This is a genomic window from Citrobacter sp. Awk 4 (genome assembly GCF_028069725.1).
Taxonomy (GTDB): Bacteria; Pseudomonadota; Gammaproteobacteria; order Enterobacterales; family Enterobacteriaceae; genus Citrobacter_D.
The window spans coordinates 57,672-148,674 of record NZ_JANEWG010000004.1; the positions used below are offsets into that span (position 1 = coordinate 57,672).

At 52.9% G+C, this 91,003-nt stretch carries 73 protein-coding genes and 1 tRNA gene (1 of these 74 running past the window's edge); 37 read left to right on the forward strand and 37 right to left on the reverse strand.

Features of this window, described 5'->3' with window-relative positions:
* Both fetA and fetB read left to right on the forward strand, forming a co-directional pair.
* A protein-coding gene (gene fetA / locus NNO04_RS02455) for an iron efflux ABC transporter ATP-binding subunit FetA (RefSeq protein ID WP_271443324.1) crosses the window boundary here: on the forward strand, positions 1-138 show its final stretch. 540 nt of this gene lie to the left of the window's left edge; 138 of the gene's 678 nt are visible here — the last part of the coding sequence; the start codon falls outside the window, past its left edge; its stop codon occupies positions 136-138.
* Positions 125-904: an iron efflux ABC transporter permease subunit FetB gene (gene fetB, locus NNO04_RS02460; RefSeq protein WP_271443325.1), complete on the forward strand. Its 780-nt coding sequence runs from the start codon at positions 125-127 to the stop codon at positions 902-904. The genes fetA and fetB overlap by 14 nt, the downstream gene beginning before the upstream one ends.
* A gap of 80 nt (positions 905-984) precedes the next feature.
* Here the strand turns inward: fetB and NNO04_RS02465 are convergent, their stop codons facing one another.
* The 3 genes from NNO04_RS02465 to tesA form a co-directional block, all read right to left on the reverse strand.
* The gene (locus tag NNO04_RS02465; RefSeq protein WP_271443326.1) at positions 985-1,839 is read right to left on the reverse strand and encodes a co-chaperone YbbN; all 855 of its coding nucleotides are present in this window, start codon (positions 1,837-1,839) and stop codon (positions 985-987) included.
* Positions 1,840-1,900: 61 nt separating this feature from the next.
* Positions 1,901-2,671 (reverse strand): SDR family oxidoreductase, encoded by a 771-nt coding sequence (locus tag NNO04_RS02470; protein ID WP_271443327.1) that lies wholly within the window; start codon positions 2,669-2,671, stop codon positions 1,901-1,903.
* A 28-nt stretch (positions 2,672-2,699) separates the two neighbouring features.
* On the reverse strand, positions 2,700-3,326 hold the full coding sequence (gene tesA / locus NNO04_RS02475) for a multifunctional acyl-CoA thioesterase I/protease I/lysophospholipase L1 (protein ID WP_271443328.1): 627 nt from the start codon (positions 3,324-3,326) through the stop codon (positions 2,700-2,702).
* On the opposite strand from tesA, the gene ybbA reads away from it, so the two are divergent.
* The 3 genes from ybbA (at position 3,294) to NNO04_RS02490 (ending at position 7,777) form a co-directional block, all read left to right on the forward strand.
* Positions 3,294-3,980: a putative ABC transporter ATP-binding protein YbbA gene (gene ybbA, locus NNO04_RS02480; protein WP_271443329.1), complete on the forward strand. Its 687-nt coding sequence runs from the start codon at positions 3,294-3,296 to the stop codon at positions 3,978-3,980. The two genes, tesA and ybbA, sit on opposite strands and share 33 nt — an antisense overlap.
* Entirely contained in the window at positions 3,977-6,391 is a 2,415-nt protein-coding gene (gene ybbP, locus NNO04_RS02485) for a putative ABC transporter permease subunit YbbP (protein WP_271443330.1), read from the forward strand. The genes ybbA and ybbP overlap by 4 nt, the downstream gene beginning before the upstream one ends.
* Before the next feature lie 252 nt (positions 6,392-6,643).
* Positions 6,644-7,777: a porin gene (locus tag NNO04_RS02490; protein ID WP_271443392.1), complete on the forward strand. Its 1,134-nt coding sequence runs from the start codon at positions 6,644-6,646 to the stop codon at positions 7,775-7,777.
* A gap of 85 nt (positions 7,778-7,862) precedes the next feature.
* Here NNO04_RS02490 and mnmH read toward each other — a convergent pair whose 3' ends face one another.
* From mnmH to ppiB, 5 genes are all read right to left on the reverse strand, one after another.
* Positions 7,863-8,945 carry a tRNA 2-selenouridine(34) synthase MnmH gene (gene mnmH, locus NNO04_RS02495; protein ID WP_271443331.1) on the reverse strand — a complete coding sequence of 361 codons (1,083 nt, stop codon included), beginning with the start codon at positions 8,943-8,945 and terminating at the stop codon, positions 7,863-7,865.
* A gap of 98 nt (positions 8,946-9,043) precedes the next feature.
* A complete protein-coding gene (gene purK / locus NNO04_RS02500; protein ID WP_271443332.1) occupies positions 9,044-10,111 on the reverse strand; it encodes a 5-(carboxyamino)imidazole ribonucleotide synthase in 1,068 nt (355 codons plus the stop codon).
* Positions 10,108-10,617, reverse strand: a complete 510-nt coding sequence (purE, locus tag NNO04_RS02505) for a 5-(carboxyamino)imidazole ribonucleotide mutase (protein ID WP_271443333.1) — start codon at positions 10,615-10,617, stop codon at positions 10,108-10,110. Before purE ends, purK begins: the two co-directional genes overlap by 4 nt.
* A 118-nt stretch (positions 10,618-10,735) precedes the next feature.
* Positions 10,736-11,458, reverse strand: a complete 723-nt coding sequence (lpxH, locus tag NNO04_RS02510; protein WP_271443334.1) for a UDP-2,3-diacylglucosamine diphosphatase — start codon at positions 11,456-11,458, stop codon at positions 10,736-10,738.
* A gap of 2 nt (positions 11,459-11,460) precedes the next feature.
* Complete coding sequence (ppiB, locus tag NNO04_RS02515) at positions 11,461-11,955, reverse strand: peptidylprolyl isomerase B (RefSeq protein ID WP_192611448.1); 495 nt, start codon at positions 11,953-11,955, stop codon at positions 11,461-11,463.
* A 173-nt stretch (positions 11,956-12,128) separates the two neighbouring features.
* Here ppiB and cysS point away from each other — a divergent pair, with 173 nt between their 5' ends.
* Positions 12,129-13,514, forward strand: a complete 1,386-nt coding sequence (gene cysS / locus NNO04_RS02520) for a cysteine--tRNA ligase (protein ID WP_271443335.1) — start codon at positions 12,129-12,131, stop codon at positions 13,512-13,514.
* A gap of 90 nt (positions 13,515-13,604) precedes the next feature.
* On the opposite strand, the gene NNO04_RS02525 is transcribed toward cysS, so the two are convergent.
* The 3 genes from NNO04_RS02525 to folD all read right to left on the reverse strand — a co-directional run bounded on the left by NNO04_RS02525 (position 13,605) and on the right by folD (position 15,337).
* Entirely contained in the window at positions 13,605-14,126 is a 522-nt protein-coding gene (locus NNO04_RS02525; RefSeq protein WP_271443336.1) for a metal-dependent hydrolase, read from the reverse strand.
* A 130-nt stretch (positions 14,127-14,256) separates the two neighbouring features.
* Positions 14,257-14,469, reverse strand: a complete 213-nt coding sequence (gene ybcJ / locus NNO04_RS02530) for a ribosome-associated protein YbcJ (RefSeq protein WP_271443337.1) — start codon at positions 14,467-14,469, stop codon at positions 14,257-14,259.
* Between the two features lies 1 nt (position 14,470).
* Positions 14,471-15,337 carry a bifunctional methylenetetrahydrofolate dehydrogenase/methenyltetrahydrofolate cyclohydrolase FolD gene (gene folD / locus NNO04_RS02535; RefSeq protein WP_271443338.1) on the reverse strand — a complete coding sequence of 289 codons (867 nt, stop codon included), beginning with the start codon at positions 15,335-15,337 and terminating at the stop codon, positions 14,471-14,473.
* A 574-nt stretch (positions 15,338-15,911) separates the two neighbouring features.
* Between folD and fimA the strand changes: the two genes are divergently transcribed.
* From fimA to sfmF, 6 genes are all read left to right on the forward strand, one after another.
* Positions 15,912-16,466: a type 1 fimbrial major subunit FimA gene (fimA, locus tag NNO04_RS02540; RefSeq protein WP_271443339.1), complete on the forward strand. Its 555-nt coding sequence runs from the start codon at positions 15,912-15,914 to the stop codon at positions 16,464-16,466.
* A gap of 75 nt (positions 16,467-16,541) precedes the next feature.
* The gene (fimI, locus tag NNO04_RS02545; protein WP_271443340.1) at positions 16,542-17,075 is read left to right on the forward strand and encodes a type 1 fimbrial protein subunit FimI; all 534 of its coding nucleotides are present in this window, start codon (positions 16,542-16,544) and stop codon (positions 17,073-17,075) included.
* A gap of 44 nt (positions 17,076-17,119) precedes the next feature.
* Positions 17,120-17,812, forward strand: a complete 693-nt coding sequence (fimC, locus tag NNO04_RS02550; protein WP_271443341.1) for a type 1 fimbria chaperone FimC — start codon at positions 17,120-17,122, stop codon at positions 17,810-17,812.
* Between the two features lie 14 nt (positions 17,813-17,826).
* Complete coding sequence (locus NNO04_RS02555) at positions 17,827-20,439, forward strand: fimbrial biogenesis usher protein (protein ID WP_271443393.1); 2,613 nt, start codon at positions 17,827-17,829, stop codon at positions 20,437-20,439.
* A gap of 14 nt (positions 20,440-20,453) precedes the next feature.
* Positions 20,454-21,461 (forward strand): type 1 fimbria D-mannose specific adhesin FimH, encoded by a 1,008-nt coding sequence (gene fimH, locus NNO04_RS02560; protein WP_271443342.1) that lies wholly within the window; start codon positions 20,454-20,456, stop codon positions 21,459-21,461.
* A 12-nt stretch (positions 21,462-21,473) separates the two neighbouring features.
* The gene (sfmF, locus tag NNO04_RS02565; RefSeq protein ID WP_442870725.1) at positions 21,474-21,989 is read left to right on the forward strand and encodes a fimbria assembly protein; all 516 of its coding nucleotides are present in this window, start codon (positions 21,474-21,476) and stop codon (positions 21,987-21,989) included.
* A gap of 48 nt (positions 21,990-22,037) precedes the next feature.
* On the opposite strand, the gene fimZ is transcribed toward sfmF, so the two are convergent.
* The 4 genes from fimZ to fimW form a co-directional block, all read right to left on the reverse strand.
* Positions 22,038-22,670 (reverse strand): fimbria biosynthesis transcriptional regulator FimZ, encoded by a 633-nt coding sequence (gene fimZ, locus NNO04_RS02570; protein WP_203358593.1) that lies wholly within the window; start codon positions 22,668-22,670, stop codon positions 22,038-22,040.
* A 617-nt stretch (positions 22,671-23,287) separates the two neighbouring features.
* The gene (fimY, locus tag NNO04_RS02575) at positions 23,288-23,998 is read right to left on the reverse strand and encodes a fimbria biosynthesis regulator FimY (RefSeq protein WP_271443343.1); all 711 of its coding nucleotides are present in this window, start codon (positions 23,996-23,998) and stop codon (positions 23,288-23,290) included.
* Between the two features lie 18 nt (positions 23,999-24,016).
* Complete coding sequence (locus tag NNO04_RS02580) at positions 24,017-24,802, reverse strand: EAL domain-containing protein (RefSeq protein ID WP_271443344.1); 786 nt, start codon at positions 24,800-24,802, stop codon at positions 24,017-24,019.
* A 116-nt stretch (positions 24,803-24,918) separates the two neighbouring features.
* Entirely contained in the window at positions 24,919-25,512 is a 594-nt protein-coding gene (gene fimW / locus NNO04_RS02585; RefSeq protein ID WP_271443345.1) for a fimbria biosynthesis transcriptional regulator FimW, read from the reverse strand.
* 255 nt (positions 25,513-25,767) lie between these two features.
* Here fimW and NNO04_RS02590 point away from each other — a divergent pair.
* Positions 25,768-25,844: transfer RNA gene (locus NNO04_RS02590), tRNA-Arg, on the forward strand.
* A gap of 191 nt (positions 25,845-26,035) precedes the next feature.
* Here NNO04_RS02590 and NNO04_RS02595 read toward each other — a convergent pair.
* The 5 genes from NNO04_RS02595 to NNO04_RS02615 form a co-directional block, all read right to left on the reverse strand.
* Positions 26,036-27,106: an ABC transporter ATP-binding protein gene (locus NNO04_RS02595; protein WP_271443346.1), complete on the reverse strand. Its 1,071-nt coding sequence runs from the start codon at positions 27,104-27,106 to the stop codon at positions 26,036-26,038.
* Positions 27,099-28,868: an ABC transporter permease gene (locus tag NNO04_RS02600; protein WP_271443347.1), complete on the reverse strand. Its 1,770-nt coding sequence runs from the start codon at positions 28,866-28,868 to the stop codon at positions 27,099-27,101. Before NNO04_RS02600 ends, NNO04_RS02595 begins: the two co-directional genes overlap by 8 nt.
* Before the next feature lie 86 nt (positions 28,869-28,954).
* Positions 28,955-30,043: an ABC transporter substrate-binding protein gene (locus NNO04_RS02605; protein ID WP_271443348.1), complete on the reverse strand. Its 1,089-nt coding sequence runs from the start codon at positions 30,041-30,043 to the stop codon at positions 28,955-28,957.
* A 178-nt stretch (positions 30,044-30,221) separates the two neighbouring features.
* Complete coding sequence (locus tag NNO04_RS02610) at positions 30,222-30,923, reverse strand: response regulator (RefSeq protein WP_271443349.1); 702 nt, start codon at positions 30,921-30,923, stop codon at positions 30,222-30,224.
* Positions 30,901-32,568 (reverse strand): ATP-binding protein, encoded by a 1,668-nt coding sequence (locus NNO04_RS02615; RefSeq protein WP_271443350.1) that lies wholly within the window; start codon positions 32,566-32,568, stop codon positions 30,901-30,903. The genes NNO04_RS02610 and NNO04_RS02615 overlap by 23 nt, the downstream gene beginning before the upstream one ends.
* A 461-nt stretch (positions 32,569-33,029) precedes the next feature.
* On the opposite strand from NNO04_RS02615, the gene NNO04_RS02620 reads away from it, so the two are divergent.
* The 9 genes from NNO04_RS02620 (at position 33,030) to NNO04_RS02660 (ending at position 43,567) form a co-directional block, all read left to right on the forward strand.
* Positions 33,030-34,037 (forward strand): 3-oxoacyl-[acyl-carrier-protein] synthase III C-terminal domain-containing protein, encoded by a 1,008-nt coding sequence (locus NNO04_RS02620; RefSeq protein ID WP_271443351.1) that lies wholly within the window; start codon positions 33,030-33,032, stop codon positions 34,035-34,037.
* Positions 34,034-35,050, forward strand: coding sequence for an NAD-dependent epimerase/dehydratase family protein (locus NNO04_RS02625; RefSeq protein ID WP_271443352.1), 1,017 nt, complete (start codon positions 34,034-34,036; stop codon positions 35,048-35,050). The genes NNO04_RS02620 and NNO04_RS02625 overlap by 4 nt, the downstream gene beginning before the upstream one ends.
* Positions 35,028-35,834, forward strand: coding sequence for an MBL fold metallo-hydrolase (locus tag NNO04_RS02630; RefSeq protein ID WP_271443353.1), 807 nt, complete (start codon positions 35,028-35,030; stop codon positions 35,832-35,834). The genes NNO04_RS02625 and NNO04_RS02630 overlap by 23 nt, the downstream gene beginning before the upstream one ends.
* Complete coding sequence (locus tag NNO04_RS02635; RefSeq protein ID WP_271443354.1) at positions 35,831-37,117, forward strand: F390 synthetase-related protein; 1,287 nt, start codon at positions 35,831-35,833, stop codon at positions 37,115-37,117. Before NNO04_RS02630 ends, NNO04_RS02635 begins: the two co-directional genes overlap by 4 nt.
* A 64-nt stretch (positions 37,118-37,181) precedes the next feature.
* Complete coding sequence (locus tag NNO04_RS02640) at positions 37,182-38,153, forward strand: NAD-dependent epimerase/dehydratase family protein (RefSeq protein ID WP_271443355.1); 972 nt, start codon at positions 37,182-37,184, stop codon at positions 38,151-38,153.
* Positions 38,144-39,268, forward strand: coding sequence for a glycosyltransferase (locus NNO04_RS02645; protein ID WP_271443356.1), 1,125 nt, complete (start codon positions 38,144-38,146; stop codon positions 39,266-39,268). The genes NNO04_RS02640 and NNO04_RS02645 overlap by 10 nt, the downstream gene beginning before the upstream one ends.
* Entirely contained in the window at positions 39,265-39,831 is a 567-nt protein-coding gene (locus NNO04_RS02650; RefSeq protein ID WP_333908987.1) for a hypothetical protein, read from the forward strand. Before NNO04_RS02645 ends, NNO04_RS02650 begins: the two co-directional genes overlap by 4 nt.
* On the forward strand, positions 39,832-41,040 hold the full coding sequence (locus NNO04_RS02655) for a glycosyltransferase (protein ID WP_271443358.1): 1,209 nt from the start codon (positions 39,832-39,834) through the stop codon (positions 41,038-41,040).
* A 79-nt stretch (positions 41,041-41,119) separates the two neighbouring features.
* Positions 41,120-43,567: an ankyrin repeat domain-containing protein gene (locus NNO04_RS02660; protein WP_271443359.1), complete on the forward strand. Its 2,448-nt coding sequence runs from the start codon at positions 41,120-41,122 to the stop codon at positions 43,565-43,567.
* A 77-nt stretch (positions 43,568-43,644) separates the two neighbouring features.
* Here the strand turns inward: NNO04_RS02660 and NNO04_RS02665 are convergent, their stop codons facing one another.
* Both NNO04_RS02665 and cusR read right to left on the reverse strand, forming a co-directional pair.
* The gene (locus NNO04_RS02665; RefSeq protein WP_271443360.1) at positions 43,645-45,099 is read right to left on the reverse strand and encodes a Cu(+)/Ag(+) sensor histidine kinase; all 1,455 of its coding nucleotides are present in this window, start codon (positions 45,097-45,099) and stop codon (positions 43,645-43,647) included.
* Positions 45,089-45,772 carry a copper response regulator transcription factor CusR gene (gene cusR, locus NNO04_RS02670; protein WP_271443361.1) on the reverse strand — a complete coding sequence of 228 codons (684 nt, stop codon included), beginning with the start codon at positions 45,770-45,772 and terminating at the stop codon, positions 45,089-45,091. The genes NNO04_RS02665 and cusR overlap by 11 nt, the downstream gene beginning before the upstream one ends.
* 193 nt (positions 45,773-45,965) lie before the next feature.
* Here cusR and NNO04_RS02675 point away from each other — a divergent pair, with 193 nt between their 5' ends.
* The 5 genes from NNO04_RS02675 to NNO04_RS02695 all read left to right on the forward strand — a co-directional run bounded on the left by NNO04_RS02675 (position 45,966) and on the right by NNO04_RS02695 (position 53,192).
* The gene (locus NNO04_RS02675; RefSeq protein WP_271443362.1) at positions 45,966-47,348 is read left to right on the forward strand and encodes an efflux transporter outer membrane subunit; all 1,383 of its coding nucleotides are present in this window, start codon (positions 45,966-45,968) and stop codon (positions 47,346-47,348) included.
* 30 nt (positions 47,349-47,378) lie between these two features.
* Positions 47,379-47,726: a cation efflux system protein CusF gene (gene cusF, locus NNO04_RS02680; RefSeq protein ID WP_271443363.1), complete on the forward strand. Its 348-nt coding sequence runs from the start codon at positions 47,379-47,381 to the stop codon at positions 47,724-47,726.
* A 79-nt stretch (positions 47,727-47,805) separates the two neighbouring features.
* Entirely contained in the window at positions 47,806-49,083 is a 1,278-nt protein-coding gene (locus NNO04_RS02685; protein WP_271443364.1) for an efflux RND transporter periplasmic adaptor subunit, read from the forward strand.
* Between the two features lie 11 nt (positions 49,084-49,094).
* Positions 49,095-52,235: a CusA/CzcA family heavy metal efflux RND transporter gene (locus NNO04_RS02690; RefSeq protein WP_271443365.1), complete on the forward strand. Its 3,141-nt coding sequence runs from the start codon at positions 49,095-49,097 to the stop codon at positions 52,233-52,235.
* A gap of 549 nt (positions 52,236-52,784) precedes the next feature.
* A complete protein-coding gene (locus NNO04_RS02695) occupies positions 52,785-53,192 on the forward strand; it encodes a hypothetical protein (RefSeq protein ID WP_271443366.1) in 408 nt (135 codons plus the stop codon).
* A 72-nt stretch (positions 53,193-53,264) separates the two neighbouring features.
* Here the strand turns inward: NNO04_RS02695 and NNO04_RS02700 are convergent, their stop codons facing one another.
* Positions 53,265-53,468 carry a hypothetical protein gene (locus NNO04_RS02700; RefSeq protein ID WP_271443367.1) on the reverse strand — a complete coding sequence of 68 codons (204 nt, stop codon included), beginning with the start codon at positions 53,466-53,468 and terminating at the stop codon, positions 53,265-53,267.
* A 116-nt stretch (positions 53,469-53,584) separates the two neighbouring features.
* Here NNO04_RS02700 and NNO04_RS02705 point away from each other — a divergent pair, with 116 nt between their 5' ends.
* Positions 53,585-54,172, forward strand: a complete 588-nt coding sequence (locus tag NNO04_RS02705) for a helix-turn-helix transcriptional regulator (protein ID WP_271443395.1) — start codon at positions 53,585-53,587, stop codon at positions 54,170-54,172.
* Positions 54,173-54,281: 109 nt separating this feature from the next.
* Complete coding sequence (locus tag NNO04_RS02710; protein WP_271443368.1) at positions 54,282-55,049, forward strand: putative bifunctional diguanylate cyclase/phosphodiesterase; 768 nt, start codon at positions 54,282-54,284, stop codon at positions 55,047-55,049.
* A 336-nt stretch (positions 55,050-55,385) separates the two neighbouring features.
* Here NNO04_RS02710 and NNO04_RS02715 read toward each other — a convergent pair whose 3' ends face one another.
* The 3 genes from NNO04_RS02715 to NNO04_RS02725 all read right to left on the reverse strand — a co-directional run bounded on the left by NNO04_RS02715 (position 55,386) and on the right by NNO04_RS02725 (position 67,356).
* Positions 55,386-64,790 (reverse strand): autotransporter outer membrane beta-barrel domain-containing protein, encoded by a 9,405-nt coding sequence (locus tag NNO04_RS02715; RefSeq protein ID WP_271443369.1) that lies wholly within the window; start codon positions 64,788-64,790, stop codon positions 55,386-55,388.
* 193 nt (positions 64,791-64,983) lie between these two features.
* Positions 64,984-65,562: a helix-turn-helix transcriptional regulator gene (locus NNO04_RS02720; protein ID WP_271443370.1), complete on the reverse strand. Its 579-nt coding sequence runs from the start codon at positions 65,560-65,562 to the stop codon at positions 64,984-64,986.
* Between the two features lie 618 nt (positions 65,563-66,180).
* Positions 66,181-67,356 (reverse strand): DnaJ family molecular chaperone, encoded by a 1,176-nt coding sequence (locus NNO04_RS02725; RefSeq protein ID WP_271443371.1) that lies wholly within the window; start codon positions 67,354-67,356, stop codon positions 66,181-66,183.
* A 280-nt stretch (positions 67,357-67,636) separates the two neighbouring features.
* Here NNO04_RS02725 and pheP point away from each other — a divergent pair, with 280 nt between their 5' ends.
* Positions 67,637-69,031, forward strand: a complete 1,395-nt coding sequence (gene pheP, locus NNO04_RS02730; RefSeq protein WP_271443372.1) for a phenylalanine transporter — start codon at positions 67,637-67,639, stop codon at positions 69,029-69,031.
* A 54-nt stretch (positions 69,032-69,085) separates the two neighbouring features.
* On the opposite strand, the gene NNO04_RS02735 is transcribed toward pheP, so the two are convergent.
* The 4 genes from NNO04_RS02735 to NNO04_RS02750 all read right to left on the reverse strand — a co-directional run bounded on the left by NNO04_RS02735 (position 69,086) and on the right by NNO04_RS02750 (position 72,190).
* The gene (locus NNO04_RS02735) at positions 69,086-70,330 is read right to left on the reverse strand and encodes a mechanosensitive ion channel family protein (RefSeq protein WP_271443373.1); all 1,245 of its coding nucleotides are present in this window, start codon (positions 70,328-70,330) and stop codon (positions 69,086-69,088) included.
* A gap of 136 nt (positions 70,331-70,466) precedes the next feature.
* A complete protein-coding gene (gene nfsB, locus NNO04_RS02740; protein WP_271443374.1) occupies positions 70,467-71,120 on the reverse strand; it encodes an oxygen-insensitive NAD(P)H nitroreductase in 654 nt (217 codons plus the stop codon).
* Between the two features lie 120 nt (positions 71,121-71,240).
* Positions 71,241-71,609: an MmcQ/YjbR family DNA-binding protein gene (locus NNO04_RS02745; RefSeq protein WP_271443396.1), complete on the reverse strand. Its 369-nt coding sequence runs from the start codon at positions 71,607-71,609 to the stop codon at positions 71,241-71,243.
* Complete coding sequence (locus tag NNO04_RS02750; protein WP_271443375.1) at positions 71,609-72,190, reverse strand: TetR/AcrR family transcriptional regulator; 582 nt, start codon at positions 72,188-72,190, stop codon at positions 71,609-71,611. Before NNO04_RS02750 ends, NNO04_RS02745 begins: the two co-directional genes overlap by 1 nt.
* A 191-nt stretch (positions 72,191-72,381) precedes the next feature.
* Between NNO04_RS02750 and NNO04_RS02755 the strand changes: the two genes are divergently transcribed.
* Both NNO04_RS02755 and NNO04_RS02760 read left to right on the forward strand, forming a co-directional pair.
* The gene (locus NNO04_RS02755) at positions 72,382-73,482 is read left to right on the forward strand and encodes an MBL fold metallo-hydrolase (RefSeq protein WP_271443376.1); all 1,101 of its coding nucleotides are present in this window, start codon (positions 72,382-72,384) and stop codon (positions 73,480-73,482) included.
* 25 nt (positions 73,483-73,507) lie between these two features.
* Positions 73,508-73,849 carry a RamA family antibiotic efflux transcriptional regulator gene (locus NNO04_RS02760; RefSeq protein ID WP_271443377.1) on the forward strand — a complete coding sequence of 114 codons (342 nt, stop codon included), beginning with the start codon at positions 73,508-73,510 and terminating at the stop codon, positions 73,847-73,849.
* 37 nt (positions 73,850-73,886) lie between these two features.
* Here NNO04_RS02760 and NNO04_RS02765 read toward each other — a convergent pair whose 3' ends face one another.
* Complete coding sequence (locus NNO04_RS02765) at positions 73,887-74,135, reverse strand: DUF1158 domain-containing protein (protein WP_271443378.1); 249 nt, start codon at positions 74,133-74,135, stop codon at positions 73,887-73,889.
* A gap of 66 nt (positions 74,136-74,201) precedes the next feature.
* A complete protein-coding gene (locus NNO04_RS02770) occupies positions 74,202-75,320 on the reverse strand; it encodes a YbdK family carboxylate-amine ligase (protein WP_271443379.1) in 1,119 nt (372 codons plus the stop codon).
* 141 nt (positions 75,321-75,461) lie between these two features.
* On the opposite strand from NNO04_RS02770, the gene NNO04_RS02775 reads away from it, so the two are divergent.
* Positions 75,462-76,166 carry a GNAT family N-acetyltransferase gene (locus tag NNO04_RS02775; RefSeq protein ID WP_271443380.1) on the forward strand — a complete coding sequence of 235 codons (705 nt, stop codon included), beginning with the start codon at positions 75,462-75,464 and terminating at the stop codon, positions 76,164-76,166.
* A gap of 36 nt (positions 76,167-76,202) precedes the next feature.
* Here NNO04_RS02775 and betA read toward each other — a convergent pair whose 3' ends face one another.
* From betA to betI, 3 genes are read right to left on the reverse strand one after another with little or no spacing between them, the layout of a single operon-like run.
* Positions 76,203-77,879: a choline dehydrogenase gene (betA, locus tag NNO04_RS02780; protein ID WP_271443381.1), complete on the reverse strand. Its 1,677-nt coding sequence runs from the start codon at positions 77,877-77,879 to the stop codon at positions 76,203-76,205.
* 13 nt (positions 77,880-77,892) lie between these two features.
* On the reverse strand, positions 77,893-79,365 hold the full coding sequence (gene betB / locus NNO04_RS02785; RefSeq protein WP_271443382.1) for a betaine-aldehyde dehydrogenase: 1,473 nt from the start codon (positions 79,363-79,365) through the stop codon (positions 77,893-77,895).
* A gap of 13 nt (positions 79,366-79,378) precedes the next feature.
* Positions 79,379-79,972: a transcriptional regulator BetI gene (betI, locus tag NNO04_RS02790; protein WP_271443383.1), complete on the reverse strand. Its 594-nt coding sequence runs from the start codon at positions 79,970-79,972 to the stop codon at positions 79,379-79,381.
* 274 nt (positions 79,973-80,246) lie between these two features.
* On the opposite strand from betI, the gene NNO04_RS02795 reads away from it, so the two are divergent.
* Entirely contained in the window at positions 80,247-82,280 is a 2,034-nt protein-coding gene (locus tag NNO04_RS02795; RefSeq protein WP_271443384.1) for a choline transporter, read from the forward strand.
* On the opposite strand, the gene entD is transcribed toward NNO04_RS02795, so the two are convergent.
* Both entD and NNO04_RS02805 read right to left on the reverse strand, forming a co-directional pair.
* A complete protein-coding gene (entD, locus tag NNO04_RS02800; protein ID WP_271443385.1) occupies positions 82,225-82,929 on the reverse strand; it encodes an enterobactin synthase subunit EntD in 705 nt (234 codons plus the stop codon). The genes NNO04_RS02795 and entD overlap by 56 nt on opposite strands.
* A 47-nt stretch (positions 82,930-82,976) precedes the next feature.
* Entirely contained in the window at positions 82,977-85,250 is a 2,274-nt protein-coding gene (locus tag NNO04_RS02805) for a TonB-dependent siderophore receptor (RefSeq protein ID WP_271443386.1), read from the reverse strand.
* 252 nt (positions 85,251-85,502) lie between these two features.
* Between NNO04_RS02805 and fes the strand changes: the two genes are divergently transcribed.
* Genes fes through entF form a run of 3 tightly spaced genes read left to right on the forward strand, consistent with a single transcriptional unit; the run spans position 85,503 to position 90,872 of the window.
* Complete coding sequence (gene fes / locus NNO04_RS02810) at positions 85,503-86,741, forward strand: enterochelin esterase (protein ID WP_271443387.1); 1,239 nt, start codon at positions 85,503-85,505, stop codon at positions 86,739-86,741.
* 31 nt (positions 86,742-86,772) lie between these two features.
* Positions 86,773-86,991 (forward strand): MbtH family protein, encoded by a 219-nt coding sequence (locus tag NNO04_RS02815; protein ID WP_271443388.1) that lies wholly within the window; start codon positions 86,773-86,775, stop codon positions 86,989-86,991.
* A complete protein-coding gene (gene entF / locus NNO04_RS02820; protein ID WP_271443389.1) occupies positions 86,988-90,872 on the forward strand; it encodes an enterobactin non-ribosomal peptide synthetase EntF in 3,885 nt (1,294 codons plus the stop codon). Before NNO04_RS02815 ends, entF begins: the two co-directional genes overlap by 4 nt.
* Positions 90,873-91,003 lie beyond the last annotated feature (131 nt).

Here is a 91,003-nt window from a genome sequence, read left to right on the forward strand (position 1 = left end):
CATCATTATGTTCGCGATAAAAATATCGGCGTGTTATGGGTCACTCACGATAAAGATGAAATAAACCATGCGGATAACGTGATCACACTCCAGCCTCATGCCGGGGAAATGCAGGAAGCAACTTATGAACGAGCATAATATTACCAATGAATCTCTGGCCTTCGCGATGATGCTGGTGGTGGTGGCGATGATGATTAGCCACAAAGAAAAACTGGCGCTGGAGAAAGAGATTCTCTGGAGTATCTGCCGGGCGGTGGTCCAGCTTGTCATTGTGGGGTATGTCTTAAAATACATATTCGGCGTGAATCATGCCGTGTTGACCATTTTGATGGTGTTATTCATCTGTTTTAACGCGGCGTATAACGCACAAAAACGCAGTAAATATATCGACAAAGCCTTTATCTCATCGTTTATCGCTATTACGTCCGGCGCGGGTTTAACGCTGGCGGTATTGGTGCTTTCTGGCTCCATTGAATTTGTTCCCATGCAGGTGATCCCCATTTCCGGGATGATTGCGGGGAACGCGATGGTGGCTGTCGGTTTGTGTTACAACAACCTTGGGCAGCGATTTACGAGTGAACAACAGCAGATTCAGGAAAAACTGAGCCTCGGCGCAACGCCGAAAATGGCGTCTGCCGGACTTATCCGCGACAGCATTCGCGCGTCGCTTATCCCGACGATAGATTCGGCAAAAACGGTGGGATTAGTGAGTTTACCAGGGATGATGTCGGGACTTATTTTTGCCGGTATCGACCCGGTGAAGGCGATTAAATATCAAATAATGGTGACCTTTATGCTGCTCTCAACCGCCAGCCTGTCGACCATTATCGCCTGCTATTTAACCTACCGGAAGTTTTACAATTCGCGCCACCAACTGGTGGTGGCGCGGTTGAAGAAGTCGTGATGTTTTAGCGGATGGCGCGGGCCTACGGGGGGATTTGTAGGCCCGATAAGCGTCAGCGCCATCGGGCAAAATGCAGCGAATTAGTACAACAGCGCGTACAGCTGGCGGCGGTACTTTGAGGCCAGGGCATCACCGGTACCCAGCGCCGCAAGAATTTCCTGGAACGTTTTACGCGCCTGACCCTCAGCGGCAGAGAGATCTTTCTTCAGATGGCTGAATAACAGCTCCAGCGCTTCTTCATTACGACCCACCTGATGCAGTTGTAACGCCAGTTGCGCGGCCAGCGCAGCATCCTGCGGATTATCCGCAACCTGCTGCTGCAAGTGTTGAATTTCCGGGGTATCCGCCGCTTGTTTCAGCAGTTCAATTTGTGCGACCAGCCCTTGAAAACGGGTATCCTGATCTTGTAATGGGATGGTCTTCAAGACCGCTTCGGCATCTTCCGAGCGGTTGAGGGCAATTTGCGTTTCCGCCAGCAGCAGTCCGATCTCGCTGTTCTGGCTGGAAAGCTGCCAGGCGTCTTTCAGCAGCGGCAGCGCCTCAGCGTAGTTGCCTTCCTGCATCAGTTGCATCGCCTGCTGCGCTTTCAGCTCTTCTTCTCGTGGCAGAACTTTGTCGAGCAGCGCGCGGATAACCTCTTCCGGCTGCGGCCCCTGGAAACCATCCACCGGCTGACCGTTCTGGAACAGATAAACGGTTGGAATGGCGCGCAGACCAAACTGGGAGGCGATCATCTGTTCCGCGTCACAGTCCAGTTTCGCCAGAATAAACTGACCGTTATATTGCGCAGCCAGGCTTTCCAGCACGGGCGTCAGCTGCAGACAGTGCTGGCTACGCTCAGACCAGAAATAGAACAGGACCGGGGTGGTCATTGACTGTTCAAGGGTCTGCTGCAAATTGGATTCGTTAATGTTAACAATATTCTGTACGGACATGGAGTCGCTCTCTTTTGTCTATATTTCTTTTTACATGGGGGCGCAGAGGTGTGCTTCCAACTCACCCTTGTAAAATTTTGTCCATTATGCGCCCTGGCAACAGGCGTTTAAGTAACATGACGGCCCACGTCACCATCGTGACGGGATAGCGTAATTTCGGTTTATCGCTTTCAAACGCGTGCCGCACTTTGGCGACAACGGCCTCCGGCCCGAGCGTAAAACGCGCGGCGATACCGGGGTTTTCGACCGGTTGGTCATTTTGCGTCTGGTTAACGTTTTCGGTGAAACGAGTGCGGATGGGACCGGGTTCGATCAGACTGACTTTGATGCCGGTGTGGCGCAATTCCATCCGCAGTGCGTCTGACCAGGCTTCCAGCGCATATTTGCTGGCAGCGTAGGCGCCGCGACCTGGCGTGGAAATCAGTCCCATCACCGAGGAGGTCATCACAATACGACCTTCACGGTGCGGCAACATTGCGGGCAGCAGACGCATGGTGAGCTGATGCGCGCCAAAGAAATTGGCGGAAAACTGCTGTTCCATCTGCTCGCGGCTGATGGTCGAGAGCGGGCCATAAACGCCATAGCCGGCATTATTAAAGATCCCATACAAACAATTATCGGTCAGGGCGAGCACTTCTCTGGCGGCACTGTCCACACTTTCGGGGGAATCCAGATCCAGCAGAACACCGGTGAAGCCCATACTGTTCATGCGAGCGACGTCTTCAGGTTTACGGCAGCCTGCCAGAATTTGGAAACCCTGGCGCTTGAGTTCAAGGGCGCTTTCCAGGCCGATTCCGCTGGAACATCCTGTTATTAAGACCGATTTTTGCATAACTTTACCTGTCAGGATCTCCGATGATTTACGAGTCGTGGTTAACTAATGGTGTCAATTGTTTCGCCATCCAGTCGGCGATAAACGGTTGCGCGTCGCGATTTGGATGAATGCCGTCGTCCTGCATCCATTGGGGTTTCAGATAAACCTCTTCCATAAAAAAGGGCAGGAGCGGAATATCGAACTCTGTGGCAAGTCTGGGATAGATGGCGCTAAAGGTTTCATTATACCGACGACCGTAGTTTGCGGGCAGACGTATTTGCATCAGAAGGGGTTTGGCGTTGGCGGCTTTGACGTCTTGCAAAATTTTACGCAGCGTTTGCTCCGTTTGCTGAGGCTGAAACCCGCGTAAACCGTCATTGCCACCCAGCTCTACCAGCACCCAACGGGGTTGATGTTGTTGAAGTAACCCGGGCAGGCGCGCCAGCGCTTGTTGCGAGGTATCACCACTGATACTGGCGTTGACCACCGTTGTTTTGGTCTGCCATTTATCATGCAGGAGCGCCGGCCAGGCGGCATTGGCCGACATGCGGTATCCGGCGCTCAGGCTGTCGCCCAGAATCAGTAACGTCTCCGCTGCGGCGGCGCGGAAGGTTAACAGAATCAGGAACAGGAAGGGCAGATGCCAGCGGAAAACATTGTTGAAGTTCATCATCTTAAGAAGTCCGTCGGTCAGGGGGAGCATGAGCTTTCCATCCTTACCGGAGTTGAACTGGTTGTCAAACGCGGCGATACCCTCGCGCTGATTGGTGAGTCGGGGTCGGGGAAATCCACGTTACTGGCGATTCTCGCCGGTCTGGATGACGGCAGCAGCGGTGAAGTGAGACTGGTGGGAAAACCGTTGCACACGATGGACGAAGAAGCGCGGGCGCAACTGCGCGCCCGGCATGTCGGCTTTGTGTTTCAGTCTTTTATGTTAATCCCCACGCTGAATGCGCTGGAAAACGTCGAACTGCCCGCGTTGTTGCGCGGTGAGAACAGCGGTCAAAGCCGCGCTGGTGCGAAAGCGTTACTCGAGCAACTCGGGTTGGGAAAACGACTGGACCATCTCCCGGCGCAGCTTTCCGGCGGCGAACAACAGCGTGTGGCGCTGGCGCGGGCTTTTAATGGTCGTCCGGACGTGCTGTTTGCCGATGAGCCAACGGGCAATCTCGACCGACAAACCGGCGATAAGATTGCGGATTTACTCTTCTCCCTCAACCGCGAACATGGCACGACGCTGATTCTGGTGACGCACGACCTTACACTGGCGGCACGCTGCGACAGGCGTCTGCGGCTGGTCAATGGGCAGTTGCAGGAGGAGGCATGATTGCACGCTGGTTCTGGCGCGAATGGCGCTCCCCGTCATTACTGATTGTCTGGCTGGCGCTGAGTCTGGCGGTGGCGTGTGTGCTGGCGCTTGGCAAGGTAAGCGATCGCATGGAAAAGGGGCTCAGCCAGCAAAGTCGCGAGTTTATGGCGGGAGACAGGGCGCTGCGCAGCTCTCGCGAGGTGCCGCAGGCGTGGATTGAACAAGCGCGCAAACGCGGGCTGAAGGTGGGAGAGCAACTGACGTTCGCCACCATGACCTTCGCAGGCGATACGCCGCAACTGGCGAATGTCAAAGCCGTAGACAGTGTCTATCCAATGTACGGCGAACTGCAAACCGACCCGCCGGGGCTAAAACCACAACCCGGTTCTGTGCTGCTGGCGCCGCGTCTGATGGCGCTACTCAATCTGAAAACCGGCGACACCCTTGATGTTGGCGACGCAACGCTGCGCATTGCCGGGGTGGTGGTTCAGGAGCCGGATGCTGGTTTTAACCCTTTCCAGATGGCGCCGCGGCTGATGATGAATATCGCCGATGTTGAAAAAACAGGGGCGGTGCAGCCGGGGAGTCGCGTCACGTGGCGCTATAAATTTGGCGGCACGGCGCAACAACTCGACGGTTATGAAAAATGGCTGCTGCCGCAGCTTAAACCCGAACATCGTTGGTACGGACTGGAGCAGGACGAAGGGGCGCTGGGTAAATCGCTGGAGCGCTCACAACAATTTCTCCTGCTTTCGGCGCTGTTAACGCTGTTACTGGCGGTGGCTGCCGTTGCCGTCGCGATGGGCCATTACTGTCGTAGCCGCTACGATCTGGTCGCTATCCTCAAAACACTGGGGGCCGGTCGCGCGCAATTACGTAAGCTGATCGTCGGTCAGTGGTTAATGGTGCTGGCGCTTTCTGCGATAACGGGCGGCGGCGTGGGGCTGCTGTTTGAAAGTGCGCTGATGGTGTTGCTCAAACCGGTTTTACCTGCCCAGTTGCCTCCCGCCAGCCCCTGGCCGTGGCTGTGGGCGCTGGGGACGATGACGGTGATTTCTCTGTTGGTCGGGCTGCGTCCTTACCGGCTGCTCTTAGCGACACAGCCGCTGCGGGTGCTACGCCGTGATGTTGTGGCGAACGTCTGGCCGTTGAAAATCTATCTTCCGGTCGTGAGTATAGTGGTCGTCGCTCTGCTTGCCGTGTTGATGGGCGGCAGCATGCTGCTGTGGGCGGTTCTGGCGGGCGCGGTGGTGTTGGCGCTCCTGTGCGGCGTATTAGGCTGGATGTTGCTGAATGTTCTGCGTGGACTGACATTAACCTCGTTGCCGTTACGGTTAGCGGTGAGTCGACTGCTGCGTCAGCCCTGGTCCACCCTGAGCCAGCTCTCCGCGTTTTCACTCTCCTTTATGCTACTGGCGCTACTGCTGGTGCTGCGCGGCGATTTACTTGACCGCTGGCAGCAACAAATGCCGCCGGAAAGTCCGAATTATTTTCTGATTAACATTGCGCCTGAACAGGTAACGCCGCTGAAAGCGTTCCTTGCAGACCATCAGGTGATCCCTGAAGCGTTCTACCCCATCGTGCGGGCGCGACTGACGGCCATTAACGGGAAGCCAACGGAGGGGAATCAGGATGAAGCGCTTAACCGGGAACTGAATCTGACCTGGCAGGATATCCGCCCCAATCACAATCCGATCACTGCTGGAAACTGGCCGCCAAAGGTCGGGGAAGCCTCAATCGAAGAGGGGCTGGCAAAACGCCTGAAGATAGGTCTCGGGGATTTCGTGACCTTTATGGGCGACACCCAGGAGTTCAGCGCGAAGGTCACCAGTCTGCGCCAGGTGGACTGGGAAAGTCTGCGTCCCAATTTCTTCTTTATTTTCCCCTCTGGCGCGCTGGATGGGCAACCGCAAAGCTGGCTCACCAGTTTCCGCTGGGAGAACGGCAATGGCATGCTGACGCAGTTGAACCGCGAGTTTCCTACCATCAGTTTGCTGGATATTGGCGCAATCCTGAAACAGGTGGCTCAGGTATTGGATCAGGTCAGTCGGGCGCTGGAGGTGATGGTGGTACTGGTGACCGCCTGCGGCATCCTGCTGTTACTGGCGCAGGTGCAGGTGGGTATGCGCCAGCGCCATCAGGAGCTGGTGGTCTGGCGAACACTGGGGGCCGGTAAAAAACTGCTGCGTACCACATTGTGGTGCGAGTTTGCCATGCTGGGGCTGGTTTCCGGGCTGGTGGCGGCCATTGGCGCTGAAACGGCGCTGGCGGTGTTGCAAACCCGCGTTTTTGACTTCCCGTGGGAGCCTGACTGGCGACTGTGGATTGTTCTGCCGTTTTGTGGCGCGCTGTTACTTTCAGTCTGCGGCGGAGGATTAGGCGTGCGTCTTTTAAAAGGTAAAGCGCTGTTCCGCCAATTCAGTAATTAATTCATATGTGTGATGAGTACGCGCCGGTTTTTATACTGGCGCGTACCCATTATGTGGCACAAATTGATAACCCCTTGATATTTAGTAGCACAAATCATTAAAAACCCGCCAACACAGCAGTATCAATAAAAGTTAATATTCACATGCTGAATAATTAGCAGGCTATCCCCGTCAGAAATCATGTCGCCTGGCGACGCGTGTGCGTCTGCCAGCCGCGTGAATTTTTCTGGGTAAATCTATCAAGGAAAAATGATGACTATAAAAACAACAGCGCTGGCGGCATCGATCGGCGCAGCAGTGGCATTGACGTCTTTCGCCTCTCAGGCGGAAATCACGGTTCTGAAACAGGATCCTCAGGCGGGTGATCCTCTGAGCCGTCTCAACTTCACCGTCGGCGGGAGTATCCGTCCGCAGTTCCAGAATATGGCTGGCGATGACGGTGCGAATGGTTATAAACGTAATGGGTTTGATGGCGGTACGCGTTTTCGTTTCGCCGCGGATTACTACCTGTTTGATGACATTAGCTGGGTCAGCTACTACGAGCTGGGCGTGAACTTCCCGGCGATGTTCAACTGGGACAACCACTACGCGGATGGCGCCAACGATACGACCCGTCGTATGCTGTACACCGGTCTGAAAAGTGATACCTGGGGCACGCTGACCTTCGGTCAACAGAACAGTATTTACTATGATGTGGTCGGGGCGAAAACCGATATCTGGGACTACGACATGATCGGTCAGGCGCCGGGTAACGGGATTAACGGCGACTACGATGGTTCGTACCGTACCCGTAAATCTCTGAAATATAAGAAAGCGGTGGGGGATGTTGATCTCTACGCCTCTTATCTGTTCAGCGACGATTACAACCCGAACAATGGCCTGAAATACAAACGTAAAGGCGGCGGCTCTCTGGGGGTGGATTATCACATTACTGACGATCTGACCTGGGGTACGGCGTGGAACTACACCCGCGCCGAGATGCGCGGCAACGACAGCAAAACCTACGACCAGAACATCGTCGGTACGGCATTAAGCTGGACGCCGGACAACTGGACCTTCTCCATGGGCGGCGGCTGGTATCAGAACTTTATGACCACTAAAAAAGTGTCTGTGAATGATTACTTTGCTGGTGATGCGTGGGGTCTGGAATACTTTGCGGGCTATAAATTCCCGATTGGCCAGTATGCGGTGAAATCCATCCAGCCTTACTTTATGGGCGATCGTATTGAATACGTAAATGGGCGTGATTATCTGCGTACCGACAACGGCGTGGGGGTAAGCTTCCAGCTGGATTATGGTTTCCGTGTTGATTACGAACACGTCTTTACCTCCAGCACCGACGATCTGGGTGATATGAACCTGGTGCGTCTGCGTTACGACTTCTAAGTCTGCTGCTGTGCCCGGTGGCACTGCGCTTACCGGGCCGACAAAATATATGCTGGATGAGGCAACTGCCGCCATCCGGCATTTTTTAACGCCTCAACCACTCTCCAACGTCATCAAACGTGCCGCGAAAGACAATTTTCTCTGCTTTCTTTTCGAGCTGATAGCGATACATCGGATCGTAATACTCTTCCAACAAAGGAATAAGCCAACGGAAATGCCCTTCGGTGCTGCCGCTGCTCTGCTGTTCAGCCAGAGCGCCATCGAGCGTTGCAGTCAGTTCTTTAAATCGTTGCAGACCCAGCCGACGCTGAATGGCTGATAGCCCGTGGTGCAGATATTCGCTGTATTCCTGCCAGCCGCGCTCTTCGCCATACGCGTGAGTAAAGTCATGATGCATACGCACGAAATACTCTTCACGCAGCCGCTCCAGACGCAACTCAAAGGGATCGTCGACGACCGCAATTGCTGCCTGCGCCATACGCTCGCGTAAACATTCCGGCAAATGGTTCGAGCCAATCATCCGGCCTTCGTCCTCCAGCACCCATAAACGCGGTGTCTGGCGCGCATCGACCTTGAGTAACTCGCAGGCCAGCAGGTTTTCAAAACTGGCCTGACTGAGTTGCGGCAACAGCGTGCGGCCAAACGAGGAGCCGCGATGGTGCGCCAGCCCTTCCAAATCGACACCGTTGGGCTGTTGTTGTACCAGTTGCGTTTTGCCGCTGCCGGTACAGCCGCCAATTAAGATGATCGGTTTTTGCACCAGCTCTTCGGTGAGGCGGATCGCAGACTGGCGTAACGCTTTATAGCCGCCCTTGATCAGCGGGTAGTCAATACCTGACTCGCGCAGCCACTGCTGAACAATGTGCGAGCGTTGGCCGCCGCGCGCGCAGCAGAGATAGCCTGTAGGCCGCTGTTGACATGCTTCTCGCCAGCCATCGAGCCGCTGTTGGCGAAGTTCACCAGAAACCAGTTGATGACCCAGTTTGAGTGCGGCCTCTGGCCCCTGACGTTTGTAGCAGGTGCCAACGGTGGCACGCTCTTCATCATTCATCAAAGGCAGGTTAACGGCGGCGGGCATGGCGCCCTGCGTGAATTCTATTGGTGCGCGTACATCGATTAAAGGCGTATCGGCGGTGAGGATCGCGCGATAATCCGTTCCATCGTTCATGAGAGATCCTGATAACACAAAACAGCAATGGGCAGGATTTTACGCGCTGAGAGAGGGGCCGGGAAAGGAGAAGTTCGATTTCCCGGCATTTTTCTGGGTTATATAAGCTTACTTTGCGCCCAAATGATGCCGCTGGCGTAGTCTGGCGGCAGTAATGGCGCCAGTGCCTCCAGTGTTGCGTTAAGGCGCGCGGTATCGCTGTCGGTCAGGTTCAGGTGCCCCACCTTACGCCCTGGCCGCACCTCTTTGTCGTACCAGTGCAGATGCACTAATGGCAGTTTCAGCCAGTCATAATTCAGATGAGTGCCAATCAAATTCACCATCACCGATGGGCTGTTCACCACCGGCGTCGGTAATGGTAGCCCTGTAATCGCGCGCAAGTGCAGCTCGAACTGACTGATGCTGGCGCCGTTTTGCGTCCAGTGCCCGCTGTTATGCACGCGTGGGGCCAGTTCGTTGATCAACAACCCTTCTGAGGTGATAAAACACTCCATCGCCATTACGCCGACATAACCCAACTCCTGCATGATGGCACAAAGCATGGATTCTGCCTGTTCCTGCAGCCGGGTGTTGGCCTGCGGAAACGCCACGCTGGTGCGCAGAATCCCGTCCTGATGCAGGTTGTGCGTCAGCGGATAAAATACGGTGCTGCCATCGTGCCCGCGTGCGCCAACTAATGAGACTTCGCCGGAGAAGTTAATGCCCTGCTCGACAATGCACTCGCCGTAGCAGTCATCCGGCAGTTGGTCAGTTTCATCATTGCGTAAGCGCCATTGCCCGCGCCCGTCATAACCACCAACGCGGCGTTTGACAATCGCCAGTTCGCCAAGCTTGTCAAAAATGCGCGGCCATTCGTCGCTTGCAGCCAGCAATTGCCACGGTGCGGTGGCAAGGGAGAGTTTGTCAAAAAGCTGCTTTTGCGTGAGGCGATCGGCGATGATTGGGAACACATCTCGGTTGACAAAGGCCGGGTGGCGCGCCAGTTCGCGGGTCAACGCGGTTTCTGGCCAGCGCTCAATTTCTGCGGTAATCACACTTTGCTGAAAAGGAACGGCGGCAGGTTCGGCGTCGAGTCCCACTGGCCAGACTGCGATGCCTAACGGTTCACCGGCCTGACGCAGCATCCGTCCTAATTGACCGTTGCCCAGCACGCAGACCTGCTTCATGCCGCACCCCGCGGATCTGGATTCTCCAGCACCTCATCCGTTTGTGCCTTACGCCAGTCAGCCAGACGTTGATGCAATGCGTTGTCATGGGTCGCCAGAATTTGTGCTGCCAGCAGTGCGGCGTTCGCCGCGCCCGCTTTACCAATGGCCAGCGTACCGACCGGAATACCGCGCGGCATCTGAACGATAGAGTAGAGGCTGTCAACGCCGCTCAGCGCAGCGCTCTGTACCGGAACGCCCAGTACCGGCACCAGCGTCTTTGCAGCAATCATGCCCGGCAAATGTGCGGCACCGCCAGCACCGGCAATAATCACCTGATAACCGTTCTCTTCAGCGTTTTCGGCGAAGCTGAACAATTTGTCGGGGGTGCGGTGAGCGGAAATCACTTCAACATGGTGTGGAACGTTCAGGATTTCAAAAATTTCGGCGGCAAACTGCATGGTAGCCCAGTCGCTTTTGGACCCCATCACGATGGCGACACGCGCCGGATTATTGCGGGAAGACATGCGTCTGAAAACTCCTGTGGTGCGGGACACACTGCTTTTGAGGCCACAGAGAATAGCATGATAATACGGCAAGGAAAACGGTTGCGCGGTTAAAGTTACGGCAAATGGCAGTGAGAATTTAAAACGGGAAGGCGATCAGTTCAACGTTGTCCTGCGTGACTTTTACCATCGAGCCTTCGTGGTGCCAGGCGCCTAAAACGACCCGAAAAGCAGGTTGTCCGTCGAGGGGGAGTTCATGCACAGCCGGGCGATGGGTATGGCCGTGAATCAGCCATTGCACAGGGTGTTTCTCCATCTCAGCCACGACGGCCTGCGGGTTAACATCCATAATGTCCAGTGACTTGCTGCTGTTGGCGGATTTGCTGCCTGCCCGCATTTTGGCGGCAATGCGTTTACGCACAAACAGCGGCAGCGCGAGGAACAGCGTTTGCAGCCAGGGTTTGTGCACTTTGGCGCGAAACGCCTGGTAACCGGCATCGTCGGTACACAAAGTATCGCCATGCATGATCAACACGCGTCGGCCATACAGATCAAGGACCATTTCCTGCGGTAGCAGGGTCATGCCGCTTTCACGGGCAAAACGTTTACCGAGCAGAAAGTCGCGATTGCCGTGAATGAAAAAACAGGGCACGCCGGAATCGACCACCGCTTTAATCGCAGCGGCTATCTCGTGGTGCAGGGGGTTGGGATCGTCGTCGCCTATCCAGGCTTCGAAAAGATCGCCTAAAATGTACAGCGCGTCCGCCTGACGCGCTTCACCGGCTAAAAAACGCAGAAAACCGGCGGTGATCGCCGGTTCTTCTGTGCAGAGGTGAAGATCTGCAATAAACAGTGTCGCCACGATTACTCGCTGACGGTCACGTTTTCGACGATAACGTCTTCTTTTGGTACGTCCTGATGCATGCCGCTGCGACCGGTGGAAACCGCTTTAATTTTGTCTACAACGTCCATACCTTCAACGACTTCAGCGAATACGCAGTAGCCCCAGCCCTGCATGCTTTCAGCAGAGAAGTTCAGGAAGTCGTTGTCGACAACGTTGATAAAGAACTGGGCAGTTGCGGAGTGCGGAGCCTGAGTACGCGCCATTGCCAGCGTACCACGGGTGTTTTTCAGACCGTTGTTGGCTTCGTTTTTGATCGCCTCTTTGGTGGCTTTTTGCTTCATGCCCGGCTCAAAACCGCCGCCCTGAATCATAAAACCGTTAATGACACGGTGGAAAATGGTGTTGTTATAAAAACCTTCGCGGCAGTAGTCCAGGAAGTTTTTAACTGTTTCAGGCGCTTTGTCATCAAAGGTTTTGATTACGATATCGCCGTGATTAGTGTGGAAAGTAACCATTTTTGCATCCTGTTCCGATAGAGTGGTGCTTCGACCCAATGCTGGGTCACAGATAGTGGGGTGTTATAGCATAACCGCAAGACGGGATCATCTTGCAATGTGTGCTGATTCCAGTCTGAATTATGGGTATTATACAGACTTTATTATCCACACACGTCTATACGGAATCTTCGATGTTAAAAATCTTTAATACACTGACGCGCCAAAAAGAGGAATTCAAACCTATTCATGCCGGGGAAGTCGGCATGTACGTGTGTGGTATTACCGTTTACGATCTCTGCCATATTGGTCACGGACGTACGTTTGTTGCCTTCGACGTGGTGGCGCGCTACCTGCGTTTCCTCGGCTACAAACTGAAATATGTGCGTAACATTACCGATATCGATGACAAAATCATCAAACGCGCCAACGAAAACGGCGAAAACTTTGTGGCGCTGGTCGATCGCATGATTGCCGAGATGCACAATGATTTCGATGCGTTGAACATTTTGCGCCCGGACCTTGAACCGCGTGCAACACATCATATCCATGAAATTATTGAAATTACCGAACAGCTGATTGCCAAAGGCCACGCTTACGTGGCAGACAACGGCGACGTGATGTTTGATGTCCCGACGGACCCGAACTATGGCCAGTTGTCACGCCAGGATCTCGACCAGCTCCAGGCCGGGGCTCGTGTGGATGTCGTTGATGTGAAACGCAACCCAATGGACTTCGTACTGTGGAAGATGTCGAAAGAGGGTGAGCCAAGCTGGCCGTCGCCGTGGGGCGCAGGGCGTCCGGGCTGGCACATTGAATGTTCGGCGATGAACTGCAAACAGTTGGGTAACCATTTTGATATTCACGGCGGCGGTTCTGACCTGATGTTCCCGCACCATGAAAACGAAATCGCCCAGTCGACCTGTGCGCATGACGGCGAGTACGTAAACTACTGGATGCACTCCGGTATGGTGATGATTGATCGCGAGAAAATGTCTAAGTCACTGGGCAATTTCTTCACCGTGCGCGACGTGCTGAAATACTACGATGCCGAAACCATTCGCTACTTCCTGATGTCCGGCCACTATCGTAGCCAGTTGAACTACAGCGAAGAGAACCTGAAGCAGGCGCGTTCGGCGCTGGAACGTCTTTACACCGCGCTGCGCGGAACGGACAAATCCGTTGCCCCTGCGGGTGGCGAAGCGTTTGAAGCGCGTTTTGTTGAGGCGATGAACGACGATTTCAACACGCCGGAAGCCTACTCGGTGTTGTTTGATATGGCGCGTGAAGTGAATCGCCTGAAGGGTGAAGATTTGGCGGCGGCGAACGCGATGGCCTCACATCTGCGTAAGCTTTCTGGCGTGCTGGGTCTGCTGGAACAGGAGCCGGAAGCGTTCCTGCAAAGCGGCGCGCAGGCAGACGATGGCGAAGTTGCTGAGATCGAAGCGTTGATTCAACAGCGTCTCGATGCCCGTAAAGCGAAAGACTGGGCGGCGGCGGATGCGGCGCGTGACCGTCTGAACGAGATGGGGATTGTGCTGGAAGATGGCCCGCAAGGAACCACCTGGCGTCGTAAATAATTGTCTATAGCCGGATGCGCTGATGCGTGTCCGGTCGACAAAGTATGATCCGCTCGTAGGCCGGGTAAGGCGAAGCCGCCACCCGGCTTTTTAACGTCTACGCCACCACAACATTCCCATCACCACTACCCCCGGCAACCACACCCACATCAACTCAGACATTATGACCTGATGCCCGTAAGGCGTGGCATAGCGTGAGAGCGCAAACGGCGCGACCTTGATCACCTGCCAGGGGGCAAAGAAACGTTCATCAGACCACGGCCACAACCAGCCGACGCCTTTTCCACCGGTGGTGACGGAGTCCAGCAAACTGTGCGACAGCAGGGACACAGTCAGAAACAGCCAGCAGCGAACCAGACCCGCCCTAAACCATCGTCGCCCGATCAGTACGCATAAAAAGGGCACGACAAAGGCAAATAACAGCGAGTGGGTAAAACCCCGATGGCCAAACACGTTGCCGTAGGCAATCCCAAATTTAAACGACAGTACGTCGGCATCGGGCAACATCGCCAGCGCGATCCCGGCGAAGAGTAACCGAGGGGGAATAACCTTGAGGCCGAGGCCTAATCCAAGACAAAGAGGAACGGCGGCGTGGGTGATAATGGTTGGCATGAGGTTCGCTTCGTATGAAAAACAACATGCTAACAGTTTACTGTTTAGTGTGAAGGGACGATGAAGTTAATTATCTGAAATGTAGGGAAACAGGCCGGATAAGGTGTTAACCGTCATCCGGCACTGTCGATTACGCGACGACGTTAATGCTGTGACCTTCATAGCTCACGGTGTGTCCCGCGACGATTTTGCAGCGTTTACGGGTTTCCACCACGCCATCAACTTTAACTAAACCTTCAGCAATGGCAATTTTCGCCTGGGCGCCGCTTTCACACCAGCCTTCCAGTTTGAGCAAATCGCACAGTTCCACGTGCGGATGCTTGCCTAAAGAAAAATTCGCCATATTAATTACCTTGTGGATCGTGATATTCAACACACGCCTGCAGCGTGTTTTCGATAAGTGTTGCGACGGTCATTGGACCAACGCCGCCCGGCACTGGCGTGATGTATGACGCACGCGCCGCCGCATCGTCAAAGACGACGTCGCCGACAACTTTACCATTTTCCAGACGGTTAATGCCGACATCGACAACGATAGCGCCTTCTTTTATCCACTCGCCCGGGATAAAGCCCGGTTTACCGACCGCTACGATCAGCAGATCGGCATTTTCGACGTGATGACGCAGATTTTTGGTAAAGCGGTGAGTGACGGTGGTGGTACAGCCTGCCAGCAGCAGTTCCATGCTCATCGGGCGACCGACGATGTTGGATGCGCCAATCACCACGGCATTCAGCCCGTAGGTATCGATATTGTAACGCTCAAGCAGGGTAACAATACCGCGCGGGGTACACGGACGCAGACGTGGCGCGCGCTGGCACAAGCGACCTACGTTGTACGGATGGAAGCCATCCACGTCTTTGTCTGGCGCAATGCGCTCAAGCACTTTGACGTTGTCGATGCCCGCCGGTAACGGCAACTGCACCAGAATACCGTCGATGGTGTTGTCTGCGTTAAGCGTATCGATAAGCTCAAGCAGTTCCGCCTCGCTGGTGGTTTCAGGCAGGTCATAAGAGCGGGAGACGAACCCCACCTCATCACAGGCTTTACGCTTGCTTGCGACATAAATTTGCGAAGCCGGGTTGCTACCTACCAGCACAACAGCCAGTCCTGGGGCGCGAAGTCCGGCCGCTAAACGCGCTTGAACTTTATGAGCAACCTCAGAGCGCACCTGCTGCGCAATCGTTTTACCGTCAATAATCTTTGCTACCATCAGAGAGAAGATTCCATCTGTTACGTTAAGTCAAAGGGGATGTGACTATTTTGTCAGAAGCGGGGCGCGCTGTCAGTTTTCGTTTGCGTCTTTCGATGCGATCGCCGCTGTGTGGTCTTCCGACAGAAGCCTGGTGAACTGTCAGCATGGCGGTGAATTTTATGTGAGCAGGCTAATTAAAATTAACCAGATAGAAACAATTCATCACCTTAGCATTTTAAGAGTAAATCCCACAGAAACCAGAGTGTTATCTGTACCCACCCCCTTCTTCATATAAAAATGCCCTGGAACCGTCCTGGATCTTAATAAGAATTCGCTTAGGTCAATAAAAGGGTTTGCGCGTTTTTTTCATTTATTGAAATGTTTAATTTAGCGCTGTGACAAATTGTCATATTCGTAAAGATTAATTAGTGAATCCGCGACTCAGGAGAGTTGGGTAAAGATTAGCTAATTCTCTTTCGGAATATATCTTTACAGGATGCAGAGATAATTTGCCTGACATTTTATGTCGATATTGATTCAAACGGATCCCGCGGGAAGTCGGAACCGAATGTGTTTAATACAAGGGAAACTCATGAAACGTAAATTAATAAACTCTTCTGTTATTGCTGGTCTGATGCTCGTAGCGAGTTCCGCTGTTGCCGCCGATCCGGTGAGCGTCAGCGGCGGCACCGTTCACTTTGAAGGTGAGCTGGTCAATGCGGCATGCGCTGTTAGCACCCAATCGGCGGATCAGGTCGTGACGCTGGGCCAGTACCGTACGGCCAGCTTTGCTGCTGTGGGTGACACTACCGCACAGATCCCATTCAGCATTGTCCTGAATGATTGTGATCCCAGCGTAGCGGCGACCGCAGCAGTTGCGTTTTCCGGTCAAAGCGACCTGACCAACGATGCTCTGCTGGCGATCGTTTCTTCCGATAACAGCACAACGGCAGGCGGTGTGGGTATCGAAATTCTGGACAGCAAATCGTCTCCGTTGAAGCCGGATGGCGCGACCTTCTCAACGGCTCAGGCGCTGGTAGAAGGCACCAACACTCTGCGTTTCTCCGCACGTTATAAAGCCACCGCAACAAGCGCAACGCCGGGTCAGGCTAATGCTGATGCCACCTTCATCATGAAGTACGAGTAAGCGTTCAAGCTGGAGCAAGGATGACGCGTGCCTCAACGGATGAGGCAACACCGGGGATTATAAGGGATGTGGCTGATGATGAGGAAAGGCGTGGCGCTGGCGGGAGTGCTCTGCGCGATGTCGGTAAGTGCGCATACGGTAATACTGGAGAGCGGACGTCTCCATTTGCGCGGAAAACTGGTCAATGGCGCTTGTACGGTAGCCTCAGAAAGTGAGGATTTACGCGTGCAAATGGGGCAATACCGCACGAATGCGTTTGCGGGACCCGGCAGTTTCGCCCCTGTCAGCGTGCCTTTTTCGTTACGCTTAACGTCATGCAGTTCGGATGTTTATGACCACGTCGGCATTGCGTTTTCAGGCGTCACGCCAGTGGAAGATCCGCAGGTATTCCTTGCCAGCAGTGACGCCGCTTCTGCATCCGGAATCGGTCTTGCATTATTTGATGAAGAACAACGGCAAATTATACCGAACGCCTTACCGCTCCATTACGCCCCTATTTTAACGCAAGAGATGACGTTTCATTTCACTGCTCGTTACCGGGCTATCTCGGAAAATATGACGCCGGGAAATATTCGTTCAGATGTGTGGTTTACGTTGGTTTACCCCTGATTTATTTCCGCGACGCTAATAACACGCAAAAGGTATTTTTTGCCATGCTTACATTTATTAAATCAGGCTTTATTATTTTTATTGCCTTAATTTCTTCATTTAGCGCACAGGCCGCGGGAGGCATCGCATTAGGTGCGACGCGGGTTATTTATCCGGCAGAAGCGAAACAAACATCGTTGGCCATTAGCAATAGCGACAGTAAAGAACGTTATCTGGTCAATTCCTGGATTGAAAACAGCGCAGGTGTCAAAGAAAAAGCGTTTATCGTCACGCCTCCCCTTTTTGTCAGCGAACCCAAAAGTGAAAACACGCTGCGTATCATCTACGCCGGACAGCCGCTACCGACCGATCGCGAATCTCTGTTCTGGATGAATGTGAAAGCGATACCGTCAGTCGATAAAAACAATCTTGAAGGGAAAAACGTCCTGCAACTGGCGATTTTGTCGCGCATCAAGCTGTTTGTCCGTCCGGGCAATCTGCCACAGGTTTCAGATGACGCGCCAGGTCTGCTGCATTTCTCCCGTGTCGGCAACCACCTGAAAATTGCCAACCCGTCGGCTTATTACCTCACGCTGGTCAACCTGAAAGTAGGAAGCCAAAAAGTGGATAACGTTATGGTGGCGCCAAAAAGTGACACCCAGATCCTGTTGCCTGGCGGCGCGCAGGGAAACGTGACGTTCCAGACGGTCAATGATTATGGCGCAGTCACTACGGCCAAAACGGTTAGCCTGCGCTGAACCGTGAGAAAATGATGAAGAAGACAACGTATTTTCCCGGCCTGCTTCCGGGGTTTACGCCACATCTGACGGGGGTGGCACTGTCGACGCTGGCTGCACTCTATCCCCCTTTAAGTCAGGGGGAAAGTTACTTTAACCCGGCTTTTTTGTCATCGGATGCGGCATCCGTGGCGGATTTGTCACGCTTTGAGAAAGGCAATCATCAGCCTCCCGGCGTTTACCGTGTCGATATCTGGCGCAACGATGAATTTGTCGCCACCCAGGATATTCGTTTTGAAACGACAACGGTGAAGACCGGTGAAAAGTCGGGCGGGCTAATGCCCTGCTTTAACCTGGAGTGGGTTAAGCGCCTGGGCATTAACACCGCCGCGTTTCCTGCGTTGAGTCAGGAAAAGGATAACGCCTGCATCAATTTACCCGAAGCCATACCGGGAACGGAAATCGCCTTTGATTTTGCTGCCCTGCGGCTCAACGTGAGTTTGCCGCAGGCATCCATGCTCAATAGCGCGCGCGGATACATTCCGCCAGAAGAGTGGGATGAAGGAATCCCCGCGGCGTTAATCAACTACAGCTTTACCGGTAGCCGCGGAAACGACAGCGACAGCTATTTTTTAAGCCTGATGAGCGGACTCAATTATGGCCCCTGGCGGCTACGCAATAACGGCGCATGGAGTTATAACAAAGGCGACGGATACCACTCACAGAGCTGGAAAAACATCGGCACCTGGCTGCAACGCGCCATCATTCCCCTGAAAGGGGAGCTGGTGATGGGCGACAGCAATACGGGCAATGACGTGTTCGACAGCATCGGGTTTCGCGGGGCGCGGCTCTACTCTTCCGACAATATGTATCCCGATAGCCTGCAAGGTTATGCCCCGACGGTCAGAGGGATCGCCCGCACACCCGCGAAACTGACCATTCGTCAGAATGGGTACGTGATTTATCAGAGTTATGTCTCTCCCGGCGCATTTGCCATTACCGACCTTAACCCGACCTCTTCAAGCGGCGATCTTGAGGTGACGGTAGACGAGAAAGACGGCAGCCAGCAACGCTATACCGTGCCGTATTCCACCGTGCCGCTTCTGCAGCGTGAAGGGCGAATCAAATATGATCTGGTGGCCGGGGATTATCGTAGCGGCAATAGCCAGCAATCTTCGCCGTTCTTTTTCCAGGGAACCGTTATCGCCGGGTTGCCGCAAGGCTATACCGCCTATGGCGGGACACAACTGGCATCGCGCTATAGCGCGATGGTGCTGGGCGCCGGACGAAATCTGGGCGACTGGGGGGCGGTGTCTGTCGACGTCACTCATGCGCGCAGCCAACTGGCGGATGACAGCACGCACGAAGGGCAGTCGCTGCGTTTTCTGTACGCCAAATCGCTCAATAATTTCGGCACTAACTTCCAGTTGCTGGGGTATCGCTATTCCACCAGGGGGTTCTACACCCTTGATGATGTAGCGTATCGCAGTATGGAAGGTTACGAGTACGAAGATGACAGTGAAGGCAATCGCCATGACGTGCCGGTGGTGCAGAGTTATCACAATCTGAGCTACAGCAAAAAAGGGCGTTTCCAGGTCAATATTTCACAGAATCTGGGGGATTACGGTTCGCTGTATGTTTCCGGCAGCCAGCAAACCTACTGGAATACATCAGAAGCCAACAGCTGGTATCAGCTTGGCTATTCCAGCGGCTGGCAGGGAATTAGCTATTCCCTCTCGTGGTCGTGGAACGAATCCGTCGGTATTTCCGGCACCGACCGTATTCTGGCATTCAATATGTCTGTCCCGTTTAGCGTCCTGACCGGACGGCGTTACTCGCGTGATAACGCGCTGGATCGTACTTACGCCACCTTCAACGGCAGTCGCAACAGCGATGGGCAGAACAGTTGGCAAACCGGTGTCGGCGGTACGTTGCTGGAGGGGCGCAACCTGAGCTACAGCGTGAACCAGGGACACAGCAGCACCAACGGCTACAGCGGCAGCGCCAGCGCGAACTGGCAGGCTGCCTATGGCACGCTAGGGGTGGGCTACAACTACGATCGCGATCAGCACGATTACAACTGGCAGCTTTCCGGCGGTATGGTCGGGCATGCTGACGGTATCACCCTCAGTCAGCCATTGGGCGACACCAACGTACTGATTAAAGCGCCTGGGGCTGAAGGCGTTCATATCGAAAACCAGACCGGGGTACAGACCGACTGGCGCGGCTACGCGGTGATGCCCTATGCCACGGTGTACCGTTATAACCGTGTGGCGCTGGACACCAACTCCATGAATAACCACACCGACGTGGAAAACAACGTCAGCAGCGTGGTGCCGACGCAAGGGGCGCTGGTCCGTGCGGCGTTTGAGACGCGCATTGGCGTACGCGCGATGATTGCGGTGAAGCAGGGGGGCAGACCTGTCCCGTTTGGCTCTGTTGTCCGTGAGACCGCCAGTGGCGTCACCAGCATGGTCGGTGACGACGGGCAAATCTACCTGAGCGGATTACCGCTGAGCGGAGACTTGCTTATTCAATGGGGGGAAGGGGCGAACTCACGCTGCGTGGCGCACTACGTTTTGCCTGATGAGAGTCTGAAACAAGCGGTCACGCTGACTAATGCGACTTGTGAACGCCCGTCGCCGTGAGAAGGAAAAAGAAGATGAAACTAAAAACAGGATTATGGCTGGGAGGCGTCGCGTTACTGTCGGCAAACCCGGCACTGGCGACGGTCTGTTATAACTCAAACGGTACGCCGACGGATGTTTTTTACGATCTGTCGAATGTCTTTACCAGCAGTAATAACCAGGTGGGACAAGTCGTGACATTGCCGGAAAAGTCAGGCTGGGTAGGCGTGAATGCCACGTGCCCTGCCGGGACCACGGTTAACTATACCTACCGAAGCTACGTGAGCGAACTCCCCGTGCAAAGTACGGAAGGCGGGTTCCAGTATCTGAAACTCAACGACTACCTGCTGGGGGCCATGAGCATTACAGACAGTTATTCGGGGTTGTTTTATCCGCCCCGCAACTACATTCGCATGGGGACGCATCCCAACGTTTCACAACAGAAACCCTTCGGTGTGATGGATTCAAAGCTTATCTTCAAATTGAAGGTGATTCGTCCTTTTATCAATATGGTGCCGATTCCCCGCCAGACCATGTTTACAGTCTATGTAACGACCAGTACCGGTGATGCGCTAAGTACGCCGGTTTACACCATCAGCTACAGCGGAAAAGTGGAAGTGCCGCAAAGCTGTAAAGTCAATGCCGGAGAAGTGGTGGAGTTTGATTTCGGCGATATTGGCGCGGCGTTATTTAGCAAAGCGGGCGCAGGGAACCGTCCGGAGGGGATCACGCCGCAAACGAAAACGATCGCCATCAAATGTACCAACGTGGCGGCGCAAGCCTACTTATCCATGCGCCTGGAAGCAGAGAAAGTGTCGGGGAAAACGATGGTCTCTGATAATCCGGACTTAGGGTTTATCGTGTCAGATGGCAGCGGCGTACCGCTGACCCCCAACGATCTGGCGAGCAAAATTCCGTTTCGCCTTGATGATAATGCTCAGGCGAATGTTGGGATCCGCGCGTGGCCAGTGAGCGTGACCGGAAATAAACCCACCGAAGGTCCCTTCACCGCGCGGGGGTATCTGCGCGTCGATTATGACTAAGGAGAACGCATAATGCTCCGACTCTTTTTTGTCATGGTGTGTAGTATGCTGCTCAGTCCGTTTTGTCAGGCAGAGTCGTCGCTGGGTGAGATCAACATTGAACTGCGTGGAAATGTGGTGGATTTTACCTGCGCAGTCATTGCCGGAGACAGCAATAAAACGGTTCAACTTGGCGTCTGGCCGACGAAACAACTGCGCACAACGGGGGACACGACACAGCCGATCCCCTTTAGCCTGAAACTTGAAGGGTGTCCGCCCGGTTCCGCCTCAATGACGTTTTCTGGAACGCCCGCGCCGGGGACATCGCTTTTGGCTCTGGACGATGCGGTGATGGCGCAGAAGGTGGCGATTGAAATTCGCGACAGCGATCGTGCCCGACTGCCGCTCGAACAAGCCAGTCAGCCCGTCAGTATTGATGAAAACGGCAATGCGACGCTGAACTTTTTTGCCAATTACATCGCATTAGCCGACGGTGTTCAGCCGGGAGCGGCAAAGGCGGATGCGACATTCATGATTAACTACAACTAAGATCACGCGTACTCAGCACTCCCGAACGACGTCTCGTCGGGAGTGTCATTACAAAAGTTCGTGTACTTTCGCGTAATCAATAAGCTCCACTATTGTGTTCAGACCGAGCTTAGAAAAGATGTTGGCTTTATGTGCGCTGATGGTTTTGTTGCTGAGTAAGAGTTGCTCTGCAATTTCTTTATTTGATAATCCGTTTGCCAGATAACGTAAAACCGTGACCTCGCGATTTGAAAGCGGCATATCATTTAGTTCTCCTTTTCGCATGTTAATATTGCTGATGAAATTAAGCGTATCCGAAGGAAAAAATGAATATCCTGCGAGGATCATTTTTACCGCATTATAAATGTCATTCAGATCTTTTCTTTTGCTAACAAAACCATTCGCGCCAGCCCGGATTGCCCGACCTGCATAAAATGACTCCGATTTAGACGATAAAAACAGAACCCGTGTGTTTTCCTGTATCGATTTTATCCTTTTTAGCAGCGTAAAACCGTCTGTACCTGGGAGTTCGATGTCCAGAATAACGAGATCTACGGGGTAAGTGCGCAGGTAATCGATCGCTGTACGATTGTCGTCTGTTTTCAGGACAACCTGAATGTTGTTATTTTTTTCGAGAAGCACTTCTATCGACATTCTGACAATAGGGTGTTCGTCCATAATAATAACGGATGCTGGTTTCATTGTTGTATGCCTCAGACTGTTCGTGCGTCTTTCATTTGTTGATAAATGGAGACGTCGTAAGTATTGTCAAATAGCCAGAAAATTCCCCCATGAAATCAGGTCATGGAAAATGCAATGGCATCCCTGTTATCTGGCTATTTTGCGTAAGAGCAATGAGTGTGTGGAATATCCATTTCGCACCAACAAAAGAAATTTAATTTTTAACTAAAGAGCAAGAAAAAAGAACAAGACGGATTATACCTGGTCTGTTTTTTCGGAAAAGACTTATAGAACACCCATTACCCCAGTCAGTTACGATATTCTGCGTAGTTTAGGTAGTTCAATAGCCATTGGGATTATTATCTTAAGATTTTGATTATGTTGGTTTAAAATATTTTTTTAAATATAAAAAACAAAACAAAAAGTCGATTGTTCAGCTAGTGTTATGCTTTGTTGTGCTGTTTTTCCACCGAATAAAATGGAAAGTCCCTATAAATTAGGTGTGTATGGGATATTGTTGGCGTAAGAAGATTCCAGGAATAGTTGTAAATATTAAGTTTTTGTGAAAAATTTACATTATGGCGCTATGTAAAATAAGTAATTTCCTAAAAAATCTTACGACATAGTAGCTTAGGGTGTTAAATTAAGTGAGGAGAAGTAACGCTGAGACGATGAATCAGATGCAGTAAACTTTGGCGATGGGGAAGCCCAAGCTGTGTCGTCAGGCGATTAATTCGATAGATCACCCGATGGTATGGCGTATTTTGCAAACGTGCGATTGTCTTTAATGAGGCGCCTTGCGATAAAGCCGAAATTATCTTCCAGTCGGTGTGGCTGAAGGCGTCAGACTGGAGAAAACCTTCTGGCGGGAATAATAATGCTTTACGCAGTGAGGGGAGATCCTGATGGCGTGACAGGATCTGAAAATTCCCGGCCATTCGCATAAACTGAATCAGGCTGGCGTCTTTGCCAGAAACCAGAAAATAGATGTGAATATTATTCCTCTCGCGAGTGAATAAGCGTAAATGTTCGAGCGCTTCGTAACGGGAAATCGCCAGCCCTTCCATATCGATCACCAGTTGGCGAAGTGGTGACCTTTCTGGTCCTAACGCGGTGGGTTCAAACGTGTTGAATACCGCAGCGTGTTTACCTGAAAATAGATAGCGGCTGAGTGTATAGCCCAGATAGCGATCGGTGGTAACGATCGCGTGTGAGAAAGTGCTGTCTGGCAACGCATAATTGAGCCTTTGATCCAGATATTCAATCTGGTCAAATACCTGTCGTGTTGTCTGAGGGGGATTGCGTGTGCAACTGGCGTTCCTTAAACGACGATGCCGTTCTCTGCGCATCCTTTCTTTTTCCGTTTTTTACTTTCTGTCCGGCAATAGCGCTGGCCAAAAATACCCCTGACCCAGATCGGCGCCAGAGCGCAAAGCAATGTCTTTTTGCTGATGATTTTCAATGCCTTCAATCAGTACAGCCGTTGCAATGTTATACCCCATAAGAACAACCTGATGCAGTTTATGAGGGGATGCGCTCAACGCCCAGAACGCATGTTTATCCAGTTTTATGCCGCTCAGACGCCAGTTTGCGGCAGCAAATGTCGCGATTAAAGACGCATCGACATCATCCAGCCATACCGGGATGCCATTTGCTTCAATATGCTGAACTTTTTCAAATAATTTAGAACGTTGTGGTAAATCGAGGGTGAAAAATGTTTCCGGGTCCTGGATTTCAATAATGACATTCGGCGGGTAGTAAACCATTTCCAAATTAAACAAATCCCAATGCAACAGCGCATTCATTGGGATATTCAGGAAATACCAACGATCCTGTGGATAATGCGCAATAGCGGTGAGTTGCTGGAAAAAGTGCCTCAGCAGACGTTCAGGCGGAAGTTTGCCAAAAAAAAGTTCAGTATTTGTACAGTTATGAAGTTGTGTTAACACTTCATAGCCGAACGTTTGTGCAGAAGACAAATTAACAATCGGCTCGAACTTAAACGTAAATTCAGAGTGACAGGCATGACCTGTTTTGGTGAAGAACGCAGTGTAGTTGAAATGACTGTTCTGCAGTGACCGGCTATTTGTCACAAGGCACCTCCTGTAAACAGCGTCAATGCTGCGGGATATCTTCGATTCCTGAATATTCATGGCGCTGAAACATTATCAGTCTGATAGTGTGACAGCATTAAAAGAGTATCTGGAGGTGAGGTTACTTAATGATTGATGAGATATTTCGCAACATGCTAAGAAAAACCGACTAGAGTCTATTCCTGCAGAAAATTCAAATTGACCCTGATGTAGTTCAGAAATTGCTGGTCATTTTTGATATGTAGTTTCCTCATAATACGACGGCGAAGTGATTTGGTTTGTTCTTCAGTCAGCGATAGCTGTTCAGCGCTTTCTGCTAATGGGTAGCCTTTAGCGATAAATTTTAATAACTGGCGTTCTAAAATAGAAAAGTGGCGAGTGGTACAGTAATGACAGATTGCCGGGGGAACTCGGTGACGGAGCGCGCGCTTTTGCAGAATAAGAACCATTTTTCGGGTTATCTCATCCACATCATCTTCGCGATAAATATGCGGCAGCATGTAAAGACAGGGCCTGAACATCAATTTTTCTTTTTCAATTTTGTTACAGATAATGATCCTTTGCTGATGCCGGGTATGCAGCGGAACCTGATAACAATCTGCACTGAACCAGTCTTCATCCAGTGATACGAAGGCGATATCCGCAGTATCCAGAACGTCAACCGGGAGAAACTGAATTTCCTGATGCCACTGTTCGGTCAGACGCGTAATAATGATTTTCAGGCCATGTTCGAAGTGACTATTCTGTTCCTTGATTACGACGCTCAGCATAAAAAATATCCAAAATAGCAGAGAGAAAGTAGACCAAATATTAATAATATTTATTAATATTGAAATACATTTATCCTTAAATCCCACTTTACGGGGGCTGAGATCTTACCAGGCGATTTCCTGGAACCCAATGAATGACCGGAAAGAAGGGGCATTCGTACACTTCATCAGCAACCAGAACGAAAGCCATTGACTCGGCAGGTGCTGACCGTATAATTCACGCGTTTCACCCGCATGAAGTCTCAACTTCACAATGCGCCCTTAGCTCAGTCGGATAGAGCAACGGCCTTCTAAGCCGTGGGTCGCAGGTTCGAATCCTGCAGGGCGCGCCATTTCGACGTCAGCTGACGTCTTTTTTATGCCTCAAATTCAGATTAAGCGCGACAGGATCCTCTAAATCTGCCTGGCGCTCCCCGTATCAAGTTTTACCTGTTGGTCGCTGTGCGGGTGTATCCCGTTCAATAACGTCGTCTCCCTATCGCCAGCAATGTCAGGGAGCGGTGTATACCGCCCCCTTTTAGCATCAGGATTTCGGGAATATCCAGACATGTTTTTCCGGTAACGACAGATGGCAATGCTGCGGATCGCGAACGTCATTGCCATAAGCCCGGATGACAAAATCATCCCCGGAGGTGCGGAAAAGATATTCCCAGCGATCGCCAAGGTACATGCTGGTGAGCAGAGGCAGTTCAAGCTGATTTTCGCCGGGACCGTCGACTAACGCGACACGCTCGACACGAATCACCGCCGTAGCGGGTTGACCCACTTGCACGCCTTCACCCGCGTGTCCCCATAATGTCCAGCCGGACCCTTCAATGCGCGCTCTGCCATCACGCAGCTCAGTGACTTTGCCATGCAGACGGTTATTGCTGCCCATGAATTCTGCCGTAAATAACGTTTTCGGGTTACCGTACATCTCCTGCGGCGTACCCTGTTGTTCAATCTTGCCGTTATTGAGCAGCAAAATCCGATCAGAAATGGACATCGCTTCGTTTTGGTCGTGCGTCACCATCAACGCGGATAACCCCAGATTGATGATCAGTTCACGCAGGAATACGCGGGCTTCTTCCCGCAGTTTGGCATCCAGATTCGACAGCGGTTCATCGAGCAGGATGACGGGGGGGTTGTAGACCAGAGCCCGGCCAATGGCGACGCGCTGCTGTTGACCACCGGAAAGCTGATGCGGATGGCGTTTACCCAGATGACCGAGCCCCAACTGATCCAGGACATCCTGAACCCGCTGGGTTACCTCTTTTGCGGCAACTTTGCGAAGCTTCAACGGATATGCCACGTTCTCAAAAACGGTCTTATGTGGCCACAGCGCATAGGACTGGAATACCAGCCCAAGATTACGTTCTTCAGCCGGGATCTCGCTGCGAGGCGTGCCGTCGTAAACTTTATTTTTACCGATGACGATTGCGCCCTGGGTGGGTTTTTCCAGCCCGGCGACCGCACGCAGCAACGTCGTTTTGCCGCTGCCTGAAGGGCCGAGCAAAGAGACAACCTCGCCGCGTTTCAGGTTCATGGACACCCCCTTTAACACCGGATTGTCGCCATAGGTTAAGTGCAGGTTCTCGACCGATAATTCAATCATGTAATTTGACTCCAAAACGAAGGGCAATACCCAGACCTACCACCACCAGCAGGATGTTAATAAAGGAGAGCGCCGCCACGATATCAATCGCGCCTGCCGCCCACAGAGAAACCAGCATGGAGCCAATGGTTTCCGTGCCTGGCGAAAGCAGGTATACGCCGGTTGAATATTCACGCTCGAAGATCAGGAACATCAGCAGCCATGAGCCGATAAGACCGTAGCGCGATAATGGGATCGTCACGTGACGGGTAATTTGCCCGCGTGTGGCGCCAGTACTGCGCGCGGCCTCTTCAAGCTCTGGTCCCACCTGCAGTAGTGTTGAGGAGATCAGTCGAAGCCCGTATGCCATCCATACGACGGTATATGCCAGCCAAACGCTGAAAATGGTACTGCGCAACGATCGCAGCCAGACAATCAGGTTATCGCGCAGCCACTGCGACCACGGCATACCGGAAAGCCAGCCGGATTTCAGGGCATTATCGAGCCACATCGGCAGGAACAGAAATACCCACAGAAACGCCAGTCCCGCGAGAAGACCGGGTACGGCGCGAGGCACCAGTACGCTGTAATCCAAAAAGCGGGTGGTGCTGTCGGGTTTACGGTGCATGGCGATGCCGACAAACAGATAACAGGCGACCGCCAGCGCGCCGCCAATAACGCCGATGGACATAGAGTTCACAATGGCGCGTAGCAGGTTGGGCTGTGACCAGATAGTGCGGAAGGTACTGAGTGAAAGTTCATCCCAGAGAGATACCCCAACGCCCCAGTTGGAGATAAAGGCGCGCAGCACGACTCCCAGCAACGGAACGCCGATGGTCACGGTCAGCCAGAACGCCACGACGCCACCGGCGACCCAGCGCCATTTCCCCAGCGGTAACGCACGCGCCTGGGAGGCTTTGCCTTTCATGGTGACAAAGCGGTTGGCGGTGCGCATCAGGCGACGCTGTAACATGACCAACGGAACAGTTATGCAAATCAACACCACCGCCACGGCGGCCATCAGATGATAAGACGGCGTGCCGAGTTTATTGGTCAATTGGTACAAATAGGTCGCCAGCACCATATTGCCTTCCGGATCGCCCAGCACCAGCATCAGACCAAACACTTCCAGTCCGAGGAAAAACAGCAGCACGGTCGCATACAGAATCGACGGGCGAACCATCGGCAGACTGACTGAGGTCATCACCTGAAGCGGCGATGCGCCTGTGATACGCGCGGCTTCCTCAACATCGGAACCCACGCTGCGCAATGCCGACGAGATGTAAAGATAGGCGTGGGGGACATGCGTCAGGCCCGCAATCACCACGATGCTCGACATGTCGTAGATATTCCAGGGAACAAAGCCAATCAGTGACTGCGCCCATAAAGAGAGGAACCCCACCGGTCCGGCCGCCACCACATAACCAAACCCCAGCACCATCGGAGAAACAAAAATCGGCACCAGAATCAGCGGCTCAATGAGACGTCGGCCGGGCAAATCGGTGCGTACCATCAGAAAGGCCAGCACGCCGCCGAGCGGAATGGCGATGGCCACCAGGCCGAAAGCGAGAATAAAGCCGCTTTTGAGGGCTTTATAGAAATCGGGATCGGTGAAAATGAACCCAAATGATTCAAGACTCCAGGCTTTTGTCGGGGAAAAGAAGGGCGCCGACAAGAAACTCTGTATCATAATAAACGACAGTGGAATGTAGATAACCAGTGCAGTTATCAGCACCACCGCGCCACGCGGCAGACTTTGCCACTTTCTGTGTAAGGCATTCATAGTGTGTCCCTGGCTGCGAAACCCAGAATTACGACATCAGGAAAGCGAAGCGCGCCGGGTGAGCCGCGCTTCTGTGAAGGTAGGTCTTATTTGGCGGCGGCTTCGCGCCACAATTTGATGTATTCCAGACGTTTTTTCGGCTGCAGGTATTCCAGCAGGCTTTCATCCACCGGGATCGGTTTCAGGGCCTGGCCGAGCATGTTGGTCATCCCGTTAATGTCATTATCCCCTTCAATATCGTTACGAATTGACGGGATATCAGCCTGATTCGCCAGAATACTTTGCCCCTTTTCAGACAACACATAGTCCAGCCACAGTTTGGCGGCATTGCTGTTTTGTGCCTGCTGACTGATAAAAGAAACGCGTGACAGAACGAGGGTGTAATCCTTTGGATACGAGATACCCAACGACGGATCCGTTTTAGCACGCGCTTCAGAGTAGGAACCCAGGATATTGTAACCAATCAGGTTTTCGCCCGAGGAGACCCTTTCCATCATGGTGCCGGTGGACGATTGCACCGCTAAGCCCCCTTTGGCGACCTCTGCCAGCGTTTTGAAATAGTTCGGGTCGGCTTTGGAATCCTGGACAGAGAGCATGAAGCCAACACCGGATTTCTCTACATCATAGGTGGTCACTTTGCTTTTGAATTTGTCTGTCTGACTGGCGACCAGTTTCGCCAGCGCAGCGTGGGAGTCGGGGACGTCATTTGCCGGGATCAGGCGTTTGTTATAAATGAAGACCACTGGCTCGTAGGTGGTGCCATACGCCTTATTCTTCCAGATGGACCATTTCGGCAGTTGGCTTTGCTCGGGGGTGATGTATTCCTGCGCATAATCGGCGGCGAGCTTCAACGCAGTATCCATTGATGAGCTCCAGACCACGTCGCCGCTACCGCTACCAGAGGCCTGTTCGCTGATAAAACGGTTGTACAGTTCGGTACTATTCATATCGTTATATTCAACTTTAATGCCGGGATACGTGGCTTCGAAACCCTTAATCAGCGGGTCGGCGGATTTGGTATCGGTGGTGGAGTAGACCACCAGTTTGCCTTCTTTGGTCGCAGCATCGACGACGTTTTGATAGTCAGCCGGGTAGCCTTGCGGTAATGCAGACATTGCAGAAGTAGAGATCAGCACAGCAGTAGCGATCAGAGAGATGCGGAATGTGTTCGACATTATAATTAACCTTTTAGTTACATTTGAGGAACTAATGGTCAACATAGCGTATGGCGTAAGTCAGACAATAGGGGGGCGATGACTCCGTTTCCGAAGTGTGATTATGGGCATTGTTTAGACAATTAACACCATTAAAACCACGAAAAATGATCCGCAAGCTGACGCGTTTTGTCGTCGATCACTCTGTGGCGGACGCCTTGCGATATAGCCGTCTCGGATGACCAATGTTGCCATATTGCATTTCGACGCTGATAAACCCCACTTCCACGCAATATTCCAGGTAGCGACGACCGGTGGTTTTGCTGATCCCCACCTGTTCGACAACCTCTTCAACCGACCAGTTATTTGCCGGGTTGTCGGTAAAAAAGCGCTTAATACGCTCCAGCGTATTGGGCTCGATCCCTTTGGTGGAGGGGGTGGGCGGGACGTCACCAGTGGGCAGATTGAACAACCGATCCAGAGCATGTTGATCAACCACTTTTACCTGGCGCATGGCGTTGACCAGCAGCATAAATCGCTCCAGTGATGCGCGCAGACGCTGGAAGAATACCGGTTTAATGAGGTAATCAAACGCGCCGCTGCGCATCGCATGACTGCAGGTTTGCATGTCGCTTGCTGCGGTAATGAAAATCACTGAACACTCAATACCTTTCAGCAATGGGCTGTCGATGAGGTCGACGCCCTGACCATCCGGCAAATAGTTGTCGAGCAGGACCAGACGTGGTCGATGTCGGCTTATCAACGTGCGGGCTTCTTCGAGAGTGGTGGCGATACCCACAACACGTAAATGAAAATGCTGTTCGATATACTCGCGGTGGAGTTCGGCGAGATGGGGTTCGTCCTCAACAATGACGACATCAAGCGCCCGGGAAGTTGTCATGCTTTAGCCCTGTCGAACGGGTATGAGTGTATGGAATAAACACCGAAAATATAGTGCCTTGCGGTATGTTGTTGGTGATTTCGATGCTGCCGCCCGCCTTACTAATATAGCCTGCTGCCAGATACAGGCCGATACCGTGTTCTGATCCGATGATGTCATCGTCGTTTGCGGGTTTACTGCTGAACCCTTGCTGGAAGAGATGGGGTTTGGTCGCATCATCCACGCCGCAACCCCTGTCGGCGACTTCGATCAACAGTTCCTGATTTCTGTCCGAAATATACAGCTCCACGGGGGCGGTGGGATCGGCGGCTTTTAGCGTCGCATCGACGGCATTATCCAGCAGGTTGCCAATGACAGACATCAGTTCTGTTTCGCTGAGCATGGCCGGAGGGCGGGTTAACTGGCAGGCAGGATCAAACTGGAGTTCGATGCCTTTCTCACGCGCGCTGACGTATTTCCCCAACAGCAGTCCGCACAACGCCGGAGACGCGAAATGGGCCGAGACGAAATCCAGCACTTTCTGCGCACCTTCGGACTGCGCCTGAATATAGCGGATGGCTTCGTCATAATGTTGCATCTGCAACAGGCCAACCAGCGTCGCAGTCCAGTTCAGCTGTTCATGGCGCATGATGCGCAAGTTGTCGGCGTAGCGTTTTACCTGGCTTAACTGACTACTGAGCGTGTTAATGTCGTTTTTATCGCGAAAACTGAATACCCAACCGCTTTCAATGCCGGGTTCCAGTTCAATGGCGACGCGGTTGACGATTACCTGGCGCTGATTTAGCACGGCAATATGGTCGTGGCGATCGCTGCGTTTTGAGGCCGTAGGCTGAGTAAAAAAGTCCGGAGACGTTTGTAATACATTCTCCAGTGGTTTTCCGATAAGCTCTTTTTCTGACTGGTGAATATCCAGTAATTCTCTGGCGGCATGATTGATCAATATCAGTTGCCGTTCGCCGTTAACCGCAAATACCCCTTCATACATGGCTTCAAGCAACGCTTTTTGTTGGCGGACCAACAGGGCAATGTCTTTGGGTTCGAGTCGGAACATCTGTTTTTTGAGATTGCGGGTAAACAGCCAGGAAAAGAGAAACAACAGGAGCAAAAGGGCGATGCCATATAATCCCGCCTGCCAGAGAATGCGGGCATTAATATTGGCGATATACGACGTGAGATAACCTACTGAGACGATACCGATGACCTGATGATTAGCATCGAAGACCGGGGATTTGCTGCGTAATGAAACGCCGATTCCACCTTTGCGCACCGAAATAATGGTTTTTCCCTGTAACACTTCCGCATTATCCCCACCAATCATGGGTAAATTAAGACGCTCCGGGGACTCTGAATGGTAGAGATGCTGTTCGTTGACGTCGCCTATCACAATATAACTGGCGTCACTTTGCGCGCGCAGCGGCTGAATTAAACGGGCAATTCCGGCGATATCCCGGGCAGCAATTTTTTCCGCAAGCCCCGGCATTAACGCAATCTCGCTGGCCTGAACGCGTGCGCGTTGCCCGAGATCGTGGTGCAGTTGCCGGTCAATAAAATGAAACAGGATCGCCCCCAACAGAATTAATAACAGGCAGGAAAAGGCCACCAAAGACAAAAAAAGCTTCACCTGAAAAGGGAGTCTGCGTTTCATACGACCTGCGGCAGGAATACAAAAAAGAGACATTCGCGGAGCCTACCATGTCGCAATGTGGGGTGTAATCAGACAAAAGCAGAGTTGTGAGCTGGCTGGATTCTCTGAGCCGTTACCACCTGCCGGGCTTTCTTTCCTCAAACATTAAATGTCATTTATTCAATGATGCTATTTTATATTATCCACATAGAGGATTTGTTAGGTAAACCGGAGAACAATGGATATCGCTGCAAATAGGGTATTGCCAGCAAGGCACGATTAGCGGTGAAAGTCAGCCCAGGATAATTTGTAGTTGACGAATTAATATCGGTATAGAAAGAATATTTACGCACGATAATCCTCATATTTCATTCTTGCTTTTCATGCTTCTGACGGTATAGTGCTTTTCTGCCAGGAGAAACTAACTGCTTGACAGAATTGATTTTTTATCGATGAAATAAAATAAGACGACAGTTGGTTTTATGGAAAAAACACGCTCAGCCTCGCCTGTCACAACGTGCAAGATTATCGCTACAGGTATTGCTCTGCCGTCAACGTGCGTCACCTCTGCTGAACTGGATAGCAGGCTCGGCAAAGCGGCGGGTTATGTGGAAAAACGTTGTGGCATTGTCCATCGTTATCACGCCGCGAAGCACGACAGCCAGGCGGGACTGGCGGCACAGGCGTTACATCAGGCGCTAAAAGCAGGCAGCCTCGCCCCCTCTTCAATTGATCTGTTGATTTGCGCCTCTGCGGTGGCGGTACAGGCGCTGCCGTGTAGTGCCATTCATATTCTGAAAGCGGCGGGTATGCCGTCCGGCGTGGCGGGATTTGATATTAATAGTAGCTGCGTCAGCTTTATTTCTGCGCTGGAAGTGGCCGCCGGGTTGCTGAACAGCGGTGCTTACCGGCGTATCGCCATTGTTTCTGCGGATCTGGCGTCGCGTGGCATCGACTGGAAGCACGAAGAATCTTCACTCATTTTCGGCGATGGTGCGGCATGCGCGATTGTCGAACGTGGCAATGGGCGCAGCGGGATTGTCGCCAGTCTGATCGAAATGTACCCCGATGGCAGCGAGCTATGCGAAATTCGCGCCGGTGGCACTCGCTGTAATCCACGTGTGGGTATGACTGACAACGATTTTCTGTTTCATATGCAGGGCAAGCCGTTGTTTCGTTATGCTTCTTCGCTGATTGAAGACTATTTCGTCCGACTGCTGCAAAAAAGCGGTCTGACGCTGGCGGATATCGCCACTGTGGTGCCGCACCAGGCGAGCCATCTCTCTCTTGAACATATGCGCAAGCGCCTGCATGTTCCACAAGCGGCATTAATCGATATCTACCGCTACTATGGCAACCAGGTTGCCGCCTCGATCCCAACGGCGATGCATGAGGCCGTTACCCGCGGTCGGTTCACGCCGGGTGATCCGGTGATGTTGATAGGCACGGCAGCGGGTTTGACGCTGGCAGGAATGGTACTACTGCCATGAAAATTCTGGTGACCGGCGCAACCAGCGGCCTCGGACGCAACGCGACGCACTATTTGCTGGAAAACGGTCATCAGGTTGTGGCGACAGGACGTAATCGACGGGTGGGCGAACAACTGGCGCAGGCAGGGGCGCATTTTGTCCCCCTGGATCTGACGCAAGCCCATCAAAATGATTGCATCCGGTTAATGACGGACTGCGACGCGGTATGGCACTGTGCCGCCAAATCCTCGCCCTGGGGCAAACAGGCCGAATTTTTCCTCGCCAATGTGCAGGCAACACGTCTGTTGGCGCAGGCCGCTGGGCGCGCCCGGATACCGCGCTTTATCCATATTTCGACCCCCGCAGTCTACTTTGATTTTCAGCATCATTACGTGCTGACGGAAAACTATCGTGCGCGCGCTTTTTCCAGCCATTACGCCCGCAGCAAATTTCAGGCGGAGCAGGAGATTAACGGCGCAGTCACCCGTTTTCCTGCCACTACCTTTGTCCTGTTGCGCCCTCGCGGGTTGTTTGGCCCGCATGATAACGTCATTGTTCCACGCATTTTGCAGCAACTGCAGCGTAGCGGTGGGGTGTTGCGTCTGCCGCGCGGCGGCGAGACGCTACTGGATTTAACCTTTGTACAAAACGTGGTGCATGCAATGGAACTGGCGACACGTCAGCCGGGGCTGTGTTCCGGTAGCGTGTATAACGTGACGAACCATCAGCCGCAGCGACTGGTCGATATGCTGGAGGCGCTACTGCATCAACAACTGCAACTGAATTATCGCGTTAAAGACGTGCCCTGGCCGCTGTTGTCACTGGTCGCGCGCGGGATGGAACTGGCAGGGCAATGCCTTGACAGGGAGCCTCCCGTTACCCGCTACAGTGCGGGAACACTCAGTTTTGATATGACGTTGAGTACGGAAAAAGCAATCAATGAACTGGGATATCGACCCCGATTTTCGATGGTGGAAGGGATCGCATTAACCGGTGAGTGGCTGAGGGCACATGGCAAAAATCAGCGAATTTGACACAGGTTACTGCACCCACATTGGCTGTATGGCGGTAAAAGGTGCCGGATTGCGGGTGTGTAAATTTCCCGCTCGCGCCTGGCTGTTGGAGGTCGGCGATCGTCGCTGGCTATGGGATACGGGCTATTCTTCGTGGTTTGAACGCTACACCCGTTCCGGCATTTTTCGCATTTACCGCCATCTTACCCCGGTCTATTTCGACGAGAAGCTATCGTTAGTGAATCAACTGGATGCGCACGGGCTGGCGGGTAAGGATATCGACGGCATCATTCTTTCGCACTTTCATGCCGATCATATTGCCGGGTTGCGTGATTTTCCGGATGTTGCCTGTATCTGTTCTGGTGAGGGCTGGCGGCATGTCCGCACACTACGGGGTCTGGCGGCGCTACGCGAAGCGTTTATTCCGGAGTTGATCCCCTCTGATTTTGAATCCTCATTACGCTTTATTGAAAGTTTCGCCCCCCTCACGCTCCCCTTTGCACTGGCACCGTTTGAACGGGGCTATCTGCTGCCCGACAGCGACGGGCAAATCATCCTGGTCGATCTCCCTGGGCATGCGGCGGGTCACATCGGTGCCTTTGTATTGACGGATGAAGGCTGGGTACTGCTGGCAGGCGATGCCGCGTGGGCTCCGGCTAACTATCAGGAGCTGCGCGGTCCGTCGCGACTGGCTAATCTGGTGCTGGCCGATTCTGCCGTTTACTGGCGCACTCTTGAAAAAATGAACCAGCTATGGCGTGCGGGTGAAGTGACAATTCGTTTGTGTCACGAGGGGGATTTGTGACCCCATTGATGACGCTGTGGCGATATTTTCGTACTCGCCAGCTACGCTTTACCGAACGCGAGAAACTGGAGGCGTGGCAGGAAAAAAAACTGCGCGCGTTTCGGCGTCGGGTGTTGATCAACAGTCCGTGGTTCCGGCGCTGGATCTCGCTGCCGTTTGAGCAATGGCCGCTGATGGATAAAGCGCTGATGATGACCCATTTTGATGAGATGAACACGGCGGGTTTGCGCCAACATGAGCTGATGGCGTGTGCGTTGGACAGCGAGCGTAGCCGTGATTTTAAGCCGAAGGTAGGCCGGTTCAGCGTTGGGTTGTCGTCGGGCAGTTCTGGCAGACGCGGGTTGTTTGTTGTCAGCCCACAGGAGCAACAAATTTGGGCTGCGGGCATACTGGCGAAAGCGCTGCCAGATGGCCTGTTTGCCGGAGAGCGCGTCGCGCTATTTCTGCGGGCAGATAACCATCTCTATCACAGCGTCAACAACCGCTGGCTAAGCCTGGTGTTCTACGATCTGTTTGCGCCGTTTCGACAGCAGTTGCCGTGCCTTGAACAGCAATCACCTACGCTGATTGTCGCACCTGCTCAGGTATTGCGTGCGCTGGCGCTGGCGGTGATGGCGGGGGAGTTGTCGCTGAACGTCAAAAAGGTCATTTCCGTGGCGGAAGTGCTGGAAGCGCAGGATCGTGACCTGTTGCAACGCGTGTTTGGCGAAGTGGGGGAAATCTATCAGGCCACTGAAGGCTTTCTTGCCGCAACCTGTCGTTGTGGCACGCTGCATCTGAATGAAGAGTTTCTTTATATCGAGCCAGAGTGGCTGGATGAGCGGCGATTTGTCCCGATTATTACCGATTTTACCCGCACCACGCAGCCGATTGTGCGCTACCGACTGGATGATGTGTTGGTCGCCAGCGATAAGCCTTGTGCGTGTGGCAGTGCGACGCGCGCGCTTGAACGTATTGAAGGGCGTCAGGATGACCAACTGTTACTGCCGGGTTGCGACGGGCGCGCGCAGATAGTGTTTGCCGACCCCTGTAGCCGCGTGCTGGCGCAGATGTTGCCGTTGACGGCGGATTATCGGCTGGTGCAAACCACGGCCAGCCATCTCCAGTTGATGGCAAATTGCGACCAGACTCTGATAGAACAGTGCCGTATTTCACTGGAGCGACTGTTTGTTCGTCAGGGCATCGACATTTCACGTCTGGCCTGGTCGCTAATATCGCAAACCCCGCCGACGCAGTTTGACAGTAAACGTCGGCGAATTATTTGCCAGTGGAGAAGGGAATGAAACTGACTGCACGCTGTTTGCCCGCTTGTCGTGAAGCGCGTTATCACACGACGGGAGCGCGAGGGTGAAAATATTGCTGACCGGCGCATCGGGGTTTATCGGCAGCACGTTTCTGCGCCGATTTGCTGACTGTGCCGATCTCGAACTCTGCGGCGTCGGACGGCGAGCGGAAAACGACTTTCCCCCCACGGTACGCTATCAAGCGCTGTCACTGGAGAGGCTTACGCAACTCAACTTCGTGCCCGATGTGGTCATCCACGCCGCAGGCAGAACCTCGCCCTGGGGAACGTCGCAGGAGTATGAACGCGACAATGTTGAAACGACCCGGCAGGTGATCGACTTTTGCAATCAACACGGTTTTCCCCGCTTGATTTTGCTGTCGAGTGCTGCGGTCTACTATCGCTTTGCCCATCAATTCAACTTGCGTGAGAGTGAGGCGTCCGGGGCGGCGTTTACCAGTGAGTATGGCCGTAGTAAGTATCAGGCGGAAGCGTTAGTGAAGGCGTATCGTGGTGAGAAAACGATTTTTCGCCCATGCGCAGTGTTCGGCGCGGGCGACCGGTTACTGTTCCCGCCACTGCTGAGCGCAGCCAGAAAAAGACAACTGGTCAGATTGCGCAATGACATCACGCCAGCGCAGGCTGAGATTATGCCTGTTGGAATGCTGTGTGATTATCTGCTGCGGGCGGCTCGCCATCCTCAATTGAGGCACTGCTATAACATTTCGGCGGGACAACCGGTGGAGACGGCCGCATTTTTGGATGATGTGCTGAAGCAACTGGATCTGCCGTTACCTGTAAAAAAGGTGCATCCCGGAACCGCGTTGCGCGTTGCGGGGGCGCTGGAGTGGTTATGGCGCTGGCTGCCACTGGCGGGGGAACCGCCGATTACCTGTTTTGGCGTTGCGGTGTTTAGCTATTCCGCCACGCTGGATATCACGGCGATGTGCGAGGATTTTGGCGCGCCAAACGTCGATCTTCGCTATTGCGTGCAGGACTTTTTACAACATTATCGGACGATGAACGGATGCTGCTGATTGCTCTCCTCTGGCTGTTTATTCTGCTGTTTAAGCTCTTTTTTGCGCTCAGGATCCTGCGTGCTGCGCATCGCCAGTGTAGTGGTGATTTGCATGCGGTAACGATCATGCAGCCCATCCTTAGCGGCGATCCGGCGCTGGAAAGCGTTCTGGCTTCGACGGTGGGGCAGTTGCGCGGCGCGGAATTTCTCTGGTTGATTGACGATGACGACGTAGCGGCCTTGCAGGTAACGCGGCGGTTGCAATTACGCTATCCCCAGCAGCATATTACGATTCTTTCCTATCCTCAGGCGCCAGAAGGCGTTAATCCCAAGCTGTTTAAGCTGGAGCAGGCGAGGGCGCAGGTTACACGTGAGGTGATCCTGGTGCTGGATGATGACGCGGTATTGAGTGCGGAGTCATTGTGCAACATGTTGGATGCGTTGACGGAGAGCACGCTGGTGACGGCGCTGCCCTGGTATTATGCGGCGGATAATTCACCTTCCCGTCTGCTGGCGCAGTTTGTTAACGACAACGCCTCGCTGACCTATTTACCGCTGCTCCCTTTCTCGCCGCCACTGACGCTAAACGGGATGTGTTATGCCATTCGCGGAGAAACGCTGGAACGTGTTGGCGGTTTTGCGCCAGTGCTCCGTCATCTGACGGACGATCTGGCGATGGCGACATTGTTAACCCGTCATGGCGTGCGTATTGTGCAGTCCGTTGCGCCAGTGCGGGTGCAGACCAGCATTGCTGACGCTAAAGGCTATTTCCGCCAAATGCATCGCTGGTTCTTGTTTGCCACGCTGCTGATGCGTGAAAAAAGCGCGGCAATCAATCTGACCATTTTTCTGCTGCAGGGTCTGCACCCGTTGCTGCTGTGGGCGTTGTTGATTCTGGCCTTTGGCGGTACGGCGCAATGTGCTCTGCTGTTGGGCGTCTTCGTGATACGCCATCTGGCGCTGCGTTACGTTCAGCGCGCGGTTGCGGCGGAGATCCCCTCGCATCCGTTCTTGTCATTGCTCTCCGAGTTACTACAACCTTTCCATTTGCTGAATGCGCTGGGGAACCGGACGATTTACTGGCGCTCTCGTCGCTACCGTATTTTCAGCAACGATTGTTTTACGTCGCGATGAGAAAACCAGATTTGCAGATTGCCTATATTACCGGTCGCAGCCGCCGGGATAACGGGGCGCTCAGTCCCTCGCAGGCGGCGTTTATACAGCAGGTTGTCGGCCATCATCAGCAGGTTACGGTGAATTTTCCGTGGACCGCACAGTCCGCGCCGTGGCTGGCGACCGGCCTGCTGCGCGCCAGTGTTAACAATGCGCGGGAATATCTTGGCGCACAGCGCGTCAGCTTTGCGCTGCGCTATCGCCAGCAGGCGCTGGAGATGCTGGCGTCAGCAAATCATACGCTGTTGCTTTCCGGCAGTTGTGGACTGGAGTTATTTAACCAACTGCACTTACCGCAGGAGTGGCTGGCGCGCGTCAGCGTGTTTGCTTTTGGCCCGGTGGCGAGCCGCCGACCGGACTGTCATCACCTGCTGGTACAAGGCGATCAGGACTGGATATCACGCTGCTGGTTTCGCCAGGCAGACCAACGCATTACCTGCGGTCATATGAATTATCTTGCCCAGCCGCAACTGACGGCGCTGTGTCAGCGCTTTATTGATGATATTGGCAAGCAAGGAGCGTAGATGCAGCGTTTATTTGATCTGATCCCTGCGGGGGTTACCCGCATTGATTTGCTGGCACCGCCGTTTTCCGGCCATTTACATCCGGTGCTGGCGATGGGACGGGCGCTATCCAAACGCTATCAGGTGCGCATTATCAGCACGCAAGGCGTTGCCTCTTCGGTGGCGGCGGCGGGGCTGATGGGGCTGTCTCTGCCTGGCGATTACGATACGCCGCTGTTGGGGGTTGTGAATCCGCAATATGCGGTAGGTTCTCATCCGCTGCGGCTGTATCGGCAGTTTCGCCATGTGGTGGGGTTACTGAAAAATTTCGCCGATGAACTGGAACAATTGTGGCGGCAAGAAGGCACGCCCGATCTGGCGATAGCGGACTTTACACTGCCCATTGTCGGCGAGGTCTGTCGTCGGTTGGATGTCCCGTGGTGGAGCAGCCTGCCATCACCCTGTGTGCTGGAAACTCCTGATGGCGTCCCTGCATACTGCGGTGGGTTAATGCCCGCGCATAACGCGATTCAGCATATATGGCATGCCTTTCACCGTAAAAAAGTGCGACTGTTCAAACAGACCGTGTTCTGGCTGTTTCGCGACGTTATTCGCCAGACCGGTATCACGCATCTGTATCGACAAGACGGCAGCGAAAGCGCTTACTCGCCGCTACGTATACTGGCGCTCAGCGAAGAAACATTCGAATTCCCGCGCCGCTGGCCATCTGCGGTCAGCTTTATCGGTCCGGCACTCTACACACCGCCATCACCAAGCGCTGCGCCGCCATTTGAAACGGATAAACGCCATGTGCTGGTGACGCTCGGCACGCATCTGGACTGGCATAAAGATGCGGTAATGCAAGCCGTTATCGCGTTGGCGAGCACGTTGCCTGAGTGGGTTTTTCATTTCACCGATGGGCATCAGGCCGTCGCGGAACAACAGCGGCAGGAGAATGTTTATCGTGTATCCTGGGTAAACTACGATAACTGGCTGACGCACTATGATGCGGTCATTCATCATGGCGGTGCCGGAATTATGTGGCATTGCTTGCAAAAGAATATTCCGGCGCTGGTATATCCGGTGGACTACGACCAGTTTGATCATGCTGCGCGGCTGGCATGGCGTGGAAAAGGGGTTTGGATTAAGGGCGGATTAAAAGGACTGGAAAAAGCGGCACCGTTGTTAATGGCGTTGGTTTATGCAAGTGGTTCAGAATTTCGACAATAAATCCAACAAAACTGGCCTGGATTACGATTGACTAAACTGTATGAAAGCCTTTAATTATTAGCCTGTTATAAGGAATGCTATGCTAAACTGGATTTTTAATGATAATAAACTCACGCTACGGCAAATTTGCTTAGACGACAAATTATCGACAGCTAAAAAAATACAAAAAATTGATAAATATCTGACTAATGGCGGTGATATCAATTTTATTGACCCCGATATTTCCCCGTGTAACGTGCTGGTTCCCCTGTCTCGCAGCCCAGAATCAGATGTATCTCTGGTGCAATACCTGCTCGATAAAGGGGCACGTATTGAGTGTAATGGTTTCAGTGCGTTTCATTCTGCCATCGAGTTTAATAATACGCAGTTAGTGAGTCTTTATCTCACCTCGGGTGCGGATCTTTATTATCAGAATCAATTTAATAATTGTTGGCTCAACTACCTTTTTCACCCTGAGCCACACTATATTTACGGTGATGAACAACGCAGAGAGATGGTCGATCTTCTGCTTGATGCTGGCCTGGATATCAACAGGGTAGTGAGTTTTTGGACTGATGGTGAGTTAAATCACCCGCTGGAAATATTATATTCTGAACGCAGTAAAGATCTTTTTGTACACATCATAAATAAAAATATTACGCTGGATATCGAAAAATCATCACTGATCGAAAATATTATTTTTTCGAGTGATTTTTGGGGGCTGGAAACATTTGCACCGTTGGTGAAGCGTTTTCCAGACTTTAAAAAAGAACGCTACATTATGGCCAATGATAGCAGTTTCTGGGATGACGCCAATCTGCTGGAATTGTGTGTTTATGCCAAAGCACAGAACTACTGTGAATATTTACTCGACAATTACCCACAACTGAAAGCGGATTCTCGCGCTAAAAGCCTGGTCTACGCGGCGCTGACATCAGAGTTTGATCTGCGAATTATCGAGAAACTGCTTAAAGTCACTGTCGATATCAATCGCATCTATAAGATGACGCCACAAGACGCTTATCAGGCGCCGCTTCTCAGCCAGTATCTGAATGCTCCTCATTTTACCGATCCCAATAAGCGCGATTACATCTATCAGGCTCTTGAACTGTTACTCAAATATGGCGCAGATCCCAACAGTGAGTTCGTCAACAACGGTAAACCGTATGAGATGTTAATCTGGTCAAATCTACGCTTGCTCATCTACCCAATGGTCGAAAAAAGAACGTTTTTACCCCAGTTCCTCGATCTCTTTTTGCGCTATGGGCTGGATATCAATAAGAAATTTGGCGCCGTAGAGGAACCGACATTACTGACTATTACTCAGCGTGGGTCATGGAAAGAAGATCAGGAAACGATCATTAAGGTGATGGAGTATTTGCTTCCAAAGGGACTTGATTTAAATCTCACCAATATTTACAACACGAATTTTGTTTCGGCCGCCGCGATTTCTTGCCGCACTCAACTGCTTGAATGGTTGATTCACCAGGGTGGGGATATTCATACCCATTGTGGGCACGATAATTCCCCCATCTTACATAAAGCTATTTCTACCTACTCGTTAGATGAAATAACCGGCCCCATACGCCGCCAGACCGTTTTGCTTCTGTTGCAACATGGCGCGAAACTCGAAGAGTTTTCTGTCGATGAACGATTTACTCCGTTGATGTGCGCCTGTTACTACGGTGCTCAGTCCTGTGTCGAGGCTCTGTTAGAGCAGGGGGCTAACCCTAATGTCCTTAATGTTGAGGGCACTACGCCTGCCTTGTGTGCTGTCATCGGCGGTAGTTCAAATGAATTTCCCCGTTTCGAATCCACGGCGGTGCGAATCCTTAGGTTGTTACAGCACTATGGCGCTGATTTGACGGCCGCGAATTGCCGGGGCAATAGTCCGCTGGTCGCTGCAATTGAACTGGATTACAAAGAGATATTTGAAGCGCTTCTCCAGATAGTGCCTTATAGCCAGGAGCAACTTGAACAGGCGCTCGCCATCTCTGAGCCAGAGGTCTATTACCTCCGTCGTCTACAGCAGCAGATCAAGGGTGAAACTGCGCCCATTCTCACTCAGGCAGAAAGCGAACCAGAGCCGCCAGCCTTGCCTGTTGGCGAAGAAAGCCCGGTTATAGAGCCAACAGAAGCACCACAACAGGTAAAAAACGTAAGCCCTGAGGCCAGCAGTGCGGCCTCGCAGAGACTGCATATTCCGACGATTATCGAACTGAAAGCCAGGGTTAACAGTTTCTTTAAACCGGTCGCCTGCGATCCCGATGTGACGGCTGCCCAGTTAAAGGGTATTGAAGAGCAGATAGACCTGTTAATTGAAAAACTGGATAACTTCAGCTTTTTTCGCAATCAGGCCAGCAAAGAGGAGTTTGAAGAGGGCGTTCAGGACTATATCGATGAAGCCGTCGATCAGATGATCAACACCCTCATTGAGGATGATTATCCGGCACTGACTGAAGCATTGGTCGATTCTGTATGGGTTATTTTGCAGTTCTACCGGGTGGATATCGAGATTGAAACCGCACTCAGAAAACGCTTCTGGTAAGGTTTCTTTTTCGGTCAGAGCCATCTGGGGTGGATGGCTCTGGTTTCATAAACAATGGCTTCATGAACAACGCGGTATTAAGACGCCGCGTGTTTCGGTAGCGTCAGAATAAAACGCGTGGCGCGCAAATCAGAGGTGACGGCGACGTTTCCCTGATGGGCGATGACGATCGATTTCACAATCGCCAGTCCAATACCGCTGCCTTCGCCTTTACGTTGACGGGAAGGATCGACGCGGTAAAACCGGTCAAACAGGCGCGGTAAATGCTCTGGGGCAATGGGCGTTCCAGGGTTTTCAACGATAATCTGTACCTGGTCCTGCGCCTCAAAAAGCCGCACGGTGACGGATTCTCCCTTCGGCGTGTAACGCATCGCATTGGAGAGTAAATTACTTAACGCCCGGCGTAACATAAGGGGATCGCCGGATACCCAGCATGCGTGGCCTTCAAAGCGTAAACTCACTTCGCGCTCTTCCGCCCAGGCTTCGAAAAAGTCGAAGACTTTGCTCACTTCATCCGCCAGATTCAGCGCTTTTTTCTCCGGAATGAGCTGATTATTATCCGCCTGCGCGAGGAACAGCATATCGCTCACCATCTTTGACATACGGCCAAACTCTTCAAGATTGGAATACAGCACATCCTCCAGCTCTTTCTGGCTGCGGGGCTGGCTGAGCGCAATCTCGGTCTGGGTCACCAGATTGGTGATCGGGGTGCGGATTTCATGGGCGATATCGGCAGAGAAGTTGGATTGGCGAGTAAAAACATCCTCAATGCGCTCGATCATGTGATTAAACGAGATAACCAGACGTTCCAGCTCGATAGGCACCGCCTGCGGATCTAAGCGGACATCAAGATCTTTTGAGGTCACGTTTTGAATGCGCCGACTCACGCTGCGGATCGGTTCATGACCTGTATAAACGGCAAGCAGGACGATAAAAATAATCAGCATACTGATCAATGAGGCGGTCATTACCAGCTTGTTTTTCAGATCGTTAATATAATGCAGATGAAAATCTATCGATAACGCCATATACAGCGTCCAGGCGGGTTTGCCGTCGGGTAATTGCCCTACCGGCAGACGAATCATACGCCAGGTCGAGTGCGCGCCGTGTCCCTGATTATGCCCTTCCATATTCAGGGCCGGGCCGGAAAGTAAAAAAACGTCGCCGTTACCGGCATTTTTATCCGGCGTTGCACTGGCCATAAACTCTCGCAGGTCAGGGGCGCCAGGCGAATGAAAAATGGCCTTTTTATTCGCATCTTCGAGAGAAATAATCACGTTTGAATAGCCGGAAACCACATTCCTGAGGGTTTCCAGACGACGGGATTCCGGCTCTTCAGGCTGATTGAGAATGCGCTCAAGCGTCTGGCTTATCTCTTTTAAGTCATTAATATCCTGCTCGGCAAAATGGACTTTTACCGAGTGGATCATTATCCAGGCGAAGGCGAAAAAGGAGGCGATGGTTGCCAGACTGATGAAAAATGTCAGCCGTGTCGCCAGTGAGAAAGGGCGGCGAAACCGCTTAGAGGTCATCCGGCACCTCAAGCATATAGCCAACACCGCGCACGGTCTGAATGAGTTTCGGCTCAAATTCATTGTCTATTTTGGCGCGCAGTCGTTTGACCGCCACGTCGATGGCATTGGTGTCGCTGTCAAAATTCATGTCCCACACCTGAGAGGCAATCAGCGAACGCGGCAACACTTCTCCCTGATGGCGCAGGAAAAACTCCAGCAAGGTGAATTCTTTACTGGTTAAGGTGATCCGCGTTCCGCTGCGGGTGACTTTTCTGCTGACCAGATCCACCGTTAAATCCGCCACCTGAAACTGGCTCTCCACGATCACCGTCGCGCCACGGCGCAACAGAGTTCTGACGCGGGCCAGCAATTCGGCAAAGGCGAACGGTTTCACCAGATAATCATCCGCGCCCAGTTCCAGACCTTTAACCCGATGTTCAATGGTACCCAGTGCCGTGAGAAGGAGGATTGGCATCCCTTTGTTGGCGGCGCGCAGCATACGCACGATATCCCAACCGTTCACGTCTGGCAGCATGATGTCGAGGATGAGCAGATCGTAATCGCTGGTCATCGCGAGGTGATATCCGTTTAGCCCGTTATCGGTCAGATCTACCACAAATCCGGCTTCTGTCAGACCTTTGGTCAGATATTCGCCGGTCTTGCTTTCATCTTCGACTATCAAAATCTTCATCACTTATTCCTTCACGCATGGACTGTGCGGGGTTTCAATTCTAGAGAAGTCGGATCGGATAGCAATCGGTTATTGGGAAAATGACAGTTTTGTCATTTTCCTGTCACGGGTTAAACAGAGTCACTTCGGTAAGGTACGTAATATCAGTTCACCTTCACGTTAGGTTACGAGTCCACGACGGGCGAAAAGGATTATGTACAAATTTAAGCGTCTTACCCTCAGTGCTTTTTTTGTCCTGACAGGATGTTCACTGGCGCCGGACTACCAGCGCCCGGAATCACCCGTGCCGCAACAATTTTCCCTCTCGCAGAATGCGATGGTGCCCGCGACGACGAGTTATCAGGAGACCGGCTGGCGTACATTTTTCGTTGATGAACAGGTGAAGAGGCTGATTGGCGAGGCGTTGCTCAATAACCGCGATTTGCGTATGGCAACGCTGAAGGTGCAGGAAGCGCGAGCGCAATACCAGGTGACGGATGCCGACCGGTATCCACAGCTCAACGCAGAGTCGAAAGGTGACTGGAGCGGTAAAGTCAAAGGGGACTCCCGTACGACCCGCGAATATGAAGCCGGATTGAATTTGAGTTTCGATCTGGACTTCTTTGGCCGGTTGAAGAATATGAGCGAAGCTGACCGGCAGAATTTTTTCGCCAGTGAAGAAGCCCGTCGCGCGGTACATATTTTATTAATCTCGAACGTCTCGCAAAGTTATTTCAATCAGCGCCTGGCGTATGCGCAACTGCAGGTCGCACAGGAAACATTGCAAAACTATGAACGCTCATACGCGTTTGTTGAAAAACAACTGCTGACCGGCAGCACTAACGTGTTGGCCCTGGAGCAAGCCCGAGGCGTTATTGAAAGTACGCGGGCAGAGATTGCAAAACGGCAGGGCGAGCTGGCGCAGGCCACTCATGCTTTACAACTGCTGCTGGGGAGCTATACAACGTTACCGAATGAAAAAGAGGGGAATGCCGGAGATATCAACGGCGTCAAATTACCGCCTTCGCTCTCTTCGCAAATCTTATTGCAGCGTCCGGATATTATGGAAGCTGAACACGCATTGATGGCGGCCAATGCCAATATTGGCGCGGCGCGTGCAGCCTTTTTCCCCTCCATTACGCTGACCAGTTCGCTTTCAGGCAGTAGCAGCGATCTTTCCAGTTTATTTAATCCCAGCAACGGGATGTGGAGCTTTATCCCGAAAGTCGAGTTACCGATTTTTAATGCCGGTCGTAACCAGGCCAATCTCGATTTAGCGGAAATTCGTCAGCAGCAGTCGGTGGTGAATTACGAGCAAAAAATCCAGAACGCCTTTAAAGAAGTGGCGGATGCGTTGGCGTTACGCCAAAGCCTGGCTGACCAGATAACGGCGCAACAACGTTATCTGGATTCCCTGACCATTACGCTGCAACGCGCCAGAGCGCTCTATCAGAACGGCGCGGTGAGTTACATCAACGTGCTGGATGCAGAACGTTCGCTGTTTAGCACGCAACAAACCTTACTTGATCTCAATTATGCCCGGCAGGTGAATGAAATTAGGCTGTTCACTGCATTGGGCGGCGGTTGGGCAGAATAAAACGAAGATACATTCTTAGGAGACGACATAATGACCACGACTTTTAAAGCCACTATTTTTAGTCTTTTTACGCTCGTTGCATGGAATGCGCAGGCAAATGAACATCATCACGAAGGGATGATGAGCGCCACCCCTGCGGCTGAGCAGACGCAGGCGATCAGCGCCACTGGGGTCGTCAAAGCCATCGATATGGAAAATAAAAAAATAACGATTAACCATGACCCTATTCCTTCAGTGAACTGGCCGGCAATGACGATGCGCTTTACGCTGACGCCGCAAACGCAGCTCGGGGATATTAAGGTCGGTGACAAGGTGGCGTTTAATTTTGTGCAACAGGGAAATTTGTCGCAGCTCCTGGATATTAACGTCAGCCAGTAATTTGTATTACCCGCCAAACATATTCTTACCTGGGCTCAGCAGAGCACAGGTAAGAATAGATGAATGAATGGAAAACACTATGGCGTCTTTTAAATTCAATAATATCGCGCTTATTTTTGCCAGCATGGTCGTTGGCGGCATTATTTCTGTCGGGGGATATGCCTATTATTCTTCAACGCACAGAACGGCTGATATGACATCTGCGCCGGAAAAAGAGGCGCGTAAAGTTCTGTTCTGGTACGACCCGATGTACCCGAATACGCGTTTTGATAAACCGGGGAAATCCCCGTTTATGGACATGGATCTGGTCGCGAAATATGCCGACGAAGAGACTGCCGGTGTCTCAACGCCGGGCGTGCGTATCGATCCCAGCCAAACCCAGAATTTGGGACTGAAAACCGACACTGTCCGCCGTGGGTCGTTGAATTATGCGCAGACATTTCCGGCGAATGTCAGTTTTAACGAATACCAGTTTGTGATCGTGCAGGCGCGTTCTGCCGGATTTATTGACAAGGTCTACCCGCTGACGGTCGGCGATAAAATTAAGAAAGGCACGCCGCTGATAGAACTGACGATCCCTGACTGGGTGGAAGCGCAAAGTGAATACTTGCTCCTGCGGGAGACGGGCGGCACAGCAACCCAGGTGGAGGGGATTTTAGAGCGGCTGCGGCTGGCGGGCATGCCGGAAGAGGATATCCGCCGTTTAATATCGACCCGTAAAATTCAGACGCGGTTTACGCTCAAAGCGCCGATTGATGGCGTGATTACCGCCTTTGACGTACGTACCGGCATGAACATCGCCAAAGATAACGTGGTGGCGAAAATTCAGGGGATGGACCCGGTGTGGGTCGCCGCCGCTGTTCCGGAATCAGTCGCATGGCTGATAAAAGATGCCTCCCAGTTTGCCCTTACCGTCCCGGCCTGGCCGAATAAGCCGTTCACCATTCGCAAATGGAGCATCCTGCCAAGCCTCGACGCGACCACCCGAACGTTGCAACTGCGTTTGCTGGTGGATAACCCCGATGAAGCGCTGAAACCGGGCATGAATGCGTATCTGAAACTGAACACGAAAAGCGAGCCGATGCTGCTGATTCCGTCAAAAGCGCTGATCGATACTGGCAAAGAGCAACGTGTGATCACCGTCGATAGCGACGGGCGTTTTGTGCCAAAACGCGTCTTCGTATTTCATGAATCGCAAGGGGTGACGGCCATTCGTTCCGGACTGAGCGAAGGCGAGAAGGTCGTTTCCAGCGGTCTGTTCCTGATCGACTCGGAGGCGAATATTTCCGGCGCTCTGGATCGCATGCGGGCGCACACGCCAGCAGACACGTCTAAACCTGCGGCCCATTCACACTGAGGGAATCGTAAATGATTGAATGGATTATTCGCCGCTCGGTGGCGAACCGTTTCCTGGTGATGATGGGAGTGTTGTTCCTCAGCATCTGGGGAACCTGGACCATCGTCAATACCCCGGTCGATGCGCTGCCCGATCTTTCTGATGTGCAGGTTATCGTCAAAACAAGTTATCCCGGTCAGGCACCGCAAATTGTTGAAAACCAGGTGACCTATCCGTTGACGACCACCATGTTGTCCGTGCCTGGCGCGAAAACCGTACGCGGTTTCTCGCAGTTTGGCGACTCCTATGTGTACGTTATTTTTGAAGATGGAACAGACCCATACTGGGCGCGCTCGCGCGTACTGGAGTACCTAAACCAGGTGCAGGGAAAATTACCCCAGGGCGTTAGCGCCGAGATGGGGCCAGATGCCACGGGCGTCGGCTGGATCTTTGAATATGCGCTGGTGGACAAAAGCGGTAAGCACGATCTGGCGGAACTGCGTTCCTTGCAGGACTGGTTTTTAAAATATGAGTTGAAAACGATCCCTAACGTGGCGGAAGTGGCTTCGGTAGGGGGCGTGGTGAAAGAGTATCAGGTCGTTATCGATCCGATGAAACTCACCCAATACGGTATCAGCCTGTCAGAGGTGAAATCAGCGCTGGATTCCTCGAATCAGGAAGCGGGCGGCTCGTCTGTTGAACTGTCTGAAGCGGAGTACATGGTTCGCGCCAGCGGTTATCTGCAAACCCTTGATGACTTCAACAACATCGTATTGAAATCCGCTGAAAACGGAGTTCCGGTCTATTTGCGGGACGTTGCCCGCGTACAAATCGGGCCGGAAATGCGCCGGGGCATTGCCGAGCTGAATGGCGAAGGCGAAGTCGCGGGTGGGGTGGTTATCCTGCGTTCCGGCAAAAATGCGCGGGAAGTGATTTCGGCGGTAAAAGAGAAACTGGCGACGCTGAAAAGCAGTTTACCCGCCGGCGTCGAGGTGGTGACAACCTACGATCGTAGTCAGTTGATTGACCGGGCGATTGACAATCTCAGCTATAAATTGCTGGAAGAGTTTATTGTTGTGGCGCTGGTCTGCGCACTCTTTTTGTGGCATATCCGGTCGGCGCTGGTGGCGATTATTTCGTTACCGCTGGGATTGTGTATCGCCTTCATCGTGATGCATTTTCAGGGCATTAACGCCAATATTATGTCGTTAGGGGGGATCGCCATTGCGGTCGGGGCGATGGTGGACGCCGCTATCGTGATGATCGAAAACGCCCATAAACGGCTGGAAGAGTGGGGGCATCTGCACCCAGGCGAAAAACTGGATAACGACACCCGCTGGAAAGTGATCACCCATGCGGCGGTGGAAGTGGGACCTGCGTTGTTTATCAGTCTGCTGATCATCACGCTCTCTTTTATCCCCATTTTTACCCTCGAAGGCCAGGAAGGGCGGTTATTCGGGCCGCTGGCGTTCACTAAAACGTGGGCGATGGCGGGGGCGGCATTTTTGGCGATTGTGGTCACACCGGTTCTGATGGGATTTTGGATCCGCGGGAAGATCCCCGCAGAAACCAGCAACCCGCTCAACCGCTTTTTGATTCGCGTTTACCATCCGTTATTGTTGAAAGTATTACACTGGCCAAAGACCACACTATTAGTCGCCGCACTTTCTATCCTGACGGTGCTGTGGCCGCTCAAAAATATCGGTGGGGAGTTTTTACCACAAATTAACGAAGGCGATCTGCTGTACATGCCTTCTACATTGCCAGGGATCTCGGCGGCACAGGCGGCAGACATGCTGCAAAAAACCGACAAACTGATCATGACCGTACCGGAAGTGGCGCGGGTGTTTGGTAAAACAGGGAAAGCCGAAACGGCAACGGATTCTGCGCCGCTGGAGATGGTTGAAACGACCATTCAACTCAAGCCGCAGGATCAGTGGCGTCCGGGCATGACGATGGACAAGATCATCGAGGAACTGGATAAAACGGTGCGTTTGCCGGGGCTGGCAAACTTGTGGGTGCCGCCGATCCGTAACCGAATTGATATGTTGTCCACGGGGATAAAAAGCCCTATTGGGATTAAAGTGTCCGGTACGGTGCTTGCCGATATCGATGCGACCGCAGAGCAAATTGAAGAGGTTGCGCGAACCGTGCCGGGTGTCGCTTCTGCGCTGGCTGAACGTCTGGAAGGCGGACGCTATATCAACATTGATATTCAGCGTGAAAAAGCCGCCCGCTATGGCATGACTGTCGGTGATGTACAACTGTTCATCTCCTCAGCGGTGGGCGGCGCGATGGTCAGCGAAACGGTGGAAGGGATCGCGCGCTACCCGATAAACCTGCGTTATCCGCAAAGTTATCGCGACAGTCCAGAAACGCTGCGTCAGTTGCCGATTCTGACACCGATGAAGCAACAAATTACACTGGCAGATGTGGCAGATGTGAAGGTAGTTGCGGGACCATCGATGCTGAAAACCGAAAATGCCCGCCCAGCCAGTTGGATCTACATTGATGCCCGCGATCGTGACATGGTGTCGGTGGTTAACGATATTAAAAAAGCGATAGCGGAAAAGGTACAACTGAAACCCGGCACCAGTGTGGCATTCTCCGGTCAGTTTGAGCTACTTGAACGGGCGAACCACAAGCTGAAGCTGATGGTGCCGACGACGCTGATGATCATTTTTGTGCTGCTGTATCTGGCTTTCCGTCGGGTGGGGGAAGCGCTATTAATCATTACCAGCGTGCCGTTTGCACTGGTGGGGGGCATTTGGTTCCTGTACTGGATGGGATTCCATTTATCGGTGGCGACCGGAACCGGGTTTATTGCGCTGGCGGGCGTCGCCGCAGAGTTTGGCGTGGTGATGCTGATGTATCTTCGTCATGCCATTGAAGCCGAACCGACGCTGGAAAACCCCCAGACGTTCACACCTGAGAAACTGGATGAAGCGCTCTACCACGGGGCGGTTCTGCGTGTCAGACCAAAGGCCATGACCGTCGCGGTCATTATCGCTGGCTTGTTGCCCATTTTGTGGGGCGCAGGCGCCGGGTCAGAAGTCATGAGCCGCATTGCTGCACCAATGATTGGGGGAATGATTACCGCACCGCTGCTGTCGCTGTTTATCATTCCGGCGGCATACAAATTGATGTGGCTGCGCAGGCACCGGGAGCCGTAAGCAGAATGTGGGAAAGAATATTTTTTCAATAATTAAATAATCATCTTCTGAAACTATTTAAGACCAGCCTGTTTAAGCTGGTCTTATTTCTTTTTGGTTTCGTTAATCCATGTAAATAAGGTGGTTATTATTTGGTGCAATGAACATGCGCAATCCCTTAGCAGAGAACGCACTGATTAATAGATACTCACCTTAACTAAAATGTTATCCTTAGTTCAGGTAGCTTGATTTTCTATTTCAGGTTGCGGTTATGTTTGTTGTCCGTCTTTGATTTAAAAAAATGCTACATTAAAAATACTTTTGTGACCGAAAAGAAACCGCTGATGCCCGCTATACTGTTTATATTGCAATCTGCCTTTTTTTATTTCAAAATCATGACAGAACGAACCATTCTATTCAATTTTGTTATAAAATTTGGGTTAAGTTTAACAGGTTTGAGGCATAACTTACGCCAGACCCCCTCACATATGAATGTTTTTACATATCAATAAAACAGTAAAAATAGTTAAAAACTTAATTTTGCTCAAAATAATCGACATGAGATCCATTATGGTTATCCAAAATCAGGAGGAAGCCTGTCTCGTGTTTATCTCAAACGAGAATGAGAAGTTTCTCAAATACAAGAATAAGGATTTAATGATGAGTTTTGGTATGGCGAAGGATGATAGATTTGAAATTATTGCCATCATTCGTGAAGAGCTTCTCAAGAAAACGAAACTTGAAATAGTCTATAAAAACAATAGCATAGTAACTCAGCTGGAAAAGGTCGACTTCGAACACTTCGCCATCTCCCACCATGAAGATATCGTCACTGAAAAAATTCAAGGTTTTATTCTGCACAGTGACGCCGGAATTATTAAATTCAACGCCCGATTTGATCGCGAGTCCTCAGATGATAACGCTGGTGGATTAGTTTATTTTATCCCAGACATGATTTTTTTTGTTCAACGCAGGTAGCATCAGCGTTTCTCGTTTTTAAAGGGGTTCAGCTTTACTTGCTTTGGGCGATACAAAAACGGCGAAAATTACTTATTTAAAATTAAAAACATTTCGCGTGGCGGTTGTGCGCTTATTGCCGAAGAGGTGAATCCGCGCTTCCTGTATAAAGATGCGGTCATCAAAGGTTCTTCGCTGGAGTTCGAACAGTTTGGCAACCTGCAACTCGATATGAATGTTATTGATGTAGTAGAGATCAATGAGTTTGATGCTGATAATCACCTGTATTCCTGCCATCAAATTTCGTGCAAATTTGACTTTAAAAATCACCGTGAGGAGTCTGAAGTCGAAAAAATCATTATCAACTTTTTGATGAGCAATAAAATTAGAAGTCTATAAGGAAGGTGAGCTGGATGTTGATGTGCGGCAATGATAATTTTGTAGGGCGCGGCGTCTCTGAGTTCCTGAAAAGTAAAGATGTGTCGATTAAAACGTTCAGGCGTGAGGAGATGATTAGCCAGTCATCATTGTATCGGCATCATACGATGCTCTTCAATATCATTGATAACGGGCAGTCTTGCGCTGATTTTGTTGATTTTTTAAATAAAAATAGATTCAAGGTCTATGACCATAACATTGTCATCGTTACCGACAGTTTGGTGGCGAAACTGTGCGTTGAGTTACTCTATGTTGAAAAAGCAATCGTATTGACTGAAAAGTCATCATTACGCGATTTTACTCAAATCGCGTCATTGTCACAGGGGGCTGGTCATTCCCGCTCCTTCCGCTCACAAAAAAAACTTACCGACCGGGAACAGCAAATCCTGAGTTTATTGGTCGGCGGCTACAACGCAAAAGAAATCTCTGAGTTAGTTAACCTGAATTATAAAACAATTCAGACGCATAAAATGAAGATCGTCCTCAAGCTTGGATTAACGAACTCTGCAGACCTGAATAAATTGATCGTCAGATTTAACCATTCGTTGTCTTTTTTACCCTGAATCATATTTGACAAGACGATTTTGAATTATACTCATAAGGGCTGAGTGCGTAGTCATTTTTATATGGTGGGAATCGCCATTTTTAGCTGTATCTTTAAGGAGGAGGAGGGTGTTTAATTCCAATGAAGTCCTCAGAGCGCTACAGGGAGCGTTGAATACCAGTCAACTTTATATGGTCTATCAGCCCATTCTGAATTTACATACTCAAAAGATTTGTGGATTTGAGGCATTAATGCGCTGGAATAGTCCCGACATGGGAATGATTTCTCCTGATATCTTTATTTCTCTGCTGGAAAAAAGTGGCAGTATCGCTTCTATTGAGGAGATGGTTTCGAATCCACCCTGGGATGTCGCATCCCGATGGCCAGAAAATATTTCACTCTCAATCAATATTTCCGCACTGGAACTCAGCGATCCCCAGTTACCTGAGCGTGTCAGGCGAAATCTGGCGTTCTCAGGGCTTGCCGCCAGTCGCTGCGAAATTGAAGTCACCGAAACAGCACCGATTCGTGACAGTCTGGTAGCCTCAACGAATATGTCTGCGCTTAAAGCGATGGGGGTAAAATTGTCCCTTGACGACTTTGGTACCGGACATGCCAATCTTGATTATCTGCTGAAATATCCGTTCGATACTTTAAAAATCGACAAAGCGTTTGTCGCAGAGATTGAGCCTGATACAAAATCGGCCAAAATCGTTGAAGGTATTATTGTGTTAGCCCATGATTTTGGTATTGAAGTGTTGGCTGAGGGTGTTGAAAGCAAAGAACAGTTAGAGAGGCTAATTCGCATTGGCTGCGATAAAGCGCAGGGCTATTATATTTCGCATCCTGTCCCGGCAGAGCATATTCCCGCACTGTTAACACAATACAATTATTAGAGCCTATCCCATTAGGCTATTTCACTTGTCATTTTGGCCCAGGGTAGTGCTCACAAAGATTTACCTTTGAACGCCCCTGGGCGGCCCGTAAGGGTGAGCGTAGCGAATCAAATCCTCACGTACTCCGTGTACGCTCCGGTTTTTCCGCGCTGTCCGTGTCCAAACTGACTACGCCAATTACGCCTGTTGGGATAGGTTCTTAATCGTTCAATTCTGCAACGGCCACGTCCCCCAATTCAGACCATAAAAAAAGCCTTCTGCTAAAACAGAAGGCTTTTGGTTTTCAATGTTCACCACTTCTTATTCGAGGTGGTGAATATTCATTTTTACTGTTGATTAAAACATCTTTTTAAAGCCAATAGAGGCATTAATCGGCGCTTCAACCTGAGCTTTACTTCCGCCATTACTGAATTGGGTGCCCAATTCGCCGTAGACCTGCAGATCTCTGTCAATTGTCCAGGTCATACCGGCCGCCACTTCGGTACTGGAATACTGCTGAGAAGATTCCAGTGTCGTGGTCGTTACGGCGTTGCTGAAGTGCGTTTTGTCTTTTGAACCCAGACCCTGCCACAGGTTTACACGACCGTAAGGCTGGATTTTGCCGTGATTCGTATCGTAATCCGCCACCAGGCGAACGCCGAGGCGGGCAGTGAACGAATCTGCCGTATCCATTTTCACCTTGGTTTTGGTTGAGCCATTCAGTGTGCTGTCGTCAAAGTCACTGTACTGATAGATCAATTGAGCTTGCGGTTCCAGACTCCAGGCGCTGGCGCCTAAGCGGAACGGTTTACCCACTTCGGTTGACGCCGTCAGCGTATTGCCTTTCACGGTGTACGAATCGCTATTACCCGATGCTGCCAGGCGGGAATCATGGTTGCCGTACTGCAGAACGTTATCAACATACATGCCGGTTTCAGAGAACCAGGTGGCATAACCGCCAATGTAGAAACCATTGTCGTCGATATTGCCGCCTTTACCGGCGCTGCCAACTTTGGTGCCATTCACGCTGCTGTCGATATCCAGGACGCTGGCGTAAACCCCGGCTTTCCAGTTTGCGCCGCCGTAAAGATCGGCGCCGACCTGAATCCCGGTGGTGTGGCTGCTGGTTTCTGTCCCCGTCGCATCATCCAGTTTGGTTTTTCCGGAGTAACCGATCATCCGTGCCCAGGCGCGGTTGTCTTCATCGATGCCTGGCTTGATATCATCCCCCATACGCTGGTGCATATTACCCAGCAGGCTGAGATCACCCTGGCGTACAACGCTCGCGAGGCCGTTGATCAACATCGTTTCTGGACGGTATTCGCTTCTGAGGTACCAGTTTTCGCCCTGACCCTGTGCGTTACCGGCGTGCAGTTGATACTCAAAGGCGCCGGCCGCCATACGATCAGAGGCCAGATGGAAGGCGTCCTGCGTGCTCTGCGCGGTGGTGGTAGCGCCGTTCAGGGCGGTAACGACTTCGATACCATCGCCGACGGTCGGCGCGCCCAGCCCGGAACCGTCGACATCCAGCAATGTACTCCCGCTCGCTTTACCGCCGTCGATGATCAAACGGTCTGCAATACCGTTGCCGCTCGCATCCTGCGAAGCCGCAATTTTCAGCGTACCGCCTTTCGCGTTGTAATCCCCTTTCACGGTTAAAGTGGAGCCGACCTGTTGGCCGAGGAGTGAAACATCGCCGTTGTTAGCCAGTCCCGCTACCGTTTGGTTGTAACCCTGGGTGTTCAGAGTCGTACCTTCAAACACATAGTGCTGCGATGCCGCGCTCAGGGTGTTTTCGCCACCGGCTTGCAGTACGCCATTGGCGACCAGAGTGACGCCGCTATAGCTGTTGGAACCTTCCAGTATCGTCGTACCGCTACCGGTTTGCAGCAACTGGCCGGTACCGCTGATATTGCCGTTGATGGCATAGGTATTGGCACGGTTGATATTTAATGCGCCGTTATCAACGATGTCGCCCTGGATGCTACCGATATTGCCGCCGGTGCCCAGTTGCAATGTGCCCTGTGCGATGGTGGTGCCACCGGTGTAGCTGTTGTCCTGGGTTAACGTTAAGACCCCTTTACCGGTTTTGGTGAGCTGACCGTTACCTTCAACGTCTGTCAACAGCGCCACATTGTGGCTGTTGGTGTCGAAGGTGCCGCCGCCGGATTCCAGCGTGACCTGACGCGCGGTGTTGAAGGCTGCGCCATATTTCAGCGTACCGCCGTTAAAGGTGATGCCGGTTCCAGCCGCCCCCAGATTCTTATCACCGGAAACCTGCAGCGTACCGGCCGTAATGGTGGTACCGCCGCTGTAGGTGTTGTCGCCATTGAGGATCAACGTCCCCAAATCGCCCTTATTCAGACCGCCGGTGCCGCGGATCTGGCTGTCGATGGTGGCGATGTATTTCGCGCCATCCACGGTGCCGTCGCCGACGCGAATCAGCGTATTCGCCGTGTTGGTGGTAATCGCCTCACCACCTACGTGATAACCGTCAGTGGCGAACTGCGCCCCGCTGATGATCACATCACCTTTGCTGTTATCGACGGTCACATTGCCTGCTTCCCCCTGGAAGACGGCAAATGCGGCGTCGGTGAACGGCGCATTGAGAATGCCTTCCGGCGTGGATTCGTCGGTGGTCCAGTTGTCGTTGCCTTTGCTGGACTGCCAGATGCCGTCACCGCCGTTGATCACGCCATTGTTTTTCAGCTCGCCGTTTTCACCGCCGGTACCGTCCCAGAAACGCAGGGTGAGCCCGGCGTGATTGACCAGGTTCACCTGGTTTTTGACCGAGGTCTGCACGTACAGGCTGTCTGCCGCTTCCGGCGCATTGGCAATATCCATCACATTGTTGGTCAATGCGCCGGTGTAATTGATGACGCGGTAAACCCCAACGTCAAAACTTCCGCCCGGTGTGGTTTCAATATTCAGCTTACCGTCGAGGGTGAGATCGCCGTTCACGTTGATCAGATCGTTAAATGCGCCCCCCGGCGTGTTGGCCAGGCCGAACTGATAATCCAGCTGGGAATTGTCGCTCAGGTTCAGAGCACCGGTGGTGAGTTTACCGACGCTATTCAGCGCGGCACCCGCCGTGATGTGGCCGTTGTCTTCCACATTAACGGTACCGCCGATAATTCCGTCACCACCGAGCGTTGCGCCGGATTTCACTGTCACCAGACCCGTTGCCGCAGACTGATTCCCGTTCACCAGCAGGACGCCCTGGTCGACGTCCGTGGTGCCGGTGTAGGTGTTATCACCGGTTAGGGTCAGCGTACCATCGCCAATTTTCACCAGACTGCCGTCAGTGCCGCTGATGATGCCGCTGATGGTGTCATCAAGACTCAGATTGCCCAGCGACAAACGCTTATCGCCCAACTCAACGTTACCGGCGCCGGAAAGTGAACCGATAGAGGTCGCGCTATTGACGCCGCGAATATCGACGTTGCCGCCCGCCTGGTTTTTCACCTGGGCCATTTCCGCCAGGGCGTTATCGGCAAAGGTCATCAGCCCGCTGTTGGTGACAATCGCGTTGCCGCCGCTGGCGTCATCCTGCAGCGCCAGAGTGCTGTCGCTGGAAACGGCAATGCGTGAATTTCCTGCGGTGGTGTTGTCGGTAAACACTGCGGTTGAACCGCTGTTCAGGTTGATTTTGGCGTTTTCCGCCGTCGCCTGTTGCGAGAAGATGGCTTTCGCTTTCTCGGTTAAATTCAGGGTTGAACCGGCTGCGGTGACCGTATCGGCCAGCGTTAACAGACTGTCTGCAATGTTCATGGTGAGCGATTGCAGACTGGTATCTGCGCCGCTGACGTTGAGCGTAGCGCCTTTGTTCATCTCCACCGTGCTGCTGGCGTTGCTGCCGAATGCGCCGGTTTTGCTGACGTTTACCGTGACGTTGTTGGCTTTGCCGGTCCCGGCAATTTCGGTTGTGCCCTGGTAGCTGTTGGCCCGGTCAAACGTCAGGGTACTGCCCGCCGTGCTGGAGCTGCTGGTTACCTTCAGTTTACCCGCGCCCGTGATATCGCCAGTTGGGGTGAACTGATGCGAGTTCAGATCAAAGATCTCGGCATCTTTATTCGCGCCCAGGGTGATGGTCCGGTCGGTGCTCAGATCGGCGCCCAGTTGCAGCGTCGAGGCATTGTTAATAGTAAGTCCTGTACCGGCCTGACCCAGGTTTTTGTCGCTGGAGATTTGCAGCGTACCGCCGTCAATGCGCGTTCCGCCACGGTATTCGTTTTCGCCGCTTAAGATCAGACGACCCAAATCCGTTTTCACCAGCGTCAGTTTATCGGCGCTGTCGCCTTCGAGAATCCGCGACTCGATGGTTGCGGTAACGTCAGCCCCAGCAGCACCTTCGCCGACGCGCAGCATCAGTTCGTTGCCGCCTGCGGTGGTGGCATAACCGTTCAGCGCATCGCCTTTGACCACGTAACCGTCGGTGCCAAACTGCGCACCGGAGAACGCAACTTTCCCTGCGGCGTCATCCACCTCAACGGTACCGGCTTTGCCGGTAAAGACAGCGAACGCTTTTTGCGCCCACGGCGCGTTGCCATTGCCGTCTTGTTGCGTCCAGTTGTTGTCGCCGTTGTCGCCGATAGCCATCCACTTACCGTCGCCGCCGTCGATAGCGCCGTTGCCTTCAATACCGGATTTACCGTGATTGCTGCCGGAGGTTTGTCCGTCCCAGAATTGCAGGGTGACGCCGTTGGCGTTGACCAGGTTCACCTGATTTTTCAGGATGGTCTGCACAAAAATATTGCTCTTATCCTGACCGCTCGGCACGCTTCCCAGATCCAGCGTTTGGTTGTCCAGGCTGCCGCCATAGTTATAAATGCGGTAGACGCCAGGGCCGAACTGCCCGCCTGCGCTTTCGGTGACGTTCAGCGTACCGTCCAGCTTCAGGTCGCCTGCAACATCTACCAAATCGTTACGCGCGCCGCCGGGTACAAAAGCTTGTCCAAGCTGGAAATCGGAGGTGGTCTGGCTGCCCAGTTTCAGACTGCCGTTAATGGTCAGTGTACCTGCGCCGCCATCGCCAGCGCTGATGATCGAGCTGTTATTCATGGCGACGTCGCCGCCAATCACGCCAACCCCACCCAGGGTGGCACTGCCGTTGACGTCCGTTGCACCGGTCGCCGCGCTCTGATCGCCATTGACCAGTAGCGTACCTTTTTCAACCGTGGTCTGGCCTTTATAGGTGTTGTCACCTTTCAGACGCGTCGTACCGTCGCCAATTTGCTGCAACGCGCCAGTCCCGGAAATGACCCCATTTAACCGTACGTCGTCAGAACGGTTAATCGCCAGCAGGCCGTTATCAAGAATACTGGAAACTTCAGCAATTCCCCCATTGGTGCCGCCAACGCCTAACTGAAGCGTCCCGGTATTATCAATGGTGGTGGAGCCGGTATAGGTGTTGTTGGCAGTAAAAATGGTGGTGCCGCCAGCCGCGCGTTCAAAGCGACCGTCGCCGCTGATAATCCCGGAATACACTTGCTGTGCGCCGACGCCGTCACCCAGGGTATCAAAAATAACCCGACTGCCGCTACCGCTGGTGTTTACCGCGTAATTGTTGATCGTTGCCGCGCTGCTGCTTGTTTCACGGTGATCGCCCGTGCGCAGCGTCGCGCCATCGTTGACGGAAATGGTTTCGCTTTTCAGCTTCAGATCTTCAACGATACGCATGTCCGCCTGCGCGCCGGTGAGGGTTAACGAATCCCAGCCAGCGCCAATATTGGTGCCGGTGCTGAGGTTATCCGCCGTCAGGCTGCCAATTTTGGCCGCATCACCGTGTGTATTGGTGAAGGTGAGGGCGTTACCGCTCCCCGCCTGGGTGGTGATATGACGGGTCTCTTTCAGAGAGACGTTGCCGATTTTCGCGTTGTTGTTGCCGTTGGTGCCATCGAAATTCACTTCACCGGCAAAGGTGCCTTGATTCCAGGTAAAGTTATCGCTACCGCGACCGGTGTTAATGATCCCGACGGTTTTACCGCTGATAGTGATGGTGTCATTGCCGAGACCCGACTGGATAGCAATCGCCCGATCGCTTGCCGCCTGAAGGGTTCCGCTGTTGCTGATCGATTTACCGTTATTACCGCTGGCATCAATAACGGCTTTGCCGCTGGTGCTGTTGGAGATAATGGTGCCGCTGTTGGCTAACGCAGAGACATTTTGGGCAATGATGGCTGAACCACCGGTCGTATCCTGAACGGTGATGTTGGCCCTGGTGGTGAGATTGCCGTTGGTTTTGGCGAGGATCCCGCTACCCGTGGCGTTGTTGGTGTCGTTATGCACCAGTACGGTGTAGCCCGTGCCGATGTTCAGATTGCCAGTAGTGGCGGTGCCATCTTGTTTTTCAAAGGCAAAACCGGTGCCTGCGCCTGTTACGTTCAGTTTATTATTGGAGCCGTCTTTTACGTTCAGCTCAACGCTGGTGCGGATACCCGGACCGTCGTTGGCGGTGATGGTGACGTCGTTAAGGGTAATGTCTGAGCGTTCTGCATTGTTCTGGATCCCCGCACCGCTTCCCAGCGCTTTGATCGTAACGCCCTGTGCGCTCAACGAACCTGCGCCCGCTTCCAGACGGATACCGTCGGCGGTGCCTTTGGTGGTGATGGCGTCGGGTTGACCGCCTGTGCCAGAGGAGATGCTCAGGCGCGCGTCTTTGGCTAACAGAACACCTGCCGTGCCATCATCTACCTCAATGGTGCCGAGCTTTTTAATCTGCGCATCGCTGCCGGAAGCGCGAACGCCAATCCCATCGGCGACATGCAAAACAGACGTGGAGTTGTTGGTAAAGCGCCCGCCCTGTTGAACATCGACGCCGATGCTGTTTTTGCTGGCGAGATCGATAAGCGCTTTACCGTCGAGAATCAGATTGCCCAGATTTTTCGTGACGTAGGCAATGACGTTATTACCACCGGCGACAGAGGTGATTTTAGCGTTGGACGTCAGCGTGGTGTCCCTTGCCGAACCGTCGTTGTCTTTGCCATTTAACTTATGCGCCTGTCCGTCGACAATCCCGGCGGTGGTGTCGGTACCGGTCAAAGTAATGGTCGTTTTATCGCTGATGCTCCCGATGGCTCCGCCTTCGATGATCAGGGCAGCGGCACCAGCGCCTTCTACTGTGAAGGTGGCTTCGCCGGTATCCACCGTACTGCCCACACCGGTGGCGAGAACGCCCGTTGAATTTTCACCCTTTAAGGTCAGTTCAAGATTGGAAGGGGTATTAGTGCCTGGGCTCGTGGTGTTCCCGTCAAACATCGCGCCTTTGGCGATACGGAAAATGGTCGTCCGTGCCTGGCCGTTGTCATTCATCACCGCTTCGCCAATATTGGCCGTAGCACCCTTACCAAACAGGTAATAGCCAATCTGGTCAGTGTTATTGAATGTCGGACTACTGATGCTGTCGACGTTGGCCACGGCGTTGTCGCGCACATGCACGCCGATATTACCGGCTTCCTGCAACGTGATGTGAGAATTCACATTGGCGGTGGCGCGATTAGCATCGTTCCCCTCAACCCAAACGGCATAGTTACGGTCGGTGGTCCCGCCTTTACCGGCGACGGTAATCGTACCAGTGGCGCTGGTGGTGGCTTGAGCCTCTTTGTTCGTGGCGCTGATGTGAATACCGACGTTATCGGTGCCGTTAACGTTAATCTGACCATCATTGCGGATGACCTGATTGTTCTCTGCACCGCTGTCGCGAACGGATATCCCGTAGTTTTTGCTGACACCGCCGGACTTATCACCGTTCACCGTAATGGTGCCGGTGTTGACAATATCACCTGTGGCGGTTCCGACCAGGATACCTGCGGCATTACGCACGCCGGTGCCGAGTGTGATGTTACCGTGGTTGGTGACATCGCCTGCGCTTTTGGTCATGATCCCGGCGCTTTGGCTGGAACCGCCAGGCATTAACACATTCTGAGTCGTATCGTTGGCATCGCGTCCCAGAGAAATGGTGGCGCCTTTTTCGTTGACGAACGTGGCGTTTCCATCAACTTCAACACCGTAGGCGGTGCCTTTTCCAAAGGACTTGCCATCTTTGCTCCCGTCCACGACATTGATTTGCCCTTTGTTAACCCCGGTCGTTTCACCGGAAAGTTGCATCCCGATAGCCAGCGTCAGCGAGGTGTTGGGTCGGGTGTCGCTCCAGGGATCGGCGGCAGAGGCGGTGCCATAGTCATCCGTGGTAATGGCCTGATTGATGGTGCCGTTGTTGGTGACGGTACTGGAATTCAGCCCCTGCATCCCATACGCGCCATAGCTGTTGACATTCTGATTGCCGTTCTTGTCGATAAACAGCCCGGAGTTGATGATGCCGTTGTTGGTGGCGGTTGAATTATCGGCCAGCATACCGATTGCCAGACTCAGCCCGGCAGAGGTACGTAACGCGTTGAGTTCGCCCTGGTTATTGATGGTGCCGCCGCCAGTCGCTTTCATGACGCCATTGATGCTGCCGTCAACTGCCAGAATCGAGCCCTTCTGGATAGTACCGGTGGTTCCCTGACCGTTGGCGTAAACAGCATGTAACTCGCCGCTACTCGCCGTCGCATTGTTATTATGTGAAAGGCCGTCGGTCCAGACGTCGTAATCCCAGTTGATGCTGTCGGAGGATTTGCCAGAATTCAGCAGGCCGTCGATAAGCGACGCATATTTTGCCTGTGCATCAGAGACTTTCGTGACGACGCCAGCATCCAGCCACAGCTGAATCTGGCTGACTTTTTTGCCATCAGGAGAGACGGTTGCATCGTTGCTGGTGCCCAACAACCAGTCATTGAATTCCGCTAACCCTGCAACATCGGTAATCGAAAAGGTCCGGTTGCCGGCCTTGACAACATTGCCGTCTTTGTCATAGCCGTAAGTCATGATGGTGACGTCGTTGCCGAAGGTATCGGTTGTCGTTCCACTCTTAAATTCTTTACTGGGAACGACCGGTGCTGCGCCAAACCTGACATAGTTATCCGATTGCCAGTTGACCTGACTCTTATCGTTTTGTGCTTCCAGCAGCGAGGAGTCTTTGGCCATTAACTCAATGGTATTGGCCTTTGCGCTGGCATTCTGCGTATCGTCGCCAATGTTCAGGTTGGCTGTTGCGCCATCAGTGGCAAGAGCAAAGCCAAACTGCTTATAAATCTTTACCTGTTTGGCGTCGTAGGTATTTAAAACGACAGAACCGAGATCCATAACTTGAAGAAAGTTCGCCAAATCACTGGTGTCGAACACTTTGATCGACGCCGTATTCTCTGGGTCTGCAGGATCGGAAATACCGAAATCAACGTTTTGCGAAGGCATGGCGGATTGATAATGGAACAGGTAGCCAGACAGTTGGTCGACGGTGGTGATCTTCGAGGTGGTCTTACCATCGGCGCTGGTGCCCGTCAGGGTGATTTTTCCCGCTTTCAGGAGTTCCGCGATAGTCGTGGAATCAACGACGCCACTCTGACCGTACTCAATGTCAGGGAGAGCGCCGCTGATGTTCAGCACTTTTTGGGAGTCCAGGTCTTTATATAAGAAACCGTAGTTATCGACTCCGTCGTGCACACCTGCGGAGATCGGCGTGTTGAAATCTATGGAGATATCATGATTACCGGTGGCAATTAATGGGGCGGCAGACGCGACCACGGATACACCGGTTAATGCGGTTGCGGCAAGGATGCTCACAGATTTACGCGTGCTGCTTTTTTTCTTCCCACGGGATAATTCGGAAACGACGACCCAGAGACCGAGTGCCGCGTTCCAAATAATGCTGTAAACCTTATTCATATATAACCCTCATCTGCATTTCTGTTTTGCATGTGTTAATACGTTGAGTTGTTGGCTGTGTTTGGCTCGCGGAGTGCTGCCTGAGTGTTGATTTTTTGAAAATAGAAAGTCCTTCCGGGCGAAGCGGAATTAAAGTGGTGAAGATAAGATGCGTTATTAAAATATCTGGTGATTCATTCCTTAAACCAGTGTTCTACAGCTGGCTATACTGAGAAATCATATATTTCAGTCGGGTATTATTGTGTCCCAGCTTTTTGGCAATATTGCTTTTATAGGCGCTGATGGTTTTCTCGCTTTTGTGCGATGCTCCGGCGATTTGGGAAAGCGACCAGCCGCGGGCAAACAGCATCATCACGTTGAACTCGTTGACCGTCATTGGGTTGGCTAATGGTTTAGCCGGGCATGGCTTTTTATTATTGATAATACTGGTTATTTTTTGCAGGGTGGCGTCGAGGGAATCACGAATATTCAGAAACGCCAGGCGCATCCCGCAAACGGTCTGGAAGAGAGAGAATGTGTTTTCATCGGCTAAAACGATGATCGTCGCAGAAGGGCGTAATGACATGGCGCGGATAATTCCGGCGTATTTTAAAGCCTCACTTTCACTTGGGTTAATGATGAAATAATCCGCATTGCGTGATATTTCTTTTCCCGCCGAAAGTGTTTGAGAGGAGTGGAATTCCATATCAACAAATAGCATTGTGCCGCGCAGGATATTTCGCATGCCCAGCCAGGTGTGAAATGACTCACCTAAAAAAATAGCTTTTGGCATAACGATCTCCTTGAATTTGGGTGCAGCATATCGCCCCTTTTTTCAACCATTAAAAAAGGGTCTGTCTCACGTTATAAATACGGTTGGATACAGGCGTATATTCGTGCGCGTACTGAACGCTGTTCAGGCATCCTGATTTATTCGATATTCGCTGTCTTTAATTGAATTTGTAACTACTCATTACGATGAATATTACTCTTAGCCAAAATGTAAGATAAATCGTTTATTTCAGTACACTGGGTGTGATTGATAGATTTCGCTTATGGATGGCCTGTAACGTCTGGTGACTCATCGGCAAAAGACAGCCAAATCCTAAGTGATTAGGATGAAATTCATTAAGAGCCCTTACATTTCAGTGTGATGGTTGTCACGTTTTTGTTAGGGTGTCGGTGGCTAAGAAAATTCCTGGCATACTGAGGGAGAAGTGGAGGGGAAAAGAGAAAAACGGAGGGCGAAAAGCTATTTTTGGATGTTAATCTTGTTTTGTGTTTAATTTTTGGTGTTTTATTCTGATGTTTTGATGTTGTTTGATTTTTTAATCTGAAATTAACAATTTGTGCTAAATTTCGAAATGTAACTTGCCAGAAAATGCTTTGGCAGGTAGCGACTTTTCGAGGTTTAGCCTGCCTGAATCTCCTTCTCAGCCTGTTTCATTTGCCCTTCCAGCGTGTCACGGATGCCCGTCAGGGTGCGCTCTTGCTCAGATAGCCAGGTCTCTTTATCCAGAACGGAAGTCGCAAGACGCCACGCGTTTTCAGACTCCAGTTCAGTAATCTCTTTTCGCAAGGCGTCAATTTGCGTTCTGAGCTGCTCTATTCTGGCGCGCAGGTGTTCGGGATTGTTCAACCCGTCGCCAGCTATGCTGGGTTCCAGCCCTTGATGAAGCTGGGCGAGTAACGCGCGAATGGCCGCCAAATCGGCATTCTGACGAGCCTGGTTAAGCTGAACCATCATCTGATGCGCTTTTTCCTTCAACGCGTCGGCGACGACATCCGGATGACAGAGTCGGCTTGCCTGACGCCACAGGCGCTTAAGCTCGTTACGCTCATCCGCAGAGAGCTGTTGGTCCCGGTCATGACGATGCAGTGCGTCCTGCTGCTGTTCCCGGTATTGGGCATATTCGTTATCTGCGTTTTCGCGCGCCTGGCGAGTAGCGCTCTCCTCCTGACGGGTAAAATCATTTTCCAGTTCGCGAATTTCAGCCAGCAGGGCAGTGATAAGTTCGGTCTGTTGCTGAATACGTTTTCGCACCTCTGCCGCTTCCCGGGACGTTGAACTGAGACTCACCCAGTGCCGTTTGAGCGTCGCCAGTTGATCAATCGCCTGTGAAATGTACTGCTGGCAGGATTGGTAGTCCTTTTCTCTGCGCCTGAGTTCGGCCTCTTGCTTGCGTTGCGCGCTGGCGGCCAGTTGTTTACGCAATTCTAAAATGCGGCTCATTAATGGGCCAAGGCGGAGGTGGTACAGATCATTAAAATCATCGAGGATCTGAATACGGGTATTACGCTTGTCGATCAGTTCGTGTAACTGGGATTCGAGCGCTTTCAGTTCCAGTTTGGCGGCTGCGATAACCGGATCCTGCCATGTCGACACCGCGCGTTGTGCACCCAGCCAGGCGGTAATCTCACTCAGGGCGTCGCTGAAACGTCTCTGTTCAAGGGCGTGGGCAATCGACCCTATGGCGGCATCAAGATCGTCGTTTTTCAGGTACGTGAGCTGCTGCCAGATGATCGCTTCATCTTCCAGTTCAATGGCGCTTTTGACGATCTCTAGCCGTTTAATGATCTTATTCATGAAAACTGTGGCCTGGCATGGCTTAAAAATGAGTGACAGAGAATAGTTCTGAGACACCCATTTGAAAATACGGAAAAAATATTAAAACGCATTCTGTGGTCTGCGACGCCTTTTCGTCCACCGGAATTCATGAAAATTATCTGTTTCCCGCAATATTAGGGCTGCAATGGTGTTTTAAACGCCTGTTTTCGCGTTCTCACTTCCGTCGGATTGCGCCTTGCGACAACGAAGTTGAAATGTTAAAAGGAGCCCCTCAATAAAAACGACACAGGGGTAGGGCGTGAAAAACGCGTCAACTGTATCTGACACCAGTGCGTCAGATGCCGCGTCGAACAGTGAACCGACGCTTCATCGAGGGTTGCAAAACCGTCATATTCAATTGATTGCCCTCGGGGGCGCGATTGGTACGGGTCTGTTTCTGGGAATTGGCCCAGCGATTCAGATGGCCGGTCCGGCCGTGTTGCTGGGTTATGCTGTTGCCGGGATCATTGCTTTTTTAATTATGCGGCAACTGGGTGAAATGGTTGTCGAAGAACCGGTTTCTGGCTCTTTCGCCCATTTTGCTTACAAGTATTGGGGACCGTTCGCAGGCTTCCTTTCCGGCTGGAACTACTGGGTGATGTTTGTGCTGGTCGGCATGGCGGAGCTGACGGCTGCCGGTATTTACATGCAATACTGGTTACCCGAAGTCCCGACCTGGATCTGGGCTGCCGCCTTTTTCATTATTATTAATGCCGTAAACCTGGTGAATGTGCGTCTGTATGGCGAGACGGAGTTTTGGTTTGCGTTAATCAAAGTGTTGGCGATTATCGGCATGATCGGTTTCGGGCTGTGGATGCTCTTTTCCGGTAGCGGCGGCGAGCACGCAAGTATCGAAAACCTTTGGCGTTATAACGGCTTTTTTGCCACTGGCTGGAACGGTTTAATTCTCTCGCTGGCGGTGATCATGTTCTCGTTCGGTGGGCTGGAGTTGATTGGTATTACTGCGGCGGAAGCGTGCGATCCGCAAAAAAGCATCCCGAAAGCGGTGAACCAGGTGGTTTACCGTATTTTGCTGTTTTATATCGGTTCTCTGGTGGTGCTGCTCGCGCTTTATCCGTGGGTAGAGGTGAAATCGAACAGCAGTCCGTTTGTGATGATTTTTCACAATCTGGACAGCAACATAGTGGCCTCCGCGTTGAATTTTGTCATTCTGGTGGCCTCGCTGTCGGTCTATAACAGCGGCGTCTATTCCAATAGCCGGATGCTGTTTGGGCTGTCCGTTCAGGGCAATGCGCCGAAATTCTTAACCCGTGTCAGCCACCGTGGCGTGCCGGTGAACTCGCTACTGCTTTCCGGGGCGGTCACCTCGCTGGTGGTCTTGATCAACTACCTGCTGCCGCAAAAAGCGTTCAGTTTGTTGATGGCTCTGGTGGTGGCGACCCTGCTGCTGAACTGGATCATGATTTGCCTGGCGCACCTGCGTTTTCGTGCGGCAATGCGCCGCAAAGGGCGTGATACGCAGTTCAAGGCGCTTCTCTATCCTGCCGGGAACTACCTGTGTATCGCGTTTTTGGCGATGATTCTGGTTTTAATGTGCACGATCGACGATATGCGTCTGTCGGCGATGTTACTGCCCGTGTGGGTTCTGTTCCTGTTTGTGACTTTCAAACTGCTGCGCCGTAAAACCCGCTAAAGAATAGCCGATCTCATCAGTCAGGTGAGATCGGCATCTTCCCTGGACGTCTAATTAGCTCTGAATCGCGCCCGATAACGATCGGATATCATTGCCGGTTGGCGACTGGTGGATGCGCAAACCGAACTCTTCGATGACGGCAAAAATGTGATCGAAAATATCGGCCTGAATGCTCTCGTATTCCAGCCAGACGACGGTATTGGTGAACGCGTAAATCTCGATGGGTAAGCCGTGATCGTCCGGTGCCAGCTGGCGCACCATCATCGTCATATCTTTGCGGATCCGTGGGTGATGACGTAGATATTCATTCAGATAAGCGCGGAAGGTGCCAATGTTGGTCATCTGACGGTGATTGAGTACCGACTCCGGGGCCGCTAATTGTTGGTTCCATTGATTAATTTCCTGATGGCGCGAGGTTAAATAAGGCGCTAACAGATGCGCTTTATTCAGCTTTTGCAGCTCCTCTTCACTGAGGAAATGAATACTGGTCGCGTCAATATTGATACTGCGTTTGATTCGACGGCCACCGGAAGCGGACATGCCACTCCAGTTTTTAAACGAGTCGGACACCAGCGACCAGGTTGGGATGGTGGTGATGGTATTATCCCAGTTACGCACTTTCACCGTGGTTAAGCCGATATCGATCACCGCGCCGTCCGCGCCGTATTTCGGCATCTCCAGCCAGTCGCCCAGCTTGAGCATATCGTTGGCAGAGAGTTGGATCCCGGCGACCAGCCCGAGAATGGGGTCTTTGAACACCAACATCAACACGGCGGCCATAGCGCCGAGGCCGCTGATCAGAATCGCAGGCGATTGACCAATTAACAGCGAAATCATCAGAATACCGACCAGAATCGCGCCGATAAGCTTAATGCCCTGGAAGATCCCCTTTAACGGAAGCTGAGACGCCGCGGGGAATTTTTGCGCCAGATTTAGGATCACGTCCAGCAGGGAGAACATCGACAGCAGGGAATACATCATGATCCACAGCTGCGCACAGGTGGTCAGGATGTCTGCGGCTTCGCTGCCTTTTTGTAACCAAAGTACGGCCTGGATGTTGACGATAATCCCTTGCAGGGTAAACGCCAGCCGGTGAAAAAGCTTATTCTGCGTAATAATTTGCAGCCACAGGTGGGAACTGGCCGTCGCACGCCTCTCAAAGGCACGCAGCACACCCCAGTGCAAAACAATATGCACAATAATGGCCGTCAGAAAAATAATGCCAAAAATCATCACCAGCGAGGTGGTGTGATTCATTTCAATGCCTAACTCCTCTACCTGAGATATCAATTCCTGCATAATGTCTCCTTAATAAACAGAGACCTATGATGACGGCTGTAGAGAAATTATGCAAATGCGGGCAGGGGAGGCAAAGCGCAGGGTACTTACCGGCCGGATATCAGGCAACGCCTTGATCCGGCACGGAAAGTGCGTTTTAGACTTCTGTCAGGGTCGTTTCCTGAGGCAGACGCGATTTCGGCAGGGCCGCGTTAAAATCTTCAACACTGTGATGTCCGACGGGCACGACGACCAGACTGGTGTAGCCTTTTTCCGTCAGACCAAACTCTGCGTCGAGAATGTCGGCATCAAAACCTTCAATGGGAACCGCGTCGAGACCCATCGCCGCCACGCCCAACAGGAAGTTACCCACGTTGAGGTAAACCTGTTTCGCCATCCAGTGATTGTCGTCTTTGAGCTCTTTACGGTGCATATCGGCGAAGAACGTACGGCCTTTGTGGTTCGCGGCTTTGGCTTCCGGCGTGGCGAAGCGGCCATCGCTCTCTTCCTGATCCACGACGCGCGTCAGCCAGGCATCATCCATCGCTGTTTTGGCACAGAAGACCACCACGTGGGACGCGTCGAGCATTTTGCGTTCGTTAAACACAAAATTACCGGCGGCGGATTTCGCCACGCGTGCTTTACCGGCATCGGTGCTGGCAACGATGAAATGCCACGGCTGTGAGTTGGTGCTGGACGGGCTGAACTGCAGCAACGTTTTCAGCTTTTCAGCTTCCTCTGTGGTCAGTTTTTTGCTGGGGTCGAACGCCTTAGTGGAGTAGCGTTTTAAGGCGACAGAAACTATATCCATAAATACTCCTGAGTGTTTTGGCACCCTCTGCGGGTGCGTTACGTGCCAGCAGAGTACAGGGTTGGCGGAGAAAAGATAAGAGAGAAAAATGCAAAAACACTTATCCGCGTCGGCGATAAATCAGCCTGGACGTAACCGTTTCTGATCTTTTTTTGCCAGACCATCGACCACCTGGTTCCACGAATCATTCAGCAAATCGTGAAGCAGTGACTCGCTGATATCATCGCCAGGGTAGACGGAGATCCAGTGTTTTTTGTTCATGTGATAGCCAGGCTCAATGCTGGGATAAATTTGCTGATTAAGCAGTGATTTTTGCGGATCGGACTTCAGATTAATGATTGGGCGGCTTTGATGCACTAAGGCAATCATGAAAATCTTGCCACCCACTTTAAAGACGTCGTATTCCGGGCCGAACGGCCAGCAGAGCTCGGTAAACGGCAGTTCAAGCGCGATGCGTTTCGCGCATTCATGCAGGGTTTGCCCATCCATCATCTTTCCTCACGGGTCAGGGCGCGCCACATCGCTTCAAAACCCAGCGAGATAAATTCACCGGCGCGGGCGGGATCGCGGGCGGCGAACTCAATGGTGGTTTCCGCCAGCGAAAGAAACAGCGCATCGCCAAACGCGCGGTATTCCTCAGACATGAACACCGGCAGCACCGAGCGATGGCAGAGATCGCGCAGTTCAGGGAACATGTCATCAGCCTGCTGCTCTGTCTCTTTGGTGATCTTTTCACTGACCGCGAGCTGGCGAATGGTGCGATGCCCGCTGGTGTTGTTCAGACCCCAGTTGATGTAGCTCTTCCAGATGAAGTGGGTCAGGGCCTTGTCATCGGTAATTGAACGATCCAGTTCCGCCATCATGGACTGACAGAGATTCTGTTTCAGATGGAGATAAAGCGCGTTGATTAAGTCATCTTTTGTCGCGAAATAGCGAAACAACGTTCCCTCTGCAACCCCTGCGCCTCGGGCGATGACCGCCGTCGATGCCGCGATGCCCGATTGTGCGATCGCTGTGGTTGCGGCTTCCAGTAATGCCTGTTTTTTGTCTTCACTCTTCGGACGAGCCACTACACTTTACCCTTAAGTCTGTAAGAAAATAGGATTGAATCACGGCATGTGCAGCGCCGCAACGGCGAATGTCAAAGATTGAAAATCATCTTGACGGGAAACGTTCGCTTTCTATAATGAGTGCTTACTCACTCATAATCAAGAGTCAGCCGCGCAAACCATCGGAAAGGAGCGCGTTTTCGGGTCAGGATATGAAGCGTCTCACCGTTTGTGTGGTTTTTATTATGCTTATTGCCTCAGCAGCCAGTTTGCCGTTTGTTCTGAATCCCGGGTTTGGTCAGACGCCGCAAGGCAGCCAGTTAACCCGGGTTGAACAGTCGCCGCACTATCGCGATGGCGCGTTTCACAATACATTGCCGACGCCTGGTTATACCGGAGATAAAGGGATGATTGCCGCGTGGTGGGAGTTTCTGGTGGCGAAACGGGAAAATGCGCGCCCGCCTCAACCCTTGCCGCTGGTGCCCACCGATATTGCCGATTTGCCGCAAACGCAGGAGACGCTTATCTGGCTGGGGCACTCGTCCTGGTACCTGCAACTGGCGGGCAAACGCATTCTGATTGACCCCGTATTCAGCAACTACGCCGCGCCGTTTTCGTTTTTAAACAAAGCATTTGCCGGACATTACCCGTGGACGGCACACACGATGCCGGAGATCGATCTGCTGGTTATTTCGCACGATCACTATGACCATCTGGATTACGCCACCATCACGGCGTTAATGCCGAAGATTAAGCGGGCGATTGTGCCGCTGGGCGTTGGCTCGCATCTGCGCTATTGGGGAATGAACAGCGACATTATTGAAGAGCGCGACTGGAACCAGTCCGTCAGGGTCGACGACGCACTGATGGTGCATGTCTTGCCCGCCCGGCATTTTTCGGGGCGCGGCATTAAACGCAACCAGACCTTGTGGGCGAGTTTCATGTTTGAGACGCCGGAACAGAGAATTTACTACAGCGGTGACACGGGTTACGGGCCGCACTTTAAAGCGATCGGGGAACAGTTTGGCTCCGTGGATCTGGCGATCATGGAAAACGGCCAGTACGACCAGGACTGGAAGTACATCCATATGATGCCGGAAGAAACGGCGAGGGCCGCGCAGGATCTGCATGCAAAGGCGGTTTTACCCGGCCATGCAGGGCGCTTTGTGTTGGCGAAACATACCTGGGACGATCCGTATAAATGTCTGGCGCTTGCCAGTCGCAATAAAGATTACCGTCTGCTGACGCCGATGTTAGGCGAACAGGTCAATCTGGCTGACCCAACGCAGGCGTTTACGGCCTGGTGGGAATAAGGATTTTTTTAGAGGGGAGAGCACGATGACGATTTCTGCTCGGGTTATCGACACGATTGTGGCGTGGATAGATGACAATTTAAATCAGCCGCTACGCATTGATGATATCGCGCGTCATGCGGGCTATTCAAAGTGGCATCTGCAACGCCTGTTTTTACAGTACAAAGGAGAGAGTCTGGGGCGCTACATTCGACAGCGTAAACTGCGGCTGGCCGCGCAAGATTTACGTGATACAGATCAGAAAGTGTATGACATCTGTCTGAAATACGGCTTTGATTCGCAGCAGACGTTTACGCGGATGTTTACCCGTACGTTTAACCAGCCGCCGGGTGCGTACCGTAAAGAAAATCATAGCCGCGCGCACTAAAAAGCCGCGGGAGGCGTAATAGCGCCGCCTTTGCGACTCACTGCGCCAGTGAGAACCAGCGCCGCCAGATAAAACGAATCACAACGTATTCGATAGCACCAAGCACCAGAAACCACAGGCAAAATAACAGGGTGTAAAACTGGTTGAGATCCATCAAATGAAAGGTCGCAACCAGTTTTTGCGCCAGCACCAGGCCAAGCGACGGCGCGGGCAGCAGTAAACAAGAGAGAAACGCCATCAGCAGAATACCGGCAGCGGTCATCAACGATTCAAGGGGGTGTTTCATGGCTTTGTTAAACTTGAGTTAAAAAGCCATTGTCCGGGATATCGTCAGCTAACGCAAACCTCGCTGTTAAACGCCCGCCCAGATTTCCGCATGTTTTTTTACCAGACCGGTTAACGAACCGCCTTGTGCGACGAAATGACGCATTTGCTGCGCTTCGTTCAACCCATTTTTTACCTGCAGATGCAGTGCCTCAATCGCGCTGGCGGCATTAACCTTGTCAGCAAAGGGGGCGACTTTTTCCAGCAGACGCAGCGTGTCGTCCGCCAGTGGGTGCTGCTCACCGGTGTGTACATCCGTCACAATACCGTCCAGACCGTAACGACACGCCTGAAAACGGTTGAAATTATACAGCAGGTAATCGCGCTCCTGATATTTAAACGGGCGCTCAGAGAGTAACCAGCAGGCGGTGGCCTGAATCAATCCCGCGATATTGATCGCGTGGCTCAGGGTCAGTGGCGTATCCATCACTCTGACTTCTACCGTCCCAAAGTGAGGGCTGGGGCGAATATCCCAGTGCAAATCTTTGATGCTGTCGATCAAACTGGTGTAGCTCAAACGGCGAAAAAGGCCCTCAAATTCCTGCCAGTTGCTGACCCACGGCATGGGGCCGTTATCCGGAAAGGCAGAGAAGATATTTAGCCGCGAGGAGGCAAAGCGGGTGTCCGAACCCTGCATATAGGGAGAGGCGGCAGAGAGGGCAATAAAATGCGGCACAAAGCGGGACAAGCCGTGCAGCAGGTTGATGGCGTCATCAGCGCTGGCGCAACCGACATGCACATGCTGGCCAAATACGGTCGCTTGTTGGATCAGATAACCAAAGTTTTCCAGGTTACGTTGATAGCGTTTATCGTCACAGACTTGCTGGCGCTGCCATGTCTGAAACGGATGGGTGCCGCCGCCGCAAATGGCGAGATGCTGGCTCGCTGCGGCGTTCAGGATAGCCTGCTGCATCGCCGAAAACTGTGCGGCAGCCTGGTCGATGTTATGGCAAATACCGGTTGCCATCTCCAGCATGCTTTCGGTGATATCGTGCTTCACTTCTCCGGCCTGAAGGTGGGGGATGACCGCATCAATAAGGTGGGAGGAATCCTGGCTCAAATCATAGCCCGGCGGGTTAACCACCTGCATTTCCAGCTCGATGCCCAGCGTAAACGGTGTGGAGATGTGAAAGTCGGGTAGCGGCATAGTGGACTCGTGTGTGGGTATTTCTTCCTTATTATAGAAGACGGTATTTATTCACCGGATTGATGATTTCCTGAACGGCGTCTTTTCTTGCCACCAGCAAACTGATATAAAAATTTAACGACCAATCTGCTGGGGTGAACTGTGCCGGAAATTAATCTGTATGGACAAACGGTGGGCGACGCGCTGCCGGACTGGACGGGGGCGTCACGGCTTTCCCGTGTTGTGCTTGACGGGCGTTATTGTCGACTGGAACCCCTCGAACCAGAACGTCATGCCGCTGACCTGTTCGATGCTTATGCGCAGGCCGCCGATGAGCGTGACTGGACCTGGCTTGCCAGTGAACGCCCGGAAAGCGTGCAGGTGACAACCCGCTGGCTCGATGGCAAAGCCGGTGACCAGACGCTGGTGCCGTTTGCCGTTATTGATGCCCGATCGGCACGTGCGGTCGGGCTGGTCTGTTATATGGCGATTGAGCAAGAGCATGGGTCGGTTGAGATCGGACATGTGACCTGGTCGCCGCGAATGAAGCAGACGGTGTTGGGTACAGAAGCCATCTGGCTTTTGTTGGGCCATGCCTTTGCGCAAGGATACCGTCGCATTGAATGGAAATGCGATTCTCTGAATACCGCATCGCGCCAGGCGGCAGAGCGATTAGGTTTTGTCTATGAAGGACGGTTTCGGCAAAAAATTGTGCGCAAAGGACGCAATCGCGACAGCGACTGGTTGTCGATGATTGATGGCGAATGGCCGCAATGTGATCGCGCGCTGCAATGCTGGCTGGCGCCGGAGAATTTTGATGAGCACGGCCAGCAGAGAAAAACGCTGGTGGCGTGTCGGGGAGCATAAGTGAGACTCCGCTCTGCACCCAGAGCGGAGTTCGTATTAACGACGTGGCGTTCTTCGTACAGGCGTATCACCTGCCACATAATAATCGGCGGTACTTTTGGCCAGCGGTGTACGAGCGCGAATAAGGTCGGCAATTTTCTCGCCGATCATGATGGTGGTGGCGTTCAGATTGCCGGTGATGATTTGCGGCATAATCGAGGCATCCACCACGCGCAGATTCTCTACGCCGTGGACTCTCCCTTCACCATCTACCACCGCCATCTCGTCATACCCCATTTTACAGGTCCCGCAGGGATGAAACGCCGTCTCGGCGTGATCGCGCACAAAGGCGTCCAGTTGTTCATCGGTCTGGCAGTCAATCCCCGGACTGATTTCCCGGCCACGGTATTTATCCAGCGCGGGCTGGTTGATGATTTCACGTGTGATGCGAATCGCGTCGCGAAACTCCTGCCAGTCCTGCTCTGCCGACATGTAATTGAACAGGATGGACGGGTGTTCACGCGGGTCACGTGAGGTCAGATGTACATGGCCCCGACTGGGGGAGCGCATCGAACCCACGTGGCACTGAAAACCGTGTTCCTTGACGGCGTTCGAGCCGTTGTAATTAATGGCGACCGGCAGGAAGTGGTACTGAAGGTTCGGCCAGGCAAACCCATCACGGCTGCGGATAAACCCTCCCGCTTCAAAATGATTGCTGGTACCCGTGCCAGTGCCGCCAAACAACCATTCAGCGCCAATCTTCGGCTGGTTCCACCATTGTAGAGCCGGGTAGAGCGACACCGGTTCTTTGCATTCATATTGCAGGTACATCTCCAGATGATCCTGCAGGTTTTCGCCGACGCCGGGGAGCGGGTGTACCAGCGGAATAGCAAAGGCGGCGAGCAGCGCCGGATCGCCCACGCCGGAGCGTTGCAGGATCTGTGGCGAGGCAATCGCCCCGGCACAAAGCAGCACTTCTTTGCGTGCGGTCGCTTTGTTCGCAATCGTGCTGTCGCCTTCCAGCCACTCCACGGCCACTGCTTTTTTACCGTCAAAGAGGATGCGGTCGGTCAGGGCATGGGTGATGATGGTTAGATTCGGGCGCATCCGGGCCTGATCAAGATAGCCCCGCGCGGTGCTGGCGCGGCGACCTCGAGGCGTGACGGTTCTGTCCATCGGACCAAAACCTTCCTGCTGGTAGCCGTTGAGATCGTCGGTTCGGGGATATCCTGCCTGGACGCCAGCATCTACCATTGCATGGAACAGTGGATTGTTATTGTGCTTTGGGGTGGTGACGCTCACCGGGCCTTCACCGCCATGATAGTCACTGGCGCCGGTATCACGGGTTTCCGCTTTACGGTAGTAGGGCAGGCAATCGAGGTAGCTCCAGTGTTCGAGACCCGGCTCCTGCGCCCAGTTATCAAGATCCAGGGCATTGCCGCGGATATAACACATGCCATTAATCAGTGACGATCCGCCCAGCCCTTTTCCTCGCCCGCACTCCATGCGGCGAAAGTTCATGTACGGTTCCGGTTCGGTTTCATAGGCCCAGTTATAGCGCCGACCCTGCAAGGGGAAGGCAAGAGCGGCGGGCATCTGGGTGCGAAAGTCGGCGCGATAGTCCGGACCGCCTGCTTCCAGCAGCAGTACGGTGGTATCGTGGTCTTCTGTTAAACGTGTCGCCAGCACGTTGCCGGCGGAGCCGGCGCCAATAATGATGTAGTCAAAATGCAAATAAACCTCCTGGTTAGAATTGGGATTGAAACTGACCCATCTCAACCTGGATGGATTTCACCTGGGTGTAACTTTGCAGCGTCATCACGCCGTTTTCGCGACCAACGCCTGAGTGTTTGTAACCGCCTACCGGCATTTCGGCAGGGGATTCACCCCAGGTATTGATCCAGCAGATCCCCGCTTCCAGTTGGTGAATCACCCGGTGTGCGCGGTTAAGATCGGCCGTCACGACGCCTGCCGCCAGCCCGTAGTCCGTATCGTTAGCGCGGCGGATGACTTCGTCTTCGTCTTCGTAGGTCAGGATTGACATCACCGGGCCGAAAATCTCTTCACGCACGATAGTCATGTCGTCATGACAGTCGGTGAAAACCGTCGGGGCGACCCACGCACCGTTATCAAAGCCGTTACCTTTCAGCACGTCGCCGCCGCAGAGTAGCGTTGCGCCTTCCGCTTTACCGCTGTCGATATAGCGCAGAACGTTTTCGCGGTGCGAAAAGCTGACCAGCGGGCCAAAGTTGGTGGCCGGGTCAAACAGGTCGCCTGCGCGAATGCGCGCAACGCGGGAGAGGATGGTTTGTTCAAAGGCGCTTTTCATCCGGGCTGGAACAAACACGCGAGTGCCATTGGTACAAACCTGGCCGCTGCTATAGAAATTCGCCATCATGGCGATGTCGGCGGCGAGACTGAGGTTGGCATCCTCAAAAATAATCAGCGGTGATTTCCCGCCCAGTTCCATCGTGACCTCTTTGAGCGAGGATGCCGCAGAGTTCGCCATCACTTTTTTGCCGCTGGCGACGCCGCCGGTGAAGGAAACCTTCGCGATGCCCGGATGTTCTGTCAGCCATTGCCCGGTTTCAGCGCCGGTCCCCGGCAGCACGTTAAAGACGCCGTCCGGTAGACCCGCTTCACTGTAGATTTCTGCCAGCTTTAAGGCGGTGAGCGGGGTGACTTCACTGGGTTTGAAGATCATTGCGTTGCCTGCGGCAAGCGCTGGCGCGGATTTCCACAGGGCGATTTGGATCGGATAGTTCCACGCGCCAATACCCGCGACGACGCCCAGCGGCTCGCGGCGGGTGTAAACAAAAGAGGTTTCGCGAAGTGGGATTTGCGTGCCTTCCAGCGCCGGGATCAGCCCGGCGTAATACTCAAGCACATCGGCTCCGGTCACGATATCGACGCTGGCGGTTTCGCTAAACGGCTTCCCGGTGTCGAGTGTTTCCAGTTTTGCCAGTTCGTCATTACGTTCGCGCAGAATATCGACCGCCCGGCGCAAAATCCGCGAACGTTCCATCGCGGTCATTGCCGCCCAGATTTTCTGCCCGCGTTGGGCGCTCTTCACGGCGCGATCGACATCCTCACGGCCCGCTTCCTGCACGGTGGCCAGGATTTCGCCGTTGGCGGGATTGATAGTCTCGAAGGTGCGACCGCTGGCGGCGGCAGTGTATCTACCGTCAATATAAAGCTGTTGTTCTGCCATTCGGGGCATACGCTCTCCTCGGTTAGTCAGTGGCGTTCGGCAAATGTTGACTGATGAAATGGGTGGTCAGCGCCTGAGCGCGACTCAAATTGAACGGCTCATTGCTGAGGGCGGCGCGTAGCCACAGTCCGTCAATCAGTGCCGCCAGCCCGTAACCCGCCTGTTGCGCCTGTTGATGAGGAAGTTCACGGCGGAACTCATAAACAATGTTGGAGAGCAGGCGTTTACCGGCGATCTGCTGCAGCCGGTACAGCATCGGTTGATGCATACTGCTCGCCCAGAAGGCCAGCCAGGCTTTCATCGCCGCCTGACTGATCTGACTATCGTCAAAATTCCCGGCCACGATAGCGCGTAATCGCAGCTCGGCGCGGGCGTCTTTCAGCGCATGCAAACGACGCAAAACCGCGTGGCGAAGCTGGCTGGTGATGTCGCGCATCGTCGCCTCCAGCAGTCCATTTTTATCCTTGAAGTAGTGGCTAATGATGCCGGTCGAAACACCGGCGCGACGGGCGATTTGCGCGATGGTGGCATCGTGCATGCCCACCTCATTAATGGCGTCCAGCGTGGCGTCGATCAACTGCCTGCGGCGAAGGGTTTGCATCCCCACTTTGGGCATTTTTTACTGCTCCAATCATCAGTTGTTTTTATGTATTTAACCGTTTTTTGATTGGACGTTCAATATAAAATGTGTATTAATTGTTATATTGATTGGCGAATTTCGTTAAGGAGATCTTCAGGGTGGTTTGATTTTTTTATTTAAAAACAAATGATTATTCTTATTTCATTTCTGTGCATAAGGTTATTTTTAGTAAGCATACAATGACCTTGCAGAGTCTCCAGGAGTTTGCTGCTCAACAGAGTAGTCAGCGTTACTTAATCTGAGGTAATCGATGACGAACCTTGTTACCGACGGAGAAAAGGACAAAATCAATCCCGTTGTTTTTTACACGTCAGCCGGACTGATTTTGTTGTTTTCCCTGACCACCATTTTCTTTCGTGATTTTTCCGCTGTCTGGATCGGCCATACACTGAACTGGGTCTCCAAAACGTTCGGTTGGTATTACCTGCTGGCGGCCACGCTGTATATCGTTTTTGTTATCTTCATTGCCTGTTCGCGCTTTGGTTCGGTCAAGCTGGGCCCGGAACAATCGAAACCAGAATTCAGCCTGTTAAGCTGGGCGGCGATGCTGTTCGCGGCGGGGATTGGTATTGACCTGATGTTCTTCTCGGTGGCTGAGCCGGTCTCTCAATATATGCAGCCGCCGGAAGGGGCGGGGCAGACCATTGAAGCGGCGCGCCAGTCGATGGTGTGGACGCTATTCCACTATGGGCTGACCGGCTGGTCGATGTATGCGCTGATGGGAATGGCGCTCGGCTACTTTAGCTACCGCTATAATCTGCCGCTGACGATCCGCTCGGCGCTGTATCCGATTTTCGGAAAGCGCATCAACGGACCTATCGGTCACAGCGTCGATATCGCCGCGGTGATTGGCACGATTTTCGGTATCGCCACCACGCTTGGGATTGGCGTGGTACAGCTCAACTACGGGCTGAGCGTGCTATTTGATATTCCGGACTCGATGGCGGCGAAAGCGGTGCTGATTGTACTTTCGGTGGTGATCGCCACTATCTCGGTGACGTCGGGCGTGGATAAAGGGATCCGCGTGCTGTCGGAACTCAACGTGCTGCTGGCGCTGGGGCTGATCCTCTTTGTGCTGTTGATGGGCGACACGTCGTTCCTGCTCAACGCGCTGGTGCTGAACGTGGGCGATTATGTGAACCGCTTTATGGGCATGACGCTTAACAGCTTTGCCTTTGACCGTCCGGTTGAGTGGATGAATAGCTGGACGCTGTTTTTCTGGGCGTGGTGGGTGGCGTGGTCACCGTTTGTCGGCCTGTTTTTGGCGCGCATTTCCCGTGGACGTACGATTCGCCAGTTTGTTTTCGGCACGCTGATCATTCCGTTCACCTTTACCCTGCTGTGGCTGTCGGTGTTTGGTAACAGCGCGCTGTACGAGATCATCCACGGCGATGCGGGTTTTGCCGAAGAGGCGATGGCCCATCCTGAGCGTGGCTTCTACAGTCTGCTGGCGCAGTATCCGGCGTTTACCTTTAGCGCGTCTGTCGCCACAATCACCGGGTTGCTGTTCTATGTGACCTCAGCGGATTCCGGCGCGCTGGTGTTGGGGAATTTCACGTCGAAGCTGAAAGATATCAACAGTGATGCGCCCGCCTGGCTGCGCGTGTTCTGGTCGGTGGCGATTGGTCTGCTGACACTGGGGATGCTGATGACCAATGGGATTTCAGCATTACAGAATACGACGGTGATCATGGGACTGCCCTTTAGCTTCGTGATCTTCTTTGTTATGGCCGGGCTGTATAAATCACTGAAGGTTGAAGATTACCGTCGGGAAAGCGCCAACCGGAACACCGCCCCGCGTCCGATGGGCGTCCAGGACCGGTTGAGCTGGAAAAAGCGGTTGTCGCGGCTGATGAACTATCCGGGAACCCGCTATACCCGCGAGATGATGGAGACGGTCTGTTTTCCGGCAATGGAAGAGGTGGCGCATGAACTTAAATTGCGCGGCGCAAACGTTGTGCTATCAAGCCTGCCGCCGGAAGAGGGGGAAGCGCTCGGTCATCTGGATCTGCGGGTGAATCTGGGCGATGAACGCAATTTTGTTTATCAGATCTGGCCGCAAAAGTATGCGATCCCTGGTTTTACGTATCGGGCGCGGAGCGGGAAATCGACCTACTACCGGCTGGAAACCTTTCTGCTTGAGGGCAGTCAGGGGAACGATCTGATGGACTACAGCAAAGAGCAGGTGATCACCGATATTCTCGATCAGTACGAGCGACATCTGAACTTTATCCATCTGGATCGCGAAGCGCCGGGGAACGGGGTCCTGTTTCCTGGGATGTAGGACGCGCCTGGCATAACGTGATGACGCACTCGTCACGTGTTTTCCACTCGACGTTAACGACATGAACGACGATTTTTGCTGAAAATAGGGCGGTTAAACGCAAGCTAATACGGCTTGCGTTTATCGCGCTGACTTTCGCGCTGTCGAATCCTGGCCAGGGATTAGCCCACTCGCAAAACGCTTTATACAGGCTCTCTTTGGCGGAAAAGGCCAGCGTTAAGGCGAGCGTAAAAGGCAGGGTGCTGGAGCGTAAAATTTCCCGTTCTTCGTTATCAATGATGCTGTCTGTCAGTTCTACCGCCATCTGCGGCGTAAAAATCGCCTCCATATCCACGCCTACAGGTTGTCTCGCAACAACGGCCAGTGCGGTCGTTGCACAATGGCTGATGCTGCCCGATAAACCCGCAGGCCATACCGGCTGGCGCTGTTCACCGATGCCGGGAACAGCTTTACTGCCGTAATCGCGCAGCGCGTAGACGGCGGCGATACGCCCGGCTAAATGCTCGGCTTTACGTTTTCGTCCGGCCTCGTGTAACTGTGCGTGATGCGGGAGCCAGAAGAGATCGTGCTCATGGAAGCTGTCAGGGTCGAACGCAATACAGTGCAGCGTGTGCCCGGCAAAAGAGAGGGTTGAGTGATGAGTTAGCATGGATTTTCAGGAAATCCCCCTCCCCATAAGGAGAGAGGGAATCAGCATCAGAAGTGAGTGTTCACGCTCATAAACCACGTACGACCCGGTTCGTTATAGGTGTGCGCGCCCGCGCCAGCCATAAAATCACCGGTTTTCGTATCGCTGACGGTCTGCGCATTACCTTCACGCCATAGACGTTTATCAAAGACGTTATCTACGCCGCCGGTCAGGCTGACATTTTTCGTCACGTCCCATGTCGCGCTCAGACCGACAATGCTATACGGACTGACGGATTGTTTATCCGTACCCGTGACCGGTTTGCCCTGGTAATCGTATTTCTTCGGCTCTTGTTTGCCGTACCAGGTGAACGTTGACTGCAGAGACACATCCTGACGTACCTGCCAGCTTAAGGTTGAGTTCAGCGTGTATTCCGGAATAATCGACAGGCGTTCGCCGGTTTCTTTATTCTTACTCTGCAGCATGTAAGTGATGTTGTTGGTCCAGTTTACGGTTTCGCTCACCGGTACGTTCAACGTCCCTTCCAGCCCTTCGACCACCGCTTTTGGTACGTTTTCCCACTGATAGATATCGGTGTAGGTCGTTTTCCCTTTGTTGGTGATGGATGTTCTGCTGAGCGGTGTCGTACCGGCTTCTATCTTGTTGCGGTAATCGTTACGGAACCAGGTCACGCCCGCCAGCCAGCCGTCACGCTTGAATTCCAGACCAATCTCTTTGTTGATGCTGGTTTCGGCTTTCAGGTCATCGTTACCCATCATGTAACAACCGATGCCGGTGGCGGCCCCCGTGGCATAACAGCCCTGGCCTTTACTGTACAGAATATAGTTCGGGTTGGTCTGGTACAGGCTTGGTGCTTTGTAGGCGCGCGCGATACCCATCTTCAGGGTGAAGTCATCGCCCAGACCTTGCGACAGGTTCAGGGACGGGCTCCAGTTGTCGCCCACAATACTGTGATGATCGAAACGCAGGCCTGGCGTCAGCATGGTGCTGTCGGTCAGCTCCATGTTGTTTTCGGCAAACAGCGAGAAAATTTCCGCTTTGGAGTACGGACTGCGGTCGGTACTGCTCGATCCCGGAATATCGCCGCCCATAAAGGTTTGCGAGTTGGAGAGCATATCTTTCATGCGCTGTTGGGTCCATTCGGTACCCAGCGTCAGGTTCTGATTCACGAAGAAATCGAACGGAATGCTCACTTCGCTGTGCAGCATGACGTCATTCAGATCGGCATCAACGTATTGCTGCGAGGCTTTTGGATCGAAGATACCTTCGGTTCCCCCGGCTAAACCTTCTGGCGTTCGGGAGTTACGGGTATGTTCGTACTGCACCCAGTTGCTGGTGGTGACGCCGTTATCCCAGCCGCCATTCCAGGTGATGGCGTAATTCTGGCGATACATACGGTTGGTTTCTTCCCCGTAGCTATCTTTCACCAACTGGTTGGTGTTGGTGTTCTGCGTATCACCGGCGTAAAGGTTGCCCTGACGGCTATAGCCTGCTTCGAATTCCAGAGACTGGAGCGGGGCGAAATCCCAGCGTACAACGCCATTGATATCTTTATTGATCACCCCTTCACGACCCGCAGGCAACGTGTCGGCGTAGCTGCCAGTACGTTCCGATTGATGGCCCAGGTTGATGTCACGTGCATCGGCTTGCGTTTTGTCGAGATTACCGAACAGACGGAAACTGAAATCCCCGCCCAGCGGGCCGTTCAGACTAAAGTTGGTACGTTTGGTGGAACCTTCTTCCTTATGCTCAGGCGCGTTAAAATAGGTATTCCACGAACCGTGCCATTCGCTGCTGCCCTTTTTGGTGATGATGTTCACCACGCCACCGGCGGCACCATTGCCGTAACGGGCGGCGGCAGGACCGCGCAGCACTTCGATACGCTCAATCATCTCCGGCGGCACCCATGAAGTATCGCCACGGGTATCACGTTCGCCGCGCCAGCCAAGGCGCACAGAGTTACGGCTGGTGACCGGTTTGCCATCGATCAGGATCAAGGTATTTTCCGGGCCCATCCCGCGAATATCAATTTGACGATTGTTCCCACGCTGACCACTGGTGGAGTTACCCGTCAGGTTGACGCCAGGCATGGTGCGGATGATTTCCGACACATCACGGGCGGGAGGATTTTTGCGAATTTCATCTGCGGTAATGGTGGAGACGCCTGGTGCCTGTAAGTTTTGTTGGGCGGCGGTCACTACGATAGTGTCTTCATTGGCGACGGCAGGGCTGTCTGCTGTCTCTTCTGCCAGAGCGGGTAGCGCTACCCCATAAATCCCCAAATTGACCAGTAAGGCCAGGGAATGAATCTTCTTGTTCATTGTATGTCCTGCTTTTTTTAGCCACGTGTGCCAACCGCGCCCGATAACGGGGGATTAGCCTGATGTCGCCCGCCTCTGCGAAGACCCTCCATTCCAGAAAAAGCACGCAGTGCCAGAGCGTTGATAAGTGGTGAAAGACGGTTCGCGCTTCCCACAGCGCGACAATACGCTATTGCAAATGCAAATAGTTATCAATAATATTATCAATATATTTCAGCGATGAATGAAAAAAATCATGATAAACATGGGGTTATGTTGGTGGCAGCGTTTACGGTGGGAAGTGATAGTTGGTGGCAGTCAAAAAATGGACCTGAATGGACACGCAAGGAAAACGGTGATTGCCGGGTCACTTTCTGGTGGCGCGATCCGCAAGGGACAGAAAATCACTCCCCGATACGCCGTGTATGGGTCTACATCACAGGTGTCACCGATCATCATCAAAATGCCATTCCGCAGTCAATGCAGCGTATTGCCGGGACGGATGTCTGGCAGTGGAGCGTCGATCTCAGCGCCCACTGGCGGGGCAGTTACTGTTTTATCCCGTCCGCGCGCGACGATATTTTTACCGCATTGAGTGCCGGTGAAACGCCTGAGCGCAAGGCGCTTCGTGAAGGATGGCGACAACTTTTACCGCAGGCGATTGCCGATCCTCTCAATTCCGTCAGTTGGACGGGGGGAAGAGGGCATCCCGTTTCGGCGCTAGAAATGCCAGATGCTCCGGCGCAGCCTGGATGGGATCACCCTGAAAATCCGGAGACTCCCCCACGTTGTTTGCAATGGCGTAGCGAACGTCTGGGCAATACCCGACGCGTGTGGGTGTTTACGACTGGGGAAAATCCAGGTGAGAAACGTCCACTGGCGATTTTACTGGACGGACAGTTTTGGGCGCAAAGTATGCCCGTCTGGCCCGCACTCACTTCGCTCACGTCCCAACAGCGGCTTCCTGCCGCAGTTTATCTGCTTATCGATGCCATCGACACCGCTCACCGTAGCCGGGAATTGCCGTGCAACGCCGATTTCTGGCTGGCGGTGCAGCAGGAGTTATTGCCGCAAGTGCAGTCCGTCGCTCCGTTCAGCGATAGCCCTGAGCAGACGATCGTTGCCGGACAAAGTTTTGGCGGACTTTCGTCTTTATATGCAGGCCTGCACTGGCCCGAACGATTTGGCTGTGTGCTGAGTCAATCAGGATCTTACTGGTGGCCGCATCGCGGCGCTCATCAGGAAGGGATCGTTACTGAGCAATTGAAAACGGGCACCGTTTCCGCACAGGGGTTACGAATTGTGCTGGAAGCAGGCATCAGAGAACCGATCATTTTTGAGGCAAATCAGGCGCTTTACCGCCAATTGCTTCAGGTACAGCCGTCGGTGTGCTGGCGTCAGGTTGACGGCGGGCATGATGCGCTTTGCTGGCGTGGCGGATTAATGCAAGGGTTGATGACGTTATGGCAACCGCTAACCTCCCCCTGCGAGCACAAGAACAATCAGGCCTGAGCCGGGCGAGTTTTCACGACAGGAGTTGAGTATGGAATTCAGTAATCCCTTCGATGATCCGCAGGGACAGTTTTACATTCTGCAAAATGCGCAGCGCCAGTTTAGTCAGTGGCCTCAGCAGTGTTCACTGCCTGCGGGCTGGCAGGTGGTGTGCGAGCCGCAATCACAAGAAGCCTGTCAACAATGGCTTGCAGCCAACTGGACGACATTGACGCCCGCCTATTATGCCGATGTGCAGGAGGCGCAATGACCCAACGTTTACCTTTGGTCGCCGCGCAGCCGGGGATCTGGATGGCGGAAAAACTCTCTTCTCTACCTTCCGCCTGGAGTGTGGCGCATTACGTGGAATTACACGGTGAGCTGGATGCGCCTTTACTGGCGAAAGCCGTCGTGGCGGGAATGAAACAGGCAGACACGCTGCGTTTGCGGTTTACGGAAGATAACGGGGAGGTCTGGCAATGGGTTGATCCACAGTTACCGATTGCCGAACCGGAGGTTCTTGACCTGCGCGGTGAATCTGCGCCCGCCGCCGCCGCGCTGGCGGTGATGCACGCCGATCTCGGGCAAGATCTGCGGGCAGACGGCGGAAAACCGCTTGCGTTGCACCTGTTGATTCAGGTAGATGACACTCGCTGGTACTGGTATCAGCGATATCATCATTTACTGGTAGATGGCTTTAGTTTTCCGGCTATTACGCGACAGATCGCCGCCATTTACCGCGCATGGCAGCGTGGAGAACCGACGCCGGACTCCCCGTTTACACCCTTTACCGAGGTTGTGGACGAGTATCAGCACTACCGCGACAGCGAAGCATATCAACGCGATGGGACATTTTGGTCGCAACAGCGCACCCAGTTACCGCCTCCGGCATCGCTGTCTTCCGCTCCTCTGTCTGGCGGTGCCGCCAGCGCTGATGTGCTTCGCATGAAACTGAGCGCGCCTGAAGGATTGTTCCGCCAACTGGCTGCTCGTATGCCGCATGTGCAGCGCGCGGATCTCGCGCTGGCGCTGGTGTCGCTATGGCTGGGGCGCTTATGTGGACGTCCTGATTTTACCGCCGGTTTTATCTTTATGCGGCGGATGGGGTCGGCAGCGCTGACCGCAACAGGCCCGGTGCTGAATGTTCTGCCGCTGGGGGTGAACATCAGGGCGGCAGAAAGTTTTGCGGAACTGGCGACGCGTCTTGCCGGACAACTGAAGAAAATGCGCCGCCATCAACGGTATGATGCCGAACAGATTGTACGCGACAGCGGACGCGCGGCGGGCGGTGAGCCGTTATTCGGCCCCGTCCTGAACGTGAAAGTATTTGACTATCAGCTGGATATCCCTGGGGTTCAGGCGACTACCCACACGCTGGCGACGGGACCGGTTAACGATCTGGAACTGGCGCTATTCCCTGATGAAGAGGGCGGCCTGAGTATTGAGATCCTCGCCAATAAACAGCGCTATGAAGAAGCAACCTTAGTTCAGCATGCCTCGCGTCTGATGGCGCTGATCCACCAGTTTGCAGCGAATCCTTCGCTGCGTTGTGGCGATGCCGATATGCTGTTGCCCGCCGAGTATGAACAGCTTGCGAAGGTAAATGCGACGGCAGTGAATATTCCGTCGACCACACTCAGTGCGCTGGTGGCTGAGCAGGCGAGCAAAACGCCGGATGCCCCTGCGCTGGCGGATGCGCATTATCAGTTCAATTATCGTGAAATGCGTGAGCAGGTGGTGGCGCTCGCCAATTTGCTGCGTGAACGTGGGGTGAAGCCGGGGGACAGTGTGGCGGTGGCGTTACCGCGCTCGGTGTTCCTGACGTTAGCATTGCATGGCATTGTCGAAGCCGGAGCCGCCTGGCTACCGCTGGATACGGGATATCCTGACGATCGATTGCGAATGATGCTGGAAGACGCGCAGCCGAAACTGTTGATTACCACCGATGATCAACGTGCCAGGTTTAGCGGTATTCCCGGTCTTAAAAGCCTGTGCTACAGCGAACCGCTGGTGGCTGGCGACACCGCGCCATTAGCACTGTCTCAGCCACACCATACGGCGTATATCATTTTCACCTCGGGTTCGACGGGAAGACCGAAAGGGGTGATGGTGGGGCAAACGGCGATCGTGAACCGTTTGTTGTGGATGCAGGCTCACTATTCGCTGACGGCAGACGATGTGGTGGCGCAAAAAACGCCCTGCAGTTTCGACGTTTCAGTGTGGGAGTTTTTCTGGCCGTTTATTGCCGGCGCCAGACTTGTGATGGCAGAGCCGGAAGCGCATCGCGATCCGCTGGCAATGCAGCGTTTCTTTGCGCGCTACGGTGTGACCACCACCCATTTTGTACCGTCAATGCTGGCGGCGTTTGTCGCCTCGCTGACGCCTGAAACCGCCCGCGAACGTTGTGCCTCGTTGCAGCATGTTTTTTGCAGCGGAGAGGCTCTGCCCAGCGACCTGTGCCGCGAATGGCAACAACTGACCGGCGCGCCGCTGCATAATTTGTATGGGCCAACGGAAGCGGCAGTGGACGTCAGTTGGTATCCGGCCTGTGGCGATGAACTTGCCGAAGTGACCGGAAGTAGTGTGCCGATCGGTTATCCGGTCTGGAATACCGGTCTGCGGATCCTTGATGCCATGATGCGCCCGGTGCCGCCGGGAACGGCGGGGGACTTGTATTTGACTGGCATCCAGCTGGCGCAAGGCTATCTGGGAAGGGCGGATTTAACAGCAAGTCGCTTTATCGCCGATCCCTTTTCGCCAGGCGAACGGATGTATCGTACAGGCGACGTGGCGCGCTGGCTCACCTCTGGCGCAGTCGAGTATCTGGGTCGCAGTGACGATCAGCTTAAAATCCGTGGTCAGCGTATTGAACTGGGGGAAATCGACCGTGTGATGCAAATGCTGCCGGATGTCGGGCATGCCGTTGCCCATGCCTGTGTGTTTAATCAGGCGGTGGCGACGGGCGGTGATGCCCGCCAACTGGTGGGATATCTGGTATCACATTCCGGTTTGCCACTGGACGTAACTGCGTTGCAAGAGCAGTTACGTGAAAAACTCCCGCAGCATATGGTTCCAGTCGTGTTACTTCAACTGGCGGAATTGCCGTTGAGTGCCAACGGAAAACTGGATCGTAAAGCGTTGCCGATGCCGCAGGTGGCACCACGTACGCAAGGGCGTGCGCCGCGCCCCGGAACGGAAACGACGATCGCTAACGCTTTTGCCCGGATGTTGGGTTGCGAAGTCAACGATGTAGAGGCCGACTTCTTCGCGCTGGGGGGGCACTCATTGTTGGCGATGAAACTGGCCGCGCAGTTGAGTCTGAAATTTGCCCGCCAGGTGACACCGGGCCAGATTATGGTGGCGTCCACCGTCGCACAACTGAGTACGCTGCTGGATACCGTTGAAGACGAACATTCCCGGCAACTGGGATTCGAAACGCTGTTACCGCTGCGCAAAAGCGATGGGCCAACGCTGTTTTGTTTTCATCCGGCTTCCGGTTTTGCCTGGCAGTTTAGCGTTCTGGCGCGCTACCTCCCGCCGCAGTGGTCAATCATCGGGATTCAGTCGCCACGACCCCACGGTCCAATGCAGACGGCGGCGAACCTTGATGAGGTATGTGAACATCATTTGGCGACGCTGCTGAAACAGCAACCACATGGCCCGTACTCTTTACTGGGATATTCTCTGGGAGGGACGCTGGCGCAGGGAATTGCTGCGCGTTTACGCGCCCGGGGGGAACATGTCGCGTTCCTCGGCCTGCTGGATACCTGGCCGCCAGAAACGCAAAACTGGCGGGAGAAAGAGGCCAACGGATTAGATCCTGACGTGCTGGCAGAGATCGACCGCGAGCGTGAAGCGTTTCTCTCCGCTCAGCGTGGGCATGCCAGCGAAGCGTTGTTCACGGCCATCGAAGGAAATTATGCGGATGCGGTACGTTTGCTTACTACGGCGCGTAGTGTTCCGTTTGATGGCCAGGCTACCCTCTTTGTGGCACAACGGACGCTACCGGAAGGCGTGAGCCCTGAGCGGAGTTGGGCTCCGTGGATAGCCGAACTGGATATCTACCCTCAGGATTGCGCGCATGTCGATATTATTTCGCCGTCTGCATTTGAGAATATTGGGCCAATAATTTGTGAGCTGCTTTCCAAATAACGGCCGTTTTCTGAACGCTTTCAGATAATATCTTTATCCAAACCCATAATAAGAGCCAATTATTATGGGTTTTTATTTTCATTGACTGTGCCTTTAACAAAAAAGAAACATAACTAAATGAGTAGTAATAT

Bases quoted from the DNA above. Each gene is read 5' to 3' on its own strand.
- NNO04_RS02660 (WP_271443359.1), top strand. From the start codon at position 41,120: ATGCTAAACTGGATTTTTAATGATAATAAACTCACGCTACGGCAAATT.
- ybbA (WP_271443329.1), top strand. From the start codon at position 3,294: ATGCCAGCGGAAAACATTGTTGAAGTTCATCATCTTAAGAAGTCCGTC.
- NNO04_RS02755 (WP_271443376.1), top strand. From the start codon at position 72,382: ATGAAGCGTCTCACCGTTTGTGTGGTTTTTATTATGCTTATTGCCTCA.
- fetB (WP_271443325.1), top strand. From the start codon at position 125: ATGAACGAGCATAATATTACCAATGAATCTCTGGCCTTCGCGATGATG.
- mnmH (WP_271443331.1), bottom strand. From the start codon at position 8,945: ATGAACGATGGAACGGATTATCGCGCGATCCTCACCGCCGATACGCCT.
- fimW (WP_271443345.1), bottom strand. From the start codon at position 25,512: ATGCTGAGCGTCGTAATCAAGGAACAGAATAGTCACTTCGAACATGGC.
- NNO04_RS02490 (WP_271443392.1), top strand. From the start codon at position 6,644: ATGACTATAAAAACAACAGCGCTGGCGGCATCGATCGGCGCAGCAGTG.
- NNO04_RS02630 (WP_271443353.1), top strand. From the start codon at position 35,028: ATGGCAAAAATCAGCGAATTTGACACAGGTTACTGCACCCACATTGGC.
- NNO04_RS02760 (WP_271443377.1), top strand. From the start codon at position 73,508: ATGACGATTTCTGCTCGGGTTATCGACACGATTGTGGCGTGGATAGAT.
- NNO04_RS02595 (WP_271443346.1), bottom strand. From the start codon at position 27,106: ATGATTGAATTATCGGTCGAGAACCTGCACTTAACCTATGGCGACAAT.
- entF (WP_271443389.1), top strand. From the start codon at position 86,988: ATGACCCAACGTTTACCTTTGGTCGCCGCGCAGCCGGGGATCTGGATG.
- ybcJ (WP_271443337.1), bottom strand. From the start codon at position 14,469: ATGGCGAATTTTTCTTTAGGCAAGCATCCGCACGTGGAACTGTGCGAT.
- NNO04_RS02815 (WP_271443388.1), top strand. From the start codon at position 86,773: ATGGAATTCAGTAATCCCTTCGATGATCCGCAGGGACAGTTTTACATT.
- betB (WP_271443382.1), bottom strand. From the start codon at position 79,365: ATGCCCCGAATGGCAGAACAACAGCTTTATATTGACGGTAGATACACT.
- purE (WP_271443333.1), bottom strand. From the start codon at position 10,617: ATGTCTTCCCGCAATAATCCGGCGCGTGTCGCCATCGTGATGGGGTCC.
- NNO04_RS02725 (WP_271443371.1), bottom strand. From the start codon at position 67,356: ATGAATAAGATCATTAAACGGCTAGAGATCGTCAAAAGCGCCATTGAA.
- NNO04_RS02715 (WP_271443369.1), bottom strand. From the start codon at position 64,790: ATGAATAAGGTTTACAGCATTATTTGGAACGCGGCACTCGGTCTCTGG.
- NNO04_RS02795 (WP_271443384.1), top strand. From the start codon at position 80,247: ATGACGAACCTTGTTACCGACGGAGAAAAGGACAAAATCAATCCCGTT.
- NNO04_RS02805 (WP_271443386.1), bottom strand. From the start codon at position 85,250: ATGAACAAGAAGATTCATTCCCTGGCCTTACTGGTCAATTTGGGGATT.
- NNO04_RS02600 (WP_271443347.1), bottom strand. From the start codon at position 28,868: ATGAATGCCTTACACAGAAAGTGGCAAAGTCTGCCGCGTGGCGCGGTG.
- fimI (WP_271443340.1), top strand. From the start codon at position 16,542: ATGATGAGGAAAGGCGTGGCGCTGGCGGGAGTGCTCTGCGCGATGTCG.
- ppiB (WP_192611448.1), bottom strand. From the start codon at position 11,955: ATGGTTACTTTCCACACTAATCACGGCGATATCGTAATCAAAACCTTT.
- NNO04_RS02525 (WP_271443336.1), bottom strand. From the start codon at position 14,126: ATGCCAACCATTATCACCCACGCCGCCGTTCCTCTTTGTCTTGGATTA.
- fes (WP_271443387.1), top strand. From the start codon at position 85,503: ATGTTGGTGGCAGCGTTTACGGTGGGAAGTGATAGTTGGTGGCAGTCA.
- NNO04_RS02695 (WP_271443366.1), top strand. From the start codon at position 52,785: ATGGTTATCCAAAATCAGGAGGAAGCCTGTCTCGTGTTTATCTCAAAC.
- nfsB (WP_271443374.1), bottom strand. From the start codon at position 71,120: ATGGATATAGTTTCTGTCGCCTTAAAACGCTACTCCACTAAGGCGTTC.
- NNO04_RS02705 (WP_271443395.1), top strand. From the start codon at position 53,585: ATGTTGATGTGCGGCAATGATAATTTTGTAGGGCGCGGCGTCTCTGAG.
- purK (WP_271443332.1), bottom strand. From the start codon at position 10,111: ATGAAGCAGGTCTGCGTGCTGGGCAACGGTCAATTAGGACGGATGCTG.
- NNO04_RS02765 (WP_271443378.1), bottom strand. From the start codon at position 74,135: ATGAAACACCCCCTTGAATCGTTGATGACCGCTGCCGGTATTCTGCTG.
- cusR (WP_271443361.1), bottom strand. From the start codon at position 45,772: ATGAAGATTTTGATAGTCGAAGATGAAAGCAAGACCGGCGAATATCTG.
- NNO04_RS02605 (WP_271443348.1), bottom strand. From the start codon at position 30,043: ATGTCGAACACATTCCGCATCTCTCTGATCGCTACTGCTGTGCTGATC.
- tesA (WP_271443328.1), bottom strand. From the start codon at position 3,326: ATGATGAACTTCAACAATGTTTTCCGCTGGCATCTGCCCTTCCTGTTC.
- fimC (WP_271443341.1), top strand. From the start codon at position 17,120: ATGCTTACATTTATTAAATCAGGCTTTATTATTTTTATTGCCTTAATT.
- NNO04_RS02735 (WP_271443373.1), bottom strand. From the start codon at position 70,330: ATGCAGGAATTGATATCTCAGGTAGAGGAGTTAGGCATTGAAATGAAT.
- NNO04_RS02470 (WP_271443327.1), bottom strand. From the start codon at position 2,671: ATGCAAAAATCGGTCTTAATAACAGGATGTTCCAGCGGAATCGGCCTG.
- NNO04_RS02685 (WP_271443364.1), top strand. From the start codon at position 47,806: ATGGCGTCTTTTAAATTCAATAATATCGCGCTTATTTTTGCCAGCATG.
- NNO04_RS02555 (WP_271443393.1), top strand. From the start codon at position 17,827: ATGAAGAAGACAACGTATTTTCCCGGCCTGCTTCCGGGGTTTACGCCA.
- NNO04_RS02620 (WP_271443351.1), top strand. From the start codon at position 33,030: ATGGAAAAAACACGCTCAGCCTCGCCTGTCACAACGTGCAAGATTATC.
- fimZ (WP_203358593.1), bottom strand. From the start codon at position 22,670: ATGAAACCAGCATCCGTTATTATTATGGACGAACACCCTATTGTCAGA.
- sfmF (WP_442870725.1), top strand. From the start codon at position 21,474: ATGCTCCGACTCTTTTTTGTCATGGTGTGTAGTATGCTGCTCAGTCCG.
- NNO04_RS02465 (WP_271443326.1), bottom strand. From the start codon at position 1,839: ATGTCCGTACAGAATATTGTTAACATTAACGAATCCAATTTGCAGCAG.
- NNO04_RS02615 (WP_271443350.1), bottom strand. From the start codon at position 32,568: ATGAAACGCAGACTCCCTTTTCAGGTGAAGCTTTTTTTGTCTTTGGTG.
- cusF (WP_271443363.1), top strand. From the start codon at position 47,379: ATGACCACGACTTTTAAAGCCACTATTTTTAGTCTTTTTACGCTCGTT.
- NNO04_RS02665 (WP_271443360.1), bottom strand. From the start codon at position 45,099: ATGACCTCTAAGCGGTTTCGCCGCCCTTTCTCACTGGCGACACGGCTG.
- NNO04_RS02700 (WP_271443367.1), bottom strand. From the start codon at position 53,468: ATGGCAGGAATACAGGTGATTATCAGCATCAAACTCATTGATCTCTAC.
- folD (WP_271443338.1), bottom strand. From the start codon at position 15,337: ATGGTAGCAAAGATTATTGACGGTAAAACGATTGCGCAGCAGGTGCGC.
- fimH (WP_271443342.1), top strand. From the start codon at position 20,454: ATGAAACTAAAAACAGGATTATGGCTGGGAGGCGTCGCGTTACTGTCG.
- NNO04_RS02745 (WP_271443396.1), bottom strand. From the start codon at position 71,609: ATGGATGGGCAAACCCTGCATGAATGCGCGAAACGCATCGCGCTTGAA.
- ybbP (WP_271443330.1), top strand. From the start codon at position 3,977: ATGATTGCACGCTGGTTCTGGCGCGAATGGCGCTCCCCGTCATTACTG.
- NNO04_RS02675 (WP_271443362.1), top strand. From the start codon at position 45,966: ATGTACAAATTTAAGCGTCTTACCCTCAGTGCTTTTTTTGTCCTGACA.
- fimA (WP_271443339.1), top strand. From the start codon at position 15,912: ATGAAACGTAAATTAATAAACTCTTCTGTTATTGCTGGTCTGATGCTC.
- betI (WP_271443383.1), bottom strand. From the start codon at position 79,972: ATGCCCAAAGTGGGGATGCAAACCCTTCGCCGCAGGCAGTTGATCGAC.
- entD (WP_271443385.1), bottom strand. From the start codon at position 82,929: ATGCTAACTCATCACTCAACCCTCTCTTTTGCCGGGCACACGCTGCAC.
- NNO04_RS02610 (WP_271443349.1), bottom strand. From the start codon at position 30,923: ATGACAACTTCCCGGGCGCTTGATGTCGTCATTGTTGAGGACGAACCC.
- cysS (WP_271443335.1), top strand. From the start codon at position 12,129: ATGTTAAAAATCTTTAATACACTGACGCGCCAAAAAGAGGAATTCAAA.
- NNO04_RS02770 (WP_271443379.1), bottom strand. From the start codon at position 75,320: ATGCCGCTACCCGACTTTCACATCTCCACACCGTTTACGCTGGGCATC.
- NNO04_RS02650 (WP_333908987.1), top strand. From the start codon at position 39,265: ATGAGAAAACCAGATTTGCAGATTGCCTATATTACCGGTCGCAGCCGC.
- NNO04_RS02720 (WP_271443370.1), bottom strand. From the start codon at position 65,562: ATGCCAAAAGCTATTTTTTTAGGTGAGTCATTTCACACCTGGCTGGGC.
- NNO04_RS02690 (WP_271443365.1), top strand. From the start codon at position 49,095: ATGATTGAATGGATTATTCGCCGCTCGGTGGCGAACCGTTTCCTGGTG.
- NNO04_RS02655 (WP_271443358.1), top strand. From the start codon at position 39,832: ATGCAGCGTTTATTTGATCTGATCCCTGCGGGGGTTACCCGCATTGAT.
- NNO04_RS02625 (WP_271443352.1), top strand. From the start codon at position 34,034: ATGAAAATTCTGGTGACCGGCGCAACCAGCGGCCTCGGACGCAACGCG.
- NNO04_RS02580 (WP_271443344.1), bottom strand. From the start codon at position 24,802: ATGAATATTCAGGAATCGAAGATATCCCGCAGCATTGACGCTGTTTAC.
- NNO04_RS02645 (WP_271443356.1), top strand. From the start codon at position 38,144: ATGCTGCTGATTGCTCTCCTCTGGCTGTTTATTCTGCTGTTTAAGCTC.
- fimY (WP_271443343.1), bottom strand. From the start codon at position 23,998: ATGCGCAGAGAACGGCATCGTCGTTTAAGGAACGCCAGTTGCACACGC.